The sequence below is a fragment of the Limnothrix sp. FACHB-881 genome (assembly GCF_014698135.1).
Classification (GTDB): Bacteria; Cyanobacteriota; Cyanobacteriia; order CACIAM-69d; family CACIAM-69d; genus CACIAM-69d.
Genome location: NZ_JACJSN010000001.1, coordinates 57,672 through 173,014 on the forward strand (window position 1 = coordinate 57,672; position 115,343 = coordinate 173,014).

Below are 115,343 nucleotides of genomic sequence, written 5' to 3' on the forward strand. Positions count from 1 at the left end.
CAAATATCACAAATTTACGGCGGCCATTCAGATCATCCGTTAACATTGGAGAAGACCTGGTGCTATTTGCACATTTTGCAACTCAAATTTAAAGTTCTAATACGCTGGTACTCTTTATAAATATTCAATCCAATGCAGATATTCATAATTATGGTCTGTCTTGGGCTGATTGTTTGATGTTTAGTGTTTGGATAGCTTGCTAAGAGTTATCCCTAAGTAGATGTCTGAAAAGCCATAGCTACTCCTTTCAGGTGTCATCGCAGATAAGGGGCTTAAGCTCCTTACCTTCGTGATGATTCGTGCTTGGCAAATAATCCAAGACGCTTTTCAGACATCGACTCAGCAAGATTGCTAATTTTCCTTCCATTCAACAACTGACTGTTATGTCAAACCAGTTTCTTGGCATCACTGAAAAACTCAGTTTCCTGATTCAGCAAACCCCCTTAGCGCTGATTGAATGGAACCAAGATTTCTGTGTCATCAGTTGGAACCCGGCTGCCGAAAAAATCTTTGGCTATTCTGCGGAAGAAATTTATCTACAACCGGTTAGCCGGATTGTGTCGCCAACCGTGCAAACCGAAATTAAGCCGCTGATGGTAGCCCTCTTACAGGAGCGAAAAACGGTTGTTTGTCAAAATGAGAATATCTGCAAAGACGGCAGTGTCATTATTTGTGAATGGATTAACACGCCGGTTTTTGATGACCAAGATCAGATGCTATCCATTTACTCGATCGCCCAGAATGTGACCGATCGAGTGATGGCCGAACGACGTTTGCAAGAATCCGAGGCTCAGCTCTTAGAAAAGTCCACGACCCTTGAGCAGGTGGTGGAACAGCTTCAGCAAGCGCAAATTCAACTGGTACAAAGTGAAAAAATGTCGGCCCTGGGGAATTTGGTCGCCGGGGTGGCCCATGAAATTAATAATCCTTTGGGGTTTTTAAAGGGCAATATTCGCCCTGCGTTGGAGCACCTAGAGGATCTGTTTGCCCTGTTGGATGCCTATGCGGAACATCACCCCGATCCCCATCAGCAGGTGCAACAACTCATTGAAGAAGTGGATTTAGAATTCATTTGCCAGGACTTGCCCAAGCTTTTGGAGTCGATGAATCAGGGAATTGATCGCATTAAAACGATTAGTGATAGCTTAAGAACCTTCTCGCGCTTAGATAGTGAATATCCAGTTAGTTTTGATTTGCAAGATGGATTGGACAGCACAATTTTACTGTTAAAACATCGCCTGAAGTCCCATGATCATCGGCCCGCCATTCAGGTCATTAAAAACTATGGTGATGTGCCTGAAGTGGAATGCTTTGCCGGTCAACTGAATCAGGTGTTTATGAATTTGCTGGCTAACGCGATCGATGAACTGGATGAAGCTTGCCGCGATCGCCCTGTCCAGGCGCTCAGCGAAAATCCCCCCCAAATCATCATCACCACTGCCCTCTCGGCGGATCAAAAATCGGTTCACCTATCCATCCAGGACAATGGGCGCGGCATTGCTGAGGAGCTACAAAGCCAAATTTTTGAGCATTTATTTACAACTAAATTGGTGGGCAAAGGAACCGGCTTGGGCTTAACCCTGTCTCGACAAGTGATTGAAGAAAAGCATGGCGGTCGATTGTGGTTGGAGTCCCAGTTAGGGGCGGGTACAACCTTTATGATTGAGTTGCCGCTGGTTTGTGTAGACAGGAGTTAGGATTGAGCGTCACGGGTCAGGAAGTTGCATCGCTGCAACTTGGGATGCAACTGGAATCGATGCGGATGGCATCGATCGCCCTGTCGGTGGCGGGGAGTCGGCATCGGCGGGCGGCGGAACCTTGCCAAGATGCTAGTGGTTGGGCCTTGGGCGATCGGGCAGGATTTGCGGTGGTGGCCGACGGAGCTGGATCGGCCAGTGCCTCCGATCTGGGGGCCCAGGTGGCGGTGGAAACGGTTTTAACGTTGTTGCCTCGTTGGCAGCGGCGGCGATCGCCCCGATCGTTGGCGGATTGGTTGCCGTTGTTGCGGGCGGTGGTGCGGGCGGCTCGGTGGGCGGTCGATCGGGCCGCACGCGATCGGGATTTGGCCTTGCGAGAGTTGGCTTGCACCTTGGTGGTGACGGTGGCCTTACCAACGGGATTGGCGATCGGCCAAATTGGCGATGGGGCGGTGGTGATTCAAGATGCCCAGGGCAACTGGCAAACGCTCACGCAGCCGGAACAGGGAGAATTTGCCAACGAAACCCGATTTTTGCAGGAGCCAGGGGCCGCCCGATCGCCTCAGTTGGTCACTTGGCTCGGTGATTGGCAATCTCTCGCGCTCTTTTCCGATGGTTTGCAGCGCTTGGCCTTACAGGAACCCGATCAATCGCCTTTTCAGCCCTTTTTTCAGCCGTTGTTTCGGTTTTTAGCCCAAAGCCAAGACCTGACCGTCGTGATCGATCGGCTGCGGGCGTTTTTAGAGTCCGATCGAATCGCCCAGCGTACCGATGATGATGTCACACTAATTTTGGTTCAGCGTTTGGCTGATTGAACCGAAGCCTCATTCCAAAAACAATCCCAAAAGCAATCCCAACAACACTCTCAACAACACTCTCAACAACACTCTTAAAACTAGCTATGCAACCGGATTTGCCCCCCAACTCCAATCCTCCAACGGCTCCCCGATCGCCCGATCGGCTCCTGCAAGCAACCCAATGGATCGTGCTGGGGGCCATTGCCCTGGCTTGGGTGGGCCCAGCCTTCAGCCCCAGCGCCGAACCCACCCCCGAACCCCCCAAACCGGCGATCGAACAGGGGCGTTAGGGCGTGTTTGGTCGCAAAACCGGGGGGCAAGGCACGGATTTTCTGAGTCGTTGGGCCAGCGGCGTTGCGCCCACCGCTGGCGAGCCAGGGCCAAGACGATCGCTGTGGAGTCGTTGGCAGCGATCGGCTCTGGCCTTGGGGGCTGGGGTGGCGATGGGGCTGGGGCCGGAGCCGGTGGGCTGGTGGCCGCTTCCCTGGGTGGCGATCGCCCCACTGTGGTGGTTGCTGGCAAACCCAACGCTCAATTGGCGCGATCGACTCGGGTTGGGCTGGCTTTGGGGTCTGGGCTACAACCTCGTGGCGGTGTTTTGGCTCACGGGCCTACATCCCATGATGTGGCTGGGAGTGTCCTGGGCCACCAGCCTCACCATTGCCCTGGTGTGCTGGTTGGTGGCGGCCGGTTGGGCCGGGTCACAGGTCGCCTGCTGGGCGGTGGGGTTTGGGCTGCTACACCGCAAATTGGCGGGGCGATCGGCCGGCGGACGCTGGGCGCTGGGCCTGGCCCTGTGGTTGGTGACGGAATGGCTCTGGAACCAATCCCCCTTGGCTTGGACGGGATTGGGCCTGACCCAAGCGCCTCATAACTTAGCGATTTTGCACTTGGGCCAACTGTCGGGCCCCGCCCTGGTAACGGCGGTGATTGTGGGGGTGAATGGAGCCTGGGCAGAAGCTTGGCTGACCCATCGGCGGCGTTGGTGGGCCGGGGCGATCGCGCTGTTGCTGTTGGGCCATGGCTTGGGGGCCGCTTTGGCCGCCCAACCCTTAGCCGATCGCCCCGCTGCGGCCCTGACGATCGGGGTAATCCAAGGCAACATTCCCAACGATCTGAAATTTGGCTCCGAAGGTTGGCGCAGGGCCCTCACGGGCTATCAACGGGGTTATGAAACTCTTGCAGAGGCGGGCGTTGACGGCGTGCTGATTCCCGAAACGGCCTTGCCAATGGTCTGGACAGCGGAGGCCACTCGCGATCGACGCAATGAATTCCTGTCGGCAGTGCTCGATCGGGCTGTGCCCGTGTGGTTGGGTCTGTTTGCGCCCGATCGCCAGCAACCCGATCGCCTCACCAACAGCCTCATCTCCCTCGATCGCACCGGAAAAGCCGTGGGTCGCTATGACAAAGTGCGCCTTGTGCCCCTGGGGGAATATATTCCCTTCGAGTCTTTGATTGGCGGCTTCATCGATCGCCTATCGCCGCTGGACACCAAGTTGGCCCTCGGCCAGCCCAATCAGCGCCTTAACACTCCCTTTGGTCAGGCGATCGCCTTGATTTGCTATGACTCAGCCCATGCGGAATTGGCGCGATCGCAGGCGGCCAGCGGCGGGCAATTCATTCTCTCGGCAGCCAACAACGCCCATTACCGGCCCACGATGTTTGCCCAACACCACGCCCAAGACGTGATGCGGGCGATCGAAACCGATCGATGGGCGGCCCGCGCCGCCAACACCGGCTATTCCGCCTTCATCGATCCCCACGGAGTCACCCACTGGCGATCGCGCCCCAATGTCTACGAACTCCACGCCACCGAAATCTATCGCCGCACCCAGCAAACACCCTACGTCCGTTGGGGCGATTGGCTCACACCCCTGGCTGTTCCCTTGGCTTTGGCGGTGAGCTGGGGATCGCGGCGTGTTGGTTCATCCTTGCCCGATCGCTAGGGACAATTCGCCCAGCGGAGCCAGCAATTTCCCCTGTCCCAATGCTCTGTTCCAACCCCACAATCAGCGGGTTCATTGGGATCGGCTAAAAATTTGCCACATGATGAATAGTGTGAATCCCACATAGCCAATCACCGTGGCCCAATCCATCCAATGGTCGCCCATGGTTGACTCCGAAACAGGTTAGGAAGGTGGTCAGCAATTCAGGGATTAGGATTAGCGCTTGATTAGCGCTTGACTAGCGCTTTTTATTTTTGCTCATCCACTCTTCAACAAAATTGGTATAAACTTCGCCGCCAATAAACTCCGGCGATTCCATGATTTTTTGGTGAAAACCAATCGTGGTGTTCACCCCGGTGATGGCACATTCGCGCAGGGCCCGCTTCATCCGGGCGATCGCGCTGGAGCGATCGGGGCCCCAAACAATCAATTTGCCAATCAAAGAATCGTAGTAGACCGGAATTTCATAATCGGGATAAACGTGGGAATCGATCCGCACCCCCGGGCCACCCGGCGGCAAATAGGCCCCAATCCGACCGGGGCAAGGGCGGAAATTTTGATCGGGATCTTCCGCATTAATTCGACATTCGATCGCATGGCCGCGCAACTGTACCTGATCTTGGGTGAGGCGCAGTTTTTCCCCTTGGGCAATCCGCAGTTGTTCAGCGATCAAGTCCAGGCCGCAAACCATTTCCGTGACTGGATGTTCAACCTGAATGCGGGTGTTCATTTCCATAAAATAGAAATTGCTCGATCGATCCACCAGAAACTCCACCGTTCCTGCGCCCACATAGTCGATCGACTTGGCCGCTGCCACGGCCGCGCTGCCCATTTTTTCCCGCAACTCCGGATTCAACACAGGGCTGGGCGCTTCTTCCAGGAGCTTTTGGTGGCGGCGCTGAATGGAACAATCCCGCTCACCCAGGTGGATCACGTTGCCATGGCTATCGGCCAAAATTTGGAACTCAATGTGCCGCGGCCGTTCAATGAATTTCTCAATGTAGAGGCCCGGGTTGCCAAAGGCCGCTTCCGCTTCCCCTTGGGCCGCTTGGAACAGCTTGGGCAACTCTTCCGCACTGCGCACCAAACGCATTCCGCGACCGCCACCACCCGCCGTGGCCTTAATCATCACGGGATAGCCAATCTCATTGGCCAGCTCCAGGGCCGATTCTTCGTTTTGCACCAGTCCTTCGCTGCCGGGAACCGTGGGCACGCCGGCCCGTTGCATGGTTTCCTTGGCAGTGGACTTGTCGCCCATGGCCCGAATCGCGGCCGGTGAGGGGCCAATGAAGGCAATTTGGTGATCGTTACAAATCTCGACAAATTTTGCGTTTTCTGCCAAAAAACCGTAACCCGGGTGAATGGCCGTGGCGTTGTGGGTGAGAGCGGCAGCGATGATGTTGGGAATGTTCAGATAGCTCTTGCTGCTGGCTGCGTCGCCGATGCAAACGGCTTCGTCGGCAAGCTGCACGTGCAGGGCTTGTCGATCGGCAGTGGAGTGAACAGCCACAGTGGAAATTCCCAGTTCTTCGCAGGCTCGGATTACCCGAACGGCGATTTCTCCACGGTTGGCAATCAGGACTTTTGAAAAGCGCATTGTCGTACGATCGCAGGTGGGGCGCGGTAGCCAATCCTATCATCGTGGGTGGCCTGCGGGCGATCGGGCGGCGGAGTCTGGGGAAATCGGGCCGAGGGTGGTGCTTGTGCTGGATCCTTTGGGATCTCGTTCAATCTCGGCTCAAGATTTGGCTCAATCAATATTTGGATTTGGCTCAAGATTTGGTGTTTGGCTCAAGATTTGGCTCGATGCTCGATACCGATTGAATTTGACACTGATTGAATTTGATTCAGTATCTAGCCCAATTCTTCGATCTTGGCTCCAGCACCATCCCAATCTGCATCCCGATGTGTATCCCGATCTGCATGAATCTGTTGATGAACCTCAGCCAAGGCTCAACAAAACGATCGAAGAATGCTATACTGCTACGGCTGGTTTGACGGGTAACAATAATTTGCTCCCAACATCCTCAGTTGGGTTCGGCAATACTCCCAAAAACTCACACCAGCGTCATCAGTGAATCACCTGCGGATGTGGCGGAATTGGTATACGCGCACGTTTGAGGGGCGTGTGGCTTTGCCTTGCGGGTTCGAGTCCCGCCATCCGCATCGAATTCCAGATTGGACTTCATCCAGAGCACTTTGAAACCTGGCTTGAGCGTCCTCAGCTCATAACCTGCGACCGGATCATTGATTTTCAGTGATCCGGTTTTTCATAATCTCCGGCTCAGAGTTGTGGCTCAAGATTGCGACTCAGGCTCTCAACTCAGGCTCTCGACAGGATGAACGGGACTCTTAAATTGATCGAGACCCGCCGCGTCCTTAAATTCCAGAAATTCCAGGGGAGATGCTGAAAGCCGCATCACGAGGGCGGCGCTTCAGTCCCTTTTCTTTAGGTGAGTGTTAGGATCGAGAAAAGTTAAGAAATGCAAAGACCTTGACTGCTAGCGTTACTGATCGACAAGCGGATTTATCTGCACCTCAGCCCCCCGTCGATCGCCCCTCGATCGAGCTGGGATCCCATGGGGATTGGCATCGGCTGAAACCCACCTGGCAAGGGGATGAAACCGTTGTGCAGCAGGGCTTACCTCACCATTTTTTGGCTCCCCCTTGGCAAATGTTGTTGTTGGGAGATGGGTCACCCACTCGCCATCTGCAATTGCTGACGGGAGAACCAACCGAGGTGGATGTGATTGATATGTCGGTGGTGGGGCCGGCGGGGGACGGGGCCCCGGAGGCGATCGAAATGGTTCCGGGGCCGCGATTACGTCGCCAGGTTTGGTTACGGACAGCTTCCGGCCAGCGGTTGGCCTATGCCACGTCTTGGTGGGAAGCCAGCCATGTGGATGAGTATTTGCAAAATCGATCGCTGCCCATTTGGGCCAGTCTGGCTCGGTTGCGCACGGAGCTTTACCGCGATGTGCGGGGAATTTGCTATGGGCGATCGGCGGCCCTAGAGGCCGCGTTTGGAGAGTCGGGGCCGCTCTGGGGGCGACATTACCTGTTTTGGCATCGAAATCAGCCCCTCACGCTGATTTTTGAGGTCTTTTCCCCACATCTCCAGCGCTACTTGGGGCCGATCGCCCGCCAGTAGTGGCAATGATTGCAATGTAACGATCGCTAATGATCGATGGTGTTGGCCAGCTCGCGTGTGATGAAGGGCAGGTTGATCGCGTCGGTGGGGCAATGGTCAATCATGACGCTTAAGCCCGCGCCGCCCACTTTGGTGCGCAAATAGCCCAGCCCGATCGCCCCGTTTTCGGTGGCCACACAACTGGTGAGGGTTCCCACTTTCTGATCCGCTTGCAAAATCGGACAGGGGGTGGCGATCACCCGAGGCAGTCGAAATCCCCAGAGGTTCAGCTTCACGCCGTTGTAGGTGTTCAGGCGGGCGATCGTTTCTTGGCCGATGTAGCAGCCTTTGTTAAAGGAAACGGCTGTCCATAGCCCTGCTTCTAGAGGGTTGTAATCTTCCGTCAACTCATGGCCCACCGCTGGTCGCCCTTCGGTGATCCGCAACTGTTCCCAGGCCTGTTCGCCCAGGGGAACGGCTCCCGCTTGGGCGATCGCCTGCCACAGGTCACCGGCTCGATCGCTGCTCACCCACAGGGTATAGCCATCGGTGGCCAGACCGCTGCCCCGTTGCACCCGCACGGTCACATCCTGAGCCAGGATCATGGTTTGGTGGGCAAAGGGTTCCAGGGCTGAAATTTCGTCAAGGGCCGCCCCCAACTGTTGCAAACAAAGGTCACTTTGGGGCCCCAAAAGACTGAAAGTTGCGAATTGACCGCTGATATCCGTGAGGGCGACCCGATCGGCGGGGAAGATGTAGCGATCGAGCCAGCGAAACAGGGTTGGCCCCATCCCCGGCGACACTAATAAATCCAGCGCTTCCGCCGTTACCGCCACCATGGCCAAGTCCAGGGTGCGAGCGGTGGAAGTCACCAACACGGTTTGGCAACCCTGGCCCGGTTGCAGAGTTTTGATGTTGGCGGTGCTTTGGTTATGTAAAAACGAGGCCCGATCGTCCCCCATTAATTGCAACAGGGCCCAGTGCGATCGATCCACCAGGGCCACCCCCGTCGTGACCGCCGCGATCGCCGCTGGATCGTTGCCGAAATGGGCGGGCACTTGCCCCTCGGCCACGGCGGGATCCCATACGGCTCCCATCTGCTGTTGTGCGTCTTGCAGGGTTACCATCGTTCAGAACTGCTCTCAATATTGCTCAACGGTTTTGTATGCCATGGATGCCTTAGGCCTAGCGACCGGGCGATCTCATCTTCTGTATCTCTTCTGTATCAATGTGCCTGGTTTGGGCCAGACCTGCATCGGGAGATTTGCCTTGGAGTGCCCGATCGCGCCGCTCCAAACCCTAGCGCAAAGCTGCCAACTCGGGCCAATGCTCCACCGTACTAGTCATGGTCAGAATGGCCGAACCCGTTTCAAATTAATAGGCCTCTTATATCAATCACGCTCCTGATCCTAAGTCTCTCTTCAAGATTGCTGATTGACTGACAAAATGCTCAAGCGCCTGGTTCTCCGGTAGGTTGGGTTGAGCTTTGCGAAACCCAACTCGATCACCAAGAACCTTGCTGTTGTTGGGTTTCGTACCTCAAACCAACCTACAAAATGATCGTTGATCAGCCGATCTTGAGAAAAGGGTTTTTCGTGAAAGAGGTCTATTGTCCCCAGCGATTCCAGTTGAAAGACAGTTAGATAGAGACAGTTAAGCTGAGAGTCAGTTTGCTGCTCAAGACTCAATCCAGACACTTCAATCCAGACACTTCAATTCAAAAACGGTTGGCTATGCCATTGAATCACCATCAAGAGCAGGAGTTGGGGCAACTGCCCGGTCAACCGCTAGATCAAGTGCTGGAGCCAGTGAGCAATCCAGCGTTAAATCAGGCGCTGGCGACTTTGGCGGATGGGGATTTTTATGAACGCTGGCAGGCGATCGGGCAGCTCAAAACCATTGGCAAGTCTGCGATTCCGGCTCTGGTGGCGTTGCTGACCGATGAGGCGCTGGATTTAGAGCAATGCTGGTTTGTGGCCAGGGCCTTGGGAGAGTTTGACGACCCAGCGGCGGTGCAATCGCTGGTGAATTTGCTGTCGATCGCGCCGGATCCCTCCGTGCAGGCGGCGGCGATTGAGGCCCTGGGCAAATTGGCAGAGCGATCGCCCCAATTGCGAACGGTGGCGCTGGATTGTCTGAACCCTTACCTCACGGATCCGAACTGGGGGCCCTTGGTGATCAAGGCGATCGGGCAAATTGACCACCCCGACGCAATTAATGGTCTCCTGATTGGGGCCGCTTCTCCTCAACCTCCCCTGCGACGGGCCGCCTTGGAAGCCCTGGGCAGCTTGCCCCATCCCGCCTTGTTGCCCCACCTGCTGCAAGGAACTCAAGACTCGGAGACCACGGTGCGGCTGGTGGCGGTGACGGCCTTGGGGGCCAAGCGTTGGGGCCACAGCCCAGTGGCCCAAGAAACCATCGCCCAAACCCTCACCCAACTGTTGAGCGATCCGGCGGCCTCGGTGGCAGAGGCGGCCGCCTTGGCCCTCAGCCACTGGGGCCATGAATCAGCGCGGGCCGCTTTGGTGGCGGCCTGGGAGCGGCGACAGTTACCACCGGCGTTGGTGGTGCGGTTGTTGGCTCAGATGGGATTGCCCTCGGCCTTGGCGGCCTTGGGAGAGCGGTTGCCCCAAGGTGAAACAGAGCTGTTGTTGGGGGGGATTGTGGCGATCGCCCAGCATCACAGTTCCGATCAAACCTATCAACGCCGGGTGGCTCATCTGCTGCTCGATTGGCTCGATCGGCCCCTGGCTCCCTTCACCGACGGGGCAGTTCAGGGGGCCTTAATTGAAGCCCTGGGTAATTTGCGAGTGGCGGCCGCGTTCGATCGACTGCTGCCCCGGCTGCGCGATCGGCCCGACCAGTCCCCGACCCTGGCCTTGCAAGTGTTGGCGGCACTGCGGCAAATCGACCCCCAACAGGGAGCCGATCGACTCGCGGCTTGGATTGATCAGGCGGCGGCCCAGCAGGCAACCGCCACCGCCCGCCAAGGCCTTCAGGAATGGCAAGCGATCGCCCAAGCGGCCCAGGACGGAGCAACCATGCCGTTTGCTTAAAGCGTCGTTGGCTGAAGGCTACTTGCTGACAGCTACTTGCTAAGGGAAGCAACAATTTGCTGCATTTGCCCGATCGTCGCCTGCTGGGCTTGGGTGGTGTCCGTCGCCTGGGTGAGGTTGGTTAATAGGGCTTCCAGGTGTTGCCGCAGGCCGGAAACCTGCTCAGACATGGGCTGAGTCAGGGTATCGCCCCCTTGGCTGCCCTGAGTGATGGCCTCAATTTGCTTACTTTGCAATTCACGTTCTCGATCTTGCAGGATTTGCAATTGGGCCTGCACATCCCCATGGCGCTGGTTCACGGTCATTTCCGCCTCTTGTACGGTGGATTCCAATGTGGAAACCCGATCGCGCAATTGGGACTGCAATTCCTCCAGGGCTTGAATGTCTTGCGTCACCCGATCGAGCAGCGGTGACAGATCCACGCCGCCCTCCGTCCGGGGAGCAGTCAGCCCCTGGCGCTTGTTCAGCACCGTTTTGTGGGCATGGAGCACCTCTTCCCGCTCTTGCAGGTTGCGCCGTTGCCCCACCAGGGTTTCCTCCAGCATCTGGCAACCGTCGCGCTCATCGGCCAGGTTTGCCTCTAGCTGAATGCGATCATATTCATTGGCACTGTTGATTTGGCCTTGCAGTTCCTCGATTGCCTGGCGCTTGGCACTCAGCTCCTCTTCCTCATCACTCACCAGCCGCGATAGCTTTTCCAAGTCCCGCTGCAACTGGGCCGTCAGCTCTTGCAACTCCCCGATCGGCATGGCTTCCAAGGCTGCTCGATCGACCCGTTGGGCTGCATCGCTGTGGCCGTCCCCATTGGCCGCTTGTTCCAACAGGGTCTGCAAGCTGCGTTGGGTGGCCAGTTGCCCTTCAACGGCCGAAAGCTGCTGTTGATGAAGTTCGAGCGCCGTTTGTTGGGCCCGCCACTCGGCCCGGGCCCGATCCAGATCATCCCGCTGGGCATACCAATCCTGCCAAGCCGCCGACAGGGTCTGAGTTTCTGACGTAATCCAATCCCGCACCTCCGGGGAAAGGGTTGGTTCCGCCGTTGGGGCGTGGCTGAGCAGGCTCTCCTGGGCAGCCGTAATTTGCAGGCAAGTTTCCACCGCCGACTGCAAATAGTCCATGGCCACCACCGAAGAAGCCGCCTGTTGCAGCAAATGTTGCAATTGAGCCGCCTGTTGGGCATCGAGACCCGCCGACTGCGCTAACTGCTGCTGCATCGCCAGGCGCTCTTGGTTGAGTTGCTCCTGCTGGGCCCGCAGGGCATGTTGAGCCTGCTCAATTTCCTGGCGCTTGTGTTGCACTTCCTGATTGAGGCGATCGGCCGATTCCCGGGCCTGTTGCACCTCTTGGCGTTGGCGATCGAGCTGCCGCAACTCCTGTTCCAGTTGCTCCAGCTTTTCGCGCCGCTCATCGAGTTCCTGTTCTCGCCGGTTCAGCTCCTGACTTTGGTAAGTCAGGGATTCCATCCATTGCTGAATTTCTTCTTCCTGGCTCTTGGTTTTTTCCTGCTGACGGGAATAGCTTTGCAGCAGGCTGACAATCTGCCGGGCCCCTTCTTGAATATTCTTTACTTTGCGATCGGCCCCTGACCCGATCGCATCCACCAGCACTAATGCCCCGTCTTTGTAATTGCTGGCATCGTCTGAAGCGATGGGATCCTCATTGGTAATTGCGCTCCACTGCTCTCCCTTTTGACAGGCCAGCAGCTTCAATTCTGACTTTGATCCCATCAAGCCGCGTTTTTGGACGACTTCTGCAAGATACAGCACGCTGCCCTTCCCCTCGTTCGTTCAGTGAGATCTTCGCGCTACGGATGATGGCGTTGGCCATCGTCTTTCAAGATGCAGCTTTTTTAAGGACGCAACTTATAAAGACGTGACTTGGCTGCCACTGTGAGATTGACACTTTTCCCTGCCCAGGGGCAAGGGGATTTTGGCCCCAGCCGAGCAACCCTATTTGCTCGATTAGACCACGGGTTGACGCTGCGTTGATCGTGACCAGTCATTGACCGTAACCGGCAAAGAAACTGGGGCGATCGGCACGTCAGCTTGACCCATTGGATTTCAAATCACCGATTCGCGATCGCGAGCCGGGCGTTTTACTCTCCGGTGCTGCAAAAGGGGCCTGTTTTTCGGTCAGACTGCCCATGGATTGCTGATTTTTCCCGCTCTTGGCCTTCAGACTCGGTTTCACAGCGCTAGGGCTGAGAGATCGCTGCAAGATGAGCAGAGTGGTTAAACCATGCTGATTTTATCAAACGCAGCCAGAAGCCACCTGAGAGGGACAATTTTCTATTTTCCGGCCAGCAGCCCGCTGGGGGCGAAGTTCTGCCAGCTCCCTGCGGTTGCTTAGGGTGGGTTGGCTGGAGTTGTTGAGATTCAAAACTAGCTCGGGGTTGAATCGCTGCTGAATTGAATCGCTGCTGGAGTAGATGCGCCGGGTTGCTTGGGCAACCGCCCTACTATACAAAATGTATTAGACAAAATGTATTTAAAAATTGAGCTTGAAAAAGTTGCGATCGAGCCATTCGGGATTGATCGATCGCGATAGCATGGAGCCAGGATTGGGCAACCCCACTCCCCCCTATCCCCGTGCCAGGACAGCCCTATGCAAGGACAGCTCAGCGAGATTGATATCCGCAGCCTCCTGCACCTGATTGAGTTAGGCCAGCGCACGGGTGAACTGTATTTAGAAGTGGAAGGCGCTCACCCGGGCGATCGCCGCAGTTGGTTCGTCTTCTTTCGCCAAGGGGCGATCGTTTACTGCACCTCCGGGGAAGGGGGCACAACCCGTCTTCGGGACTATCTCCATCGCTATGCCTTGGAAACCGCCATTGATGAGCTGTCGGTTTCCAAAATGGCTTCCATCAGCGAGCCGGAATATGGATATCTTTGGGCATTGCTGGAAACCCATCAACTGGAGCCGGTACAGGGCCGCAACATCCTCCAGGCAATGGTGCATGAGGCCCTGTTTGATTTGCTGACGGTGCATGAGGGGCGGTTCATTTTTAATATGGGCGAGGCGATCGCGCCCCACTTAACCAGCTTGGCCGTTAGCCCGCTGATTTCCCAAGTGGCCCAGGAATTGCAGGACTGGAAACAACTCTATCCCTACGTGCAGTCGCCGGATTTGTGCCCCGTGTTGACGGATGTTCAGCGATTGCGAGAAGTGCTGCCGGCCCAAACCCTCCAAACCTTTAGCGAGTGGGCCACCGGGTCAATCACCCTGCGCCAAATTGCTCGCTATCGCCAGCGGCCGCTCCTGGCCGTGGCCCAGGCGCTTTATCCCTACATCCAGGAGGGGTTGGTGCAACTGATCGAGCCGCCTTTGGAGCATTCGGCCGCCCGATCGCGCTGGCATCAGGTCATGACCGTTCAGGATCCCAACCCGCGAGCACCGAGAATTGTTTGCATTGAAGACAGCCCCGCCGTTTGCCGCGCGATCGAACAGGGGTTGCAGTTGTTGGGCTATGACGTGGTGGGCTTTCTCAGTGCCCTAGAAGCCATTAGCCAGGTGTTTGAGCTGCGGCCAGATTTGATCCTCTGCGATATTGCCATGCCCCATCTGGATGGCTATGAGCTATGCGCCATGTTGCGACAAACTCGATTGTTTCGGCATGTGCCCATCATCATGATCACGGGGCGGGAGGGGTTTCTCGATCGCACCCAAGCCCGCTTGGCCGGCGCAACTGATTACCTAACCAAGCCCTTTAAACGCCAGGAATTAAAAGCCTTAATTGAGCGATATATCGGCTCTGGTCGCCTGGAACCAGCCCCTGAGGAGGAAATAAGCGATCTAGCGCTGTCTACGGCGGAATCTCTCCCTGTACCCTAACAAAAGCGCCCAATTTGACTCAAATTAGCACCGGGCTAGGGCCTTTTGCGGAGAAACCCAAACGGGCGATCGCCCAGCCCTAACGGGATGTCAAATGGCCAGCGCGTTGCCTAAAGATTGCCCAAAGATGGCCAGAAAAGTTGAAAAACAACCCAACCATCGTTTACGCTTGCGCAACCGGGTTAGCCCCAACTCGGGCCAAGAATCGGGTGCGCGAGCTGTCAGTTCCTGCTAGCATTCAGGCGCAGGTCTGCGATTTCCGTGGGTGACAACCACCCGCAAAAAGACGTGGCCCGCCCATCACGACGCTATAATCATTGCCAGCCATCGCACTTGCATAGCGGCATTTTGCCAGGGTCTGAGTGTTCTTAGTCAACACCAGCCGTGATTGCTTGACATGGGTGAGGTTTATGCCCGCCCATAGGCCAGCACCACAGCTCTATCAGCCGATCTTGTCAACGGCAATCCTGCCGAAAACAGAGCAATTGCCCCCAGGCCATTGATCGCCGGTAATAACCTGATTGCTGGTTCGCACCCACTCCCTATCTCCTAGTCGTTAAATTCTCGCGTGCCTCAATTCACCGGTAGCCATGTCCGTTGGCTGCCAGGGATTTGGGAACCCTAAAGCTGGCAGGATCAGGATGGTTCAAGTAAGAGCAGCACCGATCGCGTCTGGGATAAATCATTGCCCGTTCCGATGACCGGTAATGCAAGAGTTTGGGTGACGAGCCACCGCTGCGTCATGAACCCCATGCGCCCCGATTGACCCCCTTGGCAGGCAGAGTGAAACGAGAAAGATAGCCATGAGTGTAGTGTTAGTTGTCGAAGACAGCGTCGCCCAGCGAGAGATGATCGGCGAGCTCTTGCAGGGCAGTGGGCTGACCGTCAACATGGCATCCGATGGTGTTGAGGCGCTAGAAAGTTTGCAAAAGCAGCGTCCAGATCTGGTCGTTTTGGATATTGTGATGCCCCGCATGAATGGCTACGAGGTTTGTCGTCGCTTGAAGTCGGATCCCACAACGCAGGATGTGCCAGTGGTGATGTGTTCCTCAAAAGGGGAAGAGTTCGATCGCTACTGGGGCCTGAGACAAGGCGCAGATGCCTATATTGCTAAGCCCTTTCAGCCTCAAGAGTTGGTGGGAACAGTGAAGCAATTATTGCGCGGCTGATTGGCAAAGGTTGGAATCTGGTGATCTGAGTTCGGTGATCTAAAGTTTGGTGATCTGAGTCCAGTGATCTGAATCTGGTGATCTGGAGTTGAGAAAATTGGCTTCTAATTGAGGAAATTTGCGCCGATCTGGCAGGATGGGTGTGGTTTCGCGAAATTAGCAACAATTGAACGGTGATTGAACGGCAATTGCGCAGTTTGGCTAGATTTGGCTAGATCAAGATCTGGCCCTTTGCCCCCAGCGGGGTGATGACTGCCTGAAAGATCGGGTGCGATCGCGAGTGCATGGCGTAACGTAATTGTGGGGTAGCAGTTGCCCTTCAGTCTGTTACGGAGCCAGAGGAAAGCGCTGTGGTCGGAAGTCCAGATTTTTTGGCCGGCGGAGGTGTGGATGATCAGTCGCCGGAACTTCAGGAGCTAGAAAATCCTGAAGGTGAGATGCACCTGCGGTTTTACCTACCCTCGGGACGGGAATTGGCGTTGCCAGCGGTCATTATCCGCGAGGTGAGTGAACCCTCTCCCGATCGGATCACGCCTGTGCCGAACGTGTCTCCCCTGTTGTTAGGAACCTTGAATATTCGGGGGCAGGTGATTTGGGTGGTGGATCTGGGGCAGTTTTTGGGGGAAACCATCCCGCTGAATACCGATCGGGCGGAGGTGCCGGTGATTGCGATCGAGGAAGGGGATATGATGCTTGGCTTGGCGGTGGCCCGGGTGGCGGGTATGTATTGGCTCAAGCCGGACAATGTGGAAGCCTTGAGTAGCGTGAATGATCCGATCGGGGAATTTTTGCGCGGAGAGTGGCGATTGAGTAACAATCGAATTCTGCAATTACTGGATCATGTGGCCATTTTGCGGTCTAACCGCCTGGGTCAATCCGCAGGATAGGAGTAGCATCGAAGTACGATGGGCGGCTATGCTCGTACCTGACTTGCCCAATTGTTTGCCCAATTGTTACAAGCGGCCCCACGCGCCCCCAGCCGCAATTTTCTAAACGCGCCAGAGTTCGATCGTCCCGGAGAAGGTCAATGGCATCCAGCACGGATTACAACCAGGATTACCAGCGGGCCAATGATGCCTACACCAGCGGTAATTACCCCGAAGCTGCCGCCGCGATCGATCGGCTTGCCCAGGCCTATCCCGATGATCCCAGCGTTCGCTTACTCCGAGGCCACATCTACTGCTATGGCCTAAACCAATACGACACGGCCCAGGTGGAATATCAGTCCGTGCTCAGCCTGACCAGCGACCCCACCTTTGTGGAATACGCCCATTCAGGGTTAGCCGCCACCAGCCAGGCCCTGAGCGCCGGTAATGGTTATGACGAAACTCCCAACTTTGACCAATTCGACTTTGGCGATCAGGAAACCACTACCAACGGTGGCAACACCCATCTAGCCGATCAACCGTTGATTGATGATGGGGACTTCAATTTTGATGAATTGATGAGTGACCCCCAGGGCACGGAAACGGGACTACTGGCCGGCAACAGCACCATGGCCGAAGCCCTGGGCGACCTGGAAAGTGACGCGGACTTTGCCAATGCTGACCTAGAGAGCGGCGAGCTTGGCAGCGCGGACTTTGGCAGTGCAGACTTCGGTAGTGTCAACTTTGAAGATGCGGATTTTGAGAGCGCCGATTTAGGCAATTTGGGCGCGCTGGATCTCGGGGATGGATCCCCGGGCAGCGATCCCAATGACCTCAACAGTTTTGATAACTTTGACTTTGGCACGGACTCGGGCATGGACTTGGGAGCCGACCCCGGGGCGATCGCCCTAGGCGCTGACCTAGGGGGGAGCGATGATCCCTTTGCCGCCTTGGGGTCTCCGGAACCAGCCACCCCCTCAGATCCGGCAGCGGATCCCTTCCTGATCGATCCCTTTGGGGGGAGCGAAGGATCCACACCCTCACCAGCACCAGATTTGGGGCTGCCCGATCGCTTCGAGGCGGATCCCTTTGCGGCATCGGCATCGCCCACCAGCGATGATGCTTTTGGGGCCAGCATGGATTTTGGTGATCAGTCTTTCGACTTAGATCAAGCTGATTTTGGGGCAACCAGTGGGGCGGATCCCCTGGCCGCATCAGCCTTTGGAGCCGATGACTTCGCGAGCGATTTGCCCGGCGACACGGCCGATGGTGATCAGTTTGGCGCAGGTCAATTTGGCGCAGATCAATTTGGAGCCGCGTTGGCTGACCTCGACTTCGGCGAATCGGCCAGCTTTGATGAGGCGGTGGGCTTTGGAGCGGCTGGCTCAGAAGACTTTGCTGCGTCCACCTCTGAAGCTCCGGTGTTTGGGGACTTGGATGCTGATCCCATTGAAGATTTTGGTGATCTTGGAGGTGACTTTGGGGCAGTGTCTCCCGCAGCGCCCTTTGAAGCCAGCTTTGAGCCGCCTAATTTTGCCGATTCGACGGAGACCGATGACTTGGCGGCCGATGGCTTCGGTGACTTTGAGGGCTTTGACCTCGAAACCCCGGCCGATCCGGCCGCGGCGGCCTTTGCAGAAGACTGGGCAGCACCGGCAGCCTCTGAATCATCCGCCCCTGAAGATTTTGGATTTGGCGTGTTTGATGCGGATGGGCTAGCGAGTCAACCCCTGGCCGATGAGGCTGATTTTGATTTTGGTGGCACTGATTTTGGTGGCGCTGAGGTTGCCGCAGGGGCCGAAAATCCCTTTGGCTCCGAGACGTTTGGGGACGGCTTTGGCGATTTCTCAGAGCCAGCGGCTCCGGCTGCAGCCGGGCCGCTGGTGGGCGCGAATGCTTTTGATGAGCCCTTTGGCGTGTTTGTGGGGGACAGTGCCGACGACGATCGCACCCTCTTCATGCCGCCGCCGGCCGGCACGCAAGAACCGGCGGTTAAGGAGCCAGCGGCCAGAATCGAGTTGCCTTTTGCGGCCCCGATCGAGGGATCTTTCCCGATCGATGATGAGGTGGAAGAAACCCTGTTCATGATGGCGGGGCCCAGCACCCTTCAGGGAGCAACAGCCCAAGACTTGGCGGAATTTGGCAGTGGGAACTTCAACGGGGCAGAGTTCAACCCGGATGAGTTCAACGAGTTCAACCCTGAAGACTTGAGTGCCACAGCCTTTGGGGGCGGCTCCTGGGATGCACAGCCGGAGCCAGCCTTGGGGGCGATCGAGCCGGAAGACAACGAGGCTAGCGATTTTGGCATCTTCAATGAGCCGCCGGTCATGGAGCCGGAGTCCGATGATGATGCGTTCCCCCTCGACATGATCAACGGGGCCCCGGGCATGGCTTTCACCAGCCCTGCTCGATCGGTGGATGATCCGGCCTCCGGGGCCCTGTCTGCGATCGCGGATGACGGAGCCGCCGCCGCCAGCGACTTCATGGATGACTTCGATGAATTCGACGACCTTGGCAGCCTACCGGACTTCAGCTTGACCAACACCTCCTCGGAATTCGTGCCGCGATCGGACGGTGGCGACGAATTTTCCCTTGGGGAACCCTCCCTGGGCGTGATGGGAGAACCTCTCTCTAACTTTGTTGGGGGGGACAACGAGGTTTTCAACATCGCCACCAGTTCCAACAACGAAGAACTGCTGAGCTTTGACCAGCCCGAAAGCCGCGCCGCCGAACCGGTCACCCCATCCGAAGATGGTTGGCTGGCTTCCTTCGACAATGCCCGCCTGACAACCAAGCAAACCGTCACGGCGGTGATGGCTGGGATTGTGTCATTCCTGGCCGTGGCGGGCACCACGCACTTAACCATGACCCATGTGCGCGATCGGGGCATCAGTCCGCAACTGATGGGCGACATTCGCACCATCGGCCTGGTTTCCTCCCTGTTGGCGGGAGCCACCGGAGGCGGGGTAGCCCTGTTCCTGGGCCGTCGCACTGCCCAGCATGTGGAGCGGGCCACGGGCGATTTGCAAGCCCAGTTGGATTCCGTTTGCCAAGGCAGTCTCCATGCCACAGCTCGGGTTTTTGGGGATGACGAGTTTGGGGAACTGGCCAACTCCTTCAACCAAATGACCCGGGTGATTTTGAGCACCATGGGCGAGGCCCAGCGCAAAGCCCAAGAACAGGAGCAGGCTCGCGAAGACCTCCAGCGGCAAGTGATTCGGCTGCTGGACGACGTGGAAGGGGCTGCCCGAGGCGACCTAACCGTACAGGCGGAAGTGACCGCCGACGTGCTGGGCGCAGTGGCCGACTCGTTCAACCTGACCATTCAAAACCTGCGAGAAATTGTGCAGCAGGTGAAAACGGCCGCTTTGCAGGTGAATAAGCGCTCCTCGGAAAACGAGTCTTTTGCCCGATCGCTCTCCTCCGATGCACTGCGGCAGGCGGAAGAGTTGGCCGTGACCCTCAATTCTGTGCAGGTGATGACCGACTCGATTCAGCGGGTGGCCGAAAGTGCCCGCGAAGCCGAGGAAGTGGCTCGTTCCGCCTCCGCGACCGCTTTGAAGGGAGGCGAAGCGGTGGAACGCACCGTGGCCGGGATTTTGCAAATCCGGGAAACGGTGGCGGAAACCGCCCGCAAGGTGAAACGACTGGCGGAATCCACCCAAGAAATTTCCAAGATTGTGGCCTTGATTGCCACGATCGCCTCCCGTACCAACCTGCTCGCCCTCAACGCCAGTATCGAAGCGGCCAGGGCTGGCGAAGCGGGCAAGGGCTTTGCAATCGTGGCGGATGAAGTGCGACAGTTGGCCGATCGCGCCGCCAAGGCTTCCAAGGAAATTGAAAAGATCGTGATGCAAATCCAAAGTGAAACCAACTTGGTGATGCGAGCGATGGAAGACGGCACACAACAGGTGTTGGAAGGAACCAAGCTGGCGGAACAGGCCAAGCGCGCACTCGATGACATCATCCAAGTGTCGAACCGGATTGATGTGCTGGTGCGATCGATTACGGCGGACACCGTGGAGCAAACGGACACCTCCCGCTCCGTGGCTCAAGTGGTGCGATCGGTTGAAAAGACCGCCCAAGACACCTCCCAAGAATCGCAGCGGGTGTCCGAGTCCCTGCAAATTCTGGTGCGCGTGGCGGGCGATCTGCTCTCCTCCGTGGAGCGTTTCCGTGTTGACAGCAGCAATCAGTAGCCCTGAGTGATTCTGAGTCACCATGAGCGGGGGTATCAGGGGCGATCGTGGCCAATTGCGAACTGATCAGCGGCCCATTGCCCAATCACGGCTCAAAATTTTGGAGGGTGAATGCTGCGGTTTCCTGGGTTGTCTTGAGTCCTCGCCCTCTGGGGTTGGGATCAATTAGATTTGGGTCGATTTAGACCAGCCAAATTTGGGTCAGTCCCATATGGCACAAGTCCAATTTGAACGAATCAAACCCAAGTGGATCAGACGATTCAAGATGTATCCATGGAAGCTGATCTGAAATGGATCGAGTACAGTAGATTCCAAGCTGGAGATTCCATGCTGAATTCTGAAGTCATTGTCACGGCTTGGAAGGTTCAGCGGCTCGCCCCGTGAGCGAGTTTGAGTCGCTAGCAACCCTTTGTCGATCCATCTTTTGATTCGCCCCAAATCCGCATCGAGTTGGCTGGCAGTGCCCTTGATCATGCGGGCAAACGCTTCGGAGGCTATGTTCCATGCAAGATCAACAGCAACGCATCGTCGGTTATTTCATTGAGGAAGCCAAGGACTACCTCACAACCATCGAGCAAGGCCTCATGAACTTGCAGGGGACGATCGAAGACCCGGAGCTGATGGATGAGGTCTTTCGGGCGGCCCACTCGATCAAGGGGGGCGCGGGGATGTTGGAATTCGAGAGCATCCAACAGGCCGCCCACCGGATTGAAGACTTTTTCAAAGTCCTGAAAGAACATCCGATCCATATCGATCGGGAGTTGGAAAGCCTGTTTTTGCGGGCCTTTGACACCCTGGTGGAACTGCTCGACCATCTCCAGGGCCCCTTTGGCCTCACCACCGAAGTGGGCAACCGCGTGCTACAGGATTCGGAGCCAGCGTTTAACGCCCTGGCAGAACGTTTGGGCCTCGCCGTCCATGAAGTGGACATGCCCAGCGTGCTGCATCGTACCCTCTCATCCCAAAGTGAGGATGCTTGGGCGGCCGATCGCACCCATCAGGTTTTTCAGCAACAGGTGCCCCAACTGTTGCGGGAAATGTTGGATCTGTTTCGCCAAGGGGACAGTCCTCAGCAGCGCGCGCAGCTCCAATGGATGTGTCAGCGCTTGTCTGACTTGGGCAAAAGCAGCCGCATTACCGGCTGGGTGGAGCTACTGGATGCGGCCAGCCAGGCGATCGGTTGCCCCACCAACTCCTACAAAACCCTAGCGCCCACCATTATTCGCGACCTGAAGCAGGCTCAAGATCTGGTTCTGGACGATCGCAGTCAGGAGATCTGCTTGGGCAGTGAGTTACGGGCCTTGGTTCCCCAGCCGGTTGCCCCCAGCCCCAGCAGCCTAGATGTAGATCTATTTGACTTCGACGACTTACTCAACGACGAATTAGCGCCCGAAATTACCGACATCACCCACAGCCAGGGCGATGAGTTTGAGCAAGATTGGTTTACAGAAACCAGCAACACCGTCGTAACCCGGATGGATGAGCTGGATTTAAGCCCCACCCCATCACCCACCCAAACCAGCCGGGTGGAACGGCCAAGGGCAGAACCGGGTACGGGGCCGGAAGTGGGCGTGGCCGAATTGGACGTGTTGGCGGACTTGTTTCGCCAAAGCTCCCAGGATTTGGAGGCTGATCTGCCGGGGCAAAGTTCGGAGTCAGGGGCTGGGTTACCCCTAAATCAGGCCGCAGACTATGACCTGTCAGATCTAATCTTTACCCATGAGGAATCGTCAGCGGATGCTGATGCCTTGACCAGCTCTCTGGATGCACTGGGCTACGATCTGCTGGATGAGATTGACACCACCGATTCGGTGGCAGATATGGGGCTAGAGTCCATCGATGACCTGTTGTCCTTTGGGGATGAGCCATCGAGTGGCAATGGACTGCTGGCGAATGTGGGTCAAGGCTCAGGGGCGATCGATCTCATTGGTGATGATGATCTGGATGCGCTGCTGGATGCGGTGGAAACGGCCACGGAAGTCAACCCGATCGCCTCGGATGACCTGTTCGATCTGGGCTTGGATGCGGAAGAGGAACCCACCGGCCTACGGGTGGTGCCCAGCGGCGACCTGACCTTCTCCACAGAGCTGATCAGCAATCCCACGGCGATCGAACCGATCCCCAATGAACTCCAAAAGTTGGGAGATGATGACCCGGATTTGACGACGGTGATTGATCCGGCGCTGGGGAATCTGGATGATCTTGATGGCAATTTCGGCTCAGACTTGGGGTTGGATCTGATTGATGGCCTGACGGGAGAGATTGCGCCTCCAGAGCTGACCCTCGATCCGTTACCGGAGATTGGGGCGATCGATGACATGGCTGATCTGGATGCTTGGGCCGCAGATTTGGCCAACGTAGATCTGGCCCATGCAGACCTAGACTTTGGCAATGCAGGACTGGCCGATCTAACCAATCTAGATGTGGCGGCCGCCGCGGCCCCGGAAGCAACCGCAGATCGTTGGGGTGATGGGTTGGATCTCGGCGATATGTCGCCAGGGGAGTGGCCCGACCTGGCCGCGATCGACCTGGATGATAACTGGTCGGACTCCGCCCCTGACTTGGACTTCAACGATTTAAATAATCTGAGCAACTTCAGCGCCGTTGACCTGACCGATGATTTCAATAATCTGAGCAACTTCAGCGCCGTTGATCTGACCGATGAGGATCTCGCGCCAACCACCGCCATGCCGGCCCTGGTGGATCCGGCTCTAGACGACTTGCCCGCCCTCGATCACTTCGATTTGGATGGCATCTTGAATGCCAATCCCTTGGAGGAGGTGGATCCCTTTGCGGATCTGTTGGCAGAGTCGCCCGATGTGATGTTGCCGGATGCGGAAACCTCAACCGCTGAGAACTTTATCCAAGACATCGATACCCTGCTGGACGATCCGCTTTCTGCGGAGCCGGCCGAGCCGGTCTATGAGGCGGCTGACCTCAGTTACGACGTGAATGGGGCCAAAGCCATTCGGATCGATCGCTCCACCCTCAGTTCCGAAGGTCTGGAAGATCTGTTCTCCGATCGGCGAACGACCGATCTGAGCGGTCTAGAAGAAGATCTAGACCTGGCCGAGGCCGAAGTAGATCTCGCAGGGGCCAATGATGATGCAGCCGCCCTCTGGACTCCGGAAAACTTCACGGAGCCGCCCATTCTCTCGGATTTGGATGCCCTGTTGGCCCCCGCTGCCGCGTCGGCCCCTGCTCCTGCGCTGGATGATGATTGGGCAGCCTTGGACGATTTGGACTTTGGGGAAGCGACCAGCCTGGAAGCCACCGCTGATGGCGAAGCCCCTGACTTCTTGATGGGAACGGCCGACTGGAGCAGCCCCTTGGATCTCAGTGAGCCACAGGGGGCAACCAGTGCCGATCGCGCCGATGACTTTGACTTCGGGGGCCTGGGTGATCTAAACGACTTGAGTGGCTTAGGAGACTTGGGGACTTTGGGTGATTTTGGTAATTTGGGTGACCTAGGATTACCCGTTGATGCGGTTGATCCGCTGGCCGGTTCGGACTTGGAAGATTTGGATGCGCTCTTGGGTGCGCCCCCCACCAGTGAGCCGATGATGGACGGCCTCAGCGGTTTGGGTGATTTGGGCGATCTGGATCAACTGCTGAATCAGGAGCCGGGATCTGTGCCGGCCGGTGACAGCACCCTCGATGACCTGCTCAATGCCCTAGAGGGTTCCGCTGCACCGGCTCCGGCGAGCCAAGCGGCCAGCGATGCCGATGAGCTGGATAATCTGCTGAAGAATCTGAATCTGTCAACGACGGCCGCCACCAACAGCCCCGATCGCTTTGAGGATCTATTTGGCGATGTGGCGGCCCCAGCCACAACCCCCGCGCCCGCTGGCAGCACCGGTGGCCTCGATCTAGACTTTGACGCTTTGGTGGAGATACTGGAGGCCCCGGCCAAGGCTGCCCCAGCGACCGGCCCCAGCCCTGCGGGATCTCCAGCTCGATCGGCCCCAACTCCCGTGGCGAACGGTCAGCGCGAAATGGAAGCGGCCGCCAACCGCAATTTACGGGCCGAGCAAATCATCAAAGTGCCGGTGCGGAACTTAGACAACCTCAACAACCTGGTTGGGGAAATGGTGGTGAACCGCAACAGCATGGAACAGGGCCAAGAGCGCCTGCGCCAGTCCTTGGAAAATCTGACCCAACGGGTGCAGCAGTTGGGGGATGTGGGGCAACGAATGCAGGACTTTTACGAGCGATCGCTCCTGGAAATGTCCCTGCTGTCGGGGCGGCGCGGCGGCAGTGGCGGCGGACATTCCGACACCCATCACAGCGGTGAGTCTGACACCCACGGCGGCCGGATGGGCTTGGGAGAACTGGAGCTGGATCGCTTCACCCCCTTCCACACCCAATCTCAAGAAATCATTGAGTTGATTGTGCGGGTGCGGGAGTCTGCCTCCGACATTGACTTCGTGGTGGAACAAACCGATCAACTGGTGCGGAACCTGCGGCAAATCACCACCCAGATTCAAGAGAACTTGAATAAGTCGCGCATGGTGACCTTTGCGCGCACGGTGGAACGGTTGCCCCGGGCAGTGCGATCGGTGTCTGAGCGCTGTGGCAAGGACGTGGATCTGATCATTGAGGGCAAAGAAACGGCGATCGATGAGTTCCTATCCCAGGAGCTATCGAGTCCAATTACCCACATGATCAATAACGCCCTGGTGCATGGCATTGAAACGCCTGAAGCGCGGGTGGCGGCAGGCAAACCCCCCACCGGCAAGCTGACCATTCGGGCGTTTTATCAAGGGAACCAAACGGTGATTTCCTTGTCCGATGATGGGGCGGGGATTAATACGGAGCGGGTGAAACAAAAGGCGATCGAGAAGGGCTTGATTGACCCCAACCAGGCCCGCAATATGGTGCGCCAAGAAATCTATGAAATGCTCTTTCTGCCGGGCTTCAGCACCAAAGACCAGGCCGATGAGTTTGGCGGGCGCGGCGTGGGTATGGATGTGGTGATGCGCAAAATTCAGGAATTGCGCGGCAGCATCAGCATTGATTCAGAACTGGGACGGGGAACGACCTTCACCATCCGGTTGCCCCTGAACCTGAGTATTTGTAAGGCGCTGCGGTGCTTGAGCGATCACGCCACGATCGCGTTTCCGATGGACGGGGTGGAAGACACGCCGCCCGATATTCACCCGGAGGATGTGCAGACCGATAAGGAAGGTCGCCGCTGCATTGCCTGGCGCGATCGAATCTTGACGCTGCATCCCCTCACTGAGCTGCTGAAATACAACCGCCACCTGAGTCGCGGCAACATCTACGGCGGCAACCAGGAGGACGACTCCTTGGCGATCGTGGTGTTGCGCAGTGCCGGTGAGTTCATTGCGATCGAGGTCGATCGGGTGCTGGGCGAGCAAGAAATCGTAATTAAGCAACCGGAAGGCCCCGTGCCCAAGCCCCTGGGCATTGCTGGGATGACGGTGTTGGGTGATGGGCGCGTCATGCCGATCGCCGATGTGCTGGAGCTAATTGACCTGGCGAAGGGTCGCATCCGGCGCGATACCGTCAGCGGCCGTTGGGAATCTGACAACATCCACATCGTGGAGCCGCCGACGGAGCAAAAGGATCCGATGGTGTTGATTGTGGACGACTCGATCACGGTGCGCGAGCTGCTGAAGATGACCTTCCAGAAAGCGGGTTATCAAGTGGAGCAGGCCCGCGACGGTCAAGAGGCCTGGGAAAAACTGCGATCGGGCTTGCCCTGCGACTTGGTGTTCTGTGATATTGAAATGCCGCGCATGGACGGCTTGCAGCTCTTGCAGCGATTGCAGACGGAAGAAACCCTCTGTGAACTGCCTGTGGCCATGCTCACCTCTCGGGGAGCCGACAAGCACCGGAAAATGGCCGTTGACTTGGGCGCAAAGGGTTACTTCACCAAGCCCTACCTGGAAGAAGCTCTCCTGGATGCGGCGCGGCGAATGCTGCGGGGTGAGGTGCTGATCACGGCCAATGCCTAACGTTTAACGCCTACATTCCCGACCAGCGCCTAAGCAGTGCCTAACTAGTGCCTAAGCTGCTCGGCCGAGCAATGCTCAATGGATCCTGAACCAACGGATCCTGCGCGAACGGCTTGATTGCCCTATTGGTAGAGAGCCTGGAGTTCGGCCACCGGTTCGATCGCCAATCGATGCACCCGGTGGCCATCTAGCACTGCATGGAAAGGAACCACCTCCACCACGCTGTTGGAATAGGCGATCGCCTCGAATCCTTCCACCCAATCGGCAGTCCAGGGTTGGTCAACGCCGATCGGTTGCCCGTGACGTTGGAGCTGGCGAATCAGGTGCGATCGAGCAATGCCCGGTAAGCAATCCCCCAGGGGCGGAGTCCACCAACGCCCATCCCGAAATCCCCAAAGATTGCCCGTGCTGGTTTCCAGCCAGCGCCCATCCTCATCAACCAAAATGGCTTCGGAGGCCGGTTCGGGGCCCAAAAACTGTCGCTGGGCCGTTTGCAATGCCAGCCAACAGGGAAGATAATTGCCCGTTTTGTGAGCGGCGATCGAACGGCGGTAGTGGGCTGCCTGGGCTACCCAAGCCACAATGCCCTGTGTTTGTTTTTGGGTCAAATTGGAGGGCAATTCTCGCCCCACAATCCACTCCCGCCCATCGGAAAAAAGAGTGACCCGCACCACCGGATATTCAGCCGCCAACAGGGTTGCTCCCTGTTCTACCTGTTCCCAATCCGGCTGGGTCAGGCCCAACTGACTGCGAGTGTTGTAGAGCCGATCGCGGTGGGCCAGCCATTGGGTCATGGGCCCGTGGAGATCGCGATCGTAAATGCGCAAGGTTGTGAAGGTTGTGGCCCCAAATATCAACCCTGGATCCGTGACATCCAGAGTAATGGTGCGCTGATCGAGGGGTTGACCGTGATACCACTGGGCAGGCATGAAACCAATTGCGGGTAAGCTCAAAAATACTGACGGGATCAATGCCCCGCTTGTTTACCGTAATCGTTGTGCTGAATTTTGTCCCCTTGCTGGAACCTTGATTGGGTTAACCAACTGTTTGCACCGATCGAGTTGAGTGCCAAGCCGGTTGAGCTAATCCGGTTGAGCCAATCTGGTTGGGCTAATCCGGTTGAGCTAATCAGCATGATGGCGATCGAGTTCAGGACTCAACCAAAACAGCGCCATTGCGGAGAACTAGAACTACCTCAGGTTTTCGGTTGCCAGGAGCGATCGACCGGGGGCCATTGGGAAACTACAGGAAAACGGGATCTGGGGAGATGCTTGACTGGGGCTTGATTTGGGCGCTGGGTTTTTTGGGTAGTTTTGGTCACTGTGCGGGTATGTGTGGGCCTTTGGCGGTGGCCTTTGCCCTGTCGGGAGACCCTCGATCCTTGCCGCAAGCGGGAGCCAAAACCTGGTGGCAGTTGGGCCGCTTCCATTTGTTGCTGAATTTGGGGCGAATTTTCAGCTATGCCGTGGCGGGCGGGGCGATCGGGAGTTTGGGATCTTTGCTGGTGGCGGGCGGACAACTGACGGGGATTGATAGCCCCCTGCGCCAAAGCCTGAGCGTCCTGACGGGGTTGATGTTGATTTGGTTTGGCCTAGCCCAAGTGCGACCCCAATGGTTGCCCCGCTTGCCGCTCTGGCATCCCCTGGCCCGGGGGGCCCAACGCGATCGCCTCGAAAAAACCATGCTCACCATTGCTGGCCAAACCCGTTGGTGGATGCCGTTGGCCGTGGGGCTGGTTTGGGGGCTAATTCCCTGTGGATTTTTGTATGCGGCCCAGATTAAGGCGGCGGAAACGGGCAGCGCGATCGGGGGCAGCCTGACCATGCTGGTCTTTGGGCTGGGAACCTTACCCACCATGGTTTTAACGGGCGCTTGGGCTGGCTCCATTGGCCAAGATCGACGCAGCCAACTCTTTCGGATGGCCGGTTGGGTGACGATCGCGATCGGGCTGTTAACCCTGGGCCGCACCAGCGCCATGCAGGATCTGACGGGCTATGGTTCCTTGGTGCTGCTGAGTTTATCCCTGATCGCTCGGCCCATCAGTCGGTTGTGGGCGGCCCCCCTGCGCTATCGCCGGGTGATTGGGGTGGGCGCTTGGTTGTTGGCCCTGGCCCATACGGGCCACATGCTCGATCACTCCCTGGATTGGGACTGGGGGGCGGTGGGCTTTTTGCACCCTCGCCAGCAGGTGGGGATTTGGGCCGGTGTGGGGGCGATCGGGCTGCTAACGTTGTTGGCTCTCACCAGTTTCGATCGAGCTATGCGCTGGTTAGGCTCCCACTGGCGCACCTTACACCTGGCTGCCATTCCGGCCCTGGCGGCGATCGGGATGCACATGACCCTGGCGGGTGGGCCAACCATGATCGGGGATGGGGGATCGGTTTGGCGGAGGGCGATGGGGGTTGGCTGTGGGCTAGCTCTGGTTTTGTTGATGCGGGTGCGTTGGTTTTGGCAACTGTGGGGCCTGGGTGCGCTCTATCACGGCGTGGCCGGTGCGTCTGCGTCCCTGACCGCCGCCCCATCCCAGGATTTCACTAGCTCCAGCGATCGGGTCTGATAGCCCAAGGATTGATAAAGGGCGATCGCCGCTTGGTTACTGGCTCCCACTTGCAGCCCCAGGCGATCGCAACCGGCCTGTTTGGCCTGCTGTTCCGCTTGATGCAGCAGGGATCGAGCCAAACCACGCCGCCGTTCCGTCGGTTGCACATAGAGCCAAAGCAGTTGGGCCCGTCGTTGGCCAGTTTCCGGGTCGATCGCCCAGCCCAACCACAGACCCGCAACCCAAAATTGACCGCTAGATTGACCGTCGCTGGCTTGAGCCGTGGCCGCTTCCACCCACCACAGTTGCCCATCGGCCGTCCAGAGTCGATCGACCAACAGGGCGATCGACTCTGGGTCTGGACTCAGGGGCATTAGCTCCCGGTAGGTGGCCGCCAAGCCCGCCAACAATTGGGGGCGATCGGCCCGGCTTCCCCGCCGTAATCGATAGCCTGTGGGTAACTGATTGGATGGTTGCCCCATCCCAGGCTCCGGCCCTGGGTCGGATGGCTGATTCATGGCGGCATTAGCCCGCAGACTCTAACCTGCAGGCTACAAACTGGCAGAAAGATCCAAATCGGGCGCAGACCCTTGCACCAACGCAGATAAGGAAGGCGGCAACGGTGCAGAGGGCGTAGTTTGTTGAGCAATGGGGGAAGGGAAGTCGATCGCCCCGATCGGTGCGGGCGCGGCCAAATCATTGGGCAAGAAGATCCGCGCACTCACGGCGATCAATGCCACCGCGAAGATCAACACCACCAGGAAGGGAGCCACATACTGCCGGAAAAACGCCATCACCGACCTCTCTAATTTTGATAACGTTCTGTAATATTTCTTGGCACTTATTTTGACAGAAAACCCGCCCAATCCCGCATTGGGTTTCTCAGAATTTCTTGCGGAAATTTTTCGTCGGCATTTCCCGTGAGCATTTCCCGCAGATATTTCTACCAGCGACCTCATCCATGGGCCATGGGCTAGACCTGGGCTGAATGCCGTTGCAACGGCATAGACGATCTGAAACCGACGATCTGAAACCGACGATCCAAAACCAACGATCCAACCCAATTGCTATGGATGCAGCCACCCCTCGATCGCCCCTGTTAGCTTGCCAAGGCGCAACCCAAGGCGGTCGATCGCCCTTGGGGCCGATTACGGGGGCGATCGAACCCGGAGAGCGGCTGTTGATTGTGGGGGCACAGGCCCCGGAGATTTTGCGCTGGTGGGTGCGGCTGTCGGAGCCAACGGCTGGCGATGTGCTGGTTCAGGGACAGCGGGTGCAAACGCTGGATCCCGTTGCCCTGCGGCGGCGGGTGGCTTGGGTGGCTCCTCGATCGACCTTGCTGGCTCCGACGGTGGCGGCAACCCTCGCCTATCCCCTGGCGTTGCTGGGCCAAGACTCCCGGGCGATCGAGGCGGCCATTCAGGAAACCTGCGATCGCTTTGGAATTCCCGCCAGTTGGTTAACCCGCCAAGCCTTTCAACTGACCGCCGCCGAGCAACATTGGGTGGCGATCGCGCGGGCTAGTTTGTTGCAACCGTTGGTGTTGCTGTTGGGCGATGGGTTTGAGGGCTTAACCAAGGAACAGAGCGATCGCCTGCAAAACCTGCTGCAAAATCAAGCATTCAGCTCCCAAACCGCCGCAGTGGTTTGCACCGCCACCACGATCGCCGGTCTGAGGGCTGCCCCGATCGCCACCCGCTGTTGGGTGTTAACGCAAGGGCAACTGACGACCGATCGGCCGGCTTCCGAAATGGACTGGGCTGCCCTGGAAAAACAATTCCCCTCGGTTAATCAGGCCGGCCTTAATTCCGGCCTTCCCGATCCCGAAGCCGATTGGTTTTGAAGTGGTCTGGCTATGCTCTGCCAGTGGCCCTGCATGGCCTGTGTCGTCATCGGGCCCGTGGCATTTCAATCGGCTGGCAAGACGACACGCGGAGCCAATAGCGGCCCCGCCTCTCCCGTTGTTAGGGCCCCAACTCCCAACAACCGACCGGACTGATCCAAAACACGGGCGATCGGGTCGGTTTGCTCCTGCTTGAGGGATTCGCCGCATTGCGGTGTTGGGGGCCATTCCGCGAGGGTGATCGCTTGGCCAAAAAACCAGCGCTTCACGGCCTCTTCCGCCAAGGTCACCGTGGGCAGATGGGTCAAGCCCAAGGCTGGGTCGATCGGTTGCCACCCTTGCCCGATCGCCGCTTCCAATTGCTCCAGCGTCAGGCTGTTTTCCAAGGTGAAGCCACCGCTGGCCGTTCGTTTCAAATGGGCCAACGCGCCCCCCACGCCCAAGGCCGCGCCCAGATCTCGGGCGATCGAGCGGATATAGGTTCCGGGGCCACAGTCGATGGTTAAGTCCAACTCCGGCTCGGTTCCCGGTCGCCAAGCCTCGATCGTGATTCGATCGACCTGCACTTGTCGCTCCGGCACTTCCACGGTCTTACCTTGCCGCGCTAAATCGTAGAGCCGCTGCCCATCTACCTGAATGGCGCTGTATTGGGGGGGAATCTGTCGAATTGGGCCAATGAATTGCGATATTTGGCTGGAAATGGCTTCTAAGGTGAGGCTGGTTAAGGCCTCGGGCGATCGCGCCGTCAGCACTTCCCCTTCCAGGTCATCGGTGGTGGTGGTGATGCCAAGGCGCACCGTGGCTGCGTAGGATTTGGCTCCCGGCAGAAATTGCAACAGACGGGTGGCGGGCCCCAGGGCGATCGGCAACACCCCGATCGCGGCCGGATCCAACGTGCCCCCATGGCCCGTCCGTTTGCACCGCGTCAGCCGCCGTACTTTGGCCACGCAATCGTGGGACGTGAAGCCCGCCGGTTTGCACAAGTTCAAAAATCCACAAACCATCGCCTAATTGCACCTACAGGGGACAAACACCTGATTTTTGATTTCCAATTTTTGATTTCTAATTTCTGAATTCTTGGTTCTAATTCTTGCTAATGCTGGATTGCTGCTAGCGTTCTGTTTGGTCAGATGTGGGCCAAGAGCAGCCGTTTCAGCCAGCCTCAGACACGCAAAGGGGTAGAGATGCAGCCCACATCTCCACCCCCTGTGATTGCAGCCTGCGCCCACCGCGATCGCCCGAAAACGACCTTGAACGCAAACCAAATTTCATGGGTTTTTGGTCTCTGAAGGAACGGCCCTAGGCCGCCATTCCCTGAATGATGTAGTCGAAGTAAGGCTCGGTGGCGGCGGCATCTTCGGTGCTCAGAAGGCCCAAAGTGGCTTCCTTGAGACAACGCACGGCTTCCACCATCCCCGGCAGCGGGACACCCAAGGAGTTGTACATTTCGCGTGCGCCCACCAGACCAATGGTTTCGATCGGTTCTTTGTCGCCCGCCAACACGCCGTAGGTCACCAGTCGCAGATACCAGCCATAGTCCCGAAGGCACTGGTTCCGCTCCCGTTGGCCATAGGCATTGCCGCCGGGAGCAATAAAGTCCGGACGACGTTGCCACAGCTTGCGGCTGGCTTCTTGCACAATCTTTTTCTCACTGTCGGCCAGCGTTTGGGCAATCCGAATACGCTGCTCGCCGGTTTTTAAAAATTCCGAGATGCTCTTAAGCTCGCCACTGCTAGGGTAGCGAAGCTCATCGTCGGCTTTCAGAATGACTTGGCTAACTACGCTCATAATATCGAGAGTATCGGAATATCGTTTCCACTCTACCAAAGTTTTTTCGCGGCAAAACCTTCGGGCGAATTGACCCCTGATTGGGGCGATCGCCCGGGGCTGGAATGGGCCGAGACCCCTTAGCAAAAATGGGGTCAAACCATTGCCCAGTCGGTTTTCGTCGATCGGGAAATCGTTGGCTTGGGTTTACTTAGGGGCGATCGATTCAGAGGGCTGTTGCTGATCCCAGATCCTCCACAAAAGGCCTTGGTCGGGGGTGTCGATCGGTGGCAGCTTTGGTGAAGATTTGTAACAGATACCCCGAAGCCTGTCTCAGGTTTGGCGACGACCACCGGGGACTGGGCCAGGAGTAGCCAAGATTCAGAAAGATTCGGATTCTGACCTGGATCAGATCTGGATCAGATCTAGACAGGAATGGGCAAAAGGGGCAGGAGGAAATTTTGCTGGAATTGCATTGTCATACGACGTTTTCCGATGGCACGCTGACTCCGACGGAGTTGGTGGCGGCGGCGATCGCAGCGGGGGTGCGGGCCCTGGCCATTACGGATCACGATACCTGCGCTGGTTTGGATGAGGCGATCGAGGCGGCGGGCGATCGGCTCGAAATTGTGCCGGGGTTGGAACTGAGCGTGGTTCACAACGGGCGATCGCTCCATATTTTGGGGTTTTATCCCGATCGCGATCGAATTCATGAACCGCTGGCCGTGCGCTTGGCCGGCCGTCGCCAGCGGGCCCAACGCATGGCGGAAAAGCTGGCGGAGTTGGGCTACCCGATCGAGCTGCCGGAATTACCAGGCAACATGGCTCCTGGCCGACCGCACATCGCCCAAGCGCTGGTGGCGGCGGGCCATGTCACGTCGGCCCAGGAAGCGTTTACCCGATTTTTAGGGGATGATCGCCCGGCCCATGTGCAGTACGACAAATTTTCGATCGTGGAGGGCATGAACCTGCTCCGATCGGCTGGGGCCGTGCCCGTTTGGGCCCATCCTTACCTGTTTCGTGGGGGCAATGTGGAAGACACCTTGCCGGAACTGGTGGCGGCGGGGCTGTTGGGCTTGGAGGTTTATCATCCCAACCACAGCCTGACGGAGCAAAAGCGCCTTTTGGAACTGTGCGATCGCTATGGATTGTTGGCCACGGGCGGCAGTGACTACCATGGCCCCGCCCCGAGTACCAGGGCTGAACGCCGCGACAGCTTAAATCAATTTCAATTGCCCCTGGCCTTGCTCGATCGCTTGAAACAGGTCAAGGCCACCTTGGCAATAGAAACCGATTATTGATTGGGCAGCCACCCAAACCCGATCGACCCCAAAATCGCCACCCCAAAGATCAACCGATAGATCACAAAAATCCAAGTGTTTTGGGTCTGCAAAAACTTCAGCAACCAAGCGATCGCCGCATAGGACGACACCGCCGACACCACAACGCCCACCGTTAGCGACAACCCCGCACCGGCCGGCAACCCTTCTTTCAAAACACCCACCAGTTCCACCAACCCCGCCAGGGTAATGGCGGGAATGCCCAGCAGAAAGGAGAAACGCGCCGCCGCCGCCCGATCGATGCCGGACAACAGGCCCGCCGTCAGGGTTGATCCCGATCGCGAGACCCCGGGAATCAGGGCCAGGGCCTGGGCCGCCCCTAAAATTAATCCATCGTTCAGCCCCAGGGAGTTGTAGTGGCGGTGGCGGCTGCCGGTCACTTCCGCTAAGCCCAGCAGCAGGGCCATGACGATCGAGGCGATCGCGATCGCCCCCAAGCTCCGGAGCGGGGAATTGTCAAAATCGGGGATGAATTTCTTAATTGCTAAGCCGCCAGCCACAATGGGCAACGTTCCCAGACCAATGCCAAGGGCGATCCGAAACTGCCGATCGCTCCAATCCTTGCGGGAAATGGCTTGGGCTGACCCGATCGCCAGGGCCGTTAAATCTGCCCAAAAATAAGTCAGCACCGCCGCGATGCTTCCCAGTTGGATCACCGCCGTGTAGGCCACGCCCGGATCGCCCCAACCGAGCACCACGGGCACAACCTTCAGGTGGGCCGTGCTGCTGATCGGTAAAAATTCCGTTAGCCCTTGCACCAGCCCCAGACCGATCGCCTCCAGCCAGCTCACACCATCACTCACCGGAACCGTTGGGTCAGCCGCTTGGGCCGCAGCCCCCAAGCCCACCAGCCAAACCCCCAGCCCCATCCCGGCCCACCAGCGGTAAACCCGCTTGATTTGACTCTGCCCTTTGCTGCTCGATCGCCCTTGCTGTGAATTACCCATCGTTAAACCTGATTGGCCCCAACCATGCCTGAAAATGCTCAGCACCTTCAACCACTGTTCTGAATTTCTGCTGAATTTCTAAGGACTGATGCTAAGGACTGAATACGATGTCCTTGATTCGCAATCCGCCTTCCTTGCCATGCTACCCAACGGCGTTCCTCCGCCATCATTCCAATCGCGGCTGATATTGTGGCTGATTTTGCCGCATCCCGAAAACCAACTGCTATCGGTGATGCACCGTGGGGGCTATGGTATGTTAAGAAAACTAAAGATAAAAATTAATAAACCTAACCAAAGTCGCAGGTTTTCTCATTTTGGTTGCCTATCCCTCCTCTGCCAGCGCCATTACGCCGTTTCGCCGATCGGCTGGCCCCGGTCGTTTGATGTCCGCGAGTTTGGTGGCGGATGCCTCGGCTAGTGATTGCCCTGATGAGACAACCCTGATTCCCCCTGCCCCGCCGATCGCCACCCGATCGCCCGTGGCCTTGGGCTGGATGTTTGTGGCGGGGTTGTTCCTGGTGTCGGGCCCCGTGTTTGTGGAAGCCCCCTTGGTGCGATCATTTCCCATCCTTTGCACCGCCCTCACCCTGGTTTGGAGCCTGTTGGGGGCCCGGTGGCTGGAGTCGCCCAAGTGGCGGGTTTGGGGCGACCTGTTGGTGGGGTTTAGCTGGAGTTGGCTGGCGGGTTCGCTCTATTGGGGCTGGTTGCGTTGGGAACCCACAGTTCACCTGCCCATGGAGGCGATCGCCCTGCCCCTGGCGCTAATCTCCGTGCGATCGAGCTGGGGACGCATTGGCAGCCTGTTCTATCTCGGCTCCTTGTTGGGAACCGCCATCACCGATAGCTATTTCTATTGCGTAGATTTGATGCCCGCCTGGCGCGAGGCGATCGCCGCCGAAAGTGCCGATCTTCACACCGTTGCCCCGATCCTGCACGGAGCCTTAGCCAAAATGCATACCCCCTTTGGCCTGGGCTGGGCCGCGTTGCTGGCGGGTACGTTGCTGTTTGCTGGCCTGGGCGCGGGTTGGTGGGCCAAGCGATCCCAGGATGCTGGCTGGATGGTGTTTAGTGCGGCCCTGTTGGGCACTCTCTTTGTCGATGGCCTATTCTGGCTGAGTGCCCTGTTTGCCTAATTTGCCTACTCGGCCCCGTTGGCCCCAACCGTGGCGTAGCCCAAAATCTGCACAGGCTGTACGGAGGAGCTGTCAATGGCGGTGTATATTGTGCCGGACTAAAACAACACCTAGTCTCCAGGACTTTCACTTGTGCGCGCGTGGTTACGCTCCAGCCCTGTCCGCATTTAATTCTGAGAACCGAATCCGGCAGCCGGTACTTACCCCTTGTCGGTAGCGCTTGCTGGACGATCGGTCGCAGCCCAGACAATGATTTTGTGCTGGGTGATCCTTGGATCTCGCGCAACCATGCCATGCTCCAGTGCATGGAGGATGGCGCGTTCTATTTGATTGATCTGGGAAGTCGCAATGGTTCCTTCGTGAATGGCCGCCGGGTGAGCATTCCCGTCACCCTGCAAAGCGGCGATCGCCTGACCTTTGGCCAAACGGAACTGGATTTTTATGCGCCCGCCCACGATCGGGACTACAGCACCAGCGATAGTTTTGAATTTTCTGTGACTGCGACGCTCCATGTGCGACGGCTGATCACGATTTTGGTGGCTGACATTCGGAATTTCACGGGGCTGACCCGACAGACGGACGAAAAAGTTCTCTCGGAGGCGATCGGGACTTGGTTTCGCCAAGCGGGCAACATCATCCGTGAATCCGGCAGTTGGGTGGATAAATATATCGGCGATGCTGTGATGGCCGTGTGGATTCACGGGGAACAGGAAGTGAGTCCCCGGGAAGTGCTGCAAATTTTTGAGGCGGTCAATGCACTGCAAAAAATGACCCGCGACTTGCATTTGCACTATCCTTTGCCCTTTCCGTTGCGAATTGGCACCGGGGCCAACACGGGCTATGCCATGGTTGGCAACACCGGCAGCAACGATCGCCCTGATTACACCGCCCTGGGCGACACGGTGAACGCCGCCTTTCGGTTGGAGTCTTGCACCAAGGAATTGCAACTGGATGTGGCGATCGGGAAAACCACCTACCAGTATCTCTGTGCCTTGAATGGCTCTGCCTGCGAGATTTTTCAGGAATATCGCGTGAACCTCAAGGGCTATGACACCGAAAGCGTCACCTATGCCGCCACCTACGACAATCTCGATCGGTTTTTAACCGCCCATCATCGATCCCTGGAACTGGATTTTTAAAATTCAACTTGATTAAAATCCAAATTAAAATCCAATCAATTGCCTCCCTTGACCCAAGTTTGGCCAAACTGGTGAATTGAGATGAAGACAAAGTCCGCGTGGAAAATCCTGGGGCCGATCGTCGGGCAATTGTTCTCGATCGAGATTCAAAACTTTGATCAATCCCATGGGCGCAAACGGTATTACTCAACACGACCCTAACCATGATTTTGGGCTTCTGTTGCTATAGTGGAATGAAATTTTGTTGGGTTTTGCATCCAAGCAATGGGACAAAGAATCGACTATTGGCAACTTTTACTGGCTTGAGTCACTGATTTCTTTCAAACAGCGATCCAAAAAACAACCATAAGGAATGATCATTCCTGGAGTTTTTGATGAACGTCCTGCTGCTATATCCTCTTTTTCCGAAAAGCTTTTGGTCCTTTGAGAAAACCCTAGCCTTGCTCGATCGCAAGGCAATGCTCCCGCCCTTGGGATTGGTGACGGTGGCGGCGCTTTTGCCCCAAAGCTGGAATTTTAAGTTGGTGGATTGTAATGTCCGTGACATCACCGAAGCGGAGTGGGATTGGGCTGATTTGGTGATTTTGTCGGCGATGATTGTGCAAAAAGATGATTTGCTCGATCGAATCAGAGCCGCAAAACAACGGGGCAAACGGGTTGCCGTGGGTGGCCCCTATGCCACGGCCCTGCCGCAGGAAGTGAGCGACGTGGGGGCCGATTATCTGATTTTGGATGAAGGGGAAATTACCCTGCCCCTGTTTGTGGAGGCGATCGAACGAGGCGAGCTAGCGGGCACTTTCCGCGCCAACGGGGTGAAGCCCGACGTAACCGAAACGCCCATTCCGCGCTTCGACCTGCTGGAATTTGATGCTTATGCGGAAATGTCGGTGCAATTTTCGCGGGGCTGCCCATTCCAGTGCGAGTTCTGCGACATTATTGTGCTCTATGGTCGCAAGCCGCGCACCAAAACGCCTCAACAACTCTTGCAAGAATTGGACTACCTGTATGAGTTGGGATGGCGGCGCAGCATCTTCATGGTGGATGACAACTTCATTGGCAACAAACGCAATGTGAAGCTGTTCCTAAAAGAGCTGTTGCCTTGGATGGTGGAGCATCAATATCCCTTCTCCTTTGCCACGGAAGCTTCGGTGGACTTGGCTCAGGATCAAGAACTGATGGATATGATGGTGCAGTGCAATTTTGGGGCTGTGTTTTTGGGCATTGAAACGCCCGATGAGGAGAGCCTGACCCTGACCCAAAAGCATCAAAATACCCGAGATTCCTTGAGCGAGGCGGTGATTGCCATTGCCCGATCGGGTCTGCGGGTGATGGCCGGTTTTATCATCGGTTTTGATGGGGAAAAAGCCGGTGCGGGCGCAAGAATTGTGCAATTTGTGGAAAAAACGGCAATTCCCACCGCCCTGTTCAGCATGTTGCAAGCCTTGCCGGATACGGCCCTTTGGCATCGATTGGAGCGGGAAGGGCGGCTGCGCAGCAAGTCGGCCAACATCAACCAAACCACATTGATGAACTTTGTGCCCACGCGCCCCCTCGAAGACATTGCGCGGGAATATGTGGCGGCTTTCTATGAACTCTACGATCCGGAACGGTTTTTAGATCGGGTTTATCGCCACTTCCGCTTGCTGGGGGAAGCGACCTATCCCAAGAAGGGCAAGGGATCGCGCAAGCCCATTAACTGGGTGACGGTTCGGGCGTTGCTGACCATTTGTTGGCGGCAGGGGGCGTTGCGGAAAACGCGCTGGCAGTTCTGGCGCAACCTTTGGAATATGTGGCGGCATAACCCCGGTGGCATCAGCAGCTATCTATCGGTTTGCGCCCAAATTGAACATTTCATGGAATATCGCGAAATTGTGCGATCGGAAATTGAAGAGCAAGTGCAGCAGTTCTTGGCGGAGGAATTGCGCCTGAAGAATAGTCAACGGGCGGAAGCGATGGTTTAAGGATCGGGAGCCTGTTGGGCCTAAGGGTGGCAGCCAAGAATGGGCGATCGCACGCCCAAAATCTATGCAACAATTAGCTCTCGACTGGCTCTCGCCCGTTTGTCTGTTTGCGAGCAATAGCGAAAAAGGTTGGTGGGGCTTCCATCAGCCCGGTCGCAGGTGGCTCGAAACTTGAGATACTGGTGATATTATTCGACTTTTTCACCAGCGAAGGCCGTTGCCCAGTCTCGTTGCCCATGGGTAACTGAGAGCGAAGCGCGATCGCGTTGGTGGTTCCGCCATGATTTGCTGTGTCTTGTAAGGAGGTACCGGTTCTCATGAAACGGTTTGTTCGCCTGGTATTTGCGATCGCCCTGGTCGCGCTCACGTGGATTGGCGCGGGCTATCCTCAGGCTGCATGGGCTGAAGCATCTTTAAACAATGCCGATGCCAAGTTGGCGACGGAATTTGGCAAAAAAATTGATTTGAACAATACCAATATCAGCAACTTCAAGGCTTACCGGGGTCTGTACCCGACGTTGGCGCAAAAGATTATTGCGAATGCGCCCTACAGTGCGCCGGAAGAAGTGCTGAAGATTGGCGGCCTGAGCGATCGGCAACAGAGCCTTTTAAAGGATTACTTGGATGCGGGCACCTTCACGGTGACGGAACAGGATCCGATCTTCAATGAAGGGGATCACCGCATTAACGATGGCGTTTACAAATAACGTTAGGTTGCCCCTGATTGGTTTCCAGGACTAATCAAAGGGCTAATCAAGGGTTCCGGTGATCGCAATATTGCCACTGGAACCGAAGATAGTGATTCACCCCGCCCGATGATCGGCTTGGCCGGTTTGATTGCTCCATCGGGTTTGGGGCCCCGCACTCGGAATTCCCGTATCCGGAATCCGTGAACTAGATTATTAAAGGCGATTGCGCAGCGGTGGTTTAGCTCCCGGCGCGATCGCCTTTTGCTTAAATCTGGTTGAATCTCGTTAGGTCTCGGGCAGTGATCCGAGAAATTCAACGTCTGTTGCGGCTTGGCGGCGGTGATCGCTGGCTGTGGCGCTTTTGCTTGGCAATCCCACGATTTTTAGCTTTCTGTGCCCAATGATGAGTGACCCTTTGCCGGCTGTGGAAATTGAGCGCCCAACGGTTGATCGCTTTGATGTGATCGTGGTGGGTTGTGGGGCGGCGGGGTTATATTCAGCCCTCTGTTTACCGGCTGAGCTGTCGGTGGCGGTGGTGACCAAGGCCACGGTGTCGCGATCGGCGAGTGATTGGGCCCAAGGGGGGCTGGCGGCGGTGACGGCTCCCGATGATTCGGTGGCGTTGCATGTGGCCGACACACTGGCGGCGGGGGCGGGCCTGTGCGATCGGGTGGCGGTGGAATTTTTGGTGGCGGAAGCGCCGGCCTGCGTGGCGCAGTTGGTGGAGCTGGGGGTGGCGTTCGATCGCGATCAGGGACAGTTGGCCGTCACCCTGGAGGCGGCTCACTCCCGACGGCGGGTGCTCCATGCGGCGGATGCGACGGGGCGAGCGGTGGTGAGTGCCTTGGTGGCGCGGGTGTTGGAGCGATCGAACATTACGGTGCTGTCGGAAACCCTGGCGATTGACCTGTGGCTGACCCCCGATCGGCAAAGCTGCCAAGGAATTGCCTGTTTGCAGGAAGGGCAACTGCGGTGGCTGGCGGCCGGAGCCACGATCTTGGCCACGGGCGGCGGCGGCCAGGTTTTTGCCCACACCACTAATCCCAGCGTTAGCACGGGCGACGGCGTGGCCATGGCCTATCGTGCTGGGGCCGTGCTGCGCGACTTGGAATTTGTGCAGTTTCACCCCACGGCCTTGGATATTCCCGGCGCACCGCACTTTCTAATCAGCGAGGCGGTGCGGGGTGAGGGGGCCCACTTGGTGGATGACCAAGGGCGGCGGTTTGCCTTTGATTTTCATGAAGCGGGAGAGTTGGCCCCGCGTGATGCGGTCAGTCGGGCCGTCTATTCCCACTTGCAACGGCATGGGGGCGATCGGGTGTGGTTGGACTTACAACCCATTCCCGAAGCGCAAATTTTGCACCGGTTTCCCAATATCTTGAAGGCCTGTCGGGATTGGGGCATCGATCCGCTGCGGGAGCCGATTCCCGTGTCGCCCGCGGCGCACTATTGGATGGGGGGCATTGCGACCGATCGAGCCAATTGCACCTCCTTAGGGGGGCTATACGCCGTGGGCGAAACCGCCAGCACCGGGGTGCATGGGGCCAATCGCTTGGCCAGTAATTCCTTGCTGGAATGCATTGTGTTTGGGGCCCAGTTCCGAAACTTGACCGTGGCCCAAGGGTCGGTGCTGCCGATCGAGCGGTGCTTGTCGCTGCCGACCATCGCCTTTGAGCCATCGCCGGACTTGGCGCACTGGCGAAATTATTTGCCCAAGCTGGTTTGGAGTGCGGCGGGCATTTGTCGCAAATCATCGACCCTGATCGACGCGATCGCCCAGTTGCAAGCGGCCCAATCCACCCTGCGCAACTTGCCGATTCAACAATTGTTGACCCAATTGCAGCCGGGTGAAACCTGCCAAATTTTGGACGATCGCGCAATCTTGGCGGTACATCAGTGGGTGGAAACACGTAACTTGCTGGATGTGGCCACCTCGCTGCTGGAGAGTGCCCTGTTCCGAACGGAAAGTCGCGGCGGCCACTATCGAGTGGATCACCCCAATACGGATCCAGCTTGGGCTTGTCACACCCTGTTGCAGGGGAACAAGCGCTGGATTTCCCAATCGGGTTTGGGCGATCGCACCAGTCTCCCTTGGGTCTGATCGTTCGATCGCCTTATGACAACTTAGCTCAGGAGTTGGGCGATCACCTGGCGATACTCACTCTTTTGCTTCACGCCGCGAAACTCCGCTGCCTTGGCCTTGTTGTGGAAAATCATCACCGTTGGCGTTCCGGTGACCCCCGCCCCTTCGGCAATTTGTGGCTCATCCTTCACATCCACCTCCACAAAGTGGATTTGCCCCTCAAATTCATCCACGACCTTATCCAGCATGGGTTTCAGGATGTGGCAAGGGCCGCAATCAGGGGCAACGAACTTCACCACCAAGGGGCGATCGGTCTCGTGGTAAAGCTTGCGAACCGCGTAGCCGCCAAAGTGGCGTGTGGCTTGTGGATTGAAAGTTTCTTCCGTATCCGCCACGATCGGCTTGTCTTCAGTCACGGAGGCCGCCGTTGGCTCGGTGCTGTCGCGCTTCACCTCCTGGGCCAAGCCCTGAGCCGAAAGCCACCGTTCCGCCAACAGGGCCGCTGCGCAACCGGTTCCGGCCGCCGTGATCGCTTGCCGATATTCATGATCTTGCACATCACCGGCCGCAAACACCCCCTCCACGCTGGTTTCCACGCTGTGGGGACAGGTTTTGATATAGCCCACCTCGTCTAGGTCAAGCTGCCCCACAAACAAATCGGTGTTGGGTTTGTGCCCGATCGCGTAGAACAAACCACGGGCGGCGATCGTTGATTCTTCGCCGGTTTGCTGGTGCTGGACCCGTAGGCCGGTCATGCCCGTTTCGTCCCCCACCACATCGATCGCGGTGGTGTGCCAATGAACCGTGATCTTGGCATTGGCCAACACCCGGTCTTGCATGGCCTTGCTGGCCCGCATTTTGTCCGATCGCACCAACAAATGCACCCGTGAGCCATATTTCGTCAGGTACATCGCTTCTTCGGCGGCCGAGTCGCCCCCACCAATCACCACCAGCTCGGCGTTTTGGAACATGGGCATGGCTCCATCACAAATGGCGCAGGCGGAAATGCCCCGGTTCCAAAATTCCGTTTCGCTGGGCAGCCCCAGCCGCTTGGCCGTGGCTCCGGTGGCAATGATGACGCTGTGGGCTCGCAATTCCCGATCGGTCGATCGCACCACAAAGGGCCGCTGGCTCAAGTCCACAAAGGTGACATCTTCCGTCACCACCTCCGTGCCCCACCGTTCCGCCTGGGCGCGCATCCGATCCATCAATTGCGGGCCCGTGATGCCCTCCGGGAAGCCGGGGAAATTTTCCACTTCCGTGGTGGTCATCAGTTGGCCACCGGGCAGACCGCCCGCCTGGAAGCCCGCAAACATAAAAGGTTTCAAGTTGGCACGAGCGGCATAGATGGCAGCCGTGTAACCGGCGGGGCCGGAACCGATGATCACGACATTTTCAACGGTGTTGGGTGCAGAAGCGGCGCTGGTCATGGATGCTTTATCTAAACTCATACCGACTATGAATAAAATAGCATAGTCAGAATTCCGTTGCCATCCCAGCAATTGCTTCAGCAGTTCAGGCATTCGTTCAGGTATTGATTAACCCTTGCCCCGTTGCTTCAAGGCAGGAAGGATGTCACCCTAAAATCAATGTGATGGTGTGGTGTGCGTGGTGAGTAACGTTCCTGCGTTTAATCTAACGGAGCAATTTCCGCAAATTCGCGATGAAGTGAATGCGGCGGTCTTGGAGGTATTGGCTTCCGGTAAATACATTGGCGGCGCGGCGATCGAGTCCTTTGAGCAGGATTTTGCCCGCTATGTGGGTACGGAATTCTGTGTGGCCTGTAATTCCGGAACCGATGCTCTGTATTTGGCGTTGCGGGCCCTGGGTGTTGGCCCGGGGGATGAGGTGATTGTGCCGCCTTTCACCTTCATTGCCACCACGGAAACCGTGAGCGCAGTGGGCGCGGTTCCGGTGTTTGTGGATGTGGATGCGGAGACCTTTAATCTGGATCTGGACGCGGTGGAACGGGCGATCGGGCCGCGCACCAAAGCGATTATTCCCGTACACCTGTTTGGCCAGCCGGTGAATATGGAGCGGCTGATGACGATCGCCCGGGCCAGCAACCTGTGGGTGATTGAAGATTGTGCCCAAGCCACGGGAGCAAAGTGGGGCGATCGACGGGTGGGCAGCATTGGCCACGTGGGTTGCTTTAGTTTCTATCCCACCAAAAATTTGGGCGCTTGCGGTGATGGCGGGGCCATGACCGTGAACGATCCTCAACTGGCGGCGGATTTGCGGATGTTGCGGGAGCATGGCCAGCGCCAACGCTACTACCACGAGGCGATCGGGGTGAATAGTCGCCTCGATGCCATTCAGGCGGTGATTCTGCAAATTAAGTTGCGATCGCTCGATCAGTGGAACCAGCAGCGCACCGCGATCGCCCAGCGCTATCAACAGGGTCTCGCCGGTTTGCCGGGCCTGCGTTTGCCCCAGGCGATCGCTGGCGGAACCAGCGTTTGGAATCAATACACAATCCAAGTGGGCGAGGGCAGCGCCGGCCCAGAACTGCGCGATCGGTTGCGGCAAGCCCTGCAAGATCGCGGTGTGGGGACAGCGGTTTACTATCCTCTGCCGCTGCACCTACAAGCGGTCTACGCCAACTTGGGCTATCAGCCGGGATCTTTGCCCGTTTCCGAGCAATTGGGCCATTGTGTCTTGTCCTTGCCCATGTTCCCAGAGCTGACCCCAGAGCAACAGGATCGCGTCATCAACAACCTGCGAGAGGTGTTGGCCGCTGTTCCTTTGCCGACGAACTGTGTTGGGGTTTAGGGCAAGCGATTAACCAATGCATTGATTGACAAATGCATTGATTGACAAGCGCATTGATTGGCCAATAAATCGATGAATGGGTGAGTGAATAATCGATGAATTGATGAATTAAGGACTGTGAATGAGTCGTGAATTGGTCGTGAATTAATGGTTGGCGGATTGATTTTGGGCCCGCCGAAGGGCCCAGCGGCGCATTGCCCAAATGCCCAGCCCAAACAGTAACCAATAGGGGGTGTAGGCCAACAGCCATAGGGTGATTTGCAAGAGGCCGATCGTGACTTGGCCCACCGATTGCGTCGCCTTACCCCAGGTTTCCGCCAACTGGGCCGTAATGGGGTTGGCATCGGCCAAACCAGCCACGCTCTGTTCGATCGTTAAGTTCACGGTGGAATAGGCCACGCGGGTGCGCAGATTTTTCAGTTGGGCTTCAATTTGCTCAATCTGTTGGCGAGTTTGGCTGACCTGTTGATTCACTGCCAAAATGTCGCGCACGGAGCCAGATTTTTGCAGCAAGGCGAGCAAGCTGTCTTCGGTGCGGCGCAAGTTGCGTAACCGAGCATCGGCATCCACCAGTTGATCGGTCACGTCTTCCGCTTGCATGGCTCGGTTTTGCAGGTAACCCAATTGGGTGACGGCGGCCACGGCGCGATCGAGTTGGTTGGCGGGAACCCGAAACTGTAATTCTGCAATCCGGCTGGTGTCGGTGCGGCGATCGTTGAGACTAATCACATCGCCCTGATTTTCCTTGACGATCGCTTGGGTGGCTTCCAGGGCTTTGGTGACCGAATCTGCCTTCAGGGCCAGGGTGACGGTTTTGATCAGTTGCGGTTGGGCGATCGGGCTAGGGGGCGACTGCGCACTGGTCGCCAAATCGCTATCGTTGGGGGCTAATGCCTGGCGCTCTTGGCCGCCCGCTGCGGGAGCCATGGCCTCGGGCATGGGTGCTGCGGCTTTGTTGGCCATGCTGCCCCCGCCACAGCCGGTTAACGCAACACCCAACAGGAGGGCCCACAGGGGCGATCGACTGTTACGGGTCACTTGGGGAGGATTCACCAGCACCAACGATCGAGCCATGGAAGTTGCCTGCTCTGTGTGTTTCAGACTTGGGAGTTCAAACTTGCTTGTTGTGCTTCCGACGGTTTCAGCGATTAATCAACCAATTAATCAACCAATTACAGATTAACCAGTGACCAATCAACCGGTGACCAATCAACCCATCAATCAACAAATTTGGGAAGTCGATTTTTATCGTCGGCCCATGACCGACACCGCAGGGCAACCCCTTTGGGAATTAGTCCTGTGCGATCGGGCCCAAACGTTTGTGTTTCGAGATGTTTGCCCCCAAAGCTCGATCGACACCAATTGGTTAACGGAGCGGCTGATGGCGGCTATGGGTGACAATGCTACCCCGCCCGATCGGCTCTGTGTGTTTCGGCCCCAATCCCTGAGTTTGGTGGAAGCGGCGGCTTCGCGGTTGGGTTGGCCCGTGACCGCCACACGTCGCACCCAAGCGCTGAAGGATTGGTTGCAAAAACGGGCGATCGAGTCCCCCCTGCTCGACCCGGCCACCGGTCAGCCTTACGATCCCTTGGCGATCGATTCGCCGCCACCTTTGCCCCTGGCGGACTCGCTATGGGGGGATTCTTGGGGGTTTGCCAGTTTGTCGGCGGAGGTGTTGGCTCGGCAGTTAGCCCAGCGGCCAATCCCCTACGGCGATCGCCCTTCGGAATTATTTCCCGATCGCCTGGGGCTGTCTGCCAAGGCTCCTATTCCTGGGGTTGTGGTGAACGGTGGGCGGCGATCGCGTGCGTTGGCCCAATGGCTCAATGGTGTGCAGCCCGTTGCCCTCAGCTTCGTGCCCGGTGAGCCGGATGGGGTAATCTTGGAAGCCGGCCTGTGCGATCGATGGATTTTAGCCACCAGCCAAGATGCGGAATTGCGCCAAGCTGGCCTCGCGTTTGAGTCTCGAAAGTCCACCGTGCGCCACCTGCACTTCTTGCTCATTCAACCGGATAATTCCGGCATGACCTATACGGGGCTTTGGTTTTTGCAACCTGCCTGAGCTGATCACTGCTCGGTGATGGCGATTCACCTGCCGGATCGTTCGGTTTTGTTCAGTTTCAATCTTGTTCAATCGTGTTTGATCAAATGCGCTTACTCAAACACGCTTAATCAAGCAAACTTGTTCAAACGCGCTCGATCGCCTTCGATCATGCTCGGTCGGCTTAGTGTAACTAGCTGTGCCCGATCGGCTCTTTCCGTTGCGCAATATTGTTTTGTAACATTTTCTTCAAAATTCCTTACACTATTTATTATCTGTTTTACGAAACTCAATTTTTGTTTGCTTTGCTTCAAATTTAATTAATCTTTTTCATAAAAATATATTCAACTTTGTGGACGTTACGGAAGGTAAGTCTCTAGGATCTAAAAAGCAATTTGGATTGACATAATTCATCAATTTCCAATTGCCTCATTTCCATTCTTCAACACGGATTCATTTACAAATGACTGCAACGATCACCCGTCAAGGTGGTAGCAGTTGGGATCGCTTCTGCGATTGGATCACCAGCACCAACAACCGGATCTATGTCGGTTGGTTTGGTGTGTTGATGATCCCCAACCTGCTGACCGCAACCATCTGCTACATCATCGCCTTCATCGGCGCTCCCCCGGTTGACATCGACGGCATCCGCGAACCCGTGGCTGGTTCGCTGCTGTACGGGAACAACATCATCTCTGGTGCTGTGATCCCCTCGTCGAACGCCATCGGTTTGCACTTCTACCCCATCTGGGAAGCTGCTTCCTTGGATGAGTGGCTGTACAACGGCGGCCCCTATCAGTTGGTGGTTTTCCACTTCCTGATTGGCATCTTCTGCTACATGGGTCGTCAGTGGGAACTGAGCTACCGCCTCGGTATGCGTCCTTGGATCTGCGTGGCTTACAGCGCTCCTGTGGCTGCTGCAACCTCCGTGTTCCTGATCTACCCGATCGGTCAAGGTTCGTTCTCTGACGGTATGCCTTTGGGCATCTCGGGCACCTTCAACTTCATGTTGGTGTTCCAAGCTGAGCACAACATTCTGATGCACCCCTTCCACATGTTGGGCGTTGCTGGTGTGTTTGGTGGCTCGCTGTTCTCGGCAATGCACGGCTCCTTGGTGACCAGCTCGCTGGTGCGTGAAACCTCGGAAGTGGAAAGCCAAAACTACGGCTACAAGTTCGGTCAAGAGGAAGAAACCTACAACATCGTTGCAGCCCACGGCTACTTCGGTCGTTTGATCTTCCAATACGCTTCGTTCAACAACAGCCGCTCGCTGCACTTCTTCTTGGGTGCTTGGCCGGTTGTGGGTATCTGGTTCACTGCACTGGGTATCTCGACGATGGCGTTCAACCTGAACGGCTTCAACTTCAACCAATCGGTTGTTGACTCGCAAGGTCACGTGATCAACACCTGGGCTGATGTGATCAACCGCGCCAACCTGGGTATGGAAGTGATGCACGAGCGTAATGCTCACAACTTCCCGCTGGATCTGGCTGCTGGCGCTGAAGCTCCGGTTGCCCTGCAAGCTCCGGCAATCAACGGCTAAACCTGCCTTGGCTCGATCGCTCGATCGAGCCAACAACACAACTGAATCTTGCTGGAAAGGGGAGTGGTTTTGCTGCTCCCCTTTTGATTGGTTTGGGGGGTGTTTTGGGAATGTTGGGTTTGGTTGGATGATTGCGGATTGCAGCCCTGAGTCTGTGTGGATGCATCGGCGAATCCGAGCGTCTTAATCGAGGACTGAAAACCGTTGGCAGATGGTTCAACTGGGCGATCGCCCCTTAGAAGCCCCTTGGAAAAAGTTGGGATGGCCCCGACAATTGATCTAAAAAGTGCCTCAAATCGAAGATAGGAGCCTGAATTGCGCACATTAACCGCAAATATGGATCCTGAGTGCGCCAACAGCTTCTGAACCAGTCTGATAAGATCGTGGCAGTTGGAGCCATCGTCATTCAATCTCGCTCCCCGTTCGATCAGATAGCACTAGTGCCTAGTTAGCGAACCGATCGGGTGAATGCTGAAGGGGAAGCAGCATCTCATAAACGCTTGAACGTCTGAACGTCTAAACGTCAAAATTCTAAACGTCGAGATTCAGCCTGCGGCTATCAACACTACCAACGCTATCAATAGTTATCGAAAGCATTAGAGTTTTTAGCCATCAGGAAGAGGGGATATCGATCAACACTGAACTGTTCATCTCCCATGAAACTTTCTGATGTTATTAGACGATGTGTTAGAGACTTCTGGAAAAAGACAGCCGTAGTTGCGGTTGCCTACTGTGGAACCGGCTTATTGTCGGGCTATTTTGCCATTCCACCGGGCTATGCTTCGCCGGTTTGGCCAGCAGCGGGGATCGCCTTGCTGGCTGCCTTATATTGGAAAAAATATTCCTATTTAGGCATTTGGCTAGGGTCTTTTGTCCTGAATGTGTTGATTGGCACAAGGGCGATCGGCACTATTAATCTCAGCATTGTTTTGGTGGGAGCTGGCATTGCTCTGGGCGCAATTTTGCAAGCCTATGTTGGCAATGTTTTATTACAAAAACTGTTTAAGCATCCCATTTGGCGAGAAGAATTTTTAGGAATTCTGGCGCTACTGGTGTTAGCGGGGCCCATCAGTTGCATGGTGGGAGCAACGGTGGGCAATGGTGTGTTGCTCGCCAGCCATTCCATCACTGGGTCTCAGTTTTTGGAGTCTTGGTGGAATTGGTGGATTGGTGATTCGTTGGGAGTTTTGGCGGTTTTGCCCGTTGGCATCGTGTATATGCTCAAGCGCCAACGCATTGTCTTGAAGCTACACCGCGAGTCTAACCGCGATCGACAATTTGCGTCCTATATTCTGCCAGCTTTGTTGGTTTTAAGCTCAACTATTTTGGCTTTTCAAATCACAAAAAATGCGGAACGACAGCGCCTCTATGCTGTGTTTGAAAATGACACGGAAATTATTACTCAACGGCTACACGAGAATTTGGACAAGGCCACGCAGATTCTCTTTAGTTTGCAAGGGCTGTTTGATACGGCTGACCGCGATCGGGGTTTGATTCCGGTGAGTCGGCAACAGTTCAAAATCTTTACGGATCCCTATTTTGAGCGAGTTCGAGGCATCCAAGCCGTTGGTTGGAATCCGGTGGTGAAACGGGGCGATCGGGCGAAATATGAAGCCTACATTCGCGAAGAAGGCTTTGTGAACTTTCAATTTCAACAACGAGATGAAAATAATCGGCTGATTCCCGATCGCGATCGAGAAACCTATTACCCCGTGTTGTATATCGAGCCGCTGAATGGAAATCAGCGTGCTTTTGGGTTCAACTTAGGGTCAGAAAGTCGCCGTCTTCGGACTCTAGAGCTGGCTCGGGACTCTGGCGGCTTAACGGCCACACCGCCAATTAAACTGGCCCAAGAAACGGGTCAGCAGCAGGGCGTAATTCTCTATTTACCGGTTTATGAATTGCCGCTGCCAACCACCACAGCCGATCGGCAAAAATCTCTGTCTGGCTATTTATCTGTTGTTTTCCGAGTGGGGGATTTGCTGGAAACTTCTTTTCGGAATTTAGTTTCCAAGGGAATTGAATTTACCCTGTATGATCAGCCGCTTTCGGAAATGCTTTACCAGTCTAACCTTCAGGAGACTCAACAGAATAAAAATGCCTATATGGCCCGAGAGCAAATGATTCGCTTTGGGGGACGAGCTTGGGAAATTCGGTTTTGGGCGACGGAAGCTTATATTCGCGAATTAAGTACCAATGAACCCATGGTGGTGTTGCTTTCTGGGTTTTTCATTACGGGGTTAACGGGGGCTTTTTCGATCGCCCAAATTCGCAACTCCATTTTGGTGAACCTGTTGGTAGAAAAGCGAACCCGTGAATTAGCAAGAAGCCAAGAAGCGGCTCTGCAAGCGGCCAGCAATGCTGAAAAGGCGAATCGAGCAAAAAGTAATTTTCTGGCGATCATGAGCCATGAATTGCGCACGCCCCTCAACTCTGTTCTGGGTTTTACGGAATGCTTGAAAGAGGATATGTTTGGCCCTGTGACGGAGGAGCAACGCAATGCTCTGGAGACCGTTGAGCGGAATGGTCGCCATTTGCTGGCTCTGATCACAGATATTTTGGATCTATCGAAAATCGAAGAAGGCAAGTTTGAAATTGAGCTGGCTCCAGTGGATATTGAGCTGCTTTGTCGGTTTTGCCTAACGTTAGTCAAACAACAGGCGATCGCGAAAAGCATTACGGTCAATCTTGATCTGCCGTTGGTGATACCAACCCATGGAAATTTGCAATTGATGGCAGATGAACGACGGCTGCAACAATCGATCGTGAACTTGCTGAGTAATGCGGTGAAATTCACCTCTGAAGGTGGCTCAATTACGCTGCAAGTGTTGCTACCAGACCCTGATCATCCATTCATCCGCTTTGCTGTCATTGATACTGGAATTGGAATTGCAGAAGCAGATTTTCACCGGTTGTTTCACCCCTTCACGCAACTGGATGAAGCGCTTAATCGTCAATACGAAGGAACAGGCTTGGGCTTGTCCTTAGTGAAGCGCTTGGTTGAATTGCATGGTGGACGAGTTGGCGTTACAAGTCGGGTGGGCTTCGGCAGTTGTTTCACGATCGACCTTCCCAGCGCATTGTTGATTTCCGTGTCGGATGATGTTGAGAGTCCTGTTGAGTTGGATGATGAAACTGAGCCAAATTCAGGATCAACACCGGAATCAAGATCGGATTGCGATCGAGCAAATCATCTTGATCCACTCAGGGGAGAAGATTTGGTGAATTTGTGGGCCCCAACGCTGAAAATTTCTCCCCACTTGCCAATTGTTCCGCCGCTTATTTTGCTGGCCGATGATAATTTTGAAAATGCCCAGACGATTGCTCGATATTTAACTAATCGAGGTTATCGATTCTTGCGGGCTGGCAATGGCCGGGAAGCCGTTGAAATGGCAATCGACTATCAGCCTGATTTGATTTTGATGGATATCCAAATGCCAGAAATGAATGGGTTGGAGGCTATGGAACTCATTCGCGAAAATCCCAAAACGGCTCATATTCCAATGATTGCTTTGACGGCTTTTGCCATGGCTGGCGATCGGGCCCGTTGTTTGGCTGCTGGGGCTAATGAATATCTTTCCAAACCTGTGGAATTGGCCCATTTAAACAAGGTAATTCGTGGCTTTTTTGAATAGTATTTTTGAATAGTGGTTTTTGAATAGATGAGTGTTTTAAAGTGTTTTGAAATAAATAAGGTGTATGCAAAATACCTACACGAAATGCACGCACGAAATGCGCATACCAAACGCTCAAACCCTAACGCCCCAACTGATTAACAGCAGCCTTAGCTTCTCGGCGTAACCCTTCGGCATTGCGGAAAAACTCCTGGCCGTCGTGGAGCCGGGTTTCGTCATAATTCAGCGGGAAGTAGGCTAACTCTTCCAACCCATCGCCCAGGTGGTTCAAGCTGTAGTACAAATTGGCGGCAATGCCAGCGGTGCTGCGGGGATTGGGCATGGATTGCAAAGTGGCCTTGGCCCGATCGAGCGCCGTGGTCATCCGTTCCAAATAGGCTTCAAAGTTCGCCATCAATTCGTCATCGTAGGGATCGGCGGCGAGGGCGTTCACGGCTCCCTTGAGCGATCGGGCAATTTCGCGAATGGCGCGATCGACCGGTGTATGAACCCGCCGTAACCATTGTTCCAAGTCTTCATCAGCAGCTCGGCCCGTTTGGCGCGATCGCCGCTGTTGACGATGCTGTTCCGTGGCGGTGGTGCTGCGTTGTTCCCGTTGCCGATCGGCCGTATAGGGCTGGTGGTTCCAATTGTCGGGGCGATCGAATTGCCCATAGCGCAATGCCACGTCATAGTCAGCACGCCGTTGGTCATCGCTGAGCACTTCGTAGGCGACGTTAATGGCGGCAATGAGGTCATTGTTGGGCAAATCAGGATTGCAGTCCGGGTGAAATTGCTTCACCAAACGCCGATAGGCCTGCTTAATTTGAGCGGCGGTGGCAGTGCGATCGACCTGAAGGGTTTCGTAGTGGTTGGAAGCGGCCATGGGTGGAAAACAAAAGGCAAGCGGGCAATGATCCACCCATCATCGACATCTGACAAGCATTGGCCGATACGGTTGAAGGGGAATCTGCGTATTAAGATAGTTTGCGAACCACCCTTGTAAGCAAAGTGTAGGCAACGCTTGTGACTGCCCGATCGCATGAAGCGACTCTCTTCGTCGATGGCTACAACGCCATTGGTCAGTGGTCGCAAATGCGAAAATGCTCCATGCACCGACACCTCGAACGGGACGACTTGGAGGCAGCCCGTTGGGAGTTGATTCAGCAACTTTGCAACTATAGTGCCTATCGGGCGTTTGCAACTTATCTGGTCTTTGATGCCCAATACCGAGCAGAACGAGCTTCTGCGGAGACCATCACAGATCACCTAACGGTGCATTACACGGAATTTGGGCAAACGGCTGATACTTACATTGAACGGGCCTGTGCGCTCTACAGCCGCGAAGTGAATCGAGCCAGTCGGCGCGTGATTGTGGCCACGTCCGATCGCGCCCAACAGATGACCACGATCGGCTATGGCGCTGAGTGGATGTCTGTTCAGCAATTGCTCCACGACATTGAATTAGCGGAACAACAGGTGCGTCGTCGGCAGCGATCGACCCAAACCAGCAGCGGCCGCTTCCTGAGCAGTCGCCTGGATGATGCGGTGCGTCAGCAGCTTGAACGATTACGCTATGGCGATTCCGCTTCCTCTTGATTTTTGTTTGATGGCCTTAATTTCTGTTTCACCCTTCAAAAGTCTGCTCATCCCATAACTGTCGCAGCCGATCGAGCAAGCGCAGGGGCAAGGTTTCCCAGTCTGCCGCCGTTTCCGACTCCCCAGTCGTAGGCTGCGATCCATAGGAACTCCGGCGATCGCGCACTTGGGGCGTTAAGGATGATGACTTTTGCCCATAGGTCATTGGGGGGCGCGATGTGCCTCCTGGTAGCTCTCTGGCGGCATCGGCATCGGCTCCCGGCCCCTCCGTGCGATCGGGCTTCAGGTTAGGGGGTAAGTTCGTTGAAAACCATTCAGTTAATCGATCGGGCAGTCGATCGTTGAAATTCCCGGGAATTTGCGACTCTGAAGGTGATGGGTTGCGTGTGGATTGGTAAAGCCGCTCCAGATACATCACAACAGCAGCCCGTTGCTTTGGAGCGATTGCCTGGCGGGTTTGACGGGCGATCGGATCCGTAGCTTCCGCAATCCAAATCAAGCCCGATCGAACCCGCGCCAAATAGGTTTCCAAGGCCTCCCAATCCTGAAGCGATGTCACTGGTAATCGTTCTGGCGCATGGGGTGGCAAGGGCAAATCGCCCACGGCCAACCAGCCCCACAGCCAAGCCTCCGTCAGTTGCGCATTAATTCCCACGGGCACAAAGGCCACCACATGATCGGGCCAATCTAGCGGCATGGCCAACGGCTCAAGGATGCTGGAGTCTTGCACCTTCGGGATTTGTGTCGCCCCTGGCGCTTCGGTTTGGGACTCCATCACAAAGGGCAACAGGGCGATCGACCCCACTTGCGGCACGGCCAAACAAGCCACCTCGCCGGGCAGCCTGGAAACCGGCCGTAACTCACCCGACGGTTCAAGGGCCAACCACTGCCAAAGATGCCCCAACGCATCCATCGCCAAACTTTCCAAAAATACCGCTCGTCCTTGATGGGGGTTGGCCGCCTGACCCGCTTGGGCCAAGGCCCTTTGCCGATCGGCCTGATCCAAAGACAGGATAAGTGGATCCCAGTCCATTACGGCGCTCCTGTTTTGGGGGTGATCAAGCCTAGTAATTCCATAAATTGGGTTGGCTGGGTGCAAATCTCCTGGGCGATCGCCTGCAACATGGGATAGCACCGCCGCTTCCAGTGACTATGAATTGTTTGTTCATTCATTTGCAACTGCTGAGCTAAAGAACGCCAAGTCACCTTTTTCTCGGGCGGTTGTCGCTCCACCCGATCGCCCCGAGTCTGCAACAAAATCGACTGAGCCAAGAACTGACAATTAAGCTGTGGATCCTTCGTGCCACAACAACCACTGAGGCGGCCTTCTGGATCTCGCTCAATATAAAGCTCCACCAGCAACCCTTGGCGCTGCACAGTTTGACGTTGCTGCTGTTCAATCAGGGTTTCAATGCCATCTAAGCGCAACCCGGCTGGCACGCAGTCTCCCAATGTGGAACTAGCGCGATCGCCCCGATCGGTTCCCACCGGAGCATCCAAGCTGAGGGCATTGAGCGGCATTTTGGCGCGGCGATAGAGATCAATAATTCGATACTTCAACTGACCATTCACCCAGGTCACAAATCGTCGGCGCACCAACTCCGGGCTGCTGTGGTCTAAGTCGCACCGAAAGGCAGCGATGTTTTTTTGGACATATTCCAACGCCAGGTTCAGCGCTTCCAAATAGTCCGGGTGTGAATCTTTCCGCAGACCCGGCAGCTTGGGAATTAGGGCCAATAACTGCTCAAGGGCCCGTTTGCGGTTCCGGGACTTGGGGGGCTGAAGTTGGCGCAGCAGCCGGATCAGCGCCAGGTCAGGATCCGCCGGCTCCGCTGGGTCGGGGGAATTTGGGGAGTCTGGGGAATCTATTGAGTTTGAGTTGATCGATCGAGCCACGTTTGCCGCTCCTAGGAACGAGAGGGAATCGGTGGAATAAGAGGGCTAATTAACAATTGACGATGGAATCAAGATTGCAGCCGCTTTGGTAATCCCCCCTAACGGGTCTGCATAAGTTTCTGGGACTTAGCCGATTAATAGAAGCCACAGTTGCATGTTTCCTGGCTGATTACTGCCGGTGAATGACTCCCGGTGAATGACCCTCGGTGAATAACTCCCGGTGCATTCTGCCTGGGCTGATTACTGCCGGTGAGCAACTTCCGGTTCATTTTCTTCAGCTTATTTTTCCTGGCCCATTGGCTCATTATTACGGGAGACTAACCCATGACAATGCAGGGGATTGCTAGTGATTATTCTGTTGCCCAGTCGCAGTTCACCTCAGATCCAGCCACCGCTCCATCTGATCAAACCATGAGCACCCAGCCTCTGGCTAACAATTCCCACGGGGCCAGCTCGATTCACGGACGCTTGCGACAAATTGACTGGCGACCGATTTTGTTCAAACTCACGGATGCAACCCATGGGTTGGGTTGGTCGATGGAGCGTGCAATCCCAGCTTTACAAGGCTATTTGCAATTTTTACGAGCCATCGATCGCTATCCTCACATGGCCCTTGTACCCAGCGAGGACGTGGATGAAGTGTGGCACTGCCATTTGCTGGACACGCAAAAATATGCGGCCGATTGCCAGTGGCTCTTTGGTCGTTTTATTCACCACAATCCCTATTTGGGCACGCCAACCACGGGGGGCAAGGAGGCTTTGGCTCAGGCTTGGCAAGAAACTCGCCGGTTGCTCCAAACCTCAGCGGATGAACTGGCGGGCGGGTCTTGGGGCTGCTTGAGCGATGGCCCTTCCACTTGTGTGTTGTCCTTTCAAGATTTGGGCGATCGCCCTGGTTTGCCTCTCCGAATTCGGGCGGATCTGTCGGTGGAATTGCTGCCCTGTGCTTAGGGGATGTCTGGCAAGGATTGGGGGGTACTGGCCAATTGGGACACTAGCAAAGCACCAATCGTCGTGGGGGCAAGATTGCGAGGGCAAGATTATGGGGGCAAGGGGCTTAAGCCCCTTGTCTTTGGCGGTTGGTGAGACCCGAAAGCTAGCAATTTGGGCTGTTCAGACACCCTCTGAGGAGTTGAATCTAATGCTCTGCTGCCCGGTACGGTGCTACTGGGGAGTACGCTGCAAGTCCGATCGCTCTTCGGGGACGATCGCCCCTTCCACCGGACAAACTTGGAGGCAAATGCCGCAATCAATACAGGTGGCAAAATCAATCCAGAACCAATCGGTTCCCTTGTTGTTTTTGCCGGGGCCGGGGTGAATGCAAGCAACGGGACAAGCTTCCACGCAGTCGCCCACGCCTTCACAGGTGTGGGTCACAATTGAATGAGCCATAGGACAATTAGGGGCGGTTCTTCAGGTGTGTTCTTCTCAGGCCATGAGGCGCTCTTCAGTGTATCGCGACGTTAAGTAATGTAACGCGCGGCAGAATCGTGCAAAAGCATGGCGAGAACTCTCGGGAATCTGCTGACTGGTGGGCCGGGAGGGGATGTCCATGAAACAATGTCCAGAAAGCAACTGTTGTGGAAGGATGATTGGCGTTGGTTTCTGAGAACCTACAACTCGTAAAGCGCGATCGGGAGCCTGTCAGTAGTTGGGCGCTTTACCATCTCCTGAAGTGGTCGGTGATTAGCCCGGTGTTGCATTCCTATTTTCGGGTGCGCATCTACGGAGCCGAGCGGGTGCCGAAGACTGGGCCGCTGATTGTGGCCAGCAACCACGCAAGCGATTTTGACCCCCCGATCGTGGCTAATTGCACGGGCCGGCCGGTGGCTTTTATGGCCAAGGAAGAGCTGTTTAATGTGCCGCTGTTGGCTCCTGCGATTCGGCTCTATGGGGCTTATCCGGTCAAGCGTGGTACGGGCGATCGGGGAGCCATCCGAGCCGCCATGGATTATTTAGATGCGGGCTGGGCTGCGGGTGTATTCATTGACGGCACGCGCCGGCCCGATGGCCGCATTCACAACCCCAAGCTGGGGGCAGCGCTGATTGCGGCTAAAACTCAAACGCCTTTGTTACCCATGAGCTTGTGGGGGACGGAGCAGATTTTTGCGAAGGGGAACGTTCCCTGCCCGGTGTCGGTGACGGTGCGCATTGGTGAGCTGATTGATCCACCCCGATCGAGCAATCGTGCTGAACTGGAAGCCGTCACCCAGCGCTGTACGGATGCGATCCATGCTCTCCATGCTCTGGGTCGTTAGGGGCCAAACGGTTATGCCGTAGGAAGCATAAAGGGATAGGGGCATACAACCGTATGCCCCTACTGGAAACTGTGTTGGGGGGTGAAGCCGCAAGGGCACCCCCCATTTGTTGTCAAAAATCGTTGCCAAGCAACGATCGCCTAGTGCGGGTCTAGGACACGCTCGACAACTGCGCCAAGTTGGCTTTGAGGGCCTCCACCTTGTCCAGGGCTTCCCAGGGCAAATCCAAGTCTGAGCGGCCCAAGTGCCCGTAGGCCGCCACCTCTTGATAGAACCGGCCACCCCGATCGCCCGGTAACCGTTGCAGATCGTAGGTTTGGATGATGCCAGCGGGCCGCAGCTCAAAGCAATTGCGAATGGCTGTGAGCAGTTGGTCTTCGTCTACCTTGGCAGTGCCAAAGGTTTCGATCGAGATACTGACCGGGCGGGCCACCCCGATCGCGTAGCTGACCTGCACTTCGCACTTGTCTGCCAAGCCAGCGGCCACCACGTTTTTGGCCACATGGCGACAGGCATAGGCCGCGCTGCGATCGACCTTGGTGGGATCCTTACCCGAGAAAGCGCCGCCCCCGTGGCGAGCATAGCCACCGTAAGTGTCCACAATGATCTTGCGGCCCGTTAAGCCCGAGTCTCCTTGGGGCCCACCGATCACAAACTTACCCGTTGGGTTCACCAGAAAACGGGTTTCGCTTGAAGGCTTCACGCTCAAGTCCGTGAACACCGGCTCCACCACCGCCGACCAAAGATCCTCCCGGATCTTGGCTTGCACGGCCGCTTCTTCGGAAATATCCCCGATCGAAGCGGTGTGTTGCGTCGAAATCAGAATCGTATCGATCGCCACCGGCCGGCCGTCTTCATAGACCACCGATACTTGAGTTTTGCCATCGGGCCGCAGGTAAGCCAATTGACCCGTTTTGCGAACCGCCGCCAACCGTCGCGCCAACCGGTGAGCAATGCTAATCGGCAGGGGCATCAATTCCGGCGTTTCGTTACAGGCATAGCCAAACATCAAGCCCTGGTCGCCTGCCCCGATCGCATCCAGGGCCTCATCGCTCATCGCCTCCCGAGTTTCCTGGGCCGCATTCACCCCTTGGGCAATGTCCGGCGATTGTTCATCCAACGCCACAATCACAGAGCAGCTCTCGGCCGCGAACCCATTGCTGGAATCGGTGTAGCCAATTTCGGCAATTTTGCGCCGAGCAATCTCAACAAAGTTCACATGGGCCTTGGAGGAAATTTCCCCTGTAATCAACACTAAGCCCGTGTTAACCACCACTTCAGCCGCCACCCGCGCCTTCGGGTCAACGGTGAGCAGCGCATCCAAAATGGCATCGGAAATTTGGTCACAAATTTTGTCGGGGTGACCTTCCGTGACCGACTCAGACGTAAATAGGGAGCGACGAGACAAGGACACTGGCCCTCCAACAGCGAGACAGACTGATTGCTGATAAGCGAAGCGATTATATCACTGGTCTCTATTTGCCTTAGGTGACCATTCGTACTTGCGCTTTTCCATGAAAACTCTGAGAGCTATGATTCACGAATGAGTTCAATCAATTGTTTGGGTTAATTCATGGAACTCATGTGGGCTTAATTGATGAAACCTATTCTTGAACGGGTTAATTAACGGTTGAATCAATGGGGCGATGTATTGCTTGGCTTGGCAGTTAATTGAGAAATGAATCTGAAAAATTAGTTTATTAATAAATTTGAAATCGGTTTGAGAACTGATTTGTTAATTTATGCGATCGAAACCTAGGCGATCGAAACCTGAAGTGCATCCAAACTCTGAATCAGAAAATCAGCCTGTAGTTCCGATCGAGCCTGGTTGCGCATCTCTTGAACATCAATCGCCTTGGGGGGAATGGTGCGCGAAACGATCGTGTTGGGGATTGCGTAGGTGCGGTCGATCCCGATCGCGGCGGCCAGCCCCGCAGCCCTCGCTGCCTGCATGTCAATTGCAGAGTCACCCACGAGCAAGACCCGATCGGGTGCAACTCCCAATTGCTCACACAAGCGCCAAACACTAGCTGGGTCTGGCTTGGCGGGCCCCGTGTTCGCCGCGCCAATCACCTGAATCCATTGGGCCAGGTCATACCGCACCAGAAACGCTTGGGTATGTTCCAGCGTATCCCCCGTCAAAATCCCTAATTCCAAGCCCGATCGCGCCAAGCGCTCCAGGCAAAATTCCGTATCCTCGTAGGGCCAAGTTTGCAACGCCTTGTCCCCACAGATTCGATCGGCTTCGGCAAAGGCCTGTTGCACCAGGGCGATCGCCGTGGACCAGCTACAGCCGGTTTCCGCCACGTAGGCCGCTGCCGCCACACAGTTTTGCTCACGAGTTCCCACCGCCATCAGCCCGGCCGGATTCCAGCGATCGGCACCGGCCCCCATGGCCAACAGCAGGCGATCGTCCACCTCAGGAATGCGGGACTGAATAGCCTTGACCCTCGCTTGGGCCAACAGCCGCAAAAAACTGCTTGTGTCGGCCAGCGTTCCGTCCTTGTCGAACAGAACTGCCTCAATTCCCTCTAGGGGGTGACCATCTACCCAAACTGTTAACACGAGTGGTTTTCCCAAGGGCGATCGCCCATAAAGACTACCCCCCCAAATGTTGATCTGGCCTGAATTTTGGATTCAGGCACCCAATTCCCACACCAAGGGCAAGCAAGATTTCAAACAGACTTCAAAAACCAGAACTCGAAAATGCAGCGAAAATGCAACCCAAAGACGCGATCGAAAAACGCCGTTTAAGTCCCTGATCTCTAATCCAGAAACCCTAATCCAGAAACCCTAATCCAAAAAAACTAACCCAAAAACACAACAGGCAAGGGTTTTTCGCTCCTTGCCTGTCGGGTCTCATCAATCTTACTCGTCTGCTGCGGTGGCGTAAGCGGCTTCGTCTGCGCTTTCTTCCACCTCTTCCGGCGCTGCTTCTGCAACCGGCTCAGCGGCAGCATTAGCACTGCCCCCTTGCTGTTGCAGTTTCATTTGCTCGCGGTACTTCGCTGCCATTTCTTCCGCCTTGTCATAGACCAATTGGCGGTTCTTGAGCATGTCACCGGGTTCCGGCTCAAGCTGCTTGGTCGAAAGCGAGATCCGGCCGCGCTCGGCATCCAAATCGATAATCATCACCTTCACTTCGTCGTTGACGTTGAAGATGCTGTGGGGCGTATCGATGTGCTCGTGCGAAATTTCGGAAATGTGCAGCAGACCGCTCACGCCGCCGATGTCGATGAACGCACCGTAGGGCTTGATGCCACGGACGGTACCGATCACCACTTCGCCCACTTCCAGGCGGTTCATCTTGCGCTCCACCAATGCACGGCGGTGGCTCAAGACCAGGCGGTTGCGATCTTCGTCCACTTCCAAGAACTTGAGGGGCAGCTCTTCGCCCACCAGTTCTTCCTTGGGCTTGCGGGTGCTGATGTGGGAACCGGGGATGAAGCCGCGCAGGCCTTCGATCCGTACCAGCGCACCACCCCGGTTGGTGGCAAACACGGCCGATCGCACGGTGGCATCTTCCGCTTGCAGTTGGCGCACCCGTTCCCAGGCCCGCATGTACTCAATGCGGCGGATTGAAAGGGTTAATTGCCCATCCTCATTCTCATCAGCCAAGATGAAGAATTCGCGCGTTTCGTTGGGCTGCAATACCTCATCCGGATTTTCGATCCGGTTGATGGACATCTCCTGGATGGGGATATAAGCAGAGGTCTTGGCACCGATGTCAATCAATGCGCCGCGCGGTTCGATGCTGAACACCGTCCCTGCCACGATGTCACCAGGGCTAAAGTGATAGTCGTACTTATCAAGCAGGGCGGCAAAATCGTCGTGGCCGAAGCCAACGTCAATGCTGTTGATGGCTGAGATTTCTTGGGTGGGCATGCTAACGTGATGGTTTGAGTGCAGTCCGCTCACAGGTTCGCCGGTTACTCGAATGCTAGGCCGTCTACTAGCGAACACGACGATGGGCTATGGCAAGCTGCGAATGCTAGTCACTGGTCTAGATTCGCCTACAGAGACGGCGTGGGGCGAACTCCAGCAACCAGGGTTGACCGACTTAATATACTAGCACGATGGGTTGGTTCCGGTGGCTTGGTTGCGCGGATTGGCCGGACAAGCTTCCCCGGCGCTGTTGGCCATGGCCGAAATGCCGTTGAATGGGGTTCCCAAAAGACGGCCTCAGCCCCCATAGAGCATGACCCATAGAGCATTCTCGATCGCCTAGCTAAAATCGGGGGCATCAGGTGGCCCCGCGTGGGCCCAGGAGGGGGGAAATCTTGAGTACGAATCTTCCAATCAGCAACTATCGGCAAGCGATCAGCAGCATGACCCAACAGGTACAAACCCTGGAGGCCAAGCTACCCCTGAAGCATCCGGACTGTCGATCGCGCTTTTGGTTACACGATCGCCCAGTGCAGCGCGTCTGTCTGCTATTTCACGGGTTTACCGCTGCGCCCTATCAATTTGTCCCGATCGGGGAAGCGCTCTATCGGGCCGGCTACAACGTGTTGGCTCCCCTGATGCCAGGCCATGGGCAAGCGGGCAAATGGAACAGCCAAACCCCGCCTCCCCTCCCGATCGACCCCAAGGTTTATCAGGACTTTGGGTTGGAGTGGGTAGCCAAAGCACGCACCTTTGGCCAACAGGTGTCGATCGGGGGGCTGTCCGGCGGCGGCACATTGGCTGCTTGGTTAGCGCAAGAACGCCCCCAGGATATCTACCGCGCCCTTCTGTTTGCGCCCTACCTCAGCAGCAGCAGCAAAGTGGTTGACTTGTTCGTTTCCAAAACCCAAGGCTACTTTTCTTGGGGCAAAGGGGCCGAAAGCAGCAGCTTCGATCGCCCCGGCTATCCGGGTTTTGCCGTGCCTGCCCTGGCCACCATGCTGAAAATGGGGCAACAGGTGCTCGATCGGGCCCGTCGTCAGCCCAGCGCCCCCCTATTTGTGATCTCCAGCCAAAGCGACCAAGCCGTCGGCATTTGGGATCACCGTGCCCTTTGGGAAGACACCCGCAAACGCCAACCCATTACCTGGCAACTGGTGTTTAACCGTGTGCTCGATATTCCACACACGATGATGACCCAAGAGGAAGGCAACCGCTACGCCTCCCTGTTGATTACCCTCACCCAGGCCTTCATTGAAAGCAGTCTCACCTGGTCAGATGTGGAGGCGATCGCCCGGCGGATGATGAACAGCGAAACCTTCATGGATGCCGCCACCAAACTGCGACTCACCGATCGCGTTTCCGTTCACATGCCTGCTGCCATGACCTTGTTCGACAAGCGGGCCTTTGCGATGGATGACTTACTCGGAGAAAATCGCGACTGATTGTGGCGTGACTGACTTGGCGTGACTGACTTGGAAAAATCGCGATCAATCCTGAGCACTGCGGATTTTTTGCGGTGAACACTTGGATTAACACCTGAATTGACCCCTGAATTGGCCCTTGGATTCCTGATCCTTGCGGGGCTGGGTTTTGATGCGATCGCATTCAGACTCGGCCGGTTCTTTCGCAACTGATTTTTTCGCAACTGATCCAACAATCCCAAACCTCAGGTATTCTGCAAAAACTAAAAACTCGCTGATGGCAATGCCCAATTTATGACCCCAGCCAGAACCATTTGCCTGGGCTTTTTAATGGTGATTACGGTAGGCGCAATTCTCCTCATGCTGCCTATTTCTCTGACTAATCATCAGTGGAGCGATCCGATTACCGCGCTTTTCATCTCCACTTCGGCTGTTTGTGTGACCGGACTTTCAGTGGTTGATGTGGGGAAATATTACTCATTCTTTGGTGAGTTTGTGGTTGCTCTCCTAGCCCAAATTGGTGGATTGGGCTATATGACCGCCACGACTTTCCTGTTGCTGATTTTGGGTCGTCGTTTTGGCTTAAAGGATAAACTCGCCCTGCAACAATCGCTAGATATGCCCGGCATTTCAGGCGTTTTGCAACTGGTGAAATCCATCATTGGCGCAACCCTCCTGTTTGAGCTAACCGGTGCATTTTTATTGCTGGGGGCTTTTGTTCCTCAATTAGGTTGGAATTTGCAGGCAATTTGGTTCTCGGTATTCCACAGCGTCAGCGCCTTTAATAATGCTGGCTTTGGGTTATATACCGATAACTTCATGCAGTTTGTGGAATCGCCTGTGCTGAATTTCACCATCACAGGTTTGATCATCTTTGGAGGAATTGGCTACCAAGCCATTATGGAGGTATTTTTTTGGGGGCGATCGCGCTTAGGTCGTAATCATGCCGCTAGCCTGCGTCCCGATCGCTTCATGTTTTCGCTTAACTTCAAAATTGTCACCACCACAACCCTGGCCCTCCTGCTAATTGGAACGGTTGCCATTTTGGTGACCGAATTTAACAACCCAGCCACACTCGGCAACCTCAGTTGGAATGGCAAACTCTTAGCCGCTTGGTTCCAATCGGTAACCACCCGCACGGCTGGTTTCAACACAATTGATAATGGAAAATTAGGATCGGCTGCGCTGTTTGTGACCATCGCCCTGATGTTTGTGGGGGCCAGCCCTGGCAGTACCGGCGGCGGCATCAAAACCACCACGATTCGGATTTTAACCGGCGTGACCCGAGCGGTTTTGCAAGGTCAAAGCTCCGTCATTTTGTTTAATCGCCAAATTCCCATGGCGTTAATTATGAAGGCGATCGCGGTTTTCTTGGGTTCCCTCAGTGTGGTTGTGGTGTCCACCATTTTGTTAACGCTATTTGACCCGGCGATTCCGTTTGTTCAGTTGTTTTTTGAAGTGGTTTCTGCCTTTGCAACCGTTGGTCTATCCACAGGAATTACAGCGCAGCTCTCCGTTGGCGGCAAATTAGTTCTCATTGGCACAATGTACATTGGCCGGGTGGGCATTCTGTTGCTCATGAGCACTTTAATTAGTGAAAATGCTCGCAGTGTAATTCGCTATCCCGAAGAGGAATTGCTAGTGGGATAATTTGGCTCTGGTGCAATTCTTTTTCTCGATTAGTCTATTTTTTCGATCAACTGGCTTGACGTGATCGCCCTGACTAACTCACCGAATGGATGAAATTGATCGGTCAGCTCGATCGACTGGATCAAATCAGTTTGCTTAATTCGCCTCATAGGTTTGCTTTAAATCATCTTGACCCTGTGATTGATGGAGATTTCAAATGCAGTTTGGTTCCCTTAGTTTTTGGCGCAATTTTCGCAGCACCAACAAACAATACGTGGTGCTGGGCTTGGGTCGTTTTGGCCGTGCTGTTTGCTCAACGCTGCACCAAATGGGCTATGAAGTGATGGGAATTGACTCGGGTGAGAAACAGGTAACTCAGGCGCTGAATGATAATATTGTGTCCCACGCATTGCAATTAGATACAACCGATCGCCAGGCCCTTGCAGAAGCTGGAGTCTTTGAATTTGAAACAGCAATTGTGGCGATCGGGAATTACATTGAAGCCAGCACCATCACCACCCTAAACCTCAAAGATGGCGGCGTGAATTACGTGGTCGCCAAGGCATCCACCGAAATTCATGGGCAATTGCTGGATAAGGTGGGAGCAAATTTAGTCATTTTTCCTGAGCGCGAGATGGGCTGCCAAGTGGCACGAATGCTCACCCGGCCCAACGTGCTGGAACGACTAGATTTGGATGCCAACAATAGCGTGGTTGAGCTGGTGATTCCTGAGGAATTTGAAGGGAAAACACTGCAAGAACTGCAACTGCGATCGCGCTATGGTGTGAATGTTTTGGCTGTGGCTCAACAATGCACAAGGGGCGGTGTGGAAAATATCCAAGTCAACCCCAATCCCTACGATCGATTGCATAAGGGAATGGTGCTCATTGTGATTGGTTCCAACGAAGGAATTGAGCGGTTGCCGATGTAGATGATCTAGCTCAATTGCTGATTCAACTTGGCAATTCAATTTGGCGATTCAACTGGATGACCTAGATGAGCGATTGAGATGGGTGATCTAAACCGCTAAGGCAGTTGCTCCTGAATTTTGTGCCCGCCTAAATGGCTTCTTGCCAGGGAAAACCGCTACCGTTGCCATCACCCAAAGGCAACGTCATGAAGGGAATACCATTGGCAAAAACTGAAAGATGGCGGGCCACATTCAAGGCTGTGATTGGCTCTACCAAAGCCCCATAAAGACCCAACAATTTTTCAGCAACCGATCGATTGGGACAGTGAATTTCCAAGGTTCGCCACCGCCGCCGAATTCGACATTGGCGCAAAATTTGTAAGCGGCGGTTCAGGTCAGGATCTTCGCGGTAAAAATCCAAAATGACGCGCCCAAAGTCGAGGTTGAAATTCATAGTCTATCCTCCCGCGATCGAAACGGGCGATCGCCCTCATCACACTAATGATGGTCGGTGGCGATTCCCATAGGCATCACCTTTGGTGGCTGGGGATTAGGAGCCAATAACCGTATTTCGATTGAAACGCGCTTTCGCAAAGGCGGCCAGGAACTGACAAAAGAGTTCACGACCGGTTGCACCTCGTTACGAAAATCGTTAAAGTCCGCAATTTTCCGTTTCAATTGACATGGATGAACCCAAATTGACGGGATCCACTGATCAGCGGCCGATTCAAAGCTGATCAGAATCTGATCAAGGCGATCAAGCTGATCAATCTGATTAATTTGCTCAATCTGATCAAAACTTGAGCGATTGGTGGTCAAATGCCGGTTGATCGCTGGTTAAAATTTGGGCCGCTTGCGGTCTAGATGGTGGCCGATTCAAAGGTGCACAAAACTGCATCGAATCGCACAAATTAACGAAAAATTATAGTCGATTGGGGTGAATCACAACGGATGCTGCCATCGGAGCTATTAATTCATCGACGACGCGGTGAACAAATTATCCCGAAGCGCTTGCCTTTGGGCCCAGAGCACCTCAGCCAAGCCCAGGCCACAATCGCCCAATTTCAAGCGGCTGTGGGTCAGCCCAAATTGCAACTCGATCGCGCCTTGGCTGAACTAGAAGGCACTAGCCCAGATTTCAAAGTGCAGCGAGGATTTGCGCATTTGTTGGAATCGGGATTTTCGACCTTTGAAGTGGTCAGCCCGATCGAGCCGTTGGCCCTCCGTCAGCGGGTCTTTGCCTTGGCCAATGCTCAGCCTCCCAGCCGCGATCGCGCTGGGGCCGTTTGGGAACAGGTGGCCCGGGAGTTGTCCATGGAGGGCGATCGGGAAGTTTTGCCCTCGGAATTACAGCAATCTTTATATGCTGATTTGCCCCAAAACCGAATTTTGACGCAGTTTGATCCTCCCACCCCCGAAGCCCTGATTCATCGCTATAACCTGTCCCAAGTTCAGGGAATTTTCTATCGTGCAAGTCACCTAAAAATTGATGCCTATCGCAATGATCCCGGTGAGTATAAATTGCTCTTTCGCTATTTAAAACTCTTTCAGTTAATGACCTATATTGAAGGCGATGAAGATACGGGATTTACGATTAGTGTGGATGGGCCCGCCAGTTTGTTCAAAGCCAGCACGCGCTATGGTTTATCGCTGGCAAAGGCGATCCCGGCCCTGTTGCATGTGACGAAATGGCGGGCAATGGCCACCTTGCAGGATCCCGATCCCCTCACCCGATCGCCCCAAGAACGGTTCTACGAACTGACGGCAGATTGCGGCTTAGTCAGTCACTATCCAGCCGGTAAACCCTTTGACAGCTTAATTGAAGAATCTTTTGCCAAGCGCTGGAAAAGCACCAAAACCGATTGGAAGCTGGAACGCGAAGTGAACCTGATTCCCATTCCTGGCAGCGTGGCCATTCCGGATTTTCGGTTGGTGCATCCCGATGGGCGATCGTGGATCTTAGAAATTGTGGGCTATTGGCGACCGGACTATCTGCGCAAAAAGTTTGCCCAGGTGATCAAGGCCGATCGCCCCGATTGGGTTTTGGCCATTTCCGAGCGCTTAAACCTAGAAAAGGCGGGTCTCGATGCACGCCAACTACCCGCCAAGGTGATTTGGTTCAAGGATCGGTTGGCTCCCAAGGCGGTTTTGGAGGCGATCGGGGAAACCGATCCCTAGGGGCAAAAACGCCGATCGCCTAGGGGCTGTTGAGGAAGATGCCCAGCGCACCATGCACTCGGGCTGCGCTGCGGGACGGGCGATCGACAATCCGCCCACCCACAACCAACGTGGTGGAACTGCCGCCATCGAGGTTCACCCCGTTCACAATCCCCATTTGCCGCATTAATTGCGCCATTTCCGAGAGCGACGGGCCGCGACCGCCCACGCGATTTTGCACAGCCACCACCAACAACCGACCATCAGCCGTTTGTCCAAAGCCACTGCGTGCCGCCAACTCCACAATGAAGGCATCGCTGAAGCCTTCGCGTTTGGCATCCAAGACAATTTGCCCGTTTTGCAGCATCAAAGGGCCAGCGGCAACAATCTGGGGTAAGCCGTCAAAGCCGCTAGGGTTGCTGCTGCTTTGTAACCGCACAGTGGTTCCCACAGGCAGGGCCGCCGCCACGCTGGAGAGCGATCGCGCCACGAGCAGATAGCCATTGGCCGGAATCGGAAAATTGCTGCTGCCGGCCGGGCCCCCCGTGAGCTGTTGCGCCACCCGATCGCCCTGCACCAAAATGCCTAATTCCCCATCGCTGAGGGTTTTGTAGCTGCTGCCCCAATCGCTGGTGTAGCGAGCGATGCCCCCTTGGATGTAGCCACTGTTGAGGGTGGTGAGCGTCCAATTTTGGCTGCCAGCGCTGATTTGCTCCCGCAGTTGCAGGCGATCGAACAAAAATTGCCCCGCATCATTCCAACCCACGGCCCCACGACCCAAGATCGGCCCCGACAGCCACCGGCCATCGCGCCGCAGGGCCCCCAAGGGCAGTTGGGTGTTGCGGTTGAAGTAACCGCCATTGATACCAGCGGGCGCTTCCCACTGGCGGATGGTTTGCACAAGGGGGGCAATGCCCGTTTGGCCGGCCGCATTGGGCGGCAGGGGCCGCAGCCGCAGACCCGGTTGGCGCGGGTTTAGCTCCAGCCACTGCACCGGAAACCGGGCAGACCCAAGGCTGAGGTATTGTTGCCGCCAAGTGAGGCCATTGGCCCAGGCGATCGAGCGGCTAGGGAGCCAATCGGGCCGCAGATCAATCACCAGTCGATCGGGCTGCACCAGGGTGAACGCCCTGGGCCGCGATCCGCTGGGAATGGGAATCCGGATGATGGTGCGGTTTCCGGCGGCGGTGATGTCGAGGGTGCTGCTGTTGGGCGGCAGGGCCGATCGGGCATCGAGGGCCACGATCAGGGTGCTGCCGTCTTCTTCCAGTTGCACTGCCGTGGGCCGATCGAAGTCCAACACATAGCGCGGGCCCCAAGCCTGATTACCTTGGCGCAAGGCCCTGAGGGTGGAAACGGCGGCGGTGATGTCCAGGGTGCTACCGTTGGGCCGCAACTGCCACCCCCGATCGCGGGCCCAATCGGTAATGTCCAAATAGCGAAAAGCACCAATTTGCCGAGCCGCCAAGGTCACGGGCATGGGCGAAAACCACTGAATTGGCTGGCGATCGGGCGCATTGGTATCCAGCAAATCAGCCCCCACCAACTGGGCGATCGCCCCGTCGGATAGGCCAATGCGGGTTTGGCCGTTCTCGCTCCAGCGGGCCCAACTGGCCCAACTGTTGGGAATCGATCGGCCATTCACCGTGATTTGGGTGCTGGTTTCCGCCCCGGCCGCCACTTGGGCAATCACCGACAGCGGCAACAGGGAATCGGCCTCGCTCAAGGACTCGGAACCGGTGAATTCAGAACCGTTTGACACAGAACCGTTTGACACAGAACCCATCGATCCAAAATTTGCGGATTTTTCAGATGCTTTTGCTAATTCAGCGGCTAATTCAGAATTGTCAGAATTGGCGGACTCAGAACCCATGGGCCCGGATGCTGCACTGGGTAAGGCGATCGGTGCAACGGACTTCAGGCTAGCGGCTTGCATTCGGGGTTGGGGAGCCGTTTGGGCCAGGCCAGGCATTGCCCCCCACCCCAGGACGATCGCCCCACCCACGCCCAGCCACCAGCGGCCCGAGCCTGTTGAGTCGAATTGCTGACCCGATCGCCCATAGCCACGTCGGCTCGATCGACTTCGTGCTTGCTTGCTCTGCACCGTTGTCACCCCAATTCTTGCCATGACTGCAAATTACCGATCGCCAGTCCACTGATTGCCAATGATTGCTAATCGATCGATCCCGATCACCCGATCGCCCCGCACTGCTCGTCACATCCGTCAGCAATAAGCCATTGATTAGCCCACTGGAAAGCCCGCCGCCTCGATCGCCTCGCGGATCGTGCCTTCTGCCGACTGGGTTTCCACAATCACCTGCTTGGTGGCCGGATCGCCCTGCACCGTCGCTTGGGGATCCACTTCTTGCACCGCGCGGGTAATGGCCGCCGCACAGGAAGCACAGGCCATGCTAGGAACCGTAAATTGCAGTGTCATAGACTCTTGAAAATCTTAAAAATGACGTTGAAATGGCCTTGAAACCACATTGAACAATCACGCTCCAAGAGCGCGGCCGGGGCGCAAGCTAATTTCCAGACGCTTGGCCAAGCGGTACACTGGCAACCGTCGCCCAGCCTAGCATTATCGCCCTCGATCGCTCATGGATCTGCAACTGGTTCAGTTTCTAATTAACGGGGTCGCCGTCGGCTGCATCATTGCCCTTGCCTCCGTGGGTTTAACCCTCACCTACGGCATTTTGCGCTTGTCAAACTTCGCCCATGGGGACTTGATGACCCTCGGAGCCTATCTGGCTTGGGTCGCCAACAGCGCGGGGGTAAATATTTGGCTGGCGATCGCCCTCGGAGCCGTGGGAACCATTGGCGTGTCCCTGCTGAGCGAAGTGGCGATTTGGCAACCCATGCGCCAACGCCGGGCCAACTCCACCACCTTGATCATCATCTCGATCGGGGTGGCCTTGTTCCTTCGCAACGCGATCGTCCTGATTTGGGGCGGCAACAACCAAAACTATGACCTGCCGGTGGTTGCTGCCTTTGACCTGTGGGGGCTGAAGGTCAAGTTTTACAACATTGTGGTGGTAGGTTTGGCGGCCCTGGCGATCGCCGGTTTGCATTACCTCCTGCAAAACACCAAGGTCGGCAAGGCCATGCGGGCTGTGGCCGATGACGTGGACTTGGCACGGGTGACTGGCATCAACGTGGATTGGGTGGTGCTGTGGACTTGGATCATTGCCGCTGGCCTGACGGCTTTGGGTGGCGGCATGTATGGGCTGCTAACGGCCGTGCGCCCCAACATGGGCTGGTTTTTGATTGTGCCGATGTTTGCCTCGGTAATTTTGGGCGGCATTGGCAATCCCTACGGGGCGATCGTGGGTGGCCTGGCGATCGGGATTGCCCAGGAAGTCAGCACCTATTGGCTGCCCACGGAATACAAGATGGCTGTGGCCTTGGTGATGATGGTTTTGGTGCTGCTGGTGCGGCCGCAAGGTCTGTTTCGGGGCACAACTTAAAAGTGGCAGCCTGAGAAATCAAGACAAACTCGAAAAAACCAACTCAAAACGACCAGCTCAAAACGACCAACTCAAAACGACCAACTCAAAACGACCAGCTCAAAACCACAAACTCGAAAAACAAGATCCACAGGCCACTATTGCGAATTGATCAGCCAGCTTGCGAGGCATCGGTAACCGTTGAATAACCCCGATCCGGTTGATCAACCCCCCACCCGCTGACGGCCGTTTCGGCGGTTTGAAGCATCACAGCGGCGCAGGGATACGGAAAAACAGTAGCGGTTGCTACATCAACCTTGACGAATTCCGTTCGCAATTGCCGTTATTTAACCCGCTCGCCTGGAAATTCTCCTGAAACTGGCCCCACTGACTGGAAGCAGTAGATCAGCCAGCCAGGAGGGGATTTCATGCTTGCTCAAGCCACACCGCCAGGGTTACCAGATACCCAACCAACGGATGTTTTGTTGGGGCAAATTGAAGCGGAACTAACGCGCAGTTTGGTTTATCAGCAGGCGATCGCCTCCTTGCAGGATTTGTTGGGTGAATCGGCGGAGGCGGCGCGGCGAGCGTTGGTGACGGTGGGCCGAGAGGCGGCGCGGCTTGCTTTGCACCGCAGCCAGTCGATGGCTGTGCCGATCGCCCTGCAAGAGCCAATGACCCCGGCCGCTGGTTTAGCGATCGCCCGCCAACAGGCCGGGGCGATTGGTCTTTGGCCGGATCCCGCTATGGTTCCGGCTCCCACTGACAACCCTTTTGATTTGCCTGAGTTGTTGATGAACGTGTTTGAAGGAACTTGGGCCACGCCGGATTACCAGAACACCGCTACCCAGCAGCCGATCATTGATGCCACACCCCGGGGTAAAGCGCCCCGGAAGGCAGGGTTAAACGGGTCAAGGCTAAATGATGCAGATTTGAGCGATTCAGGGCCGAATCATTCAGGGCCGAATCACTCGGGACTGAATCATTCACCGCTCAACGATGCAGCGCCCAGACCCTTGAGCAGTCCCCTGAGCAATCCCCGATCGGTCGTCGCCATTACCCTACCGGAGATGGATCCAATGGATTGGGATGAGAGTTTGCGGGCCATGGGTCGCACCTTGGCCGAGGTTCGGCAACAGTTGGGCTTCAACTTGGAACAAATCCATGTGCGCACCCACATTCCTTTGCGCCATTTACAGGCGATCGAGTCCGGTGACCTGAGCCGCTTACCGGAGCAGATTTATGTGCGTGGTTTTGTGCAGCGGATGGCGGAAGCGTTGGGTCTGGATGGCAAGGCATTGGCGGCCGCGTTGCCCCGCACGGAATCGGTGGCGGTGGTTCCCGATTGGTCGCAGCGCGATCGCAGCACCAACCCTGCTTTGGAACTGAAGCCTTGGCATCTCTACGCGGGCTATGGGGTGATGGTGGCCAGTGGGTTGGCTTGGGTTTCCCATGCGGCTCCTGGTGCCAGCTCGCAACCGCTCAAGCCGGTGATTCTCGATCGCGAAGCGGTGGTGTCTCCGCCCACCAAGGCCGACCAGCCCCAGTCGGCTCCCGCCACCGAGGCCGAAACCCTGGATTCTTTCATTGCTCCGCCGGAAGCCACGCGCTAGGGCCTGTCGTCATTTCCTAGGATCAGGCGGAAACGATTGATTTTCCATGTCCCAGTCGTCGTAACAAGGGGCTTGAGCATCTTGTCCCCCACGATCTACTAACGGTGGAATCAAGGTTTCAGGCGATTTGACGACACGCGCTAGGCCCAAGGCTGCTTGATGGGGCGAAATTTTGGGTGCAATCTTAGGCGAATTCGGCATGGTGGAGCGGTTGCGCTGCTCTGGCCCTGGGCGATCGCCTTGAAATTAGCCATCTTTAGCCATCCGTTGATTAGCCCTTAAACTGGCGATCGTTGCGTTTGGCTTCCCCTATGATGGCTTCGATCGCCCCATCCCCCGCCCAGTTGGCAGCATTTGACCAGGCCTTGGAACGGGCTTTGGCCGGTGCGTTGTTGTCGCCCTCTGAAGGGTTGGTGTTGCTGGAAACGGCCTATCAATCCAAGGATTCGGCCCCGCGCGATCGACTGCGATCGGTGGCAGATCAGCTTCGGCAACGGCAAGCGGGCGAAACAGTCACTTACGTGATTAACCGAAATATTAATTTCACCAATATCTGCGAGCAGCATTGCAATTTCTGTGCGTTTCGGCGGGATGCGGATCAGGCGGGGGCCTATTGGCTTGATCGGGCGCAAATTTTGGAAAAAGCCGCCGACGCAGTGGCCCGGGGAGCCACAGAAATTTGTATGCAAGGGGGACTGAACCCCGAGGCGAAATATCAGGGGCGATCGCTGGATTACTACTTGCAACTGGTGCGATCGATTAAAGACACCTTTCCCCAACTGCACCTGCACGCCTTTTCGCCCCAAGAAGTGCAGTTCATTGCCCGAGAAGATGGCCTGTCCTTTGCGGCTGTGATTGGGGCCCTGCGCGATGCGGGAGTGGGGTCAATGCCCGGCACGGCGGCGGAGGTGTTGGTGGATTCGGTGCGACGGATTTTGTGCCCGGAAAAAATCAACAGTGCCACTTGGTTGGAGATTGTGGAAACGGCCCATCGCCTGGGATTGCCCACCACCAGCACCCTGCTCTCGGGTCACATTGAAACCCCCGCTGAACAAATCGCCCACTTGGAACACCTGCGATTGCTCCAGCAACGATCGCGCGATCGGGGCGATCGGGGCATCACGGAGTTTATTCTGCTGCCCTTTGTGGGCCAGGATGCACCACCGGCCTTGCGGCGACGGGTGGGCCGCGATCAACCGATTCTGATCGATGCCCTGATTTTGATGGCCGTGGCGCGGCTATACCTGGGCCCGGTGATTGCCAACCACCAGCCCAGTTGGGTGAAGTTGGGTCTGGCGGGGGCCACCGAAGCCTTGCGCTGGGGTTGCAATGATTTGGGCGGAACCCTGATGGAAGAGCACATCACCACCATGGCCGGAGCCACGGGCGGGACTTGCCAAAGCCCGGAGGATTTGCGTGGGGCGATCGCTGCCTTGGGCCGACCGGCTCGCCAACGGGACACCCTCTATGAGGCGATCGACGGCCCAATCAATGGGGCAACTGACCCAGCCATCGACAGGGCGATCGATCCTTCCCGATCGGCCGCATAATGATCCGGCTGTTGCGATCGCCCGCACCCCCATGGACTATCCCGATGCAATGCCCGCCGACTTGGCCCCCGACGCGATCGAGCCGGTGGCCCGCCCGCCCCTAACCACCGAGGATTTGGAGCCACCCACGGATCTGAGTTTGCAGTTGCCGGATCCGGAAGACGACAAAATCAGCTTCAGCGATTTCCAAATCCAAATTGACAATGCCTGGCGCGTTTGCGATCGCTTCGACCTGCAAACGGATATTTGGCGGGGACGGATTTTGCGGATTGTGCGCGATCGGGAAAAACGCAGCGGTGATGGCCGGGGCACGGGCTTCCTGAACTGGCTGAAGGATCGTGAAATCAGCAAAAGTCAAGCTTATAGCCTGATTGAGCTGGCCGACAGCGCCGATCGACTGATGGATCAAGACGCGCTGGAACCGGAAACCCTTCGCCACTTCAGCAAGCGTGCCTTTGTGGCCACGGCCAAAGCCCCCGCCGAAGTGCAACACATGGTGGTGGCCGCGGCTCATCAGGGCGATCGAATCGCCACCAACACCGTTCGTCGCCTCACCGATGAGTGGCAGGCCGCCACCTCCGAGCTGCTGCCCGAAAACATTCGCATCAAAGCCGCCGAGCATTCCCTGCCGGCCCGCTACCTTGCGCCCCTGGTGCGGGAAATGGAAAAGCTACCCGAGGTGCATCAGGTGGCCCTGCGCGAGGAAATTGAAGACCAACCGGATAAGGAAACGGTGAAACAGGCCACGGCCCAAGCGAAATTTTTGGCGCGATATTTGGATGCGGCCACGCGAGTTGCGGCACTCGATCGCCCGGAACTGGATCTCGAACAGGCCCTGGAAGAAGCCCTGCGGCTCGGTAGCTTGAATTTGGCGGCGGACTTGGTGAACCAAGCGGCCCAACTGGAACAGGCGATCGCCAAAACCTACAGCAGTTGGAAACGGGTGCGCGACCTGGCCGATCGGCTCTGGGTGGATAGCGGAGCCAGCACCCCCCACCTCCGCAACCTGATTAGCTGTCTGGGAACTCTTTCCAGCGAGCAAGTCAGCGTTCCCCTGGCCGGTGGGGGCGATCGGGTCGTGCGCTTGCAAGTGCTAGAAGAAGCCGAAGTTGGAGCCGAAGTCGAACCATTCCCAGCGCCATAAACCAGTTCCCAAGGAATATCAAAAGCCCGGGCAAGATGATTGGGTTTTTGAATTAAATTCGCCAATTTGATGGATCAGGTGAATTTTTAGAACCGATCCAGAAATTTGGAGAAAATCACCCCTCCTATTGTCGAAAAACGCCCAAAAACCGACAAAAACGCCCATCACCGTCAATCGTTAGAATCACGCAGGATCCGTGAGGATCCATCGCTAGGCAATTACTAAGCCGCATGTCAAAATCGCGATGATGGTTGACGGCGGCACAGTACTTAGCGCAGACGGTGACACGGGCTATGGCAACGAAACGGACGAACGTGAAGACGGCGTTAGGGCGAATTGCGATCGCCCAGGGCCTGGGATCTCTGCTCTGGTCGGGGGGGCTGTGGGGGCCGATCGCACCGGGTTGGGCGATCGAGCCGGAAGCCGCCCAAACGCCCCAACGACTGGCCCAACTCCCCCCCGACACCCGCCCGGTTCCCGACCTCAACCGCGATCGGTTTCCCCAAACGGGCCCAGACCCGCTGCAACCCCTGCCGGACGATCGCCCCGCGATCGACTCGCCCAACCCGATTACGCCACCCCAGCCCTTGGATCCCAATGCGCCCCGCTTTTTGGTGAAGCGAATTGTGGTGGAAGGCAGCACCTGGCTCTCGGCCGCCGAACTGGCCGCCCTGACCCAACCCAGCGAGGGCCGCGAACTCACCCTCAGTGAACTGCAATCCCTGGCCGACCGCATCACCCAGCGCTATTTGGACGCGGGCTATCTCACCTCCCGTGCCTACGTGCCCGAACAGACGATCGGCCCCGATGGGATTGCCAAAATCGCCGTTATTGAGGGCTACCTCTCGGATATTCGGATCGAAGGGACCCAGCGCCTGAGTCAAAACTACCTGCGATCGCGCATTCAACTGGGAGCCGGTCGCCCCCTCAACGCCGCCCACCTGGAAGACCAACTGCGGCTGCTGAAGGCGAATCCACTGCTAGGGACGATCGAGGCCAGCTTGCGAGCCGGCAACGATCCTGGCGAAAGCGTCCTCACCGTCCGAGTCACCGAAGCCAAAGCCTTGCGCGGCAGCATCAGCACCGACAACTACTCACCCCCCAGCATTGGCTCCGAACGCGGCATCCTTGCCCTGCAATATCGCAACTTGACGGGCATTGGCGATGAAGCCAGCTTCAGCTACAGCCACACCTGGCAAGACGGAGCCGACGTGTTGGATTTTGGCTATCGTCTGCCCGTGAACCCCATGGAAGGCACGATCCAGTTTCGGTTCTCGCCCAACTGGAACGAAATTGTGCAGCCCCAGTTTGCGGAATTGGGAATTCGCGGCAAATCCCAGCTCTATGAAGTGACTTACCGCCAGCCCCTCATGCGATCGCCCCGCGAAGAATTTGCCCTTTCCCTAGGATTCAGTCACCAGCGCGGCCAAACCTTCCTGTTTGATGACGTGGGCTTTCCCTTTGGCATTGGCCCCGACGAAGACGGCCGCAGCATCACCAGCGTGTTGCGGTTTGGGCAAGATTACCTGCGCCGCGACCCCAATGGGGCCTGGTTGTTGCGATCGCAGTTCAACCTAGGAACCGGCCTGTTTGATGCCACCACCAACGGCGGCGACGACCCCGACGGGCAGTTTTTTAGCTGGAATGGCACGGTTCAGCGAATTCAGCGCCTGAATCCCACCCATCTGTTGATTCTGCAAGCGGATGTGCAATTGGCCTTTGATGAACTATTAGCCTCGCAGCAGTTTGTGATCGGTGGGGGGCAGTCCGTGCGCGGGTTCCGCCAAAACGTGCGATCGGGCGATAGCGGCTTTCGACTGTCCGTGGAAGATCGCATTACCCTGCTGCGCGACTCCTCCGGCGCACCCACCCTCACCTTGGCTCCCTTCATTGATGCGGGATATGTTTGGAACCACGGCAACAACCCCAACCCCACCCCAGATCAGCGGTTTCTGGTCGGTGCGGGAGCGGGACTGTTGTGGGAACCCTTCACGGATTTTCTGGTGCGTTTAGATTACGGTCTGCCGTTAGTGGATTTGGACGATCGCGGTTCCAATGCTCAAGATTCCGGAGTCTATTTCAGCGTCACCTACCGGTTCTAAATCGTGCTTGTGCCATGTTTCCTGTGAGTGTGATGGGGTTTGCTGCTGAAAACAATTCCCCGCCTGATCGACTGATCGGGCGGGGATGCAATAAGCTGGAAACTTAAAAAAAAGGGACAGGCAAAACCAACGACCAGCACCCTGCAAAAGGGTCGCGCAACATTACAGGTCGATCGGGGCCACCACTTCCACCAACTCCGCTTCTAACCGCAGGGATCCCGAGGGCATCTCTTCCACCTCAGCCCGCTGCTGGCGAGCACTCCAGGCAATCAACCCCGGCAAAACCAAGCACAGCACGCCGCTACCAATGCCGCACAGCGTAGCAATCGTCACTCCGCTATCCATAGCAACCCCTCCTGGCTTTGTATTGAGATTTGTATTGAAAACGAATTGGCTATGTTCGGTTCTGTTTTCAGGGAACCGATGCCCAAAAGTCGGGTCAAGCGGGGTCAAATTGAGAGCTTAGACCTGAACTTCATTGTCGCTAAATTTCTGATCAAAACTGAAGTCTTTGGCGATTCAAAAAAGCTGTTTTGTGTATAAATTCCGCTAATGGTTGATCCCAATTAATTCCAATTGTTAATCAAAAAGTTCATAATTCTTTAAGATTTGATACCCGTTTTGGAGCCAAAATTCTCAGATCTTTTTAAGACATTCCAAAAGAAAGAAACTTATGCCATCAGTCTTTGGGGGGATTGCTGGGCTGAGGGCGATCGACTCTGCCGAAGTAGGGAAGGGGGCGATCGATCCGGGCGAGCATCGAAAAACTCCCGTTCATCACCTCAAAAATTGTCACAACACTTATTCCTAGCCGCAGGAGCACCCCAAACAAGAGGCTGACCCCCCTTGCTCGCAAGATTTCGCAACGGTAGAACCAGAGTTTGGAGGATCCGAGAACAGGCTCTCCGCCCCAGACCGCAGGCTCAAACGCAGCCCCAGATCGACGACTGAAACAAACCCTAGGACAGTTGCGTCATTGGCTTCAGCAGTTACCGAGCAAAATCGCCCAAAATGCCGGTTTTTGCCCGCTAAACGTTGGGTCAGGCTGTGGCGTTCATGGAAGCGGCTAATCGTCCGCATCATGCCCAACTCAACTCGCGACAATCATCACTAGCTTTCATCACTCGCTCATCACTCGCTTTGATGCCTTGCTTCCATGCCTCCGCAGGCTGTCTTTGGGTCGCCTGGCCCTTGGATGACAGTCGGCGGGTGGCGGCGCTTGGGTGACGATATGTAGATGAAGGTGCGATCAGTCCTCGATCGACTTCCCGATCGGGTGTTTGCCACCGCCCATTGCCGTCCTTCGTTTAGTTTTCCCTATCACCAGGAGTTGAATCATGCCTACCGTCACTGTTGCCGGGACGATCAATGCCGTTGATGCCAATAACAGCGGTCTCTATCCTTTACGCACTGTGCCCTTTGGGGAATACACGATCACAGGATTGACGGCAGGCAGCACCCAAATTGTCGCCTCGGCCAATGCCAGCACCCTCGATCCCTACCTGCAAGTTTTTAAGAAAAGCGGCACAACCTTGACCCTGGTGGCCGATAACTACGACTCTTCGCCCACCAACAAAAATTCCTTAGTGCAATTTGCCGCCGAAGCGGGAACTCAGTACGTGGTGCGCATTGCCCGCAGCAGCGCCGACGCTGGAGGGTTCAACCTACAAGTGACCAATGATGCCAGCGCCGTGATTGCGGGGCCCACGGCCGCCGGGACGGCCGATCTGTCGGTGGGTGACATCACGAGTCAATCCTTCGCGTTCCCTTCCTTCCCCACGGTGGCGGAACTGGCCTCGCCCAATGGCATTCCTAGCGGCCCTTCCACAGGGCGCGATGGTCTGTCGGGGTTGCCCCTGTTTTACCTGTCTGACGATGCGGACAACACCAACTTGGGTGTGCGGGTCGAAACTAAGGGCTTTTTCGTGGTGGGTCTGAATGGCAACGACACCATCACTGGCTCCTCGGAGAATGATTTCTTCAACGGCAACCGGGGTAATGATGTGTTGCTGGGTGGGGATGGCATTGATCAAATTCGGGGCGGCAAAGACTCCGACAGCATTGATGGCGGCGCTGGCAACGAAATTATTCTCAACGGCAACGATGGCAACGATTTAGTGCGGGGCGGCGAAGGCAATGACACGGTGAATGGTGGCCGCAACTCCGATTTACTGTTTGGGGACAATGGGGACGATCAACTGTCGGGCGATTTTGGCCAGGATATTTTGACCGGGGGCGCGGGGGCTGATTCCTTTGTGCTGCGGGCCGATCGCGACACCACGGCGGGCTTGTCCAACACGGCAACCAGTGCCAACAGCGCCGATATTGTGGCGGATTTTGTGCTGGGAACAGACAAGATTCGGCTGAACACGAGCGATAGCCTGACGCTGGAGAAGCTGAGTTTTGAGTTTGTGGCGATTAATGTGTCCACGGAGATCACCGGGGCCCTCACAACGGGGGTGAAAACGGGCACAGCCATCAAGGTGAATGACCCAACTTCGGCGGTGAATGGTCAGTATTTGGGTGTGGTGCTGGGAGTGTTGCCGGGGGCGCTGAATCAGTCGGCTAACTTTACGGTTGGTTAGGGGTTGGGGTGCTGGGTTGATGGGTTTCCTTCTGACCCGCTACACCTGATCCGCTGCACCTGATCCTTTGTGCCTCGGCCTTAAAAAGGGGATGAACCTGTGATCAGTTCATCCCCAATTACGTTTGGATTAGTCAAGTTTGTTCAGTCAAACTTGCACCATTTCGGTTGTGTTGATTCGGCCGCGCTTGCTCATCACCCACGATTGATCTGTGATCCGGCGAAGAGCAGCGGTCGATCGCCAACCCTAGCCAGACTAAGGAGTCGTGGTGGGGCTGGGGCTAGCAGCGGGGCTAGCGGCGGGGCTGGCAGCAGGGCTAGCTTCGGGGCTAGCAGCGGGGCTAGCAGCGGGGCTGGCTTCGGGGCTAGCAGCGGGGCTGGCTTCGGGGCTAGCAGGGGCTTCACCGCCGCCACCACCGCAAGCGGTTGCCAGACCGGCAACCAAGCTTGCAGCCACAACACCACGGGCAACGCGGGAAACCAAAGTCTTCAGGGTAGATTTCATGTTTGTTGTCACTCCTCAACAGCACAAAATGGGGTAGTCAAATGAACCCGACTGTCATCTTAAACGATGCGATCGGGAATCCGGGTAATTTGGCGGAGATCAGATTCCTGAGGATTCTATGACAACCGCCGCAATGGAGGTCGTGACCGCTCTCCATTGGGTTTTGGTCACGTTAACCCAGCGTTAACCAAGAAACCTAACGCTGATTCTAGATCGACCTGTCGCTTTTGGTACGACAAGCGGGGCATTCTCGTGCAATGGTAGTTCGATTTTGCACTTTTCCTCAGCAATCGGTTGTAATTCGCCTAGCGCTGTGGGCCTGCGGTGGCGGAAACGCCTGACGTGGCAACCGATGCAGCCCCTCGGGGCCAGTTCAAGACGCGGTTGAGCTTGCCGCTCACGAGTCCTTCCAAGTCCAGGCAAACATACAAAAACCCCAGTTCTTGGAAATCTTGGACTAGTTTGGGCAGGTCGATCGCCCCCACAAAGTCCTTAATCAGCGCTGGCGGCAGTTCAATGCGGGCTGTGTCGCCCTCCGAGCGCACCCGCAAATCGCGATAGCCCAACTGTCGGAGATAGCGTTCGGCTCGACCCACCCGCTGCAATTTTTCGAGGGTGATGGTTTCGCCGTAGGGAAAGCGGGAACTCAGGCAGGGTTGGGCCGGTTTGTCCCACCAGGGCAAGGCTAATTGCTTCGAGAGTTCGCGCACTTCGAGCTTGCTGATCCCCAGCTCGGCCAGGGGCGATCGCGCACCTCGTTCCTTGGCGGCCTGGATCCCCGGTCGGTAGTCCCGGAGATCATCCGCATTCACCCCATCCACCACGTAGGGATAACCCCGGGCGATCGCGATCGGCTTCAAGGTGTCGTGTAGTTCGCTCTTGCAGAAATAGCAGCGATTGGTGGGGTTAGCGGCGTAGTTGGGGTTATTTAGTTCATGGGTTTGCACAATTTCATGGGCAATGCCGATGGCCGCCGCTTGGGCTTGGGCCTCCAGCAAGTCATCGGGCAGCAGGGAAGGGGACTCGGCGGTGATGGCCACTGCGCGATCGCCCAGCACATCAAAGGCCACCTTTGCGACGAGGGTGCTGTCAATGCCACCGGAGTAGGCAATGAGGGCGCGATCCATCTCTTGAAACAACGATCGAAGGCGATCCAGTTTGGCGGTGATCGTCATTTACCCATGCTCCATGGAACTTGCGAGAGAACTAGTTTAAAAGTTCCGTCGCGGCCTTTCCCAGCTATGCACACCCAATCTTGGATGCTTTGGGGTGATAGGGGCCTGGGTGGGTTCAGGATGACTTCAGCCACAGGGCATCATCAGCCACGGAGCACTATCAGCCACGGGGCGTTATTTGAAAAAGCCCGTGAACGTGTAGCCCACACCCAACAGGAGGGCCACATCGGTGTTGTCGTCTAAGAAGGCGGCGGCCACTCGCCCGGTGGCTGTCCAGCGGTAGCTGAGGGGGACATCAATGCCGCCCGTGAGCGCGAAGCCCACGTCTGTGTCATCGCCGAATAGGTCACTGATGGCTAAGCCGCCACCCACGAAGGGCACGATCGAGATGTCGCCCGTTTCCTGATTGCGAATGGGAAAATCGGCGGTTAGGGCAATCACCGAAGTGCCACCATTGCCCAAAATGCTGGCGTTGTGTAGGGAAAGGTTTTCGCTGAAAGCCGTTTTGCTCAGAAGGGCAAAGCCGCCTTCACCCAGGGCGCTGGAATCGTCATCGCCGCTCAGGCCGATCGCCCCACCAATACCGATGTAGCTAAATTTGCTGCTGGTGCGGCGGCCATTGGCGGCGCGATCGGGCTGTTGAGCAAGCTGACCATCGAAATGCGAGTCGGTTTCCAAAGCAGCAGGAGCAACGGCGAGGGTGGGTACTGCTTCCTGCAACCGATTGGCCTGAGTGGACGGCGCACCGAATTGATCAAGGGCGATCGGCTGGCGGCTGTCTTGCTCGGTGGCGGGCAAGTCTGCCGCCAATTCCGTCAGCTCAGCAGCGGGGGTTGCTTGGGCCGGTTGGCCAACGGCTCCTAACCCGATCGTGAACGCCAGGGCCAAGCCAGCCCGTAGGGGATCCAACATCAAAGGCATGGTCTACACTCCTCCACAATCAACGGCAACAGACGACAAGGCAAGCAACTCAAGGTGAGCAACTCAAGATCAGCAACTGTTGAGCAGCCCATCATGGAGACTTGTTGGGCGATGGGTTGAGCCGCTTGCCCGATCGTGATGGGTTGAACCGTGGGCGATGGGTTGCCAGCGGTCAAAACCGGGTTCCCCAGGTCTCAACAGGTCTCCATGGATGTGGGCTGAGGGGTCAGTCCCTCCAGTTGCCGCGATTATAGGAATTGCCCTTGAGCGCACCATGGGGTGAGTGCCAGCCCCCCATCTGGGCTAAGGGGGTTGGGCCAGTTGCCCGGCAGACTATGCCACCCATGAAAGGTTCTGAACTGAGGACTCTAAATTTGCAGTACCCCCTCTGGCCGAACAGTCAACAGGGTGCGGCGTTGTAATCCTTCCTCATGACAAATTTCATTGGCTGCCAGCAGGCCACTGCTGATAGCCCGTTCCATCAGACCGCAAGGGAAGGGCATTTTCACCCAATCGCCCGCAAACATGAGGTTGCTTGCGCCCGATCGCGTGGCAGGGCGTTGGGAATAACTGCCGGGGGGGAAGCCAGAGAAATTCTTTTGGTTCACCAGCTCGCGATGCAAAATTGTGGCTCCTTTGAGGGCCGGCACCAACTCGTATAGCTCCTGCTCAAAGGTGGTGAGCAGGGCTTCTTGGGTGGGGAATTCGGCTTCTTTGTAGCAGTAAGCATGGAGTTCAACCACGCTGCCCCCTGTGCGATCGGCCCAGGCTTTGTAGTCCTCTTGGATTTTGTGATAGCGGGTGATGCTGTCTGTTAGGCGGTAGCCCGAGAGGGAGGTGAACTCGCTTTGATCCCAATCAAAGTCGCGATCGAACCAGATGCGAGCCACCGCAAAGGGATCCGCCACGGTGAGCTGGGCCACTTGCGATCGGGTGGGTTCAGCCACGTCTCCTTCGGCAATGTCAAACAGATGGCGAATGCCTTTCACATCCGCTGCAAACACGAAATAGTCCGCTTCCACCACCTGGCTCGGAGTCCGATCGACCGCTGCGGCCGCCAATTGCACCCGATCGCCCGATCGCTGCTCCACGTTGTAGCGAGCTAGGGGCTTGGTGGCGGGCCCCTGAAGCACCTTGCCCTCGCGATCGAACCGGGCCCCATGGCAAGGACATTGGAACGTGCCGTCTGCCTGGGGAGCCACCGTACAGCCCTGGTGCGTGCAGGTTAACGACAGCGCCGATCCCTCCGCCACCGCATAGACCTCATCGCCGCCCCCAAAATATTCCGGGCGATTCGCCAGCGGTTGAGCTGTGACCGGCTGCTCGGTGGCCGCAACCTCCTGGGTTTCTGGGCGCTGGGAAGTGGCTTGGGCACTGGCTTCGTTCAGCGAACTGTGGCGATCGACCCAGAACGGAACTGGAATGGCGGATCCCGTTTGGCGATAGCTCAGGGATGTGATTTGTTGATCCTGCCACGCCACCTGATCGACCTGAGCATTGGCGATGACTTTGCCCCCGTTGGCCTCGATCGCCCGCATCATCGGCTCTACCAACGTGCGGCCCATGTCCTGCTTTGTGCCGTTAAAGGCCAGCCCCTCCGGATTGCCAAAGAAATAGAAATGGAAAAACTGCATTAACTCGCCCGCACTCAGCACATCTGGCGAGTTGAGCGTGGATTTGCCAAAGGGTAGGAAATACAGGTCATATAGTCCCTTGGGGAAGTCATTGGCCGCCCAGTCTGTCACGGCGATCGCATCGAGTTCCTCGTAGGTCTTCGTGGGTTCAAATCCCGTAATGGCCCGAAACACGGCCCAATGGGCAGGGCTGGTGAGATTTAAGCCCCAACGAAACCGATTCGGCGAAGAAATGGCCAAATCGACAATATTCCAAGGGAAGGATGAATGGGTGGGGCGAAACACTTCCGGCGCGTAGGTTTCATCCTTGTAGAGCACTGAGTAGCGCTCCAGGGACAGAAAATCCTGACGGATATTCATTTCTTCCGTCAGGGCCCACAGGTTGTAGTACTGCGGGAAAAAGCCATGGAACCCATGCTCCATCATCAGCGATTCACCATTGACCGTGATGGGCCAACTGGCGATTTTGCCGCCCAAGTGGGGCGATCGCTCCAGTAATGTCACCGCAAATCCGCGTCGGCTCAATTCATAGGCCGCTGCCAAGCCCGCCAAGCCACCACCGACCACAGCCACCCGCTTAGGGCGATCGTCCGGTAACCGCGTTGGCAATGTCAGGCGATCGGGTTGATATTGACTAGGCTCCGGCTTCATGAACCGTGAGTAGCCGAGGGCGCTGCCCACCGCACCCACACCAAGCAACTGCAAAGCTGTGCGACGCGAAAACGTTGATGCAGGATCCATTGATGCCGAGTCCGTTGATCCAGAATCCGCAGAATTCGGCTGGGGAAAAAGAGTCATGGGGAAAGGAAGACAGTAAACGGCACAAGTTACGGCACAAATTCCTGAACTTGCTCTTGAACTTGTTCAGGAACCGGTTTCCGAGTTGCCAACAGGGCCAAGTGGTGCAGCGGGCGCTTGGTGCTCCCTCTTTGCAGCCACTCGCGAATCCTAGCCTACGATTGTGCCGAATTCCCTGAGGTTCTGCCACCTACATCAGGTCTTGGGATCATGTGGTGGCCGTCCCTGGGCGATCGCCCCAGCCCCGGGCAATGATCAATCAATGACCAATCAATGACCAAATTAATGACCAAATTAATGACCAATCCAGGATCAGCACCGATTCAGCACCGATGTCGATCTGCTGTGGATCTGCCAATTTCAGCGCTCTTGATCTTGTACCAAAGCGGGATTCTACAAATTGCCAAAAATCGCCAAAATCGACGCTTATTCAGTATTTTTGCTGAAAATCTTGAATTCTGCGCCAAGCGATCGATCTTCCTTCCCCAAGACAGACCCGGTAACTTTAATTGAAGACCTCAACTCAACCTTGGGTTCGAGATCACTTCAAAACCACTACGGGGTGAAATCAAAAATATGGCGCTTCTGACTGCATCCGAAATTCAAGACCGTTTGACCGCTCTGCCCAACTGGACGCTAGAGGGAAGCACCATCGTTTGTCGTCGTCGGTTTGCGGACTTCATCACAGCGATCGCCTTTGTTAATCAGCTTGTGGAACCCGCCGAAGCGGCCAACCACCATCCAGATTTGGAAATCAGCTATAACAAAGTGACGATCACCCTCAGCACCCATGATGAAGGGGGCTTGACGGCTAAGGATTTTGATCTGGCTGCCAAGATTGATCAGTTAGGCTAATCAGTTAGGCTAAGAGGATGTTTGAAAAGTATTTCTTGGCACAGGTCAAATAATAATCGTCGTCGTAACAAGGGGCTTAAGCCCCTTGTCTCCCACGATCCACCAACGGTGAAATCAGGGTTTCAGGCGATTGGACGACAGGCCCTAAGCCCCTTGTCGTTGTCGGTTGGCAAGACCCACAAGGTAGCCATTTAAGCTTTTCAGCCATCCTCTTAAGGATCAACGGAGCAAGGACAAACTGCCGAGGCTAACCCGGCGAGAGGCTGAAGACAGGAGAATTGGGAAAAAATTGTCTGAAATTGCCTATTTCTCCAATTCATCGAATCCTGTTTTGCTGCAATTCTCATGTTTTACTGCAATTCTCATTCTCATGTTTTACTGCAATTCTCATATTGATGATCTGCTGATGATCTGCACTTCACTTCAGACTTGATTGCCAAATCGTTGAGCAGTGCCAGTCCTGTCATTCGTCATTCTTTGATGCATTATTCCTACGATCTTGGTAAGTGTGTTTAACTGCAAGGCTTGACTGCAAGGTTGGATTGCAGATTGATGACCAGTCTCTGAGGGGGTTTTGCATCGTTTTCAACAACTAAGCTTCCCTTCCCACCCTGTTATGCTATCGAGCGAATCGGTGAATTCAGTTTCTATCTGGGGCGAACGGGATTTCTTACAGGAAGCAGCCAGCCAAGCTTCTTTGGTGGAAGAGTTGCTGGCGATCGCCACGGCCCTGTCGGCGGTTAGCGACCTGGATGAATTGTTGGCGCTGATTCTCACCACTTGCCGAGAGCTGACTTGGAGTGATGCGGGCAGTGTCTATTTGATCGATCGCAGTGATGACACGCCCAAGCTGATTTTCAAAGTTGCCCAAAATGCCTCGCAGCCCAATGCCTCGTTTCGGGAATTCGCCATGCCCCTGGCCCGACGCAGCTTGGCGGGCTATGTGGCGCTCACGGGGAAAAGTCTGAGCATTCCCGATGCTTACTGTTTGCCAGCGGAGGTTCCCTACCAGTTCAATCACAACTTCGATAGCGGCTTTTCCTACCGAACCCGATCGGTGATTGTGGTGCCCATGCAAAACCTCAATGGCGAAACGATCGGGGTGTTGCAGTTGATTAATCGCAAAATTGATCCCCGCGCGATCGTGGATCCCTGGAATGCGATGGAGGTGACCCGTCCCTATACGGAATGGGAAGAGCGCGTGGTGCAGGCCCTGGCCAGTTTGGCGGCCATTTCGATCGAGCGCAGCAATCTACAGGAAAGTATCGAAGCTCTCTTTGAGGGGTTTGTGCGGGCGGCGGTTCAGGCGATCGAGTCTCGAGATCCTTGCACCTCCGGCCATTCGGAGCGGGTGGCCACCTTGGCAGTGCGCCTGTGCGAAGTGGTGAACGAAATCCACACGGGGCCCTTGGCGGCCACCTACTTCACCCCTCGGCAAATTCAAGAAATTCGCTACGCCAGTCTGTTGCACGACTTTGGTAAGGTCTGTGTGCCCGAAGCGGTGTTGGTGAAACAGAAAAAGCTTTATCCCGATCAGCTTGAGGTGATTCGCCACCGGTTTGCCCTGGCTCGGCGGACGCTGGAGCTGGATTGTTTGCAGGTGAAGTATCGCTATTGGGTTGAGCACCCGGAATTGTTAACGGCTTATCAAAGCCGATCGTTGGTTCCTGAGTCTCCGAATGGGGTTTCTAGTCCTGGGGTTTCTAGTCCTGGGGGTTCTAAGCTGGCGGAGTCGAACGGCCATGGGCTAGCGGCCGCCAAGGTGCCCCCAGCCATGGCCCCCCAGACCCCTCATAAAACGATGGTCAATGCGGTGGCGGTGAACCCGCTCGATCGCCTGGACTCGGAGCTAACGGCGGCCTTGGATGAATTGGATCAGTATTGGACATTACTCCTAGAAGCCAATGAGCCGCAGGTGCTGGAAGCGGAACCGCTGGCCCAGCTTCAGGAATTGGCGAGTTACACCTATCGCGATGTGGATGGGCAACAAAAACCCCTGGTGACGGCGGCGGAAATTGAGCAGCTCACCGTTCCCCGAGGCACGTTGACCAGTGCGGAACGAAATGCGATTCAGTCCCATGTGACCCACACGTATCAATTTCTAAAGCGCATTCCCTGGACGAGCTATCTGCGTCAAGTGCCAGAAATTGCCTATGGCCACCACGAAAAGCTGGACGGCTCGGGTTACCCCCGGGGACTGCAAGCGGGTGAAATTCCGATTCAAACGCGCATCATGTCGATCGCGGATGTTTATGATGCATTGACGGCGGCCGATCGCCCCTACAAGCGGGCAATTTCCACCAGTTCTGCCCTCACGATCCTGCGGCAAGAGGCCCAAATTAACCGGCTGGATTCGGTACTGGTGAGCCTGTTTGAGGAAAAAGCGGTTTACCAGGCGATCGGCCATGCACTCGACCATCAATTGCTCCGGCCCCAGTCGGCGCTAGACGGCCCGTTCTGGAGCTGAAAGGGCCTGAAAACCCGCCCAGCCTCCGCAAAAGATTTTTTGAAAACTTTAAAAACTTCGGAAAGTCTTGCGATCGCCCGCCCACAAACCGATTGGGATTTTCGGCAGCGGTCACTAATTTTCAGTGGTACTCTATAAAGGTGATATGGAAAAATCGGCCCGAGTCGCCTTGCTGCGATTTTTCAGACCATCTTCCAGACAGGTGTGAGGATAGGAGAGCGTAATGTCAAAGTTGATTTGGAAAGCCCTGCTGGCTAGCCCGGCGATCCTGGGCGCTGCGGTTGTGGCAGCCTCGCCGGCTTCAGCCCAACAAGTTTCTTCAACCACCGTGCCGTCGGTGAGCGCTCTGGAAGCGACTGGCGACGGCTCGACCCTGAGCAACCTCGACCAGCTCAACCAGTATGGCCGCGAGGGCCGTGCTCGCCGCGCCAACAGCGCCGAGCAAGTGACCTCCGTGTCGCAACTGTCGGACGTGCAACCCACCGATTGGGCATTCCAAGCCCTGCAATCACTGGTTGAGCGCTACGGTTGCATCGCCGGTTATCCCGACGGAACCTACAAGGGCAACCGGGCCATGACTCGCTACGAGTTTGCGGCTGGTTTGAATGCTTGCCTCGATCGAATCCAAGAATTGCTCGTGACCAACGTGGCTGACTACGCCACCAAGGCCGATCTGGAAGTCCTGAAGAAATTGCAGGACATGTTCAAGACCGAGCTGGCTGCCCTGCGCGGTCGCGTAGACACCTTGGAAGGTCGGATTTCTTACCTGGAGAAAACCCAATTCTCCACCACCACCAAGCTGACCGGCGAAGCCATCATGATGCTGGCCGGCGCTACTTCGGCCAACCTGGATGATCTGGGTGATGCCTTCAGCGGCAACAACGGTGACGACAACCAAGTGGTGTTCCAAAACCGTGTTCGCCTGAACTTCAACACCAGCTTCAGCGGCAAAGACCTGTTGATCACCCGCTTGCAAGTGGGTAACTCCAAGGGCTTCAACGGCGTGGCTGGCGAAACCGTGTTGACCAACCAAGTGTTTGGCGACACCGGTAACCAGTTCACCTTGGATACGCTGCAATACCAATTCCCGATCGGGGAAAAGGGCCGCGGCTACCTGATGGCCAACGCGGGCGTGTGGGATGACATCTCCAACACCCTGAACCCCTACTTCGAAGACTACGACGGTGGTCGTGGTTCCCTGTCCACCTTCTCCCAACGCAGCCCCATCTACCGTCTGGGCGGTGGTGCTGGGATCGGCGTGAAGTACGACTTCAGCGAAAACTGGCAACTGTCGGCTGGTTACCTGGCCGGTGAAGCGGCTAACCCCCGCAGTGGCGACGGTGTGGGCGAAGGTGGTCTGTTCGACGGTCAATTCTCGGCCATGGCCCAGTTGACCTACACGAACGATGCCAAAACCTTTGGCTTGGGTCTGACCTATAACTACTCCTACTTTGGCGAAGGCGAGTTCGGCTTTGATAACGCCGGTTTCGTCAGCGGCTTCACGGGCACTCTGGCGGCCAACCTGTTGCCCCAACAGGATGCTGTAACCTCCAACTCGGTTGGTCTGCAAGGTTACTACCAATTCAGCCCCAAGGTGGCTCTGACCGGCTTCGTGGGCTACACGGGTGTTGACTCGAAGGGCGGCCGCTTCGATGATGCCGACATCTGGTACTACGCTTTGGGCTTGGCCCTGCCTGACCTCGGTAAGGAAGGGAACCTGGGTGGCATCTTCGTGGGTGCTCAACCCTACCTGACCAACATCGATGGCGATGATGTGGATACCGATATCCCGCTGCAAGTGGAAGTGTTCTACAAGTACGCGGTTAACGACTGGATCTCGATCACCCCGGGTGTGATCTGGCAGATGAACCCGAACCAAGACAACGACAACGATGATGTCGTGATTGGTACGCTGCGGACGACCTTCGTGTTCTAGAACGCTTTGCGCTGGCGCAACTGCTAGCGCTGTTGAGGCTGATGGTGAGTTTCCCTAAACCTACAATTTTTGATTGGATTTAGGGCGGCTCCCCGGACTATCACGGTGGCTCAGCCTTCTGTTGAATCAGTCATTTCAGCCCCCTTTTAGCCCCACCTGTCACGGGTGGGGCTTTTGCTTTGTTGGCAGGCCGCGGGCAGCGATCCCAGTTCCCACAAATCTTTACAGCCGGGTTCTGGTAGAAGAGTTCGGCGCGATCGCCCCCCTTTGATAGACTAACTGAGCAAGCCCGAACGACTCTGGGGTTTCGTTGGCCAGCACTTGGGAAGGAGATTTTTGTGGAAACTACCCTCGGTTTAGAAATTATTGAGGTCGTCGAACAAGCAGCAATTGCGTCTGCTCGTTGGATGGGCAAAGGTGAAAAGAACACCGCTGACGAAGTGGCTGTGGAAGCCATGCGGGAGCGGATGAATAAGATTCATATGCGCGGCCGCATTGTGATTGGTGAGGGCGAGCGCGATGATGCGCCTATGCTCTACATCGGTGAAGAAGTGGGGATCTGCGCAACGCCCGACGGTGCCCAGAGCTGCAACCCTGACGAGTTGGTAGAAATTGACATTGCTGTTGACCCCTGCGAGGGTACGAACTTGGTGGCCTATGGCCAAAATGGTTCGATGGCGGTGTTGGCGATCGCCGATAAGGGCGGCCTGTTTGCGGCTCCCGACTTCTACATGAAGAAGTTGGCAGCGCCTCCGGCAGCCAAGGGCAAGGTGGACATTAACAAGTCGGCCACCGAAAACCTGAAGATTCTGTCGGAATGTTTGCACCGCTCGATCGAGGAGTTGGTGGTGATCGTGATGGATCGCCCCCGGCACAAGGATCTGATTGCTGAAATCCGGGAAGCCGGTGCGCGCGTTCGGTTGATCAGCGATGGCGACGTGTCGGCCGCTATCTGCTGTGCCTTCTCCGGGACGAACGTCCATGCCCTGATGGGGATTGGGGCAGCTCCTGAGGGTGTGATTTCCGCCGCCGCCATGCGCTGCGTCGATGGTCACTTCCAAGGCCAACTGATTTACGATCCCGAAATCGTGAAGACCGGCTTGATTGGCGAAAGCAAGGAGAAAAACCTGGAGCGCCTGGCCAGCATGGGCATCACCGATCCCGATCGGGTGTACAACGCTGACGAGTTGGCTTCGGGCGAAAACGTCCTCTTCGCCGCCTGCGGGATCACCCCCGGTGTGCTGATGGAAGGCGTGCGCTTCTTTGGCGGTGGTGCGCGGACTCAAAGCTTGGTCATCTCCAGCCAGTCCCGCACGGTGCGCTTTGTGGACACTATTCACCAATTCGGTAAGCCCTCGGTTCTGCAACTGAAGTAAGGGCTGACGGTTTGTAGTGGCTTGCTGAGGTCGCTTTGGCGATCGCGGCAAGCCATTGCCATGTCTACAGGTCTCGCCCCATCTATGGGTCGATCGCGCCTCAGACTGCCAACAGCAAGTTTTGGTCAGATGCCAATGGCCAAAAGATGGTTAACCGAAAACCAGAAATTGACGTTTTGTTGCGTTCACGAAGTCGATCGCCGTTTCGGTAGCCTTAGCCTCAGACCAAACTCCCCCAGCAATCGTTTGATCATGACTCAACCAGGGGGTATAGCTAACCAGCGGTTGGCGATCGCTCCCCCCTTTTCTTAAAATCCCTGGCATAAAATCCCTGAAATTTGGCTAATCCAAACCCAGCTTGGCCCAATCAAGTGTCAAAGTTTCTATAGACCGATCGCCCGACGATTGGTAAATCCGTTAAAGTCGAACTTTCAACGCCGTTTGAGTACGTTTTAGCAAGAGGCCATATGAATATTGCTGTGATCGGACTGAGCCACAAGACGGCTCCGGTTGAAGTGCGCGAAAAATTGAGCATTCCCGAACCACAGGTCGAGGCAGCAATCGCCAGCTTAAGGAGTTGCTCCCATGTGGAAGAAGTGGCGATCCTCAGCACCTGCAACCGACTGGAACTCTATTGCGTTCTGAGTGAGGTCGATCGCGGCGTGCAGGAAGTGGTTGAAATTTTGGCAGAGCGCAGTAAGCTGCCCTTGGAAGCCTTGCGCCACCACCTGTTTGTTCTGTTGCGCCAGGATGCGGTAATGCACCTGATGCGGGTGGCGGCCGGCTTGGATAGCTTGGTGCTCGGTGAAGGTCAGATCCTCTCGCAGGTGAAAAACGCCTATAAACTCGGCCAAGACTACAAGGGAATTGCCCGCATCTTGAATCGGTTGCTGAAACAGGCAATCACCGCCGGTAAGCGCGTCCGCACTGAAACCAGCATCGGCACGGGAGCCGTGTCCATCAGTTCCGCCGCTGTGGAATTGGCGCAACTGAAAGTGCCGGATTTGTCGCCCTGTCGCGTGGCCATTGTTGGGGCCGGCAAAATGTCTCGCCTGCTGGTGCAACATTTGCTGTCCAAGGGCGCAACCCAAATTTCGATCGTCAACCGATCGCTCGAACGGGCAGAAGAACTGGCTCGCCGTTTTCCGGATGCGAAGTTGAATCTGCACCCCCTGCCGAGCATGATGAGCACGATCGCCGCTTCAGACCTCGTGTTCACCAGCACCTCCGCCACGGAACCCATTCTCGATCGCGCCAAGCTGGAAGCCATCTTGCCCGAGCATCGATCGCTGATGCTCTTTGATATTTCCGTGCCCCGAAACATTGCCAGCGATGTGAATGAATTGCCCGGCGTGCAAGCCTTTGACGTGGACGACTTGAAAGAAGTGGTGGCCCAAAACCACGAAAGCCGCCGCAAAATGGCGATCGAAGCCGAAGCCCTGCTTGACGAAGAAGCCGAAGCCTTCGAAGCCTGGTTGCAATCCCTAGACACCGTTTCCACCATCGACAGCCTGCGCCGCAAAGTCGAAACCATCCGCACCCAAGAACTCGAAAAAGCCCTATCTCGCCTGGGGTCAGAATTTGCCGAAAAGCACCAGGAAACGATCGAAGCCCTCACCCGTGGCATCGTCAACAAAATTCTGCACGATCCCATGGTGCAACTGCGGGCCCAGCAAGACATTGAAGCCCGCCAGCAGGCCATGCAAACCCTGCAAGTGCTGTTCAATCTAGAAACCGCCGACAGTGCCGCCTAGGCTGCCGCAGTCGCTGCCAGACCCTTAGAAATGACGGGTGGCTTGAGCAACCGCCCGTCATTCTGAATCGATGGTTTTTGAGACTATTCTTTTTGAGACGATTCAATAACAACGATCACGCTTGCTGCGGTGCGATCGTTGTTATTGAATTGGTCATTGAATTGCTTAGCTCAAGACATTGCTTAGCTAAAGCATTTCGCAACAAGGATACAGGTTGAGGCATTTTTCAAGAACGGCCGTGAGCTGAGGGATGGCGCGATCGCGATGCCTCGCCCAAGTCCTATGTCTATTGAGATCGCTTGAGATGAGGTTGCTTGGGATCGCTAATACAGCCGCCGATGAAATTACCAACAACGATCGCCTACAACTATTTCAATTGCATTGGGTCAGAATTGATCAAATCACTACCCACAAGGTGATAACCCTTTTGGGAAGCCAACTCAACAATTTGTTGAATATTCAAGCTCCGTACCCAACTCATTTCCTCATGAGTTAGGGTTTGGGATTGCAGGTAATGGATCATAGAAATAAGATCAATACCCAGATCGCTCATAAAGTGCATGATTTTGAAGCTCCTGCAAGATGGCTAGACATAACCTTCGTGTCAGTTATGTTGAGGTGCTTTGAAACGTCAAAAGCGGGTGGCTTGATGGGGTTCCAGGTCGCTCAACAGGGGTTAGAAAATGGCCCGGAGAAAGTTTGGGCAAGGGGTCGCCAAGGGAGATCAAGTCTTGGCGTTGGCATGAGTGGTTGTTAAGGAAAGTAATGCGATTAATTTCAAAGATTGAAAAATTCTAACAAACAACAGCGCCTAAACGCGGAATTTTAGCACCCCCAAAGCAACCGCGACTGATATATTGCGAGTCTTTGAGCATTGCGGTTAATTTCTTTGGAAAAGTTTTGTACTGCTCTTAGGAAAACTTCATCAAGAGTCTGTAAACATATTGTAATTGCCTCGTAAATATTTGGAAAATGCTCAGGCAGTATTCAGAGATTTATTCTCTGGCTGGATACTCAGACTGTGGTGAGTTGTGATGGCTAATGGTCTGGATTACCTCAATCTCTGAAGTGCGTGGTTACATGTCCAATTGGGCCACGAGTCGTTTTCGTCATCGGCTGTAATCGCGAGTTGTGACCGATGAACGCTAGGAGCGCCGATCGCTCAGGGGTTTCGCTGGGTGCAGCTTGGTTTAGCCTCTTTGAGCTTTGTGCTGGTTTTTGCGAGTTGAATCGGGTTTGTGCGAATACGGGAGAGCAATCATGGGGATGTTGGTAGCAGAGGGGCTGCAAAAGTCCTATCAAGTGGCCCTGAAAGCACCGGGGCTGCAAGGGACGATCGCCCACTTTTGGCGACGACGCTACCGAACGATCGAGGCGGTGAAGTCCGTGTCGTTTTCGATCGCCCCCGGCGAGGTGGTGGGTTTTTTGGGGGCCAATGGGGCCGGCAAAACCACCACATTGAAAATGCTGGCGGGGCTGATTTATCCCTCCGGCGGTCGGGTGCGGGTGGCGGGCCATGAACCCTTTGCCAGAGAGTCGGCGTTCTTACATCAAATTGCCCTGGTCATGGGGCAAAAGCAACAATTAATTTGGGATTTGCCCGCCTGGGATTCGTTGCGGATTAATGGGGCGGTGTATGGCCTGAGCGATCGGGAATTGACCCAGCGGGTGGGCGAGCTGAGCGAACTGTTGGCGCTGGAGTCCAAACTGACGCAGCCGGTGCGCAAGCTGTCTTTGGGCGAGCGGATGAAGGCGGAGTTGCTGGCGGCGCTGCTCCATCGGCCGGCGGTGTTGTTTTTGGATGAGCCGACCTTGGGGCTGGATGTGAACGCCCAGGCCAACTTGCGGGATTTCTTGCGGGAATATAACGAGCGCTATGGGGCGACGATTTTGCTTACGTCCCACTACATGGGCGACATCACGGCCCTATGCGATCGGGTGTTGTTGATTCATGAGGGGTCGTCGATCTATGACGGCAGCCTCTCGGGGTTGGTCGATCGATTCGCACCCTATCGGGAAGTGCGGTTAGAGTTGGCCCAACCGATGACAACGGCCCAACTTCAGGATTTTGGGGAGGTGGTGGCGATCGAGGGGCGATCGGTGCAACTGTTGGTGCGACGAGAGGTGCTGACCCCAACGATCGCTCGCCTACTGGAGCAGTTGCCGGTGCAAGACCTGAGCGTGACGGAACCCCCGATCGAGGACATCATTGGTCAGGTGTTTCGCTCAGGCTCGGCGACTGAAGCGCAACCGGATCCAGCTTAGCGGCCGCCAAGTTCAAGGTCGTCAGCCGTTCATAGGCGCGATCGACCGACAGGGCCCCGCGCAAAAAGCCCACACTGGCCCCCGGGCAGCAATGGGCCAGGTTGACCGGCGAAAAGCGATCGATCAAGGCCTGAACCGATCGTAGTTGGCGGAACCAATGGAAGGTTTTGGCGGTTTTGAGGGGCATCAACTCCCCCTGGGGCGTGGGCAACAGATGACGACCACTAAACAAAATGCCCCCCGCCCGATCGAGCCAAACGCAGGCCGAGCCGGGCGTGTGGCCCGGAGTCCAAATCACGCGCAGTTCTGGACTCAGGGTCACTTCTTCCCGAAACGTGGTCACCGGCAAATTGGGCAGCAGATAGGCCTCCTGTTCTTGCACCACCAATTCGCAGCGGGCGGCCGCGGACTGGGCGGCCGGCTCGCCCTCCTCAAGGGTTGTGGCCGGATTGCTGAAAGCCCGATGCAAGGCCCGCACGGTTTGCAGCGGGCCAAAGGAACTGCGGTGGGTAAAAATCCACCAACGCACTCCCCCATGCTGGGTTAAAAAATCTGCCGTTTCCTCGTGCCAAGGTGGACAATCGATCAGAATATTGCCTGGCAGCCGATGGGCTGGTTGATGAGCTGAAGAATGAGCTGAATGATTTGAGTGATCTGATGGATCCGTTGGATCCGTTGGATTCGTCAGATTATGAACCGATTGAGTAGGATCATCAGTCGGTTGCTTGAACCCAGTCGGCTGATGAGCGGATGGAACTGATGAATTTGATGAATTGGCCGGTAGGCCATTATGGTCGGCCGAGTCAGCAGGGTTGATCGAGTTTCCTACAATGAAATAAGCAGTCCCGCCTAACGTGTCGCGGTTGGGCGGAAAGGCATAGATCGAATCGAAAACAGCCTGCGGTGGCTTGGGCATCAGATGATTGTTTGGCTAGTGTTGATCGGCATCGTCGCATATTTTATTGTCCGCCAGAGCGTTAGCGGCATCACACGCGCCTCCGTGTGGGTGTTGTGGTTGGTGATGATGGCTCCGGCCTTGATTTGGACGGCTTGGACGCTGGCCAATGGCCCCGGCCAGCCCGTGCCGCCCTGGTTGGCCCTGCCGCCGTTTATTGCCTGTCCGTTGATTTATGTGTGGTTGGTGCAACAGGGGCGATCGGCCCGGCCCCAACAGCCCACCAATGGGGATTTGGAATCCCCCATTTCGGTGCTGGCGGATCCCAGCAGTCCCGCCGAAGCCCTGGCCCTGGCCCAAGCCCTTGGCTCTGCCAAAATTTCGCCCCGCCTGCTCGATCGCACCGAAGAAGCCAGCCTGCAAGATTGCTTTCCCTGGTCGGTGTTTTACCTCAGCAGCGTGGAACATCGTCCCCAAGCGGCCCTCTGCTATGGGCAATTGCGAGCGGAACCGGCCCTGGCTTACCGGACGGTTTGCGACAAAATTCGCCAAAAGTTTAGCGATCGATTCCTGGTGATTTTCCAAGAAGGGCAAAACGGTAAGCCCTTCTTTGCCCTGGTTCCGAATCCTCAGCGCACGCCCTTGGGCCAGGCCCTGAGCAAAGAACCGCCCCTCTGGAAACAGGTGGTTTGGTCGGTGGGGTTGCTGGGGTTGTCGCTGCTGTCCATGACCCTGATGGGGGCGGAGATGCTGCGGAACCCGAAGCTAGACTTGGTGCGAGATTGGGCCTTTATTCAGTCCGGTGCGCCCTACGCGATCGGGTTGTTGTTGGTTTTGGGGGCCCATGAACTGGGGCACTACTGGGCCGCTAAGCGCCATCGGGTGTCCGTTTCGTTGCCGCTGTTTATTCCGATTCCGGCCCTGCTGGGAACCTTGGGCGCGTTCACACCCCTGCGATCGCCCATGCCCCACCGCCGCGCCATGTTTGATGTGGGCTTTTGGGGGGCGATCGGGGGGCTGTTGGTGGCCCTGCCCCTGTTGGTTTGGGGGTTAGCCCACTCCACGGTGGTGAATCCTTTGCCCGGCTCGGGGTTGCTGAATTGGCGCTCGATCGACCCCAGCTATTCGATCGCCCTGACCCTAATTAGCAAAGCCACCCTCGGCGCGGCCCTCACGCCCGGCAAGGCGATCGCCCTCCACCCGATCGCCCTGGCGGGCTACATCGGCCTTTGGTTAGGGGCCTTTCACCTGTTGCCCCTCGGTTCCTTGGATGGGGGGCGCATTGTTCGCGCCATGTTGGGAACCCAAGGAGCCATGCTGGTGGGACACATCACCCGATTTGCCGTGTTGGCCCTGGCCTTGGCTCGCAGCGAATTCCTGGCGCTGGCCCTGTTGGTCTTCTTTTTGCCTGCCATTAGCCAACCGGCCTTGGACGATGTGACCCCGCTGGACGATCGACGGGATGGATTGGGCTTTTTGGCCTTGGCATTGTTGGTATTGGTGGTGCTGCCTGCGCCGCGTTTGTTGTTGAGTTGGTTGAGCTAAGGGGTGACCAGGGTGCTGGATCGGCCACGGGCTGCCACACCCAAGGACTCCCGGATTTAGGACGATCGCCTCCGAAACAATAGCTAGTCACTCGGTCAGAGCCGGGGATCAACATCGACTCGCAATTGACTCGCAACGGGTTCGGAGGCTGTCTACATGAGTTCTTCCCGCAGCAATTTTGGTGAAACGGGCGATCGGGGCCGGGCAGCGGTCTGGGTTCCGGCCCTGGCGGTTCCCTTGGTGGCTCCTCTGACCTTGGCGGCCAGCCCCGTCCAAGCCGTGACCCGCGCCACAACCCCGGTTCCTTGCCCTGTGACCGAAGTGGGCCAACCCCAGGCCACCTGTGCCAGCTTGGCGGAACCCGAAGCCCCGATCGCCGCGGCCGAGACCACCGACCGCGCCGATCTGACCTTTGCCACCGCCAACGTCAGCACCGGAGAAGCGATCGGCCTGGAGCGCACCCTTGGGGGCCTCAGTTGGTTGCTGATTGCTTTGGGAACGGCTCCTTTGGCCATGACGGCGGCCCTCTGGTTGGGGCGACGCAAGGTGGTGAATCATTTGGTGCAGTCGGTGCGCCACAGCCTAAAGGATTTGGGCGATTTGGAAGCCCGGGTGAAGCTGGCTCGCCATCGGGCCGATCGCAGCCTGCAAGACCTGCAAGACCAGGTGGAACGCACCAAAACCTCAGCCGCTGCGTTGATTCATGAGCTGGAAACCCATGTGGCCGCTGTCAAGGGAACTGCCAACCAGGAACTAACCCAGTTTCAAGAACGGTTGGCCAGCGATCGCCGGGTTTCGCGTCACCAAATTGCGGAACTGGAGAAGGAATTTATTTCAAATATGCAAATTTTGGCGGGTCAAGCCGATCGCCAAAAGGCGCACATCATCCAAGAATTTACGCAAAAAGCGCCTCAGGAATTGCTGGCTTTGATTCAGCCGCAAATTCAGCAGGAATTGCGCACCTTGGTGGAGCAGTTGGTGTCTTTGCAGATGCAACAGATGCCGATGTTGGCTCCCACGGCGTTGCCCGCGAATGCCGATAATATCGCCGATCGGGCTGAACAACTGTTCCGTAACGGCGATCCGGAAGGGGCCTTGGCGGAATATGACAAGGCGATCGAGCAACAGCCGGACTGCTACGCCGCTTGGTGGGGAAAAGGGGTGGTTTTGGAAGCATTGCAGCGCTATCCAGCCGCGATCGCTGCCTACGATCGAGCCGTGCGCCTGAAGCCCGACAGCTACGAAAGTTGGCACAATCGCGGGCTGGTGCTGATGCGGCTGGGCAAATTTGAAGAAGCCGCCACCTCCTACCACCAGGCGATCGCCCTGAATCCCAATCACCCGGAACTGTGGCTGCATCAGGGATTAATCCTCAGTAAGTTGCAGCAAACCGATCAGGCCCTCAAGTCCTATAACCAGGCGATTTCCCTGAATCCCGATAGCCACGAAGCTTGGTATAACCGGGCCAATGCCCTGGCGCGGCTGCAACGGCCCCAAGAGGCCCTGCAAGCCTACGATCGGGCGATCGAGCTAAACGGTCAAAACGCCAGCGCCTGGCACAATCGCGGCATTGTGCTCACCCAGTTGGGCCAGTTTGCCGCCGCCCTCAGCAGCTATGACCAGGCGATCGACCTCGATCGCGCCGACCCGGAAACTTGGTACAGCCGGGGTAATGTGCTGGTGCGGTTAGACTGCTACCCCGAGGCGATCGAGTCCTATAACCAGGCGATTGCCCTCAATCCGCAGCATGAGCGGGCCCAGCGGAACCACAGCCTGCTGAGCGATCGCTTGGCCCAAGAGGCTGCCGCCCTGCAAACCGGTTAGCGCCCCTTTGCCCTGGGCCCGTAAGCCTGCCAAGCCAAATCCACCAGCCCGCCCATGGCCGCGATCGCCACGATCGGGCTGCCCTTGCGACCTTCCACGCAAATGTGGGACACCTGGGCATCGCGCAATCGGGCCTTGGTGGTGTCCACTTCCACAAACCCGGCCGGGGTGGCAATCACCAGGGCCGGGTTAATTTCTTCCGCCTCAATTAGTTCAATCAGTGCCAGCAGGGCCGTTTGCGACTCGCCCACCAAAAAGATGGCCTCCGGGTAACGCCGGGCCAGGGTTTGAATTCCCCAGGCGGCCTTGGTCAGGGCCTGTTGCGGCCGGACGATCGCCTCCGTGGCACAAAACACCGGATTGGCAAAGGTTGCCTGAATGGCAGGGGCAATCCCCACCTGCACCATCGGCACATCCACAATCACCGTTGTCCGCGCTGCCAGGGCCGCCGCACCTGCACTGAGCGATCGCTCGGAAAAGCTCAGGCAACTGGCGTAGTCAAAATCTGCGGTGGCATAGATCACCCGACGCACCATCTCGTATTCTGCCGGTGAACGATCGCCCCGATCGCCCAACTCCCGATCGATCAGAGCCAGGCTCTGTGCGTCCGTGATATGCCACTCCATCATCAACAACTCGTGCCAACTCAGCTTGGGCGGGCCATGGCCCCAACCCTGCTCTAATGTCACCCACCAAAGGCACGGTGGCAACGATCGCGATCGCCCCGATGCTGAATTGGAGTACTGATCGCCAGGAAACTATCGCTAAAAAACTACCGCTAAAAAACGATTGCTAGAAAACTATCGCCAGAAAACGACTGCTAGGAAACAGTCGATTAACCTGTAGCCCCAAAACTGGATTTCATTGCCTGATCCTAAGTTTCGGCCTCTGAAGGGGGGCGACCAAAGACCGGCGACAGGAAGGCCACCAACGCCCCGATCGCGAATCCGGCAATGTTGCGCACCAGGGGCAGCCAGTCCGCCGTGCGGGTCACCACCGGGCCAATGCCAAAGGCAATGAACAAAATGCCCCACAGCGGCGACAAAATCAGCGCCCATTGCCAGGAAATCCATTCGCCGGCCTTGCGCGGGTGGGCCGCAAAACCACAAATCACGCCGCCCAGCACCGAAGTCACCAGAGTTAGGATCCATTGCTCCTGGGGCAAACCGGGCACAAACTGACAGCCCCCTTGGCGCAGGCAACCCATCACCGATTCCAGGGATTGGACGATCGCCTGATTTTCCCCGTTTTCGCGCACAAAGAACTGGTTACCGTAGCGGGTTTGCAGCTCAATCCAAAACGTGCGCGGAAAGACGCTATAAAAATCGCCACCCACATTGAAGTTCAGCAAGTTGCCCCCCCGGGAGTCGGCCACCACCAGCAGGGTCTTGTTGTCCACATCCCAAAACCGCTTCACGGCCAGGCCGGGCGTTTGGTCAAATTGGGTCAAAACACGCAATTTCCAGCCGGTTTCCGCCTCGAAGTCCGCCAGGGTTTGGGCGAGTTTTTGCTCTTGGCCACTGGGCAACTGGTTGGCCAAGTCCACAACGGTGGTGAACTCCTTGGGCAGCAGGTCGGGGTTGTCGAAGGCTTGGGCGGGGGCCGGTGCGGCGATCCAGGCGATCGCACAAAGCACCAACGATCCCAGCGTGGCCATCAACCACTGCGACCAGCGGCGGGAAACCAGTTGTGTTGCCTGTTGCATAGGGACGCGCTCCAAAAGCCAGGGCGGAAGGATGGGGGACAAAATCGAATGGGGAAAAGAACTGAAAACCCTTGGTCTGTGGGGCAATCAAGGGGCCGGAGGATGGAAACCGTTGATTAATCGCAACAGTTCTTTACAGTCCATTAATGTAACTCAATGGTAAGGATCAATCCCCACTACAGTCAATTGCCTGGGGCCGATCGCCCCGATCGGGACGGGGCACAGCAACTTCCGGCCATCGCCAATCGGGCATCATAGGGCCAGGCTTGTTTTTGATTGGGTTTGGCTAAATTTCGGCTGGCCCACGGGCCATGATTGGCCGCTAGATCAACCCGCTGTGTTGCAAGGGGAGTAGGTGCTCGATGTCGTCGGTATGGCAATGGTTTGTGGCCGGTGGGGCGGTGATGGTTCCTTTGGCGGGTTGTGCGATCGCCACGATCGCCCTGGCGGTGGAGCGGGGCCGGTTTTGGTGGCGTTTGGCCCAGGAACAACCGCTTCTGATTCGGGAGGCGCTCGTGTTGTACGGGCGGGAACCCGATACCGATCGCACCCTGCGTTTGTTGCGATCGGCTCCAGAGGATTGGCCGATCGTGCAGATTTTCCTGGCGGCGCTCACGCTCGATCGCCCCACCCCCGAGGAGTTTCGATTAGCCCTTGACAGCGCCGCCCAAGCCCAACTGCCTCAACTCAAGCGGTTTGGTACGGCTTTCGACACGATCGTTGGCATTGCGCCCCTCTTGGGCCTGTTGGGTACGGTGTTGGGCTTAATGGGATCCTTTGCGGCCCTCCGCTGGGACAGCATCGGCTCCACGGGCGGCCCCAATGGCGCGGGTATCGGTTCGGGTCTGAGCGAGGCGTTGGTGTCCACGGCCACGGGCCTGGTGGTGGCGATCGGGGCGTTGCTGGTGGCGAATGTGTTTCGGAGTTTGTATCGGCGGCAGGTGGCGGCGATCGCCCAGCATTGTGGCCAGCTTGAATTGCTCTATCGTCATCATTGGGAAACCAATGGCGGGGTTCCCTTCGATTTAAGTTGATTGAAATGATTTGAGTTGATTGAAATTGTCTTGAATCGCCGTTGATTGAAATGATTTGAGTTGATTGAAATTGTCTTGAATCGCCGTTGATTGCTGCTGATTACTGTTAATTTCTATTAATTCTCATGCCGCGTCGTCGCACAGCCAATCCCCAACCACGACCCTGTGAACTCTGCAAGGTTCTGTCATTGGTGCGCTATCGAATCCAGGTCGATCGCACCGATCAATGGGTTTTGGCCTGTCCCCGTTGCCAAAAACAGCAAAGCGCCACCAATCCGCACTATCGCTATGGTGGCACTTGGAAGGCTCGTTAATTAGACCTCTTGCGCGGATCAATGCATAAGCCCTCATCCTTCGCCCTCATCCTTAAAAGTCCTTGCCCAAGATGAGCTGATCAGCGGTCATTTTGTAGGTTGGGTTGAGGTACGAAACCTAACAGCAATAAGGTTCATGCTGATCTGCTGTTCAGAGATTTCAAGCGCAATGGGCACTAATCACAACCTAAACTTTCGCGGGTGCTGACACCGGTTTTTTGATTGATGCCGCTGGCGACTTTGCAAAGTTGGGCCACGTCGTACCGATCGATTAATGCATCGGTGAAGTCGGCTCCCTCGATCGTGGTGTCGGCCAAAATTGAGCGCGTAAAAATTGCCTCACGGGCGATCGCTTGGGTTAAATCTGCCCGTTCCAACACCGCGCGATCGATCAAAGCGCCCGTTAAATCCGCACCTTGCAGGTTGGCTCGCAGCAGGGTGGCTTGGGTGAGGGTGGCATTGCTCAAGTTGGCTCCCGCCAGATTGGCATCGCGCAAATCGGTGGCCAAAAAAGCTGCGCCCACCAAGTTTTCACCGGCAAAATTCTGCCCTTCCTGGTTGGTTTTGCTGTAGTTGCCCATCGCTTGGGCGGGCAAGGCTCCCAACAAAACCCACAACAGGGCCAGCCCCAACACCAGGATTAATCGTTTGCTGATGTTTTTACCAATGTTTTGACCGATGCTTTGGATTCCCAGGTTTCGGAGATTGATCATGGCCCATTACCGGTTGATGTCGTCGGAGGTCGCAGTGGAGAATTCCGGTTCGATCGCCCCGCGCCAATCGGGACAAGGATCGGTTCCTGACCAACCAAAGGGGTGAATGCCGCAAATCAGCCTTGCCCGTCGATCGCGGCTGTAACCGTAGGCGATGCCGTGATAGTTTTCGCAGCCCCGACAGACGGCCGGTTGATGGGGGGTGCTGGCTTGGCTAAACCCCAGTTGCGATCGCAGCAAGTAGCGTTGGTTTTGGGCCCGATGCCAACCTTCACAAAATCGCTTCATGCCCTGCGCATTGGCCCGCTGAAACAAATCGCGATCGGCCATGGTCGTCCTCCTATTCTCGATGCCAGGCGGTTTCACCGGGGCGATCGATCAACACAATGCCCTGAGCTTTCAGCTCGTCGCGGATCCGATCGGACTCGGCAAAGTTTTTGGCCTTGCGGGCGGCCGTCCGTTGGGCAATTAAGGCCTCAATTTCCGCATCACTGGGGCCGGCCGGGGTTTCCGTTGGGGTTTCCGCTGTGGCCACCAGGCCCAACACATCCGCCAAATGCACCAAGGTTCGCCACTGCTGGGCGATCGCGGCGGCATCTTGGGAAAATTGCCCCTCATGGACGCGCAGATTCTTTTCTCGGCGCAACTCCTTCGCCAGCTCAAACAGCACGGCCAAGGCTTCCGGTGTGTTCAGGTCGTCATCCATGGCCGCCCGGAATCGATCGAGCGCTGTGGGGTCATAGGTGGGTGCACCGTTGAAATCCTCTAGCCCCTCGAACAACAGCCCCTCTTTGAGCGTGTTCCAAGCATTTTTGGCCGCCTCGATCGCCTCCCCCGTAAAGTCCATGGGCTTGCGGTAGTGACCTTGCAGCACAAACAACCGCAGGGCCATCGGGTGAGGCCCCTCCGGTGCATCCAACAGGGCGCGGATGGTTGTGAAGTTGCCCAAGGATTTCGACATCTTCTCGCCGCCCACGTTCACCATGCCGTTGTGCAACCAGAACCGGGCTAGGGAATGGCCCGTGGCCGCTTCCGATTGGGCAATTTCGTTTTCGTGGTGCGGAAAAATTAAGTCACCGCCCCCCACGTGGATATCAATGCTTTCGCCCAACTCTTGGCGCACCATGGCGGAGCACTCAATGTGCCAGCCTGGCCGGCCGGGCCCCCAAGGGGACTCCCAGGCCGGTTCGTCGGGTTTGGCTCCTTTCCAAAGGGCAAAGTCGAAGGGATCTTGCTTTTTGGTGGTTTCGTCGTCCGTGCGGCCGCTGGCTCCGGCTTGCAGGTCGTCTAATTTGCGGCCGGAGAGCTTGCCGTAGTCCGCAAATTTACGCACTGCAAAATACACATCGCCCCCGGCCGCATAGGCCACGCCCTTGGCTTCCAATTCGGCAATCAAGCGCTGAATGCCGTTCAGGGTGTGGGTGGCGCGGGGATAGGCATCGGCTTCCCGAATGTTCAGCCGGGCCATGTCTTCAAAGTAGGTTTCGGTATAGCGATCGGCGATCGCCTCCATGGAAACCCCTTCGTTTTTGGCGCGATTAAGAATTTTGTCGTCAATGTCGGTGAAGTTTTGCACATAGCGCACGTCATAGCCCCGCCATTGCAAAAAGCGCCGCAGGGTGTCCCAAACGATGTATGACCGGGCATGGCCCAAATGGCAGTGGTCATAGACCGTTACGCCACAGCAATACATCCGCACCCGACCCGGCTCGATCGGCTCGAAGGGTTCTTTGCGACGGGTGAGGGTGTTGTAAAGCTGGAGCGACATGGGGAATTGGAGGGGCGGTCTGACGGTCTAAGTGATCTAAACCAATGCTCGATCTCAAGGTTCGATCTCAAGGCTCGATCGGATGCCAATGTCGGAGATCGACCATGAATCGATCATGGATCGATATGGATCGATGTCGAGCAAGAGGGGCGATCGCGCTTATCCTATCCCAATCCTGAGGGCCCTAGCGCTTGTCGTTGGGGCGATCGATGCTGATTCAATTTTATGGGATCCTTTTCAAGGGATCTCTAATTTTCTCGCCTGGCCCGCCTTAGACTTTGCTCGCTAGTCTGCAACTTCAATGATTTTTTGGCGGCCCGCTTGGCCAACTTTGATCGTAATTGCTGATTTGCTAACGCCTAAATGGGCCGCGAGGAGTTGAATTAACTCGCGATTAGCCTTGCCATCGATCGGGGGAGATTTTAAGAAAATGGTTAGCCCCCCATCGGCTTCTTCAACAATTTTCTGTTGTTTGCTGTTGGGTTTGACTTTTACGGCCAGTTTCATCATTAATTTGAAGTCTAATTGTTCGCTTGAGGGCCATCAAAGCGCCAAAGCAGATCGGTGAATGAACCGTGAATTAGCCCTTGAGGCTGGGTTGATAGCTGCTGTGGATCCGGCCGGCTCCTTTATATTGGGAAAAATAAGCTTGCGCCACCCGATCGCCCTGATCAGACAAAAAATCAACCGCAATTCTTCCCCGCCCTTGTTCATAACCAGAACTGTGAAGATAGCAATGTTGTCCGATGGTTTTGCCTAAATACAGCGCCACATGGTTGGTTTTGGTGGGCATTCCAAAAAAGAGCAAGTCGCCGGGTTGCAGGTTTTCTAGTTCAACCGGTTCGGTGAATTCCTGTTGTTGATATGAATTACGCGGCAACCAAACGCCCACACTCATAAAGGCCGCTTGAATGAGGCCAGAGCAGTCATAATCAGGGGCGATCGTGCCGCCCCAAAGGTAGCAATGGGGAACGGCCATAGCCGCTTGGGCAAAGGCGATCGCCTGGGGAATTCGATCGACAATGGCCGATCGCGACACGATCGGGGCCCGATAGGGGCCAATGGCCGGGGCCAGGCGAGCCAAAGCGGCCAGGGGCAACCAAGCGGCATAGTCATCCTCGCAAAGCACCACCTCGATCGCCCCTTGATTGAAATCCCCGTTGGCTCCTGAATTGGCTTCTAGATTGGCTCCCGAATTGGCTCCTGCACCAGCGTCCAAACCTGCTGCCAAATCCGCCGACAGTTGCCGAAACCACAGTTGTCGCCCGGGAGCCACCTGGGTGCTCAGTTCTTCCCCGTCGGGCCGGGTGAAGAGGTCTAGGGGTTCGGTGCAGCGATACTCCGGGCGATCGGGAATCGGTTGGCCCAAGTCAGCCAGCACGCGATCGAGGGCGATCGAGGTCATGGAAGGTCTCCGGTGCAAACAAGGACGATCGCCCCAAGCATAGGCGAGAATCGTTGGGTTCACGCCAAACACCGTAGGCATGATTTTTTACCAACAGGATGGGGAACTGGAGCGGTTGGGAAAACAACTGCTCGATCGGCTATGGATCCAATATCCGCTGTTAGCCCGCAACCAATTGGCCCTGACCTGGTGGGTTTACGATCCGCCCTACATGGTGAACACGGGTGGGGCCCTGGCTCCGGCGGATTTTTGGGCCCATCCGGTGCGCGGATTCAGCTATCGCGGTGTGGAGCGCATTTATCCGGCCAGCGTGGTCAAGCTGTTTTACGCGGTGGCCGTGCAGGAATGGTTGGAAAAGGGCATGATTTCGCCCACGGAAGAGGTCGATCGGGCCCTGCATGATGCGATCGTCAATTCCAGCAACGATGCCACGAGCTATTTGGTGGATGTGTTGTCGGGAACCACCAGCGGCCCGGAGTTGCCAGCGGGCCCCTTTGAAACCTGGCAACAGCAACGACAAATCGTGAATCGCTATTTGCAATCGTTTGGTTGGGAAGAGTTCCAAACTATTAATGTTTGCCAAAAAACTTGGGGTGATGGGCCCTATGGCCGCGAGCGAGTCTTTTTGGCGGCAGACTACAGCAATCGCAATTATTTAACGACGGATGCGGTGGCGCGGCTGCTCCATGCGATCGCGGGTGGGGTGGCGGTGTCGGCGGCGCGATCGCAAATGTTGATGAACCTCCTGGCGCGATCGCTCGATCCGGCCACCGTGGCCAGCTTGGATCCGGATTACAACCAAGTCACCGGTTTTTTGGGGGAAGGGTTGCCCCCCACCACGCGCCTGTGGTCTAAGGCGGGGTGGATGAGCCGGGTGCGGTGGGATTGTGCCTATGTGGAGCCGGTGGATGGGCGGCCCTTTGGGCTGGTGGTGGCGATCGATGCGCCTTTGGGCGATCGCGATCGCAGTATTCTGCCCCAAATTGCTCACGGGGCCCTCGAAGCGGTGCGATCGCTCGAAAACCCGGAGCCATCGCGTTAGAATCCAAACTGCCCCTTTGAATCTGGCTGCGTTCCATCCCTTGAATCGTCCTGATCACGACCCTGCACAACCTGACAATCACCCTCACCCTGCCGCCGATTCCGACCAGTCCCATCAGCCCGCCCCCAGCTCTGCCCAGCATCTCGACTCCAATCCCGCTCCCAGTCCTGCTCACGGCCATGCTCACGGCCATAGCCATGGCCCGTCCCACAGCCACACCCACAACCCGGAAGCGATTCGCAAAATTGTGAATCGTCTGTCGCGGATTGAAGGCCATGTGCGCGGCATCAAGGCCATGGTGCAGGATGGGCGAGATTGCCCTGATGTGTTGATTCAGTTGGCGGCGGTGCGCGGTGCGATCGATCGGGTGGCGCGGGCCATTTTGGATGAGCACCTGAATGAGTGCATTGTGCGAGCAGCACGCGAGGGCAACATTGACGCGGAATTGGCGGAACTGAAAGCGGCGCTCGATCGCTTTTTGATCTAGGGGGAGGTGCGGCAGATGACGGCAACGCCTTCCCCAGCGCCGACCACCGTGGGCGAAGTCACAACAGTGCAGCCGGGAACCCTATATTTGGTGGCCACCCCGATCGGGAATTTGGAAGATATCAGCTACCGAGCTTTGCGAATTTTGCAGGCAGTGGATGCGATCGCGGCGGAAGACACCCGGCACACGGGCAAGCTGCTAGCCCACTTCCAAATCAGCAAGCCCCAACTGAGCTATCACGAACACAACCAGACCAAACGGATTCCCGAAATTCTCGATCGACTGCGGGCGGGCCAGGCGATCGCCCTGGTCAGCGATGCGGGTACGCCGGGCATTTCTGATCCGGGCGTGCCATTGGTGGCGGCTTGCGGGGCGGCCGGGTTGTCCGTTGTGCCAGTGCCGGGAGCCTGCGCGGCGATCGCGGGGCTAATTGGCTCCGGCTTACCCACCGATCGCTTTTGTTTTGAAGGATTTTTACCCACCAAGGGCAAAGAACGGCGCGATCGACTGGCTCAACTGGCCCAAGAGGCCCGCACCGTGATTCTTTACGAAGCGCCCCACCGCCTGCGGGAAACCCTGCAAGACCTGGCCAACCACGGCGGCGACCAACGACCGATCGCAATCGCCCGGGAACTGACCAAGCGCTACGAACAGTTTTGGCGCGGTTCCCTCTCGGAGGCGATCGCCACTTGGACTCCCGAGAATCCCGCCTGTCCCATTAAGGGGGAATTTGTGCTCATTTTGGGCGGAGTGCTCCCGGTGGCCCACCAACCCACGGAAGCGGAGATTATCGCCGCTCTGGCCGATCGAATGACCCAAGGGATGAGCCGATCGGCCGCCAGCCGCGAGATTGCCGGCCAACTGAACCTGCCCAAGCGATCGGTCTACGAGCTATCCCTCAAAATTCCCGACTAGGGCCCGGTCAAAGTTGCCCAATCGCCTTGTGGGTTTGTGGAATCACAATCACCTGCGGTAACCACTGTTTCAGGTGTTGTTGCCAGGCCAACACTTGTTCGGGCTGGGGCGGTTGCGGTGGTTGGCGATCGGGCTTAATCGGTGCGGGCAAGGGCGAAACGGGTTGCATCACGTAAACCAAATGGGGATCGATCGCCGCCACCAACTCAGCCGATCGAGTCAGATCTGCCAGCGTGGTTGCCTCGGAAACAATCGCTTTCACAAACACCCACTTCTGCGCTGCCACCGCCAACCGCAAAAACTCCCCATGGGCTTCCCAGTGGGTTTCGCCGCTGACACTGGGCAACTTCAAATCCATGCCAATCCAATCCAGCCAAGGCAACAGGGGTTCCAACTGCTGTGGCCGATGGCCCCCGGTTTCCAAATAAACCGGCAGGCTGGAAACGGTCTTCAAGGCTGGTAAGAAATCTTGCAAAAAACGACTGTGCAACAGGGGTTCACCCCCCGTGATGCTGATGCTGTCGTGTAGATGGGGGCGATCGAGCTGTTGCACCCAGTCCAGGAGCTGCGATTGGCTCACGGGGTTGGCAACAGTCACAAAATCCCGCAGACCAGGGGTTTGCTCAATGTCACAATGATCGGGAGCCACCCAGGTGCGATCGCTATCGCAATAGTCACAGCGCAAATCGCATTGGGCAAACCGGATGAACAGTTGCCGCGTGCCCACGATCGGCCCTTCACCCTGGATTGCTGAAAAAACTTCAATTAACCGTGCCGTCGCCACCCGATCGCTCATGATCTTCAGGCGCTGTTCGCCCGCAAAAAACCGCTAACTATCTTAGACAGCCAGCGGTCTGGATTTAATCAACTCGATTCAAGGAGAAGGCAAACTGCAATCTCCCCAGTCATTGCCCTCGCTGTGATTCAGGGCCGTGATCGGGGAATTTGGCAGGCTACGCACAGCTTCGCTTGCGATTTTTTGTTAAGCGTCGCTTTCGATATACAGGAACAGCAGGGCCATTGTTACAGCAGGAAATACCCAGCCAACAATCGGCACGAAAATCGAAGGAAGAAAAGAGGCTGCCATGGGAAAAGATCCTTATTCTTAATCGAATTCAGAGGATTTCCCATTAACTGTACGAGCTGGCCTCCGGTGTGGCGTGGGGTTGCTAAAGATTTTTAACAAACAAGCGAATCAAGGCTTGAACCAAGGCTTGAACCAATGCTTGAATCAACGCGGGGAGCTGATCGCCCCCAACATGCTCTGTGATTGGGTTTTGGATCCTTGACCGGAGGCTCAATTCCGCCCTAATCCCAACGGGAGGGCGACAGGGCCTCAAACAGGTTGTTGATCGCCAATGGATCCAATGTGGGGCGATCGGGATGGGCCTCGGGGGGCAACACGGGCGCAACAATCACCGCCTTGCGGCTTTCGCGGTGGGTTGCCAACTCCATCACCACCGCCTCAATGCTCAGTTCCGCCACCAGGGCCGGCACGGTCAAGGTGACACGGGTTTCCAATTCCCCCAGGCCATTGGGGGGCAACTCCAACAGCCAGCGCGGTGGTTCCAAGATTTGGCGCGTTTGTCGATCGCTCGTCCAAACCTTAATGCAGAGTCGTGAGGGCACCTCCGTCACTCGCAACCGCAAGGTGGCCGTGGTTTCCGCCACCAGGGGATGGGTCAACAGCTCGATCGTGGGCTGTGGAATCGGCATCGTGGGCGGCAAGGTGGCATCGGCGGGCGGCGGCGGCGGTGGGCTGGCCTGAACAGGCCAGCCATTGGATCCGTTTTGCAGCGGCAACAGGTCATCCACCAGCACTTCACCGGCTGTCCAGTCCGCATCGGGATCCGGCGGCTCCGGGGCGGGCGCAACTCCCTCTCCTCGGGCCCGCATCCAGGCCCGTAAATCTTGGTCATCGGCCAAGGCCGTGAGTCTTGACCAGAACCGGTGACCCTTGGGCAGCGCATCAAAGGGTGAAGGCTCACTGGGTAAGGGGTCGATCGCCCAAGGGGCCGGGCCGTTGGCGGTGGGAATTGGCGCAGCGGGGGGCAACCCTTGCAAAATGGCAGCTTCCGGCAACTCAACACCGGCGATCGGGGCGGGGGCAACCTCGGGCATTGACGGCGCGGAGTCCATGGACGGCGACATGGATGGCGACATCGATGGCAACATGGGCGCTTTCGCCGGTTGCACAAAGTTCAGCAGCTTCAGATCCAAGCTCTTTTTGGCGGGGGCTTGGGCATTGGGCCGAAACGGCAGGGATTCGTGCGGCAACGCGGCCGGGGCCCGATCGTCCTCTGTGCAATCCTCTGGGCGAAAATCCGGCTCGATCGCCCGCAACAGGGCATCGGCATCGGCGGCCACCGCGAAGGCCTGGCTGGTAAGGGGTTCGGCGCTGGGCAAACTGTGGGGATACAAAGCCAGCTCGCCCAACATCAAAAAGGTGCTGGCTTCCAGGGGCAATTCCACGGTGCAGGTGAACTGACCCGGTAAGGGGCGATCGCTTGGCCGGCTCCAGCGCGACCCGGCGATCGGCTGGCGCAACCGCACCAATACCCGCTGACTATTGGGATCGCGCAGGGTCACCCGCCATTCCAAGGTGGGCGGCAGTTGAGCCAGCATGGGGGCCTTGGTTGGTTCGGCCCAATCCAAGCTGCCTTGCAACACCAACTGATCGCCCCAAGCGGTGATGTAGGTGGTGCGATCGAGCCGTAAGTGTAAGGGAGGAAGCTGGCTGGCGGCCACCAGCGGGTCGATCGTTTCCATGGGATCCGGTTCCGCCGGTTCCACCATTTGCTGCAAGAGGCGATCGGCGATGCGCAAGAGGCGATCGTCTTCCACCTGAATCAACCGCTCGATCGGGGGCGTGAAGGGTTCCGTGGGCGGTAAGGCCGGCAGAGGAATCGATGGGGGCTTGGCCGAGGCTGGCTCTGGGGCAATTGCTGGGGTAATTTCTGGAGTGTTTTTCGGGGTGCTCTCTGGGGTAATTTCTGGAGCAACTTCTGAAGCGATTCCTGAAGCGATTTCTGAAGCAATAGGCTCTAGCTCCGTGGCCTGGGGAATTTTCGGGGCGATCGCCTCGGCCAGCCCGTTCGCCGCGTTCGCTTCCGCCACTAGCTCCGGCATGACCTCTTCAACGGCCCCCTCAGCACCATTCACGCCATGGGACGGGGAGAATTCATCGGGCGATCGACTCGCCACTTCTGACCCGTTGGATTCCTGGGCCAGCGCATCCGTCGCCGGTTGCGGTTCCACATCCACCCAATCTTCCGCCTCCACGGCCAACACTTGCAGCGTCACTGCATAGCGCCAGGCGGGCCCCGTGGTTGTTGGATCCGCCTCCTCGCCCACCGATTGCCGACAGCTAAATTCCCAAAGCCCCGGCCGCAACACCGTGAACGGAATCACCACCACCAGCCCATTGACATTGGTTTGGGCCGATCGGGACTGGGTGCGTTGGCTAGTGCCCCCGATTGCCCCATCCGGCTGGTAGCCCACACGAATTTCCACTGCCGCATCGGGATAGCTCGATCGGGCAATCAGGCGATAGCGTCCTTCCAAAACTTCGACGCTGGGCGACTCCAGTGGCAACCAAGCCCGATCGCCCTCCTTTTGCAGCAAAAACTCGCAATACTCCATCGACAACGTGCCCCGCAGGGTGAAGATTTAGCGGCGCGCGCAACGCCCAAAGCCAGCACCGTTGACTGGAATTCCTGAATTCAACCCCAAGGTTAAATCCCCGGCCCATCCACAACGGCGTTCAGCGGAAAAAGTGCCCCTATCCTACTCCATTAACCAGGGAACCCTGGGCTACTCCGGGGCATTCTGTCCGTATGGCAATTGACGGAGCAAAGGGGTCTAACTCTCTACAATTCAAAGCTTCTCAGCCGGTGATCCGGGTTCAGGTGTTTTGCCAATAATCTAAGCTCCTTTAAGCTCCTTTTCAGACATTCTCTGAAATTTCTGTTGAGATTTCCCTGCGATTCCTATGACATTTATCGATAAATTACACCGGGCGGCCCAATCGCGCGGGAGTTTGCTGTGCCTCAGTTTGGATCCGAGTTCTAACTTTTTGGAAGCGGCTGTGGCCGACATTGCGGCCGGAGTCGATCGCCCCCTGACGGCCCTGGGGGACTGGCTGCGAACGATGGTGGCCCAAACGGCGGATTTGGTTTGTGCCTATAAGGTGGCGATCGATCCCTACTTGCTATTTGGGGCGGCGGGCTTGGCCCTATTAGAAGACCTGTTGCGGCACACGATTCCGGCAGAATTGCCCGTCATTTTGGATGCCAAACATGCGGACTGGATCAACAGCGGCCTGTTTGCCCGCACAGCGTTCGATCGCTGGCAGGTGGATGCCGTAACGATCGTGCCCTTTTCGGGCCAAGACCATGCCGCGCCCTTTTTGCTCCAAGCCGATCGCGCCCTTTTTGCCCTGTGTTACACCGAAAATCCCTCCGCCCGCGTTTTGCAAGACCCGGCCCCCGAGGCCGAACCCCGCTACCTCAGCTTGGCCCGCGAGGTGCAAACCTGGGGCATTCCCAGCCAAATGGGCTTGGAACTGGAAGCGGCGGATCCGGAAATCTTGCGGCGACTGCGGGCGGTGGCTCCAGAAGCGCCCATTTTGTTGCGGGGGGCTTGGTCAGGGGCGGGGCTGGCAACGGTGGACTATGGCCAAGACCTGGACGCGGCCACGGGCGATCGACTGGATGCCAATCTGCGCCAAACCCTGCAAGCGGGCCTGGCGGCCGATGGTGATGGATTGATTGTGCTGGTGCCTCGGGCGGCCCTCAGCCACCCGGAACCCCGTCGCCAGATTATGCAACTGCGCGATCGACTCACCCAAGCTCAGACGGCCGTTTGCGGGCCGATCGCGGAAGCCTGCCCCCTTTGGTTACCCGCTCCCGCCAGCACCAACACCAGCGCCCATCCCCACGCGGAATTGATTGTGCAGCTCTTCGACTTGGGTTGCATTTTGTTTGGTGATTATGTGCAGGCCTCCGGGGCCACCTTTCCCTATTACGTGGACTTGCGGCAAATCATCTCGAATCCCCAAGTCTTTCACAAAATCCTGTTGGCCTATGCCGATCGGGTGGCTCCCCTAACATTCGATCGCCTGGCCGGCATTCCCTACGGCTCCTTGCCCACGGCCACCGGCTTGGCCTTGCACCTGAACCGCCCCATGATTTTTCCGCGCAAGGAAGTGAAGGCCCACGGCACTCAGCGGGTGGTGGAAGGAAATTTCACCCCTGGCGAAACGGCGGTGGTGGTGGATGACATTTTGATTTCCGGTAAAAGCGCGATCGAGGGAATTGGCAAGTTGGAATCGGTGGGGCTGCGGGTCACTGATTTGGTGGTGTTCATTGACCACAACACGGGAGCCAAGGAACGCTTGGCCGCCAAAGGCTATCGATCGCACGCGGTGCTCACCCTTGGCGAAATTGCCGACACCCTATTTGCAGCAAACAAAATTGCTGAACCCCAATACACCGCCCTCAAGGCGATCGACCATGCTTAGCGGGTCTCTGAAAAGCCTAAATTGCTACCTTTTGGGCTTTACCAATCGACGAAGACAAGGGGCTTAAGCCCCTTGCTCCAATGGCAGTTAGTGCTTGATTTCTATCAGAAAATACTGTTCAAGTAATTCGCTCAAGGTAACTCATTTGGACGAATTGTTTTGAGTGGGTGAAGACCAATTCTAATCAGCTCCAATTAACCCAAGCCGGTTAA

At 56.5% G+C, this 115,343-nt stretch carries 91 protein-coding genes and 1 tRNA gene; 54 read left to right on the plus strand and 38 right to left on the minus strand.

Annotated elements, in window-relative coordinates; all coding sequences use genetic code 11:
- Window positions 1-383: 383 nt before the first annotated feature.
- The 4 genes from H6G52_RS00265 (at window position 384) to lnt (ending at window position 4,440) form a co-directional block, all read left to right on the plus strand.
- Window positions 384-1,697, plus strand: a complete 1,314-nt coding sequence (locus H6G52_RS00265) for an ATP-binding protein (RefSeq protein ID WP_190525711.1) — start codon at window positions 384-386, stop codon at window positions 1,695-1,697.
- A 2-nt stretch (window positions 1,698-1,699) separates the two neighbouring features.
- Window positions 1,700-2,512 (plus strand): PP2C family serine/threonine-protein phosphatase, encoded by an 813-nt coding sequence (locus tag H6G52_RS00270; protein ID WP_190525713.1) that lies wholly within the window; start codon window positions 1,700-1,702, stop codon window positions 2,510-2,512.
- An 86-nt stretch (window positions 2,513-2,598) separates the two neighbouring features.
- Window positions 2,599-2,784, plus strand: coding sequence for a hypothetical protein (locus H6G52_RS00275; protein ID WP_190525715.1), 186 nt, complete (start codon window positions 2,599-2,601; stop codon window positions 2,782-2,784).
- A gap of 3 nt (window positions 2,785-2,787) precedes the next feature.
- Window positions 2,788-4,440: an apolipoprotein N-acyltransferase gene (gene lnt / locus H6G52_RS00280; RefSeq protein ID WP_370567646.1), complete on the plus strand. Its 1,653-nt coding sequence runs from the start codon at window positions 2,788-2,790 to the stop codon at window positions 4,438-4,440.
- A 238-nt stretch (window positions 4,441-4,678) separates the two neighbouring features.
- Here the strand turns inward: lnt and accC are convergent, their stop codons facing one another.
- Window positions 4,679-6,037 carry an acetyl-CoA carboxylase biotin carboxylase subunit gene (accC, locus tag H6G52_RS00285; RefSeq protein ID WP_099531788.1) on the minus strand — a complete coding sequence of 453 codons (1,359 nt, stop codon included), beginning with the start codon at window positions 6,035-6,037 and terminating at the stop codon, window positions 4,679-4,681.
- A 97-nt stretch (window positions 6,038-6,134) separates the two neighbouring features.
- Between accC and H6G52_RS00290 the strand changes: the two genes are divergently transcribed.
- The 3 genes from H6G52_RS00290 (at window position 6,135) to H6G52_RS00300 (ending at window position 7,591) form a co-directional block, all read left to right on the plus strand.
- The gene (locus H6G52_RS00290) at window positions 6,135-6,518 is read left to right on the plus strand and encodes a hypothetical protein (RefSeq protein WP_190525717.1); all 384 of its coding nucleotides are present in this window, start codon (window positions 6,135-6,137) and stop codon (window positions 6,516-6,518) included.
- A 7-nt stretch (window positions 6,519-6,525) separates the two neighbouring features.
- Window positions 6,526-6,606, plus strand: a tRNA-Leu gene (locus H6G52_RS00295).
- Between the two features lie 397 nt (window positions 6,607-7,003).
- On the plus strand, window positions 7,004-7,591 hold the full coding sequence (locus tag H6G52_RS00300) for a chorismate lyase (protein WP_099531852.1): 588 nt from the start codon (window positions 7,004-7,006) through the stop codon (window positions 7,589-7,591).
- Between the two features lie 26 nt (window positions 7,592-7,617).
- Here the strand turns inward: H6G52_RS00300 and H6G52_RS00305 are convergent, their stop codons facing one another.
- Window positions 7,618-8,697, minus strand: coding sequence for a folate-binding protein YgfZ (locus tag H6G52_RS00305; protein ID WP_190525719.1), 1,080 nt, complete (start codon window positions 8,695-8,697; stop codon window positions 7,618-7,620).
- A 606-nt stretch (window positions 8,698-9,303) separates the two neighbouring features.
- Here H6G52_RS00305 and H6G52_RS00310 point away from each other — a divergent pair.
- Complete coding sequence (locus H6G52_RS00310) at window positions 9,304-10,626, plus strand: HEAT repeat domain-containing protein (RefSeq protein WP_242026120.1); 1,323 nt, start codon at window positions 9,304-9,306, stop codon at window positions 10,624-10,626.
- Between the two features lie 32 nt (window positions 10,627-10,658).
- Here H6G52_RS00310 and hmpF read toward each other — a convergent pair whose 3' ends face one another.
- On the minus strand, window positions 10,659-12,389 hold the full coding sequence (gene hmpF, locus H6G52_RS00315; protein WP_190525723.1) for a pilus motility taxis protein HmpF: 1,731 nt from the start codon (window positions 12,387-12,389) through the stop codon (window positions 10,659-10,661).
- A gap of 838 nt (window positions 12,390-13,227) precedes the next feature.
- Between hmpF and H6G52_RS00320 the strand changes: the two genes are divergently transcribed.
- The 5 genes from H6G52_RS00320 to H6G52_RS00340 all read left to right on the plus strand — a co-directional run bounded on the left by H6G52_RS00320 (window position 13,228) and on the right by H6G52_RS00340 (window position 26,669).
- Complete coding sequence (locus H6G52_RS00320) at window positions 13,228-14,454, plus strand: response regulator (RefSeq protein WP_099531793.1); 1,227 nt, start codon at window positions 13,228-13,230, stop codon at window positions 14,452-14,454.
- Window positions 14,455-15,257: 803 nt separating this feature from the next.
- On the plus strand, window positions 15,258-15,623 hold the full coding sequence (locus tag H6G52_RS00325) for a response regulator transcription factor (RefSeq protein ID WP_099531794.1): 366 nt from the start codon (window positions 15,258-15,260) through the stop codon (window positions 15,621-15,623).
- A gap of 350 nt (window positions 15,624-15,973) precedes the next feature.
- Entirely contained in the window at window positions 15,974-16,510 is a 537-nt protein-coding gene (locus H6G52_RS00330) for a chemotaxis protein CheW (protein ID WP_099531795.1), read from the plus strand.
- A gap of 140 nt (window positions 16,511-16,650) precedes the next feature.
- Window positions 16,651-20,688, plus strand: a complete 4,038-nt coding sequence (locus H6G52_RS00335; protein WP_190525725.1) for a methyl-accepting chemotaxis protein — start codon at window positions 16,651-16,653, stop codon at window positions 20,686-20,688.
- Window positions 20,689-21,191: 503 nt separating this feature from the next.
- Window positions 21,192-26,669, plus strand: a complete 5,478-nt coding sequence (locus H6G52_RS00340; RefSeq protein WP_190525727.1) for a response regulator — start codon at window positions 21,192-21,194, stop codon at window positions 26,667-26,669.
- Window positions 26,670-26,791: 122 nt separating this feature from the next.
- Here H6G52_RS00340 and H6G52_RS00345 read toward each other — a convergent pair whose 3' ends face one another.
- Window positions 26,792-27,598, minus strand: a complete 807-nt coding sequence (locus tag H6G52_RS00345) for an aminotransferase class IV (RefSeq protein WP_190525729.1) — start codon at window positions 27,596-27,598, stop codon at window positions 26,792-26,794.
- A 338-nt stretch (window positions 27,599-27,936) separates the two neighbouring features.
- Between H6G52_RS00345 and H6G52_RS00350 the strand changes: the two genes are divergently transcribed.
- A complete protein-coding gene (locus H6G52_RS00350) occupies window positions 27,937-29,226 on the plus strand; it encodes a sulfite exporter TauE/SafE family protein (protein ID WP_190525731.1) in 1,290 nt (429 codons plus the stop codon).
- Here the strand turns inward: H6G52_RS00350 and H6G52_RS00355 are convergent.
- Both H6G52_RS00355 and H6G52_RS00360 read right to left on the minus strand, forming a co-directional pair.
- Window positions 29,148-29,690: a GNAT family N-acetyltransferase gene (locus tag H6G52_RS00355; protein WP_190525733.1), complete on the minus strand. Its 543-nt coding sequence runs from the start codon at window positions 29,688-29,690 to the stop codon at window positions 29,148-29,150. The two genes, H6G52_RS00350 and H6G52_RS00355, sit on opposite strands and share 79 nt — an antisense overlap.
- A 69-nt stretch (window positions 29,691-29,759) precedes the next feature.
- A complete protein-coding gene (locus tag H6G52_RS00360) occupies window positions 29,760-30,002 on the minus strand; it encodes a hypothetical protein (protein WP_099531800.1) in 243 nt (80 codons plus the stop codon).
- Between the two features lie 275 nt (window positions 30,003-30,277).
- Between H6G52_RS00360 and H6G52_RS00365 the strand changes: the two genes are divergently transcribed.
- On the plus strand, window positions 30,278-31,051 hold the full coding sequence (locus H6G52_RS00365) for an ATP-binding cassette domain-containing protein (protein ID WP_190525735.1): 774 nt from the start codon (window positions 30,278-30,280) through the stop codon (window positions 31,049-31,051).
- A 65-nt stretch (window positions 31,052-31,116) separates the two neighbouring features.
- Here the strand turns inward: H6G52_RS00365 and truB are convergent, their stop codons facing one another.
- Together truB and H6G52_RS00375 are read right to left on the minus strand one after the other, a co-directional pair.
- The gene (gene truB, locus H6G52_RS00370) at window positions 31,117-32,055 is read right to left on the minus strand and encodes a tRNA pseudouridine(55) synthase TruB (RefSeq protein ID WP_190525737.1); all 939 of its coding nucleotides are present in this window, start codon (window positions 32,053-32,055) and stop codon (window positions 31,117-31,119) included.
- 295 nt (window positions 32,056-32,350) lie between these two features.
- Window positions 32,351-32,839: an allophycocyanin subunit alpha-B gene (locus H6G52_RS00375; protein ID WP_099531803.1), complete on the minus strand. Its 489-nt coding sequence runs from the start codon at window positions 32,837-32,839 to the stop codon at window positions 32,351-32,353.
- A gap of 440 nt (window positions 32,840-33,279) precedes the next feature.
- Here H6G52_RS00375 and H6G52_RS00380 point away from each other — a divergent pair, with 440 nt between their 5' ends.
- On the plus strand, window positions 33,280-34,119 hold the full coding sequence (locus H6G52_RS00380; protein ID WP_190525739.1) for a PHP domain-containing protein: 840 nt from the start codon (window positions 33,280-33,282) through the stop codon (window positions 34,117-34,119).
- Here H6G52_RS00380 and H6G52_RS00385 read toward each other — a convergent pair.
- Window positions 34,113-35,027 (minus strand): undecaprenyl-diphosphate phosphatase, encoded by a 915-nt coding sequence (locus tag H6G52_RS00385; RefSeq protein WP_190526170.1) that lies wholly within the window; start codon window positions 35,025-35,027, stop codon window positions 34,113-34,115. The two genes, H6G52_RS00380 and H6G52_RS00385, sit on opposite strands and share 7 nt — an antisense overlap.
- A gap of 392 nt (window positions 35,028-35,419) precedes the next feature.
- Between H6G52_RS00385 and H6G52_RS00390 the strand changes: the two genes are divergently transcribed.
- From H6G52_RS00390 to nadB, 5 genes are all read left to right on the plus strand, one after another.
- Window positions 35,420-36,238 (plus strand): DUF3120 domain-containing protein, encoded by an 819-nt coding sequence (locus H6G52_RS00390; protein ID WP_199312070.1) that lies wholly within the window; start codon window positions 35,420-35,422, stop codon window positions 36,236-36,238.
- A gap of 140 nt (window positions 36,239-36,378) precedes the next feature.
- A complete protein-coding gene (locus H6G52_RS00395) occupies window positions 36,379-37,377 on the plus strand; it encodes an adenylate/guanylate cyclase domain-containing protein (RefSeq protein WP_099531807.1) in 999 nt (332 codons plus the stop codon).
- A gap of 374 nt (window positions 37,378-37,751) precedes the next feature.
- Window positions 37,752-39,338 (plus strand): B12-binding domain-containing radical SAM protein, encoded by a 1,587-nt coding sequence (locus tag H6G52_RS00400; protein WP_190525741.1) that lies wholly within the window; start codon window positions 37,752-37,754, stop codon window positions 39,336-39,338.
- A 317-nt stretch (window positions 39,339-39,655) separates the two neighbouring features.
- The gene (gene psbU / locus H6G52_RS00405; protein WP_099531810.1) at window positions 39,656-40,045 is read left to right on the plus strand and encodes a photosystem II complex extrinsic protein PsbU; all 390 of its coding nucleotides are present in this window, start codon (window positions 39,656-39,658) and stop codon (window positions 40,043-40,045) included.
- Between the two features lie 385 nt (window positions 40,046-40,430).
- Complete coding sequence (gene nadB / locus H6G52_RS00410) at window positions 40,431-42,128, plus strand: L-aspartate oxidase (protein WP_242026101.1); 1,698 nt, start codon at window positions 40,431-40,433, stop codon at window positions 42,126-42,128.
- Window positions 42,129-42,151: 23 nt separating this feature from the next.
- On the opposite strand, the gene trxB is transcribed toward nadB, so the two are convergent.
- Complete coding sequence (gene trxB / locus H6G52_RS00415) at window positions 42,152-43,561, minus strand: thioredoxin-disulfide reductase (RefSeq protein WP_190525745.1); 1,410 nt, start codon at window positions 43,559-43,561, stop codon at window positions 42,152-42,154.
- Between the two features lie 148 nt (window positions 43,562-43,709).
- Between trxB and H6G52_RS00420 the strand changes: the two genes are divergently transcribed.
- The gene (locus tag H6G52_RS00420) at window positions 43,710-44,882 is read left to right on the plus strand and encodes an aminotransferase class I/II-fold pyridoxal phosphate-dependent enzyme (protein WP_190525747.1); all 1,173 of its coding nucleotides are present in this window, start codon (window positions 43,710-43,712) and stop codon (window positions 44,880-44,882) included.
- 144 nt (window positions 44,883-45,026) lie between these two features.
- On the opposite strand, the gene H6G52_RS00425 is transcribed toward H6G52_RS00420, so the two are convergent.
- On the minus strand, window positions 45,027-45,956 hold the full coding sequence (locus H6G52_RS00425; protein ID WP_190525749.1) for a DUF4349 domain-containing protein: 930 nt from the start codon (window positions 45,954-45,956) through the stop codon (window positions 45,027-45,029).
- Window positions 45,957-46,068: 112 nt separating this feature from the next.
- Here H6G52_RS00425 and H6G52_RS00430 point away from each other — a divergent pair, with 112 nt between their 5' ends.
- The 3 genes from H6G52_RS00430 (at window position 46,069) to H6G52_RS00440 (ending at window position 52,101) form a co-directional block, all read left to right on the plus strand.
- Entirely contained in the window at window positions 46,069-46,944 is an 876-nt protein-coding gene (locus tag H6G52_RS00430; protein ID WP_206753599.1) for a Tab2/Atab2 family RNA-binding protein, read from the plus strand.
- A gap of 442 nt (window positions 46,945-47,386) precedes the next feature.
- Window positions 47,387-48,466: a photosystem II q(b) protein gene (gene psbA, locus H6G52_RS00435; RefSeq protein WP_099531814.1), complete on the plus strand. Its 1,080-nt coding sequence runs from the start codon at window positions 47,387-47,389 to the stop codon at window positions 48,464-48,466.
- Between the two features lie 656 nt (window positions 48,467-49,122).
- Window positions 49,123-52,101, plus strand: a complete 2,979-nt coding sequence (locus H6G52_RS00440) for a CHASE domain-containing protein (RefSeq protein WP_255508463.1) — start codon at window positions 49,123-49,125, stop codon at window positions 52,099-52,101.
- A 121-nt stretch (window positions 52,102-52,222) separates the two neighbouring features.
- Here the strand turns inward: H6G52_RS00440 and H6G52_RS00445 are convergent, their stop codons facing one another.
- Window positions 52,223-52,966 carry a J domain-containing protein gene (locus H6G52_RS00445; protein ID WP_190525752.1) on the minus strand — a complete coding sequence of 248 codons (744 nt, stop codon included), beginning with the start codon at window positions 52,964-52,966 and terminating at the stop codon, window positions 52,223-52,225.
- Window positions 52,967-53,106: 140 nt separating this feature from the next.
- Between H6G52_RS00445 and H6G52_RS00450 the strand changes: the two genes are divergently transcribed.
- On the plus strand, window positions 53,107-53,679 hold the full coding sequence (locus tag H6G52_RS00450; RefSeq protein ID WP_347278291.1) for an NYN domain-containing protein: 573 nt from the start codon (window positions 53,107-53,109) through the stop codon (window positions 53,677-53,679).
- 28 nt (window positions 53,680-53,707) lie between these two features.
- On the opposite strand, the gene H6G52_RS00455 is transcribed toward H6G52_RS00450, so the two are convergent.
- Window positions 53,708-54,712: a DUF1822 family protein gene (locus H6G52_RS00455; RefSeq protein WP_190525754.1), complete on the minus strand. Its 1,005-nt coding sequence runs from the start codon at window positions 54,710-54,712 to the stop codon at window positions 53,708-53,710.
- Window positions 54,712-55,575, minus strand: a complete 864-nt coding sequence (locus H6G52_RS00460; RefSeq protein WP_190525757.1) for a hypothetical protein — start codon at window positions 55,573-55,575, stop codon at window positions 54,712-54,714. The genes H6G52_RS00455 and H6G52_RS00460 overlap by 1 nt, the downstream gene beginning before the upstream one ends.
- 411 nt (window positions 55,576-55,986) lie before the next feature.
- On the opposite strand from H6G52_RS00460, the gene H6G52_RS00465 reads away from it, so the two are divergent.
- Complete coding sequence (locus tag H6G52_RS00465) at window positions 55,987-56,526, plus strand: glycine-rich domain-containing protein-like (RefSeq protein ID WP_190525758.1); 540 nt, start codon at window positions 55,987-55,989, stop codon at window positions 56,524-56,526.
- Between the two features lie 213 nt (window positions 56,527-56,739).
- Here H6G52_RS00465 and H6G52_RS00470 read toward each other — a convergent pair whose 3' ends face one another.
- Window positions 56,740-56,967, minus strand: a complete 228-nt coding sequence (locus H6G52_RS00470) for a ferredoxin family protein (RefSeq protein WP_099531821.1) — start codon at window positions 56,965-56,967, stop codon at window positions 56,740-56,742.
- 200 nt (window positions 56,968-57,167) lie between these two features.
- Between H6G52_RS00470 and H6G52_RS00475 the strand changes: the two genes are divergently transcribed.
- A complete protein-coding gene (locus H6G52_RS00475) occupies window positions 57,168-57,833 on the plus strand; it encodes a lysophospholipid acyltransferase family protein (protein ID WP_370567647.1) in 666 nt (221 codons plus the stop codon).
- A 151-nt stretch (window positions 57,834-57,984) separates the two neighbouring features.
- Here the strand turns inward: H6G52_RS00475 and metK are convergent, their stop codons facing one another.
- The 3 genes from metK to H6G52_RS00490 all read right to left on the minus strand — a co-directional run bounded on the left by metK (window position 57,985) and on the right by H6G52_RS00490 (window position 61,718).
- Window positions 57,985-59,241, minus strand: a complete 1,257-nt coding sequence (gene metK / locus H6G52_RS00480; RefSeq protein WP_199309282.1) for a methionine adenosyltransferase — start codon at window positions 59,239-59,241, stop codon at window positions 57,985-57,987.
- Window positions 59,242-59,588: 347 nt separating this feature from the next.
- On the minus strand, window positions 59,589-60,398 hold the full coding sequence (locus H6G52_RS00485) for an HAD family hydrolase (RefSeq protein ID WP_190354135.1): 810 nt from the start codon (window positions 60,396-60,398) through the stop codon (window positions 59,589-59,591).
- A 303-nt stretch (window positions 60,399-60,701) separates the two neighbouring features.
- Window positions 60,702-61,718, minus strand: coding sequence for a 30S ribosomal protein S1 (locus H6G52_RS00490; RefSeq protein WP_190525762.1), 1,017 nt, complete (start codon window positions 61,716-61,718; stop codon window positions 60,702-60,704).
- A 395-nt stretch (window positions 61,719-62,113) separates the two neighbouring features.
- Between H6G52_RS00490 and H6G52_RS00495 the strand changes: the two genes are divergently transcribed.
- The 3 genes from H6G52_RS00495 to H6G52_RS00505 all read left to right on the plus strand — a co-directional run bounded on the left by H6G52_RS00495 (window position 62,114) and on the right by H6G52_RS00505 (window position 65,702).
- Window positions 62,114-63,163 carry a carboxylesterase gene (locus H6G52_RS00495; RefSeq protein WP_242026102.1) on the plus strand — a complete coding sequence of 350 codons (1,050 nt, stop codon included), beginning with the start codon at window positions 62,114-62,116 and terminating at the stop codon, window positions 63,161-63,163.
- 273 nt (window positions 63,164-63,436) lie between these two features.
- Complete coding sequence (locus H6G52_RS00500) at window positions 63,437-64,792, plus strand: TrkH family potassium uptake protein (protein ID WP_099531825.1); 1,356 nt, start codon at window positions 63,437-63,439, stop codon at window positions 64,790-64,792.
- 196 nt (window positions 64,793-64,988) lie between these two features.
- Window positions 64,989-65,702 (plus strand): TrkA family potassium uptake protein, encoded by a 714-nt coding sequence (locus H6G52_RS00505; protein WP_190525764.1) that lies wholly within the window; start codon window positions 64,989-64,991, stop codon window positions 65,700-65,702.
- A gap of 127 nt (window positions 65,703-65,829) precedes the next feature.
- Here H6G52_RS00505 and H6G52_RS00510 read toward each other — a convergent pair whose 3' ends face one another.
- Together H6G52_RS00510 and H6G52_RS00515 are read right to left on the minus strand one after the other, a co-directional pair.
- The gene (locus tag H6G52_RS00510; RefSeq protein WP_099531827.1) at window positions 65,830-66,135 is read right to left on the minus strand and encodes a hypothetical protein; all 306 of its coding nucleotides are present in this window, start codon (window positions 66,133-66,135) and stop codon (window positions 65,830-65,832) included.
- 44 nt (window positions 66,136-66,179) lie between these two features.
- Window positions 66,180-66,500 (minus strand): hypothetical protein, encoded by a 321-nt coding sequence (locus H6G52_RS00515; RefSeq protein ID WP_190525765.1) that lies wholly within the window; start codon window positions 66,498-66,500, stop codon window positions 66,180-66,182.
- A 132-nt stretch (window positions 66,501-66,632) separates the two neighbouring features.
- Here H6G52_RS00515 and H6G52_RS00520 point away from each other — a divergent pair, with 132 nt between their 5' ends.
- Window positions 66,633-67,859, plus strand: a complete 1,227-nt coding sequence (locus tag H6G52_RS00520; protein WP_190525767.1) for a DUF790 family protein — start codon at window positions 66,633-66,635, stop codon at window positions 67,857-67,859.
- Window positions 67,860-67,878: 19 nt separating this feature from the next.
- On the opposite strand, the gene H6G52_RS00525 is transcribed toward H6G52_RS00520, so the two are convergent.
- Both H6G52_RS00525 and H6G52_RS00530 read right to left on the minus strand, forming a co-directional pair.
- The gene (locus H6G52_RS00525; RefSeq protein ID WP_190525769.1) at window positions 67,879-69,966 is read right to left on the minus strand and encodes a phosphodiester glycosidase family protein; all 2,088 of its coding nucleotides are present in this window, start codon (window positions 69,964-69,966) and stop codon (window positions 67,879-67,881) included.
- A gap of 114 nt (window positions 69,967-70,080) precedes the next feature.
- A complete protein-coding gene (locus H6G52_RS00530) occupies window positions 70,081-70,275 on the minus strand; it encodes a heavy-metal-associated domain-containing protein (protein WP_099531830.1) in 195 nt (64 codons plus the stop codon).
- Window positions 70,276-70,438: 163 nt separating this feature from the next.
- Between H6G52_RS00530 and H6G52_RS00535 the strand changes: the two genes are divergently transcribed.
- The 5 genes from H6G52_RS00535 to H6G52_RS00555 all read left to right on the plus strand — a co-directional run bounded on the left by H6G52_RS00535 (window position 70,439) and on the right by H6G52_RS00555 (window position 77,693).
- Window positions 70,439-71,305 carry a branched-chain amino acid ABC transporter permease gene (locus tag H6G52_RS00535; protein ID WP_099531831.1) on the plus strand — a complete coding sequence of 289 codons (867 nt, stop codon included), beginning with the start codon at window positions 70,439-70,441 and terminating at the stop codon, window positions 71,303-71,305.
- 407 nt (window positions 71,306-71,712) lie between these two features.
- Window positions 71,713-72,897: a helix-turn-helix transcriptional regulator gene (locus H6G52_RS00540; protein WP_190525771.1), complete on the plus strand. Its 1,185-nt coding sequence runs from the start codon at window positions 71,713-71,715 to the stop codon at window positions 72,895-72,897.
- A gap of 311 nt (window positions 72,898-73,208) precedes the next feature.
- Window positions 73,209-74,447: a 7,8-didemethyl-8-hydroxy-5-deazariboflavin synthase subunit CofH gene (gene cofH / locus H6G52_RS00545; RefSeq protein ID WP_305068633.1), complete on the plus strand. Its 1,239-nt coding sequence runs from the start codon at window positions 73,209-73,211 to the stop codon at window positions 74,445-74,447.
- Window positions 74,448-74,532: 85 nt separating this feature from the next.
- Complete coding sequence (locus H6G52_RS00550; protein ID WP_190526176.1) at window positions 74,533-75,591, plus strand: hypothetical protein; 1,059 nt, start codon at window positions 74,533-74,535, stop codon at window positions 75,589-75,591.
- 293 nt (window positions 75,592-75,884) lie between these two features.
- A complete protein-coding gene (locus H6G52_RS00555; protein WP_190525773.1) occupies window positions 75,885-77,693 on the plus strand; it encodes a ShlB/FhaC/HecB family hemolysin secretion/activation protein in 1,809 nt (602 codons plus the stop codon).
- Between the two features lie 162 nt (window positions 77,694-77,855).
- On the opposite strand, the gene H6G52_RS00560 is transcribed toward H6G52_RS00555, so the two are convergent.
- Window positions 77,856-78,038: a hypothetical protein gene (locus H6G52_RS00560; protein WP_190354143.1), complete on the minus strand. Its 183-nt coding sequence runs from the start codon at window positions 78,036-78,038 to the stop codon at window positions 77,856-77,858.
- Window positions 78,039-78,930: 892 nt separating this feature from the next.
- Here H6G52_RS00560 and H6G52_RS00565 point away from each other — a divergent pair.
- Entirely contained in the window at window positions 78,931-79,071 is a 141-nt protein-coding gene (locus H6G52_RS00565) for a hypothetical protein (protein ID WP_190354144.1), read from the plus strand.
- Window positions 79,031-80,278 carry a calcium-binding protein gene (locus tag H6G52_RS00570; protein WP_190525775.1) on the plus strand — a complete coding sequence of 416 codons (1,248 nt, stop codon included), beginning with the start codon at window positions 79,031-79,033 and terminating at the stop codon, window positions 80,276-80,278. The genes H6G52_RS00565 and H6G52_RS00570 overlap by 41 nt, the downstream gene beginning before the upstream one ends.
- 255 nt (window positions 80,279-80,533) lie before the next feature.
- Here H6G52_RS00570 and H6G52_RS00575 read toward each other — a convergent pair whose 3' ends face one another.
- The 4 genes from H6G52_RS00575 to H6G52_RS00590 form a co-directional block, all read right to left on the minus strand.
- A complete protein-coding gene (locus H6G52_RS00575) occupies window positions 80,534-80,782 on the minus strand; it encodes a hypothetical protein (RefSeq protein WP_190354146.1) in 249 nt (82 codons plus the stop codon).
- Window positions 80,783-81,087: 305 nt separating this feature from the next.
- The gene (gene larE, locus H6G52_RS00580) at window positions 81,088-81,957 is read right to left on the minus strand and encodes an ATP-dependent sacrificial sulfur transferase LarE (protein WP_190525777.1); all 870 of its coding nucleotides are present in this window, start codon (window positions 81,955-81,957) and stop codon (window positions 81,088-81,090) included.
- Between the two features lie 174 nt (window positions 81,958-82,131).
- Window positions 82,132-82,878, minus strand: coding sequence for a hypothetical protein (locus H6G52_RS00585; protein ID WP_190525779.1), 747 nt, complete (start codon window positions 82,876-82,878; stop codon window positions 82,132-82,134).
- Window positions 82,879-83,246: 368 nt separating this feature from the next.
- Window positions 83,247-85,253: an FAD-dependent oxidoreductase gene (locus H6G52_RS00590; protein ID WP_190525781.1), complete on the minus strand. Its 2,007-nt coding sequence runs from the start codon at window positions 85,251-85,253 to the stop codon at window positions 83,247-83,249.
- A 633-nt stretch (window positions 85,254-85,886) separates the two neighbouring features.
- Here H6G52_RS00590 and H6G52_RS00595 point away from each other — a divergent pair.
- From H6G52_RS00595 to H6G52_RS00620, 6 genes are all read left to right on the plus strand, one after another.
- A complete protein-coding gene (locus H6G52_RS00595; protein ID WP_190525784.1) occupies window positions 85,887-86,165 on the plus strand; it encodes a 4a-hydroxytetrahydrobiopterin dehydratase in 279 nt (92 codons plus the stop codon).
- 634 nt (window positions 86,166-86,799) lie between these two features.
- Complete coding sequence (locus H6G52_RS18400) at window positions 86,800-88,632, plus strand: HD domain-containing phosphohydrolase (protein WP_370567648.1); 1,833 nt, start codon at window positions 86,800-86,802, stop codon at window positions 88,630-88,632.
- Between the two features lie 223 nt (window positions 88,633-88,855).
- Window positions 88,856-90,568 carry an iron uptake porin gene (locus H6G52_RS00605; protein ID WP_190525788.1) on the plus strand — a complete coding sequence of 571 codons (1,713 nt, stop codon included), beginning with the start codon at window positions 88,856-88,858 and terminating at the stop codon, window positions 90,566-90,568.
- A 338-nt stretch (window positions 90,569-90,906) separates the two neighbouring features.
- The gene (gene glpX / locus H6G52_RS00610) at window positions 90,907-91,944 is read left to right on the plus strand and encodes a class II fructose-bisphosphatase (protein ID WP_099531459.1); all 1,038 of its coding nucleotides are present in this window, start codon (window positions 90,907-90,909) and stop codon (window positions 91,942-91,944) included.
- A 467-nt stretch (window positions 91,945-92,411) separates the two neighbouring features.
- On the plus strand, window positions 92,412-93,698 hold the full coding sequence (locus H6G52_RS00615) for a glutamyl-tRNA reductase (protein WP_099531458.1): 1,287 nt from the start codon (window positions 92,412-92,414) through the stop codon (window positions 93,696-93,698).
- Window positions 93,699-94,958: 1,260 nt separating this feature from the next.
- Entirely contained in the window at window positions 94,959-95,963 is a 1,005-nt protein-coding gene (locus H6G52_RS00620; RefSeq protein ID WP_190354153.1) for an ATP-binding cassette domain-containing protein, read from the plus strand.
- Here H6G52_RS00620 and H6G52_RS18930 read toward each other — a convergent pair.
- Window positions 95,905-96,492: an MBL fold metallo-hydrolase gene (locus H6G52_RS18930; RefSeq protein WP_190525790.1), complete on the minus strand. Its 588-nt coding sequence runs from the start codon at window positions 96,490-96,492 to the stop codon at window positions 95,905-95,907. The genes H6G52_RS00620 and H6G52_RS18930 overlap by 59 nt on opposite strands.
- A 44-nt stretch (window positions 96,493-96,536) precedes the next feature.
- On the opposite strand from H6G52_RS18930, the gene H6G52_RS18935 reads away from it, so the two are divergent.
- The 3 genes from H6G52_RS18935 (at window position 96,537) to H6G52_RS00635 (ending at window position 100,227) form a co-directional block, all read left to right on the plus strand.
- The gene (locus H6G52_RS18935) at window positions 96,537-96,671 is read left to right on the plus strand and encodes a hypothetical protein (protein WP_370567649.1); all 135 of its coding nucleotides are present in this window, start codon (window positions 96,537-96,539) and stop codon (window positions 96,669-96,671) included.
- A 211-nt stretch (window positions 96,672-96,882) separates the two neighbouring features.
- On the plus strand, window positions 96,883-98,403 hold the full coding sequence (locus H6G52_RS00630) for a site-2 protease family protein (RefSeq protein ID WP_099534632.1): 1,521 nt from the start codon (window positions 96,883-96,885) through the stop codon (window positions 98,401-98,403).
- Between the two features lie 156 nt (window positions 98,404-98,559).
- A complete protein-coding gene (locus tag H6G52_RS00635) occupies window positions 98,560-100,227 on the plus strand; it encodes a tetratricopeptide repeat protein (protein ID WP_190525792.1) in 1,668 nt (555 codons plus the stop codon).
- Here the strand turns inward: H6G52_RS00635 and H6G52_RS00640 are convergent.
- Window positions 100,224-100,853 carry a precorrin-8X methylmutase gene (locus H6G52_RS00640; RefSeq protein WP_190354258.1) on the minus strand — a complete coding sequence of 210 codons (630 nt, stop codon included), beginning with the start codon at window positions 100,851-100,853 and terminating at the stop codon, window positions 100,224-100,226. The genes H6G52_RS00635 and H6G52_RS00640 overlap by 4 nt on opposite strands.
- 248 nt (window positions 100,854-101,101) lie before the next feature.
- The gene (locus tag H6G52_RS00645) at window positions 101,102-101,932 is read right to left on the minus strand and encodes a TPM domain-containing protein (RefSeq protein WP_099534634.1); all 831 of its coding nucleotides are present in this window, start codon (window positions 101,930-101,932) and stop codon (window positions 101,102-101,104) included.
- A 362-nt stretch (window positions 101,933-102,294) separates the two neighbouring features.
- Between H6G52_RS00645 and H6G52_RS00650 the strand changes: the two genes are divergently transcribed.
- Complete coding sequence (locus tag H6G52_RS00650) at window positions 102,295-102,966, plus strand: MotA/TolQ/ExbB proton channel family protein (RefSeq protein WP_099534635.1); 672 nt, start codon at window positions 102,295-102,297, stop codon at window positions 102,964-102,966.
- Window positions 102,967-103,091: 125 nt separating this feature from the next.
- On the plus strand, window positions 103,092-103,280 hold the full coding sequence (locus H6G52_RS00655) for a hypothetical protein (RefSeq protein ID WP_190525794.1): 189 nt from the start codon (window positions 103,092-103,094) through the stop codon (window positions 103,278-103,280).
- A gap of 176 nt (window positions 103,281-103,456) precedes the next feature.
- Here H6G52_RS00655 and H6G52_RS00660 read toward each other — a convergent pair whose 3' ends face one another.
- The 5 genes from H6G52_RS00660 to H6G52_RS00680 form a co-directional block, all read right to left on the minus strand.
- Window positions 103,457-103,993: a pentapeptide repeat-containing protein gene (locus H6G52_RS00660; RefSeq protein WP_190525796.1), complete on the minus strand. Its 537-nt coding sequence runs from the start codon at window positions 103,991-103,993 to the stop codon at window positions 103,457-103,459.
- 6 nt (window positions 103,994-103,999) lie between these two features.
- Window positions 104,000-104,323: a hypothetical protein gene (locus tag H6G52_RS00665; RefSeq protein WP_199291436.1), complete on the minus strand. Its 324-nt coding sequence runs from the start codon at window positions 104,321-104,323 to the stop codon at window positions 104,000-104,002.
- A 10-nt stretch (window positions 104,324-104,333) separates the two neighbouring features.
- Entirely contained in the window at window positions 104,334-105,761 is a 1,428-nt protein-coding gene (gene cysS / locus H6G52_RS00670) for a cysteine--tRNA ligase (protein WP_190525798.1), read from the minus strand.
- A gap of 285 nt (window positions 105,762-106,046) precedes the next feature.
- Complete coding sequence (locus H6G52_RS00675) at window positions 106,047-106,268, minus strand: DUF167 domain-containing protein (RefSeq protein WP_190354158.1); 222 nt, start codon at window positions 106,266-106,268, stop codon at window positions 106,047-106,049.
- 73 nt (window positions 106,269-106,341) lie between these two features.
- The gene (locus tag H6G52_RS00680) at window positions 106,342-107,247 is read right to left on the minus strand and encodes a C40 family peptidase (protein ID WP_242026105.1); all 906 of its coding nucleotides are present in this window, start codon (window positions 107,245-107,247) and stop codon (window positions 106,342-106,344) included.
- Between H6G52_RS00680 and H6G52_RS00685 the strand changes: the two genes are divergently transcribed.
- Genes H6G52_RS00685 through rsmI form a run of 3 tightly spaced genes read left to right on the plus strand, consistent with a single transcriptional unit; the run spans window position 107,246 to window position 109,610 of the window.
- On the plus strand, window positions 107,246-108,208 hold the full coding sequence (locus H6G52_RS00685; RefSeq protein ID WP_190525800.1) for a serine hydrolase: 963 nt from the start codon (window positions 107,246-107,248) through the stop codon (window positions 108,206-108,208). The two genes, H6G52_RS00680 and H6G52_RS00685, sit on opposite strands and share 2 nt — an antisense overlap.
- A 40-nt stretch (window positions 108,209-108,248) precedes the next feature.
- Window positions 108,249-108,695 carry a metal-sensitive transcriptional regulator gene (locus H6G52_RS00690; RefSeq protein WP_370567657.1) on the plus strand — a complete coding sequence of 149 codons (447 nt, stop codon included), beginning with the start codon at window positions 108,249-108,251 and terminating at the stop codon, window positions 108,693-108,695.
- 15 nt (window positions 108,696-108,710) lie between these two features.
- Complete coding sequence (rsmI, locus tag H6G52_RS00695) at window positions 108,711-109,610, plus strand: 16S rRNA (cytidine(1402)-2'-O)-methyltransferase (RefSeq protein ID WP_099534642.1); 900 nt, start codon at window positions 108,711-108,713, stop codon at window positions 109,608-109,610.
- Window positions 109,611-109,617: 7 nt separating this feature from the next.
- Here the strand turns inward: rsmI and H6G52_RS00700 are convergent, their stop codons facing one another.
- The 3 genes from H6G52_RS00700 to H6G52_RS00710 form a co-directional block, all read right to left on the minus strand.
- The gene (locus H6G52_RS00700; RefSeq protein WP_099534643.1) at window positions 109,618-110,406 is read right to left on the minus strand and encodes a 7-carboxy-7-deazaguanine synthase QueE; all 789 of its coding nucleotides are present in this window, start codon (window positions 110,404-110,406) and stop codon (window positions 109,618-109,620) included.
- A 186-nt stretch (window positions 110,407-110,592) separates the two neighbouring features.
- Window positions 110,593-110,697, minus strand: a complete 105-nt coding sequence (psaI, locus tag H6G52_RS00705; RefSeq protein WP_099534644.1) for a photosystem I reaction center subunit VIII — start codon at window positions 110,695-110,697, stop codon at window positions 110,593-110,595.
- 221 nt (window positions 110,698-110,918) lie between these two features.
- Complete coding sequence (locus H6G52_RS00710) at window positions 110,919-113,252, minus strand: hypothetical protein (RefSeq protein WP_190525802.1); 2,334 nt, start codon at window positions 113,250-113,252, stop codon at window positions 110,919-110,921.
- A gap of 349 nt (window positions 113,253-113,601) precedes the next feature.
- On the opposite strand from H6G52_RS00710, the gene H6G52_RS00715 reads away from it, so the two are divergent.
- The gene (locus H6G52_RS00715; protein WP_190525804.1) at window positions 113,602-115,131 is read left to right on the plus strand and encodes a phosphoribosyltransferase family protein; all 1,530 of its coding nucleotides are present in this window, start codon (window positions 113,602-113,604) and stop codon (window positions 115,129-115,131) included.
- Window positions 115,132-115,343 lie beyond the last annotated feature (212 nt).

Bases quoted from the DNA above. Each gene is read 5' to 3' on its own strand.
- H6G52_RS00585 (WP_190525779.1), bottom strand. From the start codon at position 82,878: ATGCCTTTGATGTTGGATCCCCTACGGGCTGGCTTGGCCCTGGCGTTC.
- H6G52_RS00510 (WP_099531827.1), bottom strand. From the start codon at position 66,135: ATGAATTTCAACCTCGACTTTGGGCGCGTCATTTTGGATTTTTACCGC.
- H6G52_RS00570 (WP_190525775.1), top strand. From the start codon at position 79,031: ATGCCTACCGTCACTGTTGCCGGGACGATCAATGCCGTTGATGCCAAT.
- H6G52_RS00500 (WP_099531825.1), top strand. From the start codon at position 63,437: ATGACCCCAGCCAGAACCATTTGCCTGGGCTTTTTAATGGTGATTACG.
- H6G52_RS00655 (WP_190525794.1), top strand. From the start codon at position 103,092: ATGCCGCGTCGTCGCACAGCCAATCCCCAACCACGACCCTGTGAACTC.
- H6G52_RS00710 (WP_190525802.1), bottom strand. From the start codon at position 113,252: ATGGAGTATTGCGAGTTTTTGCTGCAAAAGGAGGGCGATCGGGCTTGG.
- psbA (WP_099531814.1), top strand. From the start codon at position 47,387: ATGACTGCAACGATCACCCGTCAAGGTGGTAGCAGTTGGGATCGCTTC.
- H6G52_RS00305 (WP_190525719.1), bottom strand. From the start codon at position 8,697: ATGGTAACCCTGCAAGACGCACAACAGCAGATGGGAGCCGTATGGGAT.
- truB (WP_190525737.1), bottom strand. From the start codon at position 32,055: ATGGTTTGTGGATTTTTGAACTTGTGCAAACCGGCGGGCTTCACGTCC.
- H6G52_RS00465 (WP_190525758.1), top strand. From the start codon at position 55,987: ATGAGCACCCAGCCTCTGGCTAACAATTCCCACGGGGCCAGCTCGATT.
- H6G52_RS00680 (WP_242026105.1), bottom strand. From the start codon at position 107,247: ATGCCTACGGTGTTTGGCGTGAACCCAACGATTCTCGCCTATGCTTGG.
- H6G52_RS00470 (WP_099531821.1), bottom strand. From the start codon at position 56,967: ATGGCTCATTCAATTGTGACCCACACCTGTGAAGGCGTGGGCGACTGC.
- H6G52_RS00320 (WP_099531793.1), top strand. From the start codon at position 13,228: ATGCAAGGACAGCTCAGCGAGATTGATATCCGCAGCCTCCTGCACCTG.
- H6G52_RS00505 (WP_190525764.1), top strand. From the start codon at position 64,989: ATGCAGTTTGGTTCCCTTAGTTTTTGGCGCAATTTTCGCAGCACCAAC.
- H6G52_RS00650 (WP_099534635.1), top strand. From the start codon at position 102,295: ATGTCGTCGGTATGGCAATGGTTTGTGGCCGGTGGGGCGGTGATGGTT.
- H6G52_RS00605 (WP_190525788.1), top strand. From the start codon at position 88,856: ATGTCAAAGTTGATTTGGAAAGCCCTGCTGGCTAGCCCGGCGATCCTG.
- H6G52_RS00555 (WP_190525773.1), top strand. From the start codon at position 75,885: ATGGCAACGAAACGGACGAACGTGAAGACGGCGTTAGGGCGAATTGCG.
- H6G52_RS00675 (WP_190354158.1), bottom strand. From the start codon at position 106,268: ATGAAACTGGCCGTAAAAGTCAAACCCAACAGCAAACAACAGAAAATT.
- H6G52_RS00325 (WP_099531794.1), top strand. From the start codon at position 15,258: ATGAGTGTAGTGTTAGTTGTCGAAGACAGCGTCGCCCAGCGAGAGATG.
- H6G52_RS00455 (WP_190525754.1), bottom strand. From the start codon at position 54,712: ATGGACTGGGATCCACTTATCCTGTCTTTGGATCAGGCCGATCGGCAA.
- trxB (WP_190525745.1), bottom strand. From the start codon at position 43,561: ATGAGTTTAGATAAAGCATCCATGACCAGCGCCGCTTCTGCACCCAAC.
- H6G52_RS00640 (WP_190354258.1), bottom strand. From the start codon at position 100,853: ATGGAGTGGCATATCACGGACGCACAGAGCCTGGCTCTGATCGATCGG.
- H6G52_RS00645 (WP_099534634.1), bottom strand. From the start codon at position 101,932: ATGCAACAGGCAACACAACTGGTTTCCCGCCGCTGGTCGCAGTGGTTG.
- H6G52_RS00445 (WP_190525752.1), bottom strand. From the start codon at position 52,966: ATGGCCGCTTCCAACCACTACGAAACCCTTCAGGTCGATCGCACTGCC.
- H6G52_RS00425 (WP_190525749.1), bottom strand. From the start codon at position 45,956: ATGGCTCGATCGTTGGTGCTGGTGAATCCTCCCCAAGTGACCCGTAAC.
- nadB (WP_242026101.1), top strand. From the start codon at position 40,431: ATGAGTGACCCTTTGCCGGCTGTGGAAATTGAGCGCCCAACGGTTGAT.
- psaI (WP_099534644.1), bottom strand. From the start codon at position 110,697: ATGGCAGCCTCTTTTCTTCCTTCGATTTTCGTGCCGATTGTTGGCTGG.
- H6G52_RS00560 (WP_190354143.1), bottom strand. From the start codon at position 78,038: ATGGATAGCGGAGTGACGATTGCTACGCTGTGCGGCATTGGTAGCGGC.
- H6G52_RS00310 (WP_242026120.1), top strand. From the start codon at position 9,304: ATGCCATTGAATCACCATCAAGAGCAGGAGTTGGGGCAACTGCCCGGT.
- H6G52_RS00350 (WP_190525731.1), top strand. From the start codon at position 27,937: ATGCTTGACTGGGGCTTGATTTGGGCGCTGGGTTTTTTGGGTAGTTTT.
- H6G52_RS00385 (WP_190526170.1), bottom strand. From the start codon at position 35,027: ATGGGGCTGGGGGTTTGGCTGGTGGGCTTGGGGGCTGCGGCCCAAGCG.
- cofH (WP_305068633.1), top strand. From the start codon at position 73,209: ATGATGGCTTCGATCGCCCCATCCCCCGCCCAGTTGGCAGCATTTGAC.
- H6G52_RS00335 (WP_190525725.1), top strand. From the start codon at position 16,651: ATGGCATCCAGCACGGATTACAACCAGGATTACCAGCGGGCCAATGAT.
- H6G52_RS00590 (WP_190525781.1), bottom strand. From the start codon at position 85,253: ATGGATCCTGCATCAACGTTTTCGCGTCGCACAGCTTTGCAGTTGCTT.
- H6G52_RS00375 (WP_099531803.1), bottom strand. From the start codon at position 32,839: ATGAGCGTAGTTAGCCAAGTCATTCTGAAAGCCGACGATGAGCTTCGC.
- H6G52_RS00520 (WP_190525767.1), top strand. From the start codon at position 66,633: ATGCTGCCATCGGAGCTATTAATTCATCGACGACGCGGTGAACAAATT.
- H6G52_RS00540 (WP_190525771.1), top strand. From the start codon at position 71,713: ATGCTTGCTCAAGCCACACCGCCAGGGTTACCAGATACCCAACCAACG.
- H6G52_RS00490 (WP_190525762.1), bottom strand. From the start codon at position 61,718: ATGCCCACCCAAGAAATCTCAGCCATCAACAGCATTGACGTTGGCTTC.
- H6G52_RS00620 (WP_190354153.1), top strand. From the start codon at position 94,959: ATGGGGATGTTGGTAGCAGAGGGGCTGCAAAAGTCCTATCAAGTGGCC.
- H6G52_RS00345 (WP_190525729.1), bottom strand. From the start codon at position 27,598: ATGCCTGCCCAGTGGTATCACGGTCAACCCCTCGATCAGCGCACCATT.
- H6G52_RS00355 (WP_190525733.1), bottom strand. From the start codon at position 29,690: ATGGGGCAACCATCCAATCAGTTACCCACAGGCTATCGATTACGGCGG.
- H6G52_RS00360 (WP_099531800.1), bottom strand. From the start codon at position 30,002: ATGGCGTTTTTCCGGCAGTATGTGGCTCCCTTCCTGGTGGTGTTGATC.
- psbU (WP_099531810.1), top strand. From the start codon at position 39,656: ATGAAACGGTTTGTTCGCCTGGTATTTGCGATCGCCCTGGTCGCGCTC.
- H6G52_RS00635 (WP_190525792.1), top strand. From the start codon at position 98,560: ATGAGTTCTTCCCGCAGCAATTTTGGTGAAACGGGCGATCGGGGCCGG.
- H6G52_RS00685 (WP_190525800.1), top strand. From the start codon at position 107,246: ATGATTTTTTACCAACAGGATGGGGAACTGGAGCGGTTGGGAAAACAA.
- H6G52_RS00365 (WP_190525735.1), top strand. From the start codon at position 30,278: ATGGATGCAGCCACCCCTCGATCGCCCCTGTTAGCTTGCCAAGGCGCA.
- H6G52_RS00400 (WP_190525741.1), top strand. From the start codon at position 37,752: ATGAACGTCCTGCTGCTATATCCTCTTTTTCCGAAAAGCTTTTGGTCC.
- H6G52_RS00595 (WP_190525784.1), top strand. From the start codon at position 85,887: ATGGCGCTTCTGACTGCATCCGAAATTCAAGACCGTTTGACCGCTCTG.
- H6G52_RS00665 (WP_199291436.1), bottom strand. From the start codon at position 104,323: ATGGCCGATCGCGATTTGTTTCAGCGGGCCAATGCGCAGGGCATGAAG.
- H6G52_RS00440 (WP_255508463.1), top strand. From the start codon at position 49,123: ATGAAACTTTCTGATGTTATTAGACGATGTGTTAGAGACTTCTGGAAA.
- H6G52_RS00700 (WP_099534643.1), bottom strand. From the start codon at position 110,406: ATGAGCGATCGGGTGGCGACGGCACGGTTAATTGAAGTTTTTTCAGCA.
- H6G52_RS00575 (WP_190354146.1), bottom strand. From the start codon at position 80,782: ATGAAATCTACCCTGAAGACTTTGGTTTCCCGCGTTGCCCGTGGTGTT.
- H6G52_RS00525 (WP_190525769.1), bottom strand. From the start codon at position 69,966: ATGGCAAGAATTGGGGTGACAACGGTGCAGAGCAAGCAAGCACGAAGT.
- cysS (WP_190525798.1), bottom strand. From the start codon at position 105,761: ATGTCGCTCCAGCTTTACAACACCCTCACCCGTCGCAAAGAACCCTTC.
- rsmI (WP_099534642.1), top strand. From the start codon at position 108,711: ATGACGGCAACGCCTTCCCCAGCGCCGACCACCGTGGGCGAAGTCACA.
- H6G52_RS00615 (WP_099531458.1), top strand. From the start codon at position 92,412: ATGAATATTGCTGTGATCGGACTGAGCCACAAGACGGCTCCGGTTGAA.
- H6G52_RS00660 (WP_190525796.1), bottom strand. From the start codon at position 103,993: ATGATCAATCTCCGAAACCTGGGAATCCAAAGCATCGGTCAAAACATT.
- H6G52_RS00265 (WP_190525711.1), top strand. From the start codon at position 384: ATGTCAAACCAGTTTCTTGGCATCACTGAAAAACTCAGTTTCCTGATT.
- H6G52_RS00565 (WP_190354144.1), top strand. From the start codon at position 78,931: ATGAAGGTGCGATCAGTCCTCGATCGACTTCCCGATCGGGTGTTTGCC.
- H6G52_RS00530 (WP_099531830.1), bottom strand. From the start codon at position 70,275: ATGACACTGCAATTTACGGTTCCTAGCATGGCCTGTGCTTCCTGTGCG.
- H6G52_RS00275 (WP_190525715.1), top strand. From the start codon at position 2,599: ATGCAACCGGATTTGCCCCCCAACTCCAATCCTCCAACGGCTCCCCGA.
- H6G52_RS00715 (WP_190525804.1), top strand. From the start codon at position 113,602: ATGACATTTATCGATAAATTACACCGGGCGGCCCAATCGCGCGGGAGT.
- H6G52_RS00340 (WP_190525727.1), top strand. From the start codon at position 21,192: ATGCAAGATCAACAGCAACGCATCGTCGGTTATTTCATTGAGGAAGCC.
- larE (WP_190525777.1), bottom strand. From the start codon at position 81,957: ATGACGATCACCGCCAAACTGGATCGCCTTCGATCGTTGTTTCAAGAG.
- accC (WP_099531788.1), bottom strand. From the start codon at position 6,037: ATGCGCTTTTCAAAAGTCCTGATTGCCAACCGTGGAGAAATCGCCGTT.
- H6G52_RS00535 (WP_099531831.1), top strand. From the start codon at position 70,439: ATGGATCTGCAACTGGTTCAGTTTCTAATTAACGGGGTCGCCGTCGGC.
- H6G52_RS00630 (WP_099534632.1), top strand. From the start codon at position 96,883: ATGATTGTTTGGCTAGTGTTGATCGGCATCGTCGCATATTTTATTGTC.